This is a genomic window from Sporosarcina contaminans (genome assembly GCF_042679045.1).
Taxonomy (GTDB): Bacteria; Bacillota; Bacilli; order Bacillales_A; family Planococcaceae; genus Sporosarcina; species Sporosarcina contaminans.
Map to the genome: position 1 here is coordinate 1 of NZ_JBHTLT010000135.1, position 82,378 is coordinate 82,378.

Below are 82,378 nucleotides of genomic sequence, written 5' to 3' on the forward strand. Positions count from 1 at the left end.
TGCGAGGTTTATTTGCCATACCTAAAAAACATGGATATCAGAAACTAATACAATTAAATTTCCAATTCACTCGATTTTGGTCCTTGACTTATTACCACTGGGCTTAATGTCGTTTGTCTAGTATACGCAAGCGCTTTATGATGGAATAGTACTCATGCTATGTTTTGTAAAACGGAAAGATTAATTGTTCGGGAGAAGTTGTCTCCCTTTATTATGAGCAGGTGTTGATGAGAGGAGGGGTTCGGTTGTTTTTAAAAAGGATTACAGTATTAGAAAATGAAGTGGAAAGGATAGATTATCCCTTTTCAATTCCATCAATTCGTTCATTGAAACAGTTGGATTTGACAAGCAATGTAACATTTTTTGTCGGGGAGAATGGCTCTGGAAAGTCAACTTTGCTTGAAGGAATTGCTGATCGATGTGATTTCAATACTGCTGGTGGCGGAAGGCAAAATACATATGATGTCTATGCGGCTGAAAGTGCATTAGGGAAATATTTAAGACTATCCTGGATGCCGAAAGTAACGAATGGATTCTTTTTGAGGGCGGAATCATTTTATCAGTTTGCTACACATATTGATGAAATTGGAGCTTCATTGCATAACTATGGCGGTAAGTCGCTCCACCAACAATTACACGGTGAATCATTTATTTCATTGTTCCAAAATCGTTTTAAAGGGAAAGGAATTTATCTTTTGGATGAACCGGAAGCAGCATTATCACCAGCGAGACAGTTGGCTTTCATGCGCATACTGCATGATTTGGTGAATGAAAAGGAATGTCAATTTATCATCGCGACACATTCACCAATTTTATTAGGATACAATGGTGCAAAGATTTATAGTTTTGATAACGGAGAAATTACCGAAATTGCCTATGAACAAACGGATCATTACCAAATTACGAAATACTTTTTGAACCATCGCGAGAAATTTTTGAAAGACTTGTTGGAAGAGTGATAAAATTGAATGTGTAAAAAGTATTTGGAGGTGGAAAGTATGGGAGAAATTTTGCACGCAATTCAAGATAAGTATCCGGACGATTTTGCATGGTGCTATGGATGCGGAAGATTAAATGGGGATGGCCATCATTTCAGAACAGGATGGGATGGTGACAAGACGATTACTTACTTTAAGCCGGGAGAAGAGCATAAGGCAATACCGGGGTTTGTCTACGGAGGGGTCATTGCATCGCTCATAGATTGCCATGGGACAGGATCGTGTGCTTTAGCGCTTCATCGCAAAAATGGCTACGAACCAAATGAAGACGAAGAGGTCCCTCGATTTGTAACTGCTTCATTGCATGTCGATTATTTAAGTCCGACGCCGATAGGAACTTTATTGAAAGCTGTCGGTACAGTAGAAGAAATCCATCCGAAAAAGTGGAAAGTGGCTGTTGAAGTTTTTGCGGATGAAAAGCTTTGCGCGACTGGACAAGTCATTGGAGTTGTGATGCCATCAACTTTTGCAACAAAAAAATAAGTTGTCTTCTAATAAGTTTGAATTATTGGTAACTTTACTTCTCAATTATTTGTATATAGAAATACAAGAGGTCGATCGAAAAGAAGCGACTTGGTAAATGGGTTATGGCTGTTCGTTTTTTTTCGATGATAGCTGGCCATTCTTGAAATAATTGGGAAGTTGGTATTGCGATGTGAGTTGCACTATCTTTGCATGGAGTGCAGCTCATCGGAAAGAAAAATGTGAAGGAGGAGCAAAATGGGTTATGTCCTTGGAATTGTTGCAATTGTCATGTGTGTACCGATAACGGCAATTATTACAGATTATAAGCGTAAAATAATGAAATTCAAAGCTGATATGGTAAGGGAGGAAATTGAATTAGAAAAACTAAAACAGCAAAACTTTATTATGGAAACTGAGAAGATGAAATTGGAGTTGGAACAAATGAAATTAGATTATCAATCAGGCAAAAATGAAGTGTACAAAGTATAAAGAATCGGGTGAAAATGTATGTCAAATGATGAGAAGCCATACTATAACGATTTGATAGGCGATATGCTAAAGCGCAATGATGAAACTCAAGGAATGCAACATTTAAAAGGTGCAGGGAAGCCTTTGCCGAAAGAATATTTTTCAGGCGATACTTTTCAGCATTTCCAGCGCATTGCCAAAGATGCGGGCTATAAGCCACATTGGTTAAAATTGCAGCATGAGATTCGCGATGAATTGACTTCCATATCGGAAATATTAGAAGTGGAACCGCATACAGATGTAGAAAGTCGTATACAAAAACTAAACGAAAAAATCAGAGAGCATAATAAACATTGTCCCCCTCCAATGTTGAAAGGAACCGTTTCCCGTGGGACAATTAATGTTGCAAAAGGATATTGGATGTAATATGAAGGGGAGGGTATCATGAAAAGAAATTGGATTGGTTCACTCATTTTCGTAATTGCCCTCCTTATAGCAGGTGGTTGTTCATCTTCCCATGCTGAAAATGATGTTCATTGGAAAGAGGAAAGTTTTGCAGAAAGGCAGCAAGTTATTGAACTTCCCCAATTTACGATATCGCCAATCGATGAAATGGTCGAGCGGATGACGACTGAAGAAAAGGTTGGACAGCTTGTTATCGCCGGCATTGAAGGAACATCGTTTTCAGCAGAGCTGGAAGTTTTAATAAAAGAACATTATGTTGGTGGTGTTATTCTTTTAGGTAGAAATATCTCAACTGTTGAAAGCATTGTTAACTTGCTCAATGAAAGTAAAAAAGCGAATGAATTGAATAAGGTGCCTTTATTTTTATCGGTTGATGAAGAAGGAGGGCGCGTTTCAAGATTACCGAATGGGGTTGGAAAGCTGCCAAGCGCCAGATCGATCGGGGCGCTCAATGATGCTCAAGCCAATTACGATGCAGGAATTTATTTATCTGAAGTTCTCCATGAATTTGGATACAATATGAATTTTGCTCCTGTATTGGACGTATTCAGCAATCCGAAAAACACGGTTATCGGTGACCGTTCTTACGGAAGTGATCCAGCAAAAGTGGCGAAATTGGGGATTTCTACGATGCACGGAATGATGGATGGCGACATGATACCTGTCGTCAAGCATTTCCCGGGGCATGGTGATACGATTGTTGATTCACATGATGCAATGCCAGTCGTGAAGAAGGAAATGGAAGAATTGAAAAGGATGGAACTATACCCTTTTCAACAGGCGATTGACGATGGAGCAGAAGCGGTAATGGTATCACATGTGCTTTACTCAGATCTTGATGATAAGCGCGTCGCTTCACTATCTGATCGGATTATGTCGGATCTGCTTCGCACTGAAATGGGGTTTGATGGCGTCATTATAACGGATGACCTGACAATGAGCGCCATTTCAAATGACTATGCAATTTCGGATGCTGCTGTGCAATCCTTTAAGGCGGGCAGTGATGTGTTGCTGATCGCAGGTGATTTTGAAGAGCAGCTATTATCGATTTCGAAATTATTAGGCGCTATTGAGAGTGGAGAAATCTCTGAGGCGCGATTGAATGAAAGTGTAGAACGAATATTATCGTTGAAATATAAATATATAAAAGATGAAGAAATGCAAACCGCATTTGATGTGAAGAAGGTTAACGAACTGTACGAAGAATTTATGAGGCATTATTGAATAGTTTATTGATTTACTACACTAAAAAAATATATTGTGTGTCTAAAATTTGAAACTTCCTATTGTTTCACACGTAAATAGTATACAAAGAAAAACGGAGGAGGTTTTCATATGGAAAATACCGGATTGAAAGTATTAGTGCATGCAAGTGCATTTTTCGCACCCTTTTTAGTTCCTTTCATTCTTTATCTTGTCGTCGATGATGCGGAAGTGAAAAGACTATCCATTCAAGCGCTATTGTTCCAATTAGTGATGGGTGTACTCATTTTCATCTCGATCATTCTAATCATTTTCTTAATTGGTATCCCAATGGTTATTATTTTTGGGCTCATGACCATCATTATTCCAATTATCGGGATTGTAAAATCATTGCAAGGGGAAACATACTATTATCCGATTGTTGGAAGATGGATTTGATTGTTGCATACGTAAAAAAAGCATGGGGTCTCCCCGTGCTTTTTCTATGGACTTTTTAGTTTACAAACATCCTTTTGGAGTAAATCTACCATTCTATAGTCATGTTCGCCTAAACTAATGTATACTATAGTATAAATAGTATTTCGAAATTTCGGGAAAGGGGAGGAAAATGAAGTTAAAGTTTAATCTTGTCACTCAAATTTTTATTGCATTTGTATTGGCTATTATTTTAGGTAGTATTTTTGGAAGTTCGATTGATTTTTTGAAGCCTTTCGGTGATCTGTTCCTTCGGCTCATCAAATTCATAATTGCTCCGCTCATTTTATCAAGCTTAGTTGTTGGTGTAGCGAGCAGTTCCGATCCGAAACAGTTAGGCAGGATCGGAGCAAAAACAATCGTATATTATTTAGTGACAACTGCAATTGCGATTATTATTGGCCTCATTGTAGCTTTTGCTTTTTCTCCAGGGAAAGGGGTAGATGTTTCATCGGAAGGATTAGTTGCACCGGAGGTAGTGACTCAGGAACAGCAAGGCGTGATCACAACATTGTTGAATATCGTTCCTGACAATCCTTTTACATCTCTTTCAACAGGGAATATTTTGCAGGTAATTTTCTTTGCGTTATTTATTGGCATCGGCATTACACTTGTAGGCGAAAAGGCGAAGCCTGTTTTACAGTTTTTTGAAGGCTTTGCAGAAGTGATGTACAAAATTACTGGAATTGTCATGAAGGCTGCACCAATTGGGATTTTAGGATTATTAGCTCCAGTCATCGGACAATATGGCCTGTCTGTTTTATTGCCACTTGTTAAAGTTATTGTTGCGGTGTATTTCGCTTGTATTTTGCATGCCGTAGTCGTTTATTCGACTGCTGTGAAGACGTTCGGTAAAATGAATCCGCTTACATTTTTTAAAGGGATTTCCCCGGCAGCCCTCGTTGCATTTAGTACAGCAAGCAGTGCAGGAACTTTGCCAGTTACCATAAAAAATACGAATGAAAATTTAGGTGTTCCAAACAGGATTTCAAGCTTTGTTTTGCCGCTTGGCGCAACGATCAATATGGATGGAACGGCAATTTATCAAGGGGTAGCTGTCATCTTTATCGCCCAGTTTTATAATTTGGAGTTATCCTTCATGCAGTTATTGACAGTTGTTTTAATAACGGTATTAGCTTCAATTGGTACTGCGGGCGTTCCTGGAGCAGGGATGATTATGCTTGCGATGGTTTTAAGCTCAGTGAATATGCCGTTAGAAGGAATTGCTTTAATTGCGGGAATAGATAGAGTGTTAGATATGATGAGGACAACAGTAAATATTGTAGGAGATGCTTCAGCTGCTGTAGTAGTAGCGGGTACCGAAAAGGAAAGTGCACAACATTCCACATAAGTAAGGACAGGATTCCGTTTACTGGATCCTGTCCCAGACTGTAGATAAAGTAGTCTTTCACTTTGTCTACGGTCTTTTTAAGTTTTTTAGTTATGAAATAGATGTTTGCCCAGCTTGCGATTGTAGACGCTTGCCAAGGAAGGCAATCTAAGAACGTACCTAAGAACAATACGTCCTGTGGCAACGGTTGCCTGCTGGCTCCAACACTGTATGCGAACGTTTGTCAACAAGCTGGATTCTGTCCTTTTAATTGCTTACTTTATCGTGACAATCTATTTATGACGTCATTTACAACATCCTGAACGGATGCCCCTTCAATGCTGACCACTGGAAAATCGAATTGATCCACATTGACATCGCTTAGTGCACGTACGACACCCATGTCATAACCGTTCACGTTTTCGTCACTTTCAAACATCGTCACTTCATGCCCTTTTTCTTCCAAAGCCTGCTTAACATCTGTAAATGGTTGTTCTACAGCTATTTTTGCCATTTGTGGAACCTCCTAATTTTTAATGATTCTATACCGTATGTTTCCCTCGTGAGAGTCTATTAAACATAGGAAGCATTCGTGAATATCGTGCTATACAATTTATTTAAAAACATTGATGAAGAAAAAAATCATACTGACATGGCATGCAAAATGTCCTATTGGTTTACATGGTAATGTCAGTATGTATTCTCTTTTATGTAAAACAAGCGTGTCATGTCATTTCCCTGTACGTAAGTTTGTAAATCCTGACACTGCATCAATCAGCATAACGATAATCGCTGCGATCCCTAAAATAGTGAATAACCATTCGACTCGTCCTAATAGGTCTTCCGGAGATTGCTGAAAAATTTCAGAGAAAAAATGCGCAATATGAGGCTGCAATAATTGCGGGTTCATTAACATGACGAAGATGAGAAAGGCCCAAGAGATGTTAATGAATAAATTTCCGATCGCTAATCTTGCTGTCCATTTCGGAGCGCTAACTCTATAAGATTCCAAGACGATTTCAAGGGTTACCAATAATAATGAAGCTGGGACAAGAAACATCCCAGATAGTTGATTGGCAAGCGCCATGTTGGTTGTCAGCCCTTTCCTTTCTTTGTACATAGTGTACCCATTCTAAAGGAGGCGCTAAACAGCTCTATAAAATTGGTGGAAATTTCCTACAAAATTTTAGTAAGATGATGTATACTGATTCTATTCAAAAAATTTCAATAAAAAGAGTGGGGATCTATTTGGCAACTACGAAAAAATCACAAAGCTTTAACAACCCAGTGTATCCAATCATGTTTGCGATTGGAGGATGTCATTTGCTGAATGATACATTGCAGGCGGTCATTCCAGCGATGTTTCCAGTATTGGAGAAGGAGAGGGGCCTCAGCTTTACACAATTAGGCTTTATATTTTTTTCTTTGAACATGGTTGCTTCCGTTTTACAACCAGTCGTTGGATATTTTAGTGACCGAAAGCCAATGCCTTATGCACTTCCAATCGGCATGACTTTTTCGCTTATTGGTATGGCAGGTTTGTCAATTGCGCCAAATTATTGGCTAATCCTATTAGCCGTCATAATTTTAGGGTTTGGATCTGCGGTTTTTCATCCAGAAGGGTCAAGGGTGTCCTTTTTAGCTGCAGGATCAAAAAGAGGATTATCCCAATCGATTTATCAAGTTGGAGGAAACTCTGGACAAGCATTGGCGCCATTAATAAGTGCATTTGTTTTAGTGCCATTAGGGCAAAAAGGAGCCGCAGTTTTCATCGTGGTAGCCGCTGTCGGGATAATCATTTTATCCAAAATATCAGCATGGTATAAACGACAGTTAGAGTTGGAGAAGGAAAATAATCGTAAAAAAGTATTATTATCATCAATCGGTGATTTGACTAAGAAACAAATTACAATTGCACTTATTTTATTGATGGTCATTATTTTTGCAAGGTCATTTTATGTAACGAATGTAACGAGCTTTTACATATTTCATTTAATGGATCATTATGGATTAAAAATTGAAACAGGACAGCTGTATATTTTTCTTTTTATGGCATTAGGCGCTGCGGGAACATTTTTTGGCGGACCGATGGCAGATAGGATTGGCAGGAAAAAAGTTATCGTTCTGTCATTGTTAGTACCGTTGCCTTTATGTTTATTGCTCCCGCACGTACCTTTATGGTCGGTAGGAGTGCTGCTTGCGGTAATCGGATTTTTCATCATGCTCAGTTTTTCGGTGACAGTTATCTATGCGCAGGAATTGGTACCAAGTAAAATTGGCACAATGGCGGGTTTGACAGTTGGGCTTGCTTTTGGGATGGGCGCAATCGGAGCAGTTGCGATCGGTGTATTAATGGATACAATCGGTATATACCCGACGATGGTTATCGCATCGTTCCTACCATTTATTGGTTTGGTTGGATTGGCTCTGCCTCGAGATCAAAAAATAACTGCTGATGCACCTTCATCTTAATTTTAAATCCGCGTCTATTGCTATGGTCGGCAACATCTATTCAATAACTATGAACTTAAAAAGACTGTAGTCAAAGTGATGAAACACTTTGTCAACAGTTTGTGAGGTGATTTCCTTTTAAGGGAAATCATCTTTTTTGTGGTTGAGCGAGCAAACTTGAGAGCGGAGCGGTACATTTTATCTCTTCGAAGGATGTTATGCGCTATAATAGCAACGTTTTGCGTTGGTGGTGGAGTTTATACAGGTTTGGAGCAATTTATGCGCATAGATTTGAGATTTATGCATTGTATGAGAGAAATATACCATACGATGGATTCAAACTAAATTTGTTCTTTACATACGATTCTTGGAGGCGTATACTCTATTAGTTACTTAGGTAAATAAAAAGAGGTGAGCATGATGAATCCTTTAATACATGAGCTGTTTCAAAAAAGCAGATTTTTAAGTAAGGAATTAAATATGTTTTTGAAAATACATAAGCTTTTTGCGTCGCAATGGTCCGTCATCTACTGTGTTGATTTGCACGGCGAAATGACATTGACGCAAATTTGGAAGTATTTAAATGTTGAAGCGCCTACAATTACCCGCACTGTGAATCGCTTGGAGGAACTATGTTGGCTACGTACGAAGGAAGGAAAAGACAGGCGTGAAAAAGTTGTGGAATTAACGGAATTTGGCCTTGAACAGTTGGAGGCGGTCAAGAAATCCGTCATTGAATTTGAACAGCTTTATTTGAACAATTTATCGGATGAAGAGCAAGTTGCGTTAATCCGTTTATTGAGAAAATTGGACGAAAGAAAGGAAAATCTATTTGAATCATAAAGAACCAATTTGGACGAAACCTTTTATTAGTTTATTTCTAACGAATTTGTCTGTGTTCACCGTGTTTTACGGATTGGTTTCTACCCTTCCACTATATGCAAAAGATGCATTAAGTCGGACTGATGAAGAGGCTGGCCTATTAATGAGCGTGTTTTTATTATCGGCGATTGTCGTCCGACCATTTACAGGTAAATTGTTGGACTTGGCAGGCAAGCGCAAAATGCTTTGGATCGGTCTGTTTTTCTATTTGATTTGCACAATTTGCTATTATTTCATTACGCCATTTGGAGGATTGTTAGTGCTGCGGTTCATCCAAGGGGTATGGTTTAGTATTGTAACGACGGCAGCCGGTTCGATTGCAGCTGATCTTGTACCGGTCACACGGCGTGGAGCTGGATTAGGATACTTTGTCATGTCCACCAATTTAGCGGTCGTTGTCGGGCCGTTCGTCTCGTTATTCATCATCCAATCGTTTTCTTTTGACGTTTTATTCATCGTAATGAGTGTATTAATGTTACTTGGTGCAGCAGTTGCGCTTCTTATCCCGAGAATTGAAATAGAAAATGCACCTGCAGTTTCCAAACGCTTCACTTTCAATGATCTTTTCGAGAAGAAAGCATTGCGCGTAGCTTTTTTGGGAAGCATGATTGCATTTTCATATGCAAGTATCCTGTCTTATTTATCGATTTATGCACAGGAAAAAGGGTTGTTGACGCTGGCGAATTATTTCTTTTTAGTGTTCGCGGCTGTCATGCTTTTAACACGCCCATTTACAGGTAAAATATTTGATGAAAAGGGTCCCGCCTATATATTAATACCGGGCTTTATTTTATTCCTATGTGGGATGCTCATTTTATCCGTTATGGATTCAGGATTTGTTTTCTTATTGGCTGGAGCATTTGTTGGCCTTGGGTACGGGGCTTTAGTGCCGAGTTTGCAGACACTATCTATACAATCGACGTCAGTGGAGAGAAGCGGTTATGCAACAGCAACATTTTTTACGCTTTTTGATACAGGAATGGCAATTGGTTCTTATGTGTTAGGGATGGTTGCAATTTCCTTTGGTTATCAGAATGTTTACTTGCTTTCTGCATTGATCGTAGTCTTCGTCATTGCGTTATACTTATTCTCTCTAAAAAAATCATCCCGTTCTGCTTAAGGAAAGTGCAAAGAACAGCAGAACAAGAAGTGAAAAGAGATGTGGAAAATGTATCCTCATCTCTTTTCTATGCAAATTAGAGCTATTGATGCACCGAATGGATAGGTTTCTGCTTCGTTGATTGACTTTCTGCATGCTTTAAAGCAAATTTTCATTTATAGGTTGATAGTAGTCGCTCATGCATGCTTTGTTTATTGGAAAGTTATTCATTTTCATAGAGCCTTTTTAAAGCAGATTTGAATGATAGTTTAAGATTCGTTTCCGGTCGTATTTCTTTCGTTATTTGTTCGGCTTCATCCACACTGGTTGCTTTTTGGAGCTCTAATAAAGTTGCCGTAGCGACTGTGCCTGCTCGTCCTCTTCCAGTATTGCAATGAAAATAAATGTTTTTTCCTTCGTTATATGCCTTTACTACTTTATTGACAGCTTCTTTAATAGACTCATCCTGCTGTTCAGCGTCATCCAATAATGGCTGATGAACGCTTTTTTCACTTGCGAGGGGACCATTTACTTCCGCGCGCAAATCATAAATGACATCGATTTTTTCTTCTTTCAGAAGCTGGTCTATTGCATCGATGCCGCCAAAGAAGATTCGTTCTGGAATTAATGCTTTATATGCAGACAATTTTTTCTCCTCCTTTTTTCTTTCTGCAGGAATGTGGTAAACATGAAAACTATGTAGTTCAAGGCAATTCAATTGACCTCCATAAACTGCCCCTCCGTCAATTCCTATAATGTTATTGTTTCCGAAGAAGACCGTGAAATTATCTTCCTTATGTAGATAGTTTGTCGGTGTATGGCCAAAGATAACAGTCTTTTTTCCGCTATAGCCATTATGAAATTTTTCTCGAATCCAAATAAGTTCATGGGGATCGGTTTCTTCAATCGTTTTTTCAGGATTCAAGCCTGCATGTACGAAGATTATATCATCTTGTTCTATAATGCAATCAAGTGATTGGATGAACTGTAAATGTTCGTTTAACGGTTCTGATTGAAATATTGGTTTTTGGAATGGCTGATCATCGGGAAATTCAATCGTGTCTTCGATGACGCCATAACTTTTCAGTGTTTCAGCACCGCCGTTTCGCATCCAATGTTTCCAAGGTTTTTCTTCATCCGAAGTAAGCGCTTTGATCATCATATCTTCGTGATTGCCTTTTAAAACGAGTGCCCCTAACTGTTTAAGCTCCATGACCATTTCAAGCACCTTGCGAGAATTTGGTCCACGGTCCACGTAATCACCTAATAGGATTAATTGATCTTCGTTAGGATCATACTTCGCTTTACGCAGTAATTGTTGAAACATTACAGGTTCTCCATGAATATCGCTAATAACTAAAGTTCTTTTCTTATCCATACTTTGAGGATCCTTTCTTGAAGCATGTCGTACTTTTACATTACAATAGTGGTACGGTGAAGTAAACAGACAGTTATGAAAAGTAGGTGAGCTTATGTGCGGTCGTTTTACTCTATTTGCGCCTTATGAAGAAATAATGTACCGTTTTGAAATTGCATCTGCATTTGAAGCAACAGACTACGTGCCGAGTTATAATATTGCACCTTCTCAACAAGTTGTTGCTGTAATTAATGACGGTCAAAAAAATAGGCTTGGTTATTTACGATGGGGCCTCATCCCGCCTTGGGCGAAAGATGAAAAAATAGGTTATAAAATGATCAATGCGAGAGCGGAGACGATTGCAGAAAAGCCTTCTTTTCGCAACGCATTTAAAAGGAAACGGTGCATTTTGCCAGCAGATTCATTTTATGAGTGGCAAAGAAGAGATGGGCAAAAAATCCCGATGCGGATTAAATTGAAAGATGATGGCATTTTTGGGATCGCAGGATTATATGAGAAGTATGTAGCCCCATCCGGTATGATCATCCATACGTGCACTGCCATTACGACGGAGCCGAATGAGTTAATGAGACCGATCCACGATCGAATGCCTGTAATATTGCACAAAGAAGATGAGGCGATGTGGCTGGATCCAAAAAATAATGATATTCATTCATTGCAAAGCTTGTTGAAGCCGTTTAACGAGGAACAGATGGAGGCTTATATCGTCTCATCTCAAGTGAACTCTCCAAAAAATAATGAAAAAGCACTAATTATGCCGATATGCTAAAATAGCTGCCAACCAAGTCAAAAAAGTACGAAACTTGGTAGGCAGCTTTTCATGTAAATGCTATCATTCGATCGAGAGGGCTGTTCGGTTCAATAATATGTTGCAAATCTTTAATTGGAATCGGGAAATATGGGAAACCTGATGCGTAAGGAGAGATTTCATATAGTTGAAAATAGATGACGAGCGACGTATCAGCAATATAAAAATCTTGGTCGCTTCGTATCGTTTTGAATGGCGGATCTAAAAGATCGATGTTCCAATCCGCAATTCGTTTCCTAATGATGTCGGAAATGATGGAAACATAATTACTGTTCGACTTAAAAAGGTCTTTTAGCGAATAAAGCTTTCCTGTTGTCGTATCAAACGTCAATGATTTAACGACCGTCATACCGTGGGCGCCGCCGGTATAAGAGTACGTGATTAAGTTTAAGCTTAAAATATTTCTTTCGTTATTTTTAATTTCGAAATTAGAAATGAGCTCCACAAGGTTTTCGTCATAGAAGTTTTGGTCGACTAACAATGTGTTCAGCGCAGAAATAATTTGATGGTTCAATTCCCGTTGAACTTTTGCGTCTGTCATCTGAATGATTGCTGGATAATATACAGTCACTCTCGATGATGTGTTCGGAAGCTTTTTTGGCACAATGACTAAAGGAAGGTCCAAATGATCAACATCCTTTCTCCTCTTCCTAAGTTTTATACTATATGTATGTTATAAGCGGAACTATGACATTTAAATCTGCTCCTTAGGTGAGTGGAAACGATTCATTTTCAATATCAAAAGCAATGGTGTGCGGCACTTCTATGAGTTTTCAAATAAATAAATTTTTCTCTTTACAATTAGATTGCAATCGTTTATTATGGAATAAAGTTTCCCTCGGGAAACATACTTTTTTACACTAAAAGTTTCCTTAGGGAAACAATTGATGCATAGATGTTTAGAAAAGTTGTACAACGGAAAGTTTTATAGCATACGATAGAAGAAAATATTTCTAGATTGGATGGTGCTTATTATGGCCTGTAATATAGATGTTCAAGACTTGTACGTTTCTTATGATGGTAAAACTGCATTGAAAAATATAAATTTCAAAGTCGAAAGTGGAAAATTAGTTGGGATTATCGGTCCAAATGGAGCGGGAAAGTCAACGATGATGAAGGCAGTCTTAGGTTTAATTCCTAAGGATCAAGGTGTTGTTACGTTTGGAGGGGAGTCGATAAAAGAAGTGCGCAAAAAGGTCGCTTACGTTCCGCAACGAGCGACAATTGATTGGGATTTTCCAATTACTGTTCAAAATACAGTTTTGTTAGGAACGTATCCGCAGCTTGGACTTTTCCATCGTCCTCGAAAAGCGGATAAGGAATGGGCACTCGAATGCTTGGAAAAAGTCGGAATGGAAGCACTTGCGAAGCGGCAAATAGGCGAACTTTCCGGCGGTCAGCAGCAACGTGTTTTTTTGGCAAGGGCGTTAGCTCAAAAAGCAGATATGTTTTTTTTAGATGAACCATTTGTTGGGATTGATGTGACGAGTGAGGCATTGATTATCGGTATATTAAAAGAGCTGAGGGATGAAGGGAAAACAGTGTTTGTCGTACATCATGATTTGACGAAAGTCGAAGATTATTTTGATGAACTCATTTTGATTAATAAAGAATTGATCGGGGCGGGACCAGTTAAAAATGTTATGAAGCCAGAAATTATGAAAGCGGCCTATCAGTCGCAATATCAATTATGGGATACATTGGGGGTGACGATGTGAGCGATTTTATTTCAGATATCGCAACATATGAATTTTTGCAAAAAGCGTTGTTCACTTCTGTTATGGTTGGCATAATTTGTGGAGTAATTGGCTGCTTTATCATTTTGCGTGGGATGGCGCTCATGGGAGATGCAATTTCACACGCAATTTTGCCGGGAATTGCCGTTTCTTATATGATGGGGATCAATTATTTTTATGGAGCTGTTTTTACAGGGTTATTGACATCGGTAGGAATTGGTTTTATTTCACAAAATAGCCGGGTGAAAAGTGATTCTTCGATTGGGATCGTGTTCAGTTCGTTTTTCGCTTTAGGAATCATATTAATGGCGAAAGCGAAATCCTCCATTGATTTGACGAGTATTCTATTCGGGAATGTGCTTTCCGTCAGGTCATCTGATATGTGGATGACGTTGACGATTGGGGCAATTGTGTTGCTAATAGTCATTATGTTTTACAAGGAATTATTAGTGACTACATTTGATCCGACATTAGCTGCCTCCTATGGTTTGCCAAACCGCTTCATTCATTACGTGCTCATGATTCTTTTGACACTTGTTACCGTTGCCTCACTGCAGACGGTCGGCGTTATATTAGTCGTAGCGATGCTTATTACACCGGCGTCCACTGCTTATTTACTGACGAACCGTTTGTCGATTATGATTGCATTATCAGCAATATTTGGCGCTTTTTCGGCGGTTGTCGGGCTATATTTCAGTTTTGCGCACAATCTATCTTCGGGAGCAGTTATCGTATTAGTGACAACGGTTCTATTCGTCATTGCGTTTATCTTTTCGCCTAAGCAAGGAATATTATGGCGTTCATTGCGAGTTAGAAAAAATAAAAATGTTGCATCATTATGATTTGAAAAATTGAAAAGGGAGTTTTGTTGTATGTTGCGTAAGTTGATGAAAATCGGGATATTAACCATTGTTGCTGCTATCGCTCTTTCTGCGTGCGGCAATCGTGAGAAAAGCAATAGTTCTAAGGAAAAGGATGATCGCATTCATGTCGTTGCTACCTTTTCCATTCTCTATGATATTTTAAAAGAGGTTGGAGGAGAGCGTGTTGACGTCCATAGCATGGTTCCAATCGGCACCGATCCACATGAGTATGAGCCGCTTCCTGAAGATATTAAGAAAGCGACTGATGCCGATGCGCTTTTTTATAATGGGCTCAATTTGGAAGGCGGAAAAGCAGGTTGGTTTTTCAAGTTGGTCGACACAGTTCATAAAGATGAAAATGCTGTCTTCGAATTAATGGAAGGTGTAGAACCGAAGTATATTACGACGAATGAAGGTAGAGATGAAGCGATTAACCCCCATGCGTTTTTAGATCCGCTTGTTGGCGTCAAAATGGTGGAGAATGCAAGAGATGCGCTCATAAAAATTGATCCAGATGGTAAAGAAACTTATGAGCAAAATGCTAAGGCGCTATTGGATGAATTACATGAGATTGATGAGCTTTACAAAACAAAAATTGGTGAAATACCTGAAGAGCATCGCATTTTAGTAACGAGTGAACGAGCCTACCAATATATGGCGGATAGATATGGATTATTGGAAGGGTATATTTGGGATATCGATACGGAAGAAATCGGTACGCCGCATCAAATTAAAAACTTAGTGAATTTCATTAAAGAACATGATGTGCCCGCATTATTCGTAGAAACGAATGTTGACAAACGGCCAATGGAAACGGTCTCTAAGGAAACGAAAGTCAAGATTGCAGCCGAGCTCTATTCGGATGAATTAGGCAAGTCAGGTAGCGAAGGAGATACGTATCCGAAATTTTTGAGATATAATATTGAAAAAATTTATGAAGGATTGACGGAATAAGATTTGTCACTTTTGTGATTGATCCATATAAATCCTACAAAGCAGGACGTCGGCGGAAACCGGCGTCCTGTTCATTTTTTGCAATAGTTAGAGTGATTTATGCGCAATGAGCAGACGCTTATATGTGGTTTTCTTACGTTCTATAAGTGCGTAAACCCACATGGAGCCTCTGCGGGCATGAGTCCCAAGCCAGGAAACCCAGCCAATTGGGTTGGCTTGTTCCAACAAGGCTATCATGCCCGCTACTCCAAGTAAAGTTGTGCTTAGTGTGTTTCATGCGAATCCATACCCAATTTTGTCTTCGTTTGATCAAGTTTCTTCAAAAGGATCAACGTTGATTGGAGTATAAGTCGGCGACTCCGGCGGGAATAGCAAATGTTTTTCTGCGAGTAAAAGCGAAGCGTTAGGAGCATGAGCCTTGAGACACTACAGAGAGCGCAGCGGACGAGGAGGCTCAAGCCATGCTCGCGGAAGCTTCCGACTGAAACGGAAAACTACTTGGCGGGATAATGCGATAGTAGTTTTATGAATGGTTTTCACTAAAAACAGGCAAAAGGGAAAGTACTCAAGATTAAGGACTTGACTTTGCTAAAACGGTTTATGCGGCTTTTCTTAGGAATTATGAGATTAAAATACTGTTAATGTGCATGGAGGGGCATACAGAGAGTTAATTGGCAAAAATACGAATGCAAATTCGCATCATTGTCTTGTAGAATAGAAGTAAGTAATAAAAGGAAAGGGATGGGGCATGTGAAGCTTTTTCATACGGCGGACTGGCATTTAGGAAAAATTGTGTTGGGCGTCTATATGACGGATGGACAGCGGCATGTATTAGAGCAATTTATGGACGCAATTGAACAGGAAAAACCCGATGCGGTCATTATTGCTGGAGATTTGTTTGACCGTGCTGTGCCTCCGACAGAGGCGGTTGCGTTATTGGATGAAGTGCTGTGGAAAATTGTTAACGAACTAAAAACGCCTGTCATCGCAGTCGCAGGCAATCATGACAGTCCAAGTCGTTTGCAATTTGGCAGCAGACTTATGCAGACTAATGGTTTCTACATAGTTGGTCAGCTATCAAAAGAGTTGGAGCCTGTCATATTGGAAGACGAACATGGCGAAGTCCATTTTCATTTAATTCCGTATGCGGATCCTTCTGTCGTCCGATATGTTATGAGAGATGACAGCATTGCAGACCATCATCATGCAATGAAAAAAATCATTGAAGAGATTGAAAGAACAAAGGATCGTCACGCACGTCACGTATTTGTTGGACATGCATTTGTTACGACAAATGGCGAAGAAAAAGAAAACACGAGCGACTCGGAACGGCCTTTATCGATCGGAGGAGCGGAATATGTATCTGCGCAGCTATTTGAAGGTTTCCATTACACAGCTTTAGGGCATTTGCATCAAGCGCATTATGTTGGAAATGAAACGATTCGCTATGCAGGTTCTCCGATGAAATATTCGATCTCAGAAGAACGGCATCAGAAAGGTTTTTATATTGTTGATATCGATAAAGAGGGGCAGGTTGCAGTGGAGAAAAGAACGTTAACGCCATTGCATGATATGCGCTCAGTCATCGGAACAATCGATGAAATTCTTTCGCATTCGATTAATGAGGATTATGTATTTATAAAACTATTGGATGATACGCCAATTTTGAATCCTATGGAAAAAGTGAAATCCGTCTATCCGAATGCGATGCATATTGAGCGAGCCTTGCCAGTAGTAGCTACGACTGAGAATCGGAAAGTGTATAGCCAAGAAAAACCGGATGAAATGACACTCTTTCGCATGTTTTATAACCAAATGAAAGAAATGGAACCGGATGATGAAACGGACAAGCTATTTGCAGAAGTGCTCCATGAAGTAATGAGGGGGGAAGAGTAGTCATGAAACCGATCCAATTGACGATGACCGCATTTGGTCCGTATAAGAATACTGAAGTGATCCGTTTCGATGAGCTAAAAGGGCATCGGTTGTTCGTCGTATCTGGGCCGACAGGAGCGGGAAAGACGACGATTTTTGATGGTATTTGCTTTGCGCTTTATGGACAGGCGAGCGGAGAGGACCGGACAGAAATCAGAGCAATGCGAAGCGATTTTGCTGATGATTCAGTACAAACGTCAGTGGAACTGTTATTTGAATTGCATGGGCGGAAATTTAGGATCATGCGTCAAATTCCATATACGAAAGCCGGAAATAAGACAGAGACATTGGCAAGATGCGAACTTTTTGAGCTGACAGACAACGGAGAAGTGCCTGCAGTTGATCGGCAAATTGTAACGGAAATCAACAAGAAAATTGAAACGTTAGTCGGTTTCACACAATCACAGTTCAGTCAAATCGTCATGTTACCTCAAGGTGAATTTCGCAAGTTTTTAACATCTGATACAGAAAACAAAGAAACGATTATGCGGAAAATCTTTAAAACCGAGCCTTATCAACAAATTGTTGAGCGACTAAAAACGAAGAAGGATGAGGCTCAACAACGATTAATTAAAGCAAACCATGCAATTGAGGGGTTCATACAACAAATTCATACGGCTGTTCCTGAAAGAGACTCTACAATTTTTTCAGTGCTGGCCAATGAGCATTATAATTCACGGCAAGTGATGGAAGGATTAAAAGAAGAAATCTTATTTTATGATAAGAAAAGTTCGAGCGACAAGGAACGTTATGAAGAAACTTATAAGCAGCATGAAGCATTATTTGCTAAGCTTCATACTGCGAAAATGATCAATGAGCAATTTGATCAGCTGCACAATCGAGAAAAGGTTTTGCAGGATATGACGAATCAGTTGCCTGAAGTGAAGAAAAGCGAAATGCGATTTGAGGAAGCAGAGCGGGCTTCATACATACAAGAGATTGAGCAGCAGTCCATTCGCGCGGCGGAAGAATCCGATCTAAAATTGAAAGAATATGCAGTTGCCAAAAAGGAAGAGGAACAAGCAGCAATCTCCTTATCCTCTTTTGAAAAGCGGTATCAGGAGGAAGAAGGGAAAAGCGCTGAGAGGAATGAGCTTTCTGAACAGTTACTTAGATTGCGTGATCATTTGCCGGCTGTGCGCAGTTTGGAAGAGAAGAAAAAATTGCTATTGCAAATTAAAGCAAAAGGAAAATCGATTGCGACAGAAGTAGAGTTAACAGAAAAAATGGTCGGAGAAGAAAAAAATAAGCAAAGTCGATTAGAAGAACTAATTGATCGTCTGGAAAATGATTTGCTGTCTTTTGATGAAATCGTCGAGAAATCCAATATAGTACGTGAACAGTGTAAGACGATGGATGCGATTCATCTACTCAGTCAAAAAGCGGAGCACTTAAAAGCAGCAGCTGATGAGAAAAATGCTCATTATGAAGCGATTAAAAAAGAATCGGACCAATTGCATAGTGCATGGATGGAAGATGTAGCAGCACGAATTGCAGAAACATTACATGATGGGGATGCGTGTCCCGTTTGCGGCAGTGAACATCATCCGATGAAGGCACATGAAATTAGCGAACGAGCAGTTTCTCAACAGCAATTGGAAGAAATAAAACAACGATTAGTAACAGCGGAGCATAATTTACGAGAAGCTTCGGTCGCACTTGAAAGTTGTCAGTCACAGCTCTTAGAAAAAAAGAATGAAGCACAAGCACTTGATATACGAGCGGACAGGGAATCATTGCATTTACAAAGGGAAAGCTTGGAAAAGGAAATTGCAGCTTTGCGAGAGAAACGTGAAATGTTATCCAATAAAAGAAAAGAGCGCAAACGAATTCAAGATACGCTTGATGGCCTCGTGGAAAAATTAGATAAGCTACAGAAAATGTTAAATGAAGAAAGAACATATTATAAAACGGAATATGCACTTTTCAATCAATCAATGGATTCCATTCCGGAAGAGATGCGAAACTTAATGGCATTGGAAGAAAAAATTTTACAGGTAGAGAAGCGGAAAGTCGAGCTTGAAAATGCATGGACTGCCATACAGAAAGATTGTGAAAAGGCGAGAGAAAGATTTTCCGTTGCGCAATCAACTCTTTCATTCACCAAAAAAGCATTTGAAGAAAGTGTAGAGAAGAAGCGGATTGCCGAGGAACGTTTTTTGGCAGCTTTAGATGAACATAATTTCCCGACTACAGCTGATTATCATCGTGCGAAACTACCTTTCGAAGAACGACAAAATTTAAAGGAGCTTGTCCGAAATCATTACCAACAAATGCATACAGTGTCAGAAAGTATAAAGGAACTGCAGAAGCAATTGGATGGCAAGGAAAAAATCGACTTAACGGAATTGTCATTGACTGTTACTCATATGAAAGAACGGTATGAAGCAGCCCTTTCAGAATGGAAACGGTCGATCGATTGTACAAATGCGCTTTCTTCCTTGCTTGAAAAGATTGAACAAGCAGCAAAAGATATCGGTGATCAGGAACGGATTGTCGGAAAAATTGCCGACCTTTTCGATGTTGTAAGAGGACAAAATCGTATGAAACTATCGTTTGAACGCTTTATTCAAATTGATTATTTAGAACGGATCATCCAATCGGCAAATGAACGGCTGAAGCATTTGTCGAACGGTCAATATGAATTTGTTAGAAGCGGACGCCAAGAGATGCGCGGCCGGCAAAGTGGTTTGAGCATCGATGTCTATGATGCTTATACAGGGCAAAACCGAGATGTGAAAACATTGTCAGGCGGCGAAAAATTCAATGCATCTCTCTGTTTAGCCTTAGGAATGGCGGATGTTATTCAAAGCTTCCAGGGCTCAGTTTCGATCGATACAATGTTTATCGATGAAGGTTTCGGAACGTTAGACGAAGAGTCACTGCGTAAGGCGATCGATGCCTTAATCGAATTGCAAAAGACGGGGAGATTAATAGGAATCATCTCTCATGTTGAAGAACTAAAGGCATCCTTGCCTGCTATTTTGCAAGTAGAAAAATCAAGGGAAGGGCATAGTACGACTCGATTTATTATCAAATAATAATGACTGGCATATCGATAGATTAGAATGCAGGCAAAAGGTTTGGAAATCGATTTGATCTTCAAACCTTTTGTTTTTCGATTAGCTATTTAATAAAAATGGGCTGTAGTTTGCCATAGTAAGAGCGTGTCCATCCGAAGCGGAAATGTTTTATTGGGAATAATATTTCCAGTGTAATAGAAACCGAAGTACCTAAAGTTTGTCTACAGTCTTAGCGATTATTTCGCCAGCAAATTTCTATGAAATAAATTTAATGCTAAATAATTTTGTAGAAACAATTGCATTTTTGGATAATAATACGTAATATGAAAAACAATGATTTATATTTGAATCATATTAAAACATCTGTCTATTTTACAGATTTTAGGAGGACAACCATGCAAAATAGACTGTCTTTTTCATCTTTTCTTGTAATTGGTTCTATGTTGTTTGCTCTGTTTTTCGGTGCGGGGAACTTGATTTTTCCAGCCCAATTAGGTCAAAATGCAGGAACAAACTTATGGATTGCAACTTTTGGTTTCTTAGTTACCGGGATCGGATTGCCGTTCTTAGGAATATTAGCGATGGGCTTCTCGGGTAGCAGGAACTTGCAAGAGCTATCCAGCCGTATTCATCCGATTTATGGAATCGTATTTACTTCGCTGCTTTACTTAACGATCGGCCCATTTTTTGCGGGACCGCGTACAGGGGCAGTAGCGTATGAAATCGCCGTATCTCCTTTTGTACCCGCTGGACAAGTGCAGTTATTCTTACTTTTGTTCACATTGCTATTCTTTGGAATCTCTCTCTACTTTTCATTGAATCCTGCTAAAATTGTTGATCGCATCGGTAAAATTATGGCACCTACCATCGTAATACTTCTTGTGATCCTAATAGGATTTACGTTCGCTAAACCGATTGGGGTTATCCAAAATCCTGTTGGTGTTTACAATGAAAGTCCATTCTTTAAAGGGTTTGTGGAAGGCTATGGCACGATGGATACGTTAGCATCCCTCGTTTTCGGAATCATTGTTATCAATGTTCTCCGATCGAAAGGAATTACAGATAGAAAGAAAATTATATCGGCAACGGCAAAAACTGGATTTATTGCAGCGTTTTTGTTAGCAATCATCTATGCAGGAATTGCTTATTTAGGCGCAACAACAACAGAGAAATTTGGCATATTTGATACTGGAGGACCTGTATTAAGTGAAACGTCAGCATATTATTTTGGGACTACTGGAACGATATTGTTAACAATTGTCATCATATTAGCTTGTTTAACAACGAGTATTGGACTTATTACAGCATGTGCGGAGTATTTCCAAACGATTATTCCGAAAATTAGTTATAAAATGTTTGTTGTTCTATTCTCGTCATTATGTTTTATCGTTGCTAACTTTGGATTGGCGAATATCATTACATTTTCAATACCGGTATTGATGTTCCTGTATCCTTTGGCAATTGTACTGATGTTGTTGACATTTGCTTCTCCGCTTTTTAATCATTCAAGGATCGTTTACATAAGCGCAACTGTTGCAGCTTTTTTAGTAAGTATTATAGATGGCATAACAACGCTCTATAACACGCTTGAAATTGATGTGGCGGAATGGCCTGCCTGGCTGAATGCCATCGTGTCATTTTACGATCAAGTACTTCCATTATATGGTGATGGGCTTGGTTGGCTAGTTCCTGTTCTTGTCGTTATGATTGTTACAGGCGTAATTGTGAGATTGATTGGACGTTAACCGTAGAAAAGCCTTCCTCTTGTAGGAGGGCTTTTTCTATTTGGAATGAACTACAATAATAAACAGATGAATAGAAAGGTTTCATTATACTACCCGACAAATGTGTAGTTTATTTCAAAATGTCCTCAGTTATGTAACATTGTAAGAATTTTTGTAATACGAATAACGACATACTGTAACATCGCTGTAATAATGGATTGGTAGTCTATTGTTAGACTACAAAGTAAGGAGTAGAAAACTTGGGAAAATATATTGTGACGCTTCTATTTTCAGTAATATTATTGATTGGCGGAACGACAGAAAGTTTTGCAGCTTCTTCAATTTATACGGTCAAAAAAGGCGACTCTCTTTTTCAAATTGCGAAGAAGCATAATGTGACTGTTCCGGATCTCAAAAAATGGAACAACTTATCCACATCTGTCATTCATCCTAACCAAAAATTGACAGTTGCCAATCCGAAAACGGCTACAGCAAGTTCATCCAATGCTATTGCAAAAACACCGTCGAGATCGAATGAAGATAAGGTAGTGAAGGAGTTTACCGTATCGGCAAGTGCCTTTACTGCAAATTGCAATGGATGTTCTGGCATAACTGCGACAGGCATCAATTTAAAAAGGAACCCGGATAGTAAAGTGATTGCGGTCGACCCAGATGTCATCCCTTTAGGGACGAAAGTGCATGTAGAAGGGTATGGCTATGCGATTGCAGGCGATATTGGAAGCTCCATTAAAGGAAATAAGATCGATGTGTTCTTCCCGACTAAAAGTGAAGCTTACCAATGGGGAAGAAAAAAAGTGAAAATCAAAATACTTGAATAGAATGATCCAAGACCAATTTGCAAATGGATAGCAGATTGGTCTTTATTTTGTGAATCGTAACTGACCTGAAAACGGAAGCATGGTAGTATAGTGGGAGAGGAGAAATGGGGGGATTGGATGGATAAAAGAAGGCTAATGATCGGTATCATCGTCATTTTGGCTATCCCGCTTTATATTTGGATAGCGTATTTTGAAATTCCCGCGAAATCGGAAATTGGGGAAGAAAAAATGCAACAGGATCCTTTAACACACAACTTCGAAAAAGTATTGCAATATGAAAATGACTACATGGGGAACGCGTCAAATACATCCCAACTATTTCAATCATTGCCTTTGAATGAATACAAACAGTCGATTGAAATGGATCCGGACCATTTATTGCTCATTGTTCATTACGATGCATCAGCTCATGAACTACAAGAGAAAACACAGCAGGCCGTTATTTATAATTCTACGGCAGCCTTTTTGTTGATTCACAACTTGGAAGAGCTAGAAATGTGCTTTAATGATGAAACTTTCCGAGTGCGGAGAGACGTTGTTGAAGACTATTTTAATGATGAATTTAAGACATTGATTGATCCAGAAAACTTTAAAGAAAAAGTACAAAAAACGTTTAATGGAGAGAAACAGTCGGCAATGTACAAGGCATTTACAGAAGGGAAATGATCACGATGGATATTGTTATCATTACAGGTGCTTCAAAAGGAATTGGCTTTGAAATGATGAAGCAGCTTCAAGGGAAAGGGAAGAAACCAATCGGGATTGCAAGGACGAATCAGAGTGGGGAGAAAAGCTTTATAACGGCAGATCTTTTAAAAACAGATGAACTTCCAAGTATTATAGACCAAATCATTGAAATGTATGGTGGGAAAGCATCTTCATTCACTTTAGTGAACAATGCCGGAATGGTTGATCCGATCGGGCTTGTTGGAAGTGTCAATCCGGAGGAAATTACAAATGCAATGGCAGTCAATTTGACAGCCCCTATGATTTTATCGAATGCTTTCATTGGGGCATTGACTTCATTTAAAGGAAAGAAGCGGATAATGAACATTTCCTCAGGGGCTGGACGAAATGCTTATGAAGGATGGGGCGTCTATTGCACGACGAAAGCCGGTCTTGATCATTTTTCACGTGTTATTGCCAAAGAACAGGAAAGCGCTGAAAACCCTGTCGAAATCGTTTCAATTGCACCAGGAATTATTGATACGAATATGCAAGAGACGATTCGGTCAAGCGATGCACAATCGTTCCCCCTATTAGATCGTTTCATCGATTATAAGGAAAAAGGACAATTAAGCAGTGCGGAAGAAACGGCGAGCAAATTGATCTCATTTTTGGAAAGGGAAGATTTTAAAGAGTTAGGGCCGATCGCTGATATACGGAATGTGTAAGAAGAGAAAAACGGACTCATTAAGTGGAGTCCGTTCCTTTATGATTCAGTTCGTTCTATTCGTGTAACCTCCTCAAAATCTCTCAGTTTTTCGATTGCGATCAAAAATGGTGGGTTGTTCCGCAAATTCATTAATTCGTAACGTATAACATGTACATCTGCTTGGTGAAGAGATTGCACGTATTCAATGAGTGCGTCACTTTCTTCTTTGCCACCTTCATGACCATCATAGACAGAAATTGTAATGATCCCGCCTTTTTTCAGAAGGCCCAATATTTTATGGACTGCTTCAATTGTAGAATCAGGCTTTGTAATGATCGTTTTGTCTTCGCTATAAGGCAAATAGCCAAGATTGAACATGGCACCGCCAATCGGTCGTTCTACATAACGATCTACGTTCGCATGGCTGTCCAAATGATAAGAAACGCGGTCGTTTAACGGGCCTAATCGTTCAGCAGTCGCGGCAAGTGCAGACTCTTGTATATCAAACGCAAAAACTTTTCCTTTTTCTCCGACTAATTCCGCTAAAAAATAAGTGTCATTTCCGTTACCTGCTGTTGCGTCAATAACAGTTTCGCCTGGTAAAACGACCGCATTCATTAATCTTTTCGAATAAGGCAGCACTCGATGTAAATGGATATGGCTCATGCGTTTTCTACCACTTTCTCATAAAATTTCCCTTGAAAACTATTTCTGCGTTGTAACTCCTTGTCGATGCCATTCAATACATCCCATTTTGCAACACTCCACATTGGACCAATCATCAGGTCGATCGGTCCATCGCCAGTAATTCTATGGACAATCATTTCTGGCGGAAGGATTTCCAGCTGATCAACGACTAATTTAATATAGTCGTCCATCTCTAAGAATGACAATAAACCCTTTTCATATTGTTTCACCATTGGCGTGCCTTTCAATAAATGCAGGAGATGTATTTTGATTCCTTGGACGTCAAGCTTTGCAACTTCTTTAGCAGTTTCCATCATCATATCGTAGTTCTCGAGTGGAAGACCGTTAATAATATGGGTGCAAACTCGAATATGATGTTTGCGAAGTTTTTCCACACCTTCTACATAGGTTGCATAATCATGAGCACGGTTAATGAGATTGGCTGTTTTTTCATGCACAGTTTGCAAGCCTAGTTCCACCCATAGATAGGTTCTTTCATGTAATTCAGCCAAATATTCTACGACGTCATCTGGCAAACAGTCGGGTCTTGTCGCGATGGACAAGCCGACTACTCCTTCCTGCGAAAGGGCAGTTTCAAATTTCTCTTTTAAAATAGGAAGCGGAGCATGCGTGTTCGTATATGCTTGGAAATACGCCATATATTTGCCGTCTTTCCATTTTTGGTGCATTCGGTCACGGATATTTGCAAATTGAACTTCTATTGGATCTACGCGATTCCCAGCAAAATCTCCTGAGCCAGCAGCACTGCAAAATGTACAGCCGCCATACGCTACTGTGCCATCCCGATTCGGGCAATCAAAACCGGCATCTAATGCCACCTTGAACACTTTAAAGCCGAAATGGTCTTTTAAATGGCGTGACCATGTATGATATCGTTTCCCTTCAGTAGGAAACGGGTATTTATTTACATCCACATTGTTCAACTCCTCTAACAAAGGATTGTACATGTTCCACAGCTTTCTTGTCATCTGAATTGCGGAACTTATTTCGATAGTCTTGTCGTATTGTGGAAAAAAGCATACACTCAAAATAGAATTGCTATGTATTGCAAAGCGGAAGGTGCCCGCTTCAAATACGGTTATTGAATTACAAAATAATGGGGGAGGTAGCAGTTACAAGAGGCGTGATAGATTCGATTGATCATCATGTTGAAGCTAAAGGGAATTGCTGCTGTCTAGAAACTTCCATTTGATAGTATATTTATTTTTAGAACGGAGGATGGCAGTATGCCTAAAAATGTTCGGCTGCTTGTGATCGGCATGTTTGTCAATGTCATTGGCAACTCTTTTTTATGGCCTTTGAATACGATATATATGCATGAATACTTAGGCAAGTCTTTATCGGTGGCAGGGCTTGTTTTAATGGCAAACGCCGGGGCGGGAGTTGTTGGTAACCTGCTTGGCGGTTTTTTATTTGACAGAATCGGCGGCTTCAAGTCGATTATCGGTGGGATAACTTTGTCCCTTTTGGCATTATTGTACCTTATATATGATCATAGCTGGTATCCTTATATTATTTTCTTGACGGTCTTAGGATTTAGTGGTGGTGTTATCTTTCCGAGCATGTATGCAATGGTAGGAACCATTTGGCCAGAAGGCGGAAGGAAGGCATTCAATTCGATATATTTAGCTCAAAATGTCGGTGTAGCAATCGGGCCGGCACTTGCTGGGTTCATTGCATCTGTTCATATTGATTATATTTTTTCAGCAAATTTTCTTTTTTATTTGATCTTTTTCTTCATTGCATTTTTTGGCTATAAAAAATTGGAAATTTCTCCAGACCGCCATACAGATATTATTCGGGAAACTGCAAAGATTAAACAGAAAGCGCCGTTTATTGCTTTGCTTATTCTAACATCTGGATATTTGTTAACTTGGCTCGTCTATTCTCAATGGTCGACGACGATTTCAACGCATGCTCTTTCATTAGGCGTCACTTTGAAAGAATATAGCTTTATTTGGACAATTAACGGGCTGTTAATCGTCATCGGACAGCCAATTATTAAACCGATCATTAAACGTTTGGAAAAGCAGCTGAAAGCTCAAATGATCTTAGGAACAGCTATATTCATCGTCTCTTTCATTGTTGTTAGCTTTGCGGGGTCTTTTAAAATGTTCATCATTTCAATGATTATTCTTACGTTCGGTGAGATGATTGTATGGCCTGCCATTCCAACATTAGCAAGTCAATTGGCTCCGAAAGGACGAGATGGATTTTACCAAGGCGTTGTGAATTCGGCAGCGACAATTGGTCGGATGATCGGGCCATTTGCAGGCGGCGTTTTAGTAGAGATCTATGGCATGAAAGCAATGCTCCTATTGCTGACAAGCCTTATGAGCATTTCAATCGTGACAACTTTATTGTACGACCGTCCTCTAAAATCATCTGAACAGAAACCGGAAATTCCTTAAGCGGAATTCCGGTTTTTCTTTATTGGTGAATAGAACGCCGTTGTACGTAGGATCAATATTTTCATAGATGTTAATTGCGTCATACAAAATAGTCTGTTTAAATGGAATATAGGAGCGATTGCTACTATCATAGAAATGCAAAGGGGGATGCAAAGTGAAACCGATTTATTCATCAGCTATGGAAGCGATTTCACAAATTGAGGATGGAGCCACATTAATGGTTGGAGGATTTGGACTCGTCGGGATACCGGAACAGCTCATTTTGGCTCTCGTCGAAAAAGGGGTAAAGGATTTGACGGTCATCTCAAATAATTGCGGGGTCGATGAGTGGGGGCTAGGCCTTTTATTGAAAGAGAAGCAAATCAAAAAAATGATTGGGTCCTATGTAGGAGAAAATAAAGAATTTGAACGGCAAGTATTGTCGGGAGAAATAGAGGTTGAGTTAACGCCGCAAGGGACGCTAGCGGAAAAAATACGAGCCGGAGGTGCTGGCATACCGGCGTTTTACACACCGGCAGGAGTTGGAACAGTCGTTGCTGAAGGCAAGGAAACGCGCAATTTTAACGGTAAAGAATATGTTTTGGAAGAAGCTTTGACAGCGGATTTTGCTTTAGTGAGAGCTTCTAAAGCGGATATGATGGGGAATTTAATCTACAACAAAACGGCTCAAAATTTCAATCCGATGATGGCTGCGGCAGGCAAGTTCACGATTGCTGAAGTGGAAGAAATTGTGGAAACGGGTGATTTGGATCCGGCGACAATCCACACGCCGAGCATTTATGTGCAAGGATTGTTGCAAGCGGCACAGGAAAAACGGATTGAACGGTTAACGACTCGATAAGGAAGGGGAATGGTCACGATGACGGCAATTAATTTCAGAGAACGGATCGCGAAGCGTGCAGAGAAGGAAATTGCAGATGGGGATTACGTCAATTTGGGGATTGGAATGCCAACGCTTGTAGCGAATTATATATCAGACAATAAGACAGTTGTCTTGCAGTCCGAAAATGGTCTGTTGGGCATCGGCCCATATCCGGAGGAGGATGAGGTCGACCCGGATTTGATTAATGCCGGGAAGGAAACGGTTACAACAATAGCGGGCTCTTCATTTTTCAGCAGTGCGGAATCTTTTGCAATGATCCGCGGCGGTCATGTAGATGTCGCAATATTGGGTGCGATGGAAGTTTCGGAAAAAGGGGATTTAGCAAACTGGATGATTCCAGGGAAGATGATTAAAGGTATGGGCGGCGCAATGGATCTTGTCCACGGTGCTAAAAAGATCATCGTCATTATGGATCATGTGGCGAAAGATGGATCGCCGAAAATAAAAAAGGAATGTACATTGCCGCTAACCGGCAAACGGGTAGTGAATAAAATTATTACAGAACGTGCTTTAATCGAAGTGACGCCTGACGGTTTGGAGTTGAAGGAAGTCTTTGAAGGATTTACTGTACAAGACATTATTGATTCAACGGAAGCTGAGCTTATCGTGAAGGATGTAAAGGCGTAGGTGACGGGCGATGGAACCAAGATCAGTGCAGGCAGGGGGATGTCGCTTTTATGTGCTAAATTAGAGGTGTTATGCGTGTGGTGAGGAGATGTAGGCGTTTGAATATTAATGTATAAGTATGTGTGGCGTAATGTGTATATGTGAGGATTAATAAATATAGTGTGCCGTTAGTGTGCGTGAACGCGGCATTTATGCATAAATTGAGTTGAAAAGCATTATGTGATTTCATTAGCATATAGACTGATTGATGCATCATGGAGATGAGGTGCCTTCTAACCGAATGGCTATTGCAAATGCTATATGTAAATAATTCCGAATGTATAGTTGTATTTTGGAACAGATTCGGGTAAACTACAATAAAATGTATTAAATAGCGCAGGCGTTGAAAAGGAGCAGTAGTCGGATCGGACGATTTCAGAGAGCGGGCGGTTGGTGCAAGCCTGTACGACGACGATGAACTCGCCTTGGAGCCCGTATCGGTGAACAGAACAGTAGCCGGTGCCGTTTTCCGCGTTAAGGAAACAAGTTGGGCGGCAATGGTCGTCAATTTGGGTGGCACCGCGGGAGAAAACTCTCGTCCCTTTTTAGGGACGAGAGTTTTTTCATATACGATGCTATTTAATTCACAATGGAAGGAATGAAACAGCGATGAGTTATGAGCATGTAAAAATCGAGAAGAAGTGGCAGCAATATTGGAAGGATAATAAAACTTATAAAATGGTCGATGATGAGTCGAAACCGAAGTTTTACGCGCTTGATATGTTCCCTTATCCTTCCGGGGCTGGATTGCATGTCGGCCACCCATTAGGCTATATTGCGACGGATATTTTAAGTTCATTTAAACGGAAACAAGGCTACAATGTTTTGCATCCGATGGGTTGGGACGCATTTGGATTGCCGGCTGAGCAATATGCGATTGATACAGGAAATGATCCTGCGGAATTTACGGCTAAAAATATTGCGACGTTCAAACGCCAAATGAATGATCTTGGTTTCTCTTATGATTGGGACAGGGAAATCAATACGACTGATCCGAAATATTACAAATGGACACAATGGATTTTCATCCAGCTGTATAAAAAAGGGTTGGCATACATCGATGAAGTACCTGTCAACTGGTGCCCAGCGCTTGGTACAGTCCTTGCCAATGAAGAAGTAATTGACGGAAAATCAGAGCGCGGCGGCCATCCAGTCGAGCGCCGTCCAATGCGTCAGTGGGTATTGCGGATAACAGAATATGCAGATCGCCTTCTTGAAGATTTGGATGAGCTTGATTGGCCTGATAGCTTGAAAGATATGCAGCGCAACTGGATTGGACGTTCTGAAGGTGCACAACTGACGTTCGATATCGATGGCACGGACCTTTCGTTTGAAGCGTTCACAACTCGTCCGGATACGATTTTTGGAGCGACATACGCTGTTTTGGCTCCAGAGCATAAATTAGTTGAAAAAATTACGACAGCTGAACAAAGGGAAGCGGTCGATGCATATCTTGAAAAAGTGAAAGTAAAAAGCGATTTAGAGCGTACAGATCTTGCGAAAGAGAAAACAGGCGTGTTTACCGGTGCGTATGCTGTAAACCCAGCAAGCGGCGAAAAAATGCCGATTTGGATTGCGGACTATGTTCTATCAAGCTACGGAACAGGCGCAATTATGGCAGTTCCTGCACATGATGAACGAGATTATGAATTTGCGAAGACATTCGATTTACCAATTGTTGAAGTCGTGGCAGGAGGCGATATTTCTAAAGAAGCCTATACAGGTGATGGGGAACATATCAATTCCGATTTCCTTAACGGACTTGGCAAAGAAGAGGCGATTGAAAAGGCGATCGCATTCTTTGAAGAACAAGGGAAAGGCGAGAAGAAAATTACGTATCGCCTGCGTGACTGGCTATTCTCCAGACAGCGTTATTGGGGAGAACCGATTCCGATTATTCATTGGGAAGACGGCACGATGACGACTGTGGATGAGTCTGAATTGCCGCTAATGCTTCCGAAAACGGACAATATTAAACCGAGCGGCACTGGCGAATCACCACTTGCAAACATTTCTGAATGGGTAAATGTTACAGATCCGAAAACAGGCATGAAAGGCCGTCGTGAAACGAATACAATGCCGCAATGGGCTGGCAGTTGCTGGTATTACTTGCGGTATATCGATCCGGATAATGATGAAATGTTGATTGATCCGAAGCTTGCTGAACGTTGGCTGCCGGTTGACATTTACGTCGGAGGCGCTGAGCATGCTGTACTTCACTTGCTCTATGCGCGTTTCTGGCATAAAGTGCTCTATGATATCGGTGTTGTTCAAACGAAAGAGCCATTCCAAAAGCTATTTAACCAAGGGATGATCTTAGGTGAAGGTCATGTAAAAATGTCGAAGTCATTGGGCAACGTCATAAACCCAGACGATATTGTTCATTCTCACGGTGCTGATACACTTCGTCTATATGAAATGTTCATGGGGCCGCTTGATGCTTCTAAAGAGTGGTCAACGAATGGTTTGGATGGAGCAAGACGTTTCCTTGACCGGATTTGGAGACTATTTGTAAATGAAGACGGAACACTTAGCTCGAAAATTGGCAGTAAGCCGGATGGTGCTCTTGAAAGAACATATCATCAGACAGTGAAAAAAGTGACTGAGGACTTTGAAGGCATGCGCTATAATACTGCCATTTCCCAAATGATGGTATTTATTAACGAATGTTACAAAGTAAATTCGATTCCAAAAGAGTTTGTCGAAGGGTTCATCATTATGCTTTCACCAATTACGCCACATTTGTCAGAAGAGCTATGGGAGAAATTGGGTCACGAAGAATCGATCGCTTACGTTTCTTGGCCGACGTATGATGAATCGAAATTGGAAGAGGACACAGTTGAAGTAGCTGTTCAAATTAACGGCAAAGTCCGCGCGAAGATAAATGTTGCGAAGGATATTTCCAAAGAGGAACTTGAAAAAACAGCCCTAAAAGATGAGCAAGTGAAACAATGGATTGACGGTAAAGAGTTGAAGAAAGTGATTGCGATTCCAGGTAGACTTGTCAATATTGTCGCAGTCGGATAAGGATTATTTTCTAAACAATAGAACCGGTGAAGAACGATTAATTTGTTCTTCACCGGTTTTAATTGTTTTATTCGAGTGGAGGAGTTCAAATAAAAACGGTTAGTGTTCCCCAACTGGCCGATGGGCGAGCCTGATTGAGCGGATGGCTGTCCCATCAAGCTGTTGTCCGAACTTGATTATAAAAAAGTGATGCTTGTTCGCGGACTTTATTCATTCTCCTTCGCATACCCACCAGCGCTCATTCCGGCGATTCTACCCGTTACGAGTGCGGAAGTAATATTGTATCCGCCGGTATAGCCGTGAATGTCCAGAATTTCGCCGCAAAAATAAAGTCCGTTCTTTTTACGGGAGGCCATCGTCTTAGGCTCAATTTCTTTCGTGGAAACGCCGCCGCCTGTAACGAAAGCTTTTTCAATCGGCTGCGTGCCTGTTACTTCCATCGTAAATCCTTTTAGCAGCCCTGCAAGCTTGCGGATTTTATCGTGTGGAATACCGGCACCTATGTCACTACCTTCGATTGCCGACTTGTCCAATAAAAATGCAAGCCAGCGCTCAGGTGCAACCCCTTTTAAACTGTTTTTCACGGCTTTTTTCGGATCGTCTTTCAATAAAGAGAGAAGCAACTGAAAAACGCCTTCTTCATTTTTGGAAGGGACGGCATCAATGCGCATTGTTACAGGTTGTTTGCCATTTTTCATTTGTTCTTTGACGACGAATTGGCTGCAGCGCAAAATTGCGGGGCCACTCAATCCGAAATGGGTAAACAGCATATCCATTTGATGGGTAATAAGAATTTTTCCTTTCGCATTTAATACGGAGACGGCAACGTCCCGAAGTGCGAGGCCTTGCAATTCCTTCGACTGGATGAAGGGTTCATTGGAGAGTAAAGGCACTTCTGTCGGATAGAGCGTCGTCACTGTATGCCCGGCTTTTTCCGCCCAAGGATAGCCATCACCGGTGCTGCCTGTTTGCGGAACTGCTTTTCCGCCTACAGCAACAACGACTGCATGAGACCGGATTTCTTCCCCGTCCTCTAAACGGACACCGAAAATCTTTTCGTCATCAATGAGGAGTTTCTTTACTTTTGTTTGCAGTCTCACTTCGACGTGCAGCCTTTCCATTTCATTCAGAAGTGCATCGACAACGTCTTTTGCTTTATTGGAAACAGGGAACATCCGCCCGTGGTCTTCTTCTTTTAAAGGAACGCCAAGTCCCTCGAAAAATGAAATGATATCTTCGTTATTGAAGACAGAGAATGGGCCGTATAAAAACCGCCCGTTGCCAGGAATGTTTTTAACAATTTCCTCTTGGGGTAAACGGTTTGTTACGTTGCATCTTCCACCGCCCGAAATCGACAATTTGTTGCCTAATTTTTTTCCTTTATCTAAAAGCAGCACTTTGCTTCCATTTTCTGCTGCTGCGATGGAGGCCATGAGACCCGAGGGACCCCCGCCTATGATTATGACGTCATACATTATAGGAACCACACTTTCAGTTTTTCTCTATTATACATGATCGTGCGATAACCATTGTGAAAAGTGCCATCGGGAGGTAAACTGGTAAGTAGCTTTGTTTAACTGGCTTAGGCGAATCCTGTTACAATAGGTGAGGAACTGGATTAGTAGTATTCAGTCAATTTCACTAATCTAAGTTAAACTTATTGCGAATGCCTCTCTGATTTTTAAGAGGTTTTTTTCTTTAAGTAGATAGTGATTGTGAAGGTTCATGTCCAAGACTAAGGCTGGATGGTCACTAAAGTCTTGTATAAATGGTGGACACGATTACGCTGGGGTGTAATTGATTCGTATAACAGATTGGAAGGATCAACTATGTCATCAAATTTAGTGAAAGGCACTGCAATTTTGACGATTGGTCTATTTTTGTCAAAAGCGTTAGGCCTTTTATATGTTATTCCGTTTTATGCTATTGTCGGCAAAGATAATGTAGGGTTATATCAGTATGCGTATATTCCTTATAATTTAGCATTGGCGGTTGCCATTTCTGGCGCACCGCTTGCAATATCTAAGTTTGTATCGAAATACAATGCATTGGGCGATTATGCCACAGGCAGGAAACTCATGAAATCCGGCATGCTCGTAATGGTGACAACAGGGATTCTTTCCTTTTTGGTGCTGTTTTTCATGGCGGAGCCGATAGCTCATCTCGTCCGCAGGGATGATGAACAAATCTTTACGGTTGAAGAAATTACATCAGTCATCCGGTGGGTTAGTTACGCTCTTTTAGCAGTCCCACTTATGAGTATTGTGAGGGGCTATTTGCAGGGTCATCAAAAATTTGAACCGACATCTGTTTCACAATTAGTCGAGCAAATTGTACGGATTGCTGTTGTGCTTATCGGTGCGTTTATTGTGGTCAACGTATTAGACTTATCTCCAAGGACAGCAGTGAAATTTGCGGTATTTGCCGCATTTATTGGAGCACTTGCAGGACTTGTTATTCTTTATCGATATTGGAGAAAATATAAGCCGGAGTTCGACTATCTATATGAGCAAAGTCCACCGGCAAGCAATATTAGTTTTGTTGATATGTACAAGGAAGTGATCGGCTATACAATTCCTTTTGTCCTTGTCGGTGTAATTAATCCACTTTACCAATTTGTTGATATGATTACTTTCAATGATGCAATGTCTTCAATTGGGTTAGCTAAAGTGTCTGATGAATATTTGTCAATGTTGAATTTTTTAACGCATAAAGTTGTTATGATTCCAGTTATGGTAGCTACCGGATTTTCGATGGCTTTAATTCCAGTCATTACAGGGTATTACGCAAAAAGAGATCAAAACGGTATTACTCGTTCTCTTGACCAAACATTCCAAATTATGCTCTTTCTTACAGTGCCGATCGTCATTGGTCTAATTGTTTTATCGAATGAGTTTTACTATTTCCTATATGAGAAAAATCCAGTCGGATCGGAAGTATTGGCGAGTTATGCACCCGTTGCAATCTTGTTTGGACTGTTTACAGTTACAGCGGCGATTTTGCAAGGAATTGATCGACATAAATGGATTGTATTCACTTCGTTATTAGGACTGCTTTTTAAATTGATCTTAAATATTCCGCTCATAAAAGCGTTTGAGACAGATGGAGCGATTATAGCGACAGCAATCGGATATGGAATAGCAGTAGGACTTAATATTTTTGTCATAACAAAAACATTGAACTATCGATCGAAGATGGTGTTCAGAAGACTGATTTTAATCGGGATTTTCAACTTGATTATGTGGATTGCTATACATTTAACATTGAAAGGCTTGTTTGCAATCAGTCCTGTAGAAGGCAAAATGCAGGCGTTGCTCTATATTCTCATTTGTGCGGCAGTCGGTGCGGCTATTTACGGATTTCTGTCATTTAAAACAGGATTGGCACAAAAGCTTTTCGGAGATCGGTTAAATAGAATACTGCAGAAGTTCGGTTTTGGAGGGTGAATTATGCGTTTAGATAAGTTGTTGGCGAATATGGGGTACGGTTCGCGCAAGGAAGTGAAACAGCTTTTGAAAAAAGGCGCTGTCAGGGTGAACGGGGAGACGGTGAAAGATCCCGCATGCAAAGTTGAGCCGACCACAGAGGAAGTGACGATTTTTGGTGAGCGAGTCGTCTACCGTGAATTCATTTACTTGATGATGAATAAACCGCAAGGAGTCATTTCCGCTACGGAAGACTTGCGTGATCGTACCGTCATTGATCTGTTAGATGCCGAGTATAAGCATTTTCAGCCGTTTCCTGTTGGCAGGTTAGATAAGGACACAGAAGGGTTTTTATTGCTGACGAATGACGGGAAGCTAGCGCATGAATTATTGTCACCGAAAAAAGAAGTGCCGAAAATGTATTATGCGCATATTGAAGGCAAAGTGGGAGAAGAGGATATCCGCAAGTTTGCAGAAGGCGTTTCATTGGATGATGGCTATTTCACCAAACCGGGTGAATTAAAAGTTTTGAAATCGGAAGAGCTCCGTTCAGAAATTGAATTGACGATTACGGAAGGAAAATTTCATCAAGTGAAACGGATGTTTGAAGCTGTTGGAAAACGTGTCATCTATTTGAAAAGGATGTCTATGGGGCCCCTTATACTGGACGACCAACTGAAGTTAGGAAGCTATCGTGAATTAACAGAAGAAGAAATCGCATTGCTACAAAAATGAAGTAGGGGCTATCGAGAAAGTGGCGGAAACTCACTTTGATCGATAGCCCCTTTTAGGTCAAGAGGGTAATTTAACTTTCTTCTTCGTTGTCTTCCATTTACCGCGCGACGGACTCATGATGAGTTCATTATATTCGAGGACGTTCAAGTCCCTTTGTGCAGTGCGGTTTGTGATACCAAATTCTTCGACCACATTTTCCGTAGTTACTTCGCCGTGATCAAGGATGAACAAATAGACATCTTTGATACGGGTGAGCATACGATCAGTGTTAGGATTCAACTGTGGAACCACTCCTTCATCATCATTTTCCAAAATCGATGGGCATGAGACTAATGAATGTACCTTTTGTAAGTTGAAATTCCCCCTTGACAGGCACTCCTTCCGCAAAATGCTACGGTCGTCAGATAAAATGTTCTGACAATACAATTATAACTCATTTTTGTCAATAGTACATGAAATTTTTGTGAAGACTGTGAGCGCAGTCTTCATTCTGATATTTTAGACGGAGAGGTTATCATTTGAATACATTAAAGGAAGTTTAGTTCTTTATTTATTGCACGTAACATGTGAAAATATAGGATAAGAAAGAAGGTGCTGAAGATTGGTGAATTGGAAAAATGAAACTTTGCAAAAGCAGGAAAGCATATTGGATGATTTGCAGCAGCTCATCTCAATTCCGTCTGTACTGGACGAAAGCCTATCTACTGAAGAAGCTCCGTTCGGACCAGAACCGAAAAGGGCTTTGGAATGGCTATTGAACGAAGGTGAAAAAGCAGGATTTACAGTGAAGAATGTAGACAATGTAGCTGGGCATATTGAAATGGGCGAAGGAGAAGAGTTGATAGGAGTTCTTTGCCATGTCGATGTCGTTCCTGCTGGCGGCAACTGGACGTATGGCCCTTTTGATGGCACAGTGAAAGACGGCAAACTGTTCGGCCGCGGCTCGATTGATGATAAAGGGCCGACAATTGCTGCTTGGCATGCGATGAAAATGGTGAAAGAGTCCGGTCTTTCGTTGAATAAAAGAGTTCGCCTCATCATTGGGACAGACGAAGAAAGCGGTTTCCGCTGCGTGGAACACTATTTTCAAAAAGAGGAAATGCCAACGGTCGGCTTCGTGCCAGATGCGGATTTTCCGATCATCAATGCCGAAAAGGGGATAGCTTCGTTAATCTTCTCACAGAAAATGAAAAACAAAGATGGACAGCTACAATATTTTAAGGCTGGAGACAGGACGAATATGGTTCCTGACTTGGCTCAGGCTCAGGTTCGCCTCAATATACCGGATGTACTCGATCGATTCGAAAGCTTTATGAACATTCATGACATGGCGGCAACAATCGTTGAAAAAGACGGCGATGCGGTTATACGGGTTGAGGGAAAAGCAGCTCATGCAATGGAACCGGACAATGGCGTAAACGCGGGCGTTTTGTTGGCTTCCTTCCTGAATAAGGTTTTTGAAGAAGGCGATTCAAAGGATTTTACACAATTCATACTAGATGCGTTTGGCAATGAAACACGAGGACATTACTTAGGACTTGCCTATAATGATGAAGTTTCTGGCGATACGACATTGAATGCCGGAATTATAACGTACGATGAAGAGACAGGTGGACAAATAAAAGTGAGCATGCGTTATTCCGTCACATATCCATATGAAGAGAAAATAGCGACTTGCGAGCGTCGAATGACGGACTTGCCATTCGATATGACTGTCGCGTCCAATTCAACTCCTCATCACGTCGATGCGAATGATCCATTTGTGAAGACATTGCAAGATGTCTATACCTCTTATACTGGTGAAGAGGCAACATTGCTTTCAATCGGAGGCGGCACATACGCTCGTTCTTTGGATAAAGGCGTAGCATTCGGCATGCTATTCCCAGGACGGGAAGATGTCGCTCACCAAGCGGATGAATATGTATATATAGAAGATCTACTACAGGCGACAGCGATCTATGCGGAAACGATTAGCCGCCTTGCATGCAATCAAGGGGAAGGGGAAAAAGAATGATGATTTATTTTATTGACGGGAAGTTTACGGATAAAGATCAACTGAATATTTCTGTTGATGACCGGGGCTATTATTTTGGTGACGGTGTGTATGAAGTTGTGAAAGTGTATAATGGTGAGTTGTATACAGCCGAAGAACATTTTGAACGGCTGCTTCAAAGCGCTGCAAAAATAAAAATGACGATTCCGTATTCACAGCAGCAATTGATTGAAATAGCAAAAGAGCTAGTAGAACGCAATAAAATCGACACAGGCCATATTTACTTGCAAGTGACGAGAGGTGCTTCATTGCGTATCCATCAATTCCCAGATCCATCCGTGCTGCCTGTTGTGACAGCTTATGCAATACCGAATGAGAGACCACTTAAAAATATGGCGGAAGGGGTGTCTGCTAAGTTTGTTGAAGACGTCCGATGGCTTCGCTGTGATATAAAGAGCTTGAATTTATTGGCGAACGTGTTAGCGAAGCAAGAAGCTTTCGAGGATGGATGTGCAGAAGCGATTTTCGTAAGGGATGGCTTCGTCATGGAAGGATCTTCGTCGAATATGTTTGGCGTAAAAGACGGAGTTGTTTATACGCATCCAGCGACGAATTTAATATTGAATGGCATTACACGTCAAGTCATTCTAAAATTATGCAGTGAGATTGGCATTCAAGTGAAGGAAACCGCATTCACTCCTGAGGATGCTTTGAAAATGGATGAGTTTTTCATGACATCGACAACTGCAGAAGTGACGCCGGTTATTTTAATTGATGGCAACCAAATCGGTTCGGGCCAGCCTGGCGAAATAACAAAGAAATTGCAAGAGGCGTTTTCACGTCAAATGCCCGTTTTTGAAAAACAATAATGTACAACAGTTAAATTGGACTTAGCAGACATTCTATACGTCTGTAAGTGCACGGTAAATAAGGAGCGCTATCGAATCAGTGGGAGTTCAAACTCCTGCTGATTCAAGTGAAGCCGCTGGCGGATGTCACGGATTTTTGAAAGAACTTTTCGGACCCGGAAAATCCGAATACGATTACGTCAAGGCGTGATTGATTGGAGTGGATGAAATTGGCACAACTTGTGAAATTGTTGGATTATGTGTCAAGATACGAGAATGATCTTTCCCGTTATCCGACTCAGTTTGTACGTTTGAAAAGTTCCCAATGGGATCGTATGAAACTGCAATGGGAAAACGGGATGGATTTATCGGAGTGGCAAAGGGAATCAGGTGAAGAGGAAGCACAAAGGGAAGAAAGCAGATGGTTTAGTCCTATCTTGCGTGTTTTCGGAAGCAAAAAGGACTCTGCTACGGACCAGGAAGAACATGCATCGGAGCAGCAAGAAGAGCGGGAAGCGGATTCTTTCGGCTTTAATCCAAACATCATTTACAATCCTAAAAATGTGGAGCAGCTCAGAAAGCTTTATGTAGATCAGTTATTCCATTTTCAATTGAAATGGGCAAGTTCCACGCTTATGGAACATTCAAAATTAGATGAGCAATTTATGAGGGATTCATTGCTTCGAAGCTTTACTCAGTTATTGCCGGATAGCTATTTATTATTTTATTATCCGATATTGAAGTTGAAAAAAGCGCCTGTGGAACTTGATATACTTATAATGACCCCTTTGGAATGCATTTGCGTCACTGTCCTTGAAAAAGAGGAAGTGGCTGCCTTTATTGGAAATAGCGATCGGTTTTGGATAAAAAAGCACGGTGATCGTGAGTCAAAAGTATTGAACCCGATGATCGGTTTACAACGAATGGAAAAAATCATTTCGGGAATATTTTCAGCGAATGATATAGAGTTTCCGATTCGGAAAGTGATCCTATCAAGAAATGGGTATATTGATTATCCAGGTGTGCCATACGATACGAAAATCGTTGATCGACGTTCGTATGATGAATGGTTTGCAAATTTGCGTAAGGTTTCTGTTCCGATGAAACATAATCAGTTCAAAGCGGCACAAGCGATTTTAGACAACGGACAAACGACAGCATCGAGCATCTATTTCGCTCCTGAGCAAGAAAATAACGATATTATAGAATAGAAATGAGTGTAAGAAAAATGCGTCTTCGCAATAAGCCGTGGGCGAAAGAGTTCATGGAAGCCCATCCAGATGTTTTAATACAAGAAGAGGAAGGCATTCAACAAGATTGGCATTCGGTATTTGGCAATGAAAACCCGATCCATATAGAAGTGGGAACTGGAAAAGGGCAGTTCATCATCGGCATGGCATTAGCCAATCCAAATATTAATTATATCGGTATTGAGCATTTTGACAATGTCATTGTTTCCGCGCTTGAAAAAGCGATTGAAGCGGACAAGCCTTCAAATTTACGCTTGCTGCGTGGCAATGGTGCACATTTGAAAGAGTTGTTTAAAAAAGGGGAAGTCGATCGAGTGTACTTGAACTTCTCTGATCCGTGGCCAAAATCACGACATGCAAAAAGAAGATTAACGCACGAATCCTTTTTGAAGCGTTATGAATCAATTTTAGGGGAACGAGGGGAAATTCACTTTAAAACGGATAATCGCAAACTATTTGAGTACTCGATTGTTTCAATGTCGGCTTATGGCATGGTGTTTCATGACATCTCTTTAGACTTGCATGCACAAATGCCTGAAGACAATATTATGACGGAATACGAAGAGAAGTTTTCAGCGAAAGGGCAACCGATTTATCGGATGGAAGCGGCTTTTAAATAAGGGAATGCGAAGAGGACTGTTATAAACGAAAGGGGAGATTGAATTGGATACATATACATTTCACAAAATGAAACTTACATGGCTTGACGGGGGTGTCAATTTCCTCGACGGTGGGACGATGTTTGGTGTTGTGCCGAAAGCATTATGGTCGCGCCGCTATGAAGTTGACGATCAGAACTTGATTGAGCTGCGAACAGATCCGATTCTTTTATCTTATGAAGGAAAGCATATTTTAATTGACTCAGGAATCGGCAAAGGGAAGCTTACCGATAAACAGAAGCGCAATTTAGGCGTAAGGTCTGAAACGAAAGTGGCAGAAAGCCTCTCTGAAATCGGTTTACAAGTAACAGATATTGATATGATTTTAATGACTCACCTGCATAATGACCACGCTGCCGGTTTAACTGAATGGCGAGATGGAGAACTTGTATCAGTATTTCCAAATGCGAAAATCTATGTTTCTCAAATTGAATGGGATGAGATGCGCAACCCGAATATTCGGTCGAAAAATACGTATTGGAAAGAGAATTGGGAGCCGATTATAGAGCAGGTTGAAACATTTGAAGGGCAGCAGACGATCTTGCCGGGAATTGAAATGATTCACACCGGCGGGCATAGTGATGGACATAGCGTCATTAAATTAACGCAAAACGGAGAAACGATTTTGCATATGGGCGATATAATGCCAACACATGCACATAGTAATCCGCTATGGGTATTGGCGTATGATGATTATCCGATGACGTCCATCTTCGCGAAGGAGCGATTAATGAAAGAGGCGCTGCCTAACCGTTACCGCTTCATCTTCTATCATGATGCTGTGTACCGTCTCGTTCAGTGGGATGAAAGTGGAAAAGAAATTACAGAATCAGTCAATTGCTCAGCTATAAGCAAATGACAGCTATTCAATAGAGCTGGACGAGTGATTGGCAACGATGGAGTGCAATTAGTATAGACTATATAAAAGGTAATGGAAAGGAATTGGAATAAAGATAAAAAGATGAAGTATCTTCCTTAGTGTTAGGTATAGTAGTAATTTCAATCTATCATTATTCTACTTTTAGATATTACCCAATCGAGCCATCCAAATACTCCTGCGCAACCATCGTTCTAAAAGAATCACTATATTTGGCCATAATAAAACACTCCAGAAGTTAGTTTTTGACTCTAACTTCTGGAGTGCACTTCAATGCACCTGTAAACGGGGGCTTTTTCATTTTGATTGAATTGGTGAATAACAGACTTTTTAAGCGGCAGTACGGCACCACATTGATTTACTTTTTAATTAATTCGACAACTGTGCCAGTCTCTGCGTTTGCTGCAAATTCATACTGTTCCAATTCGCCGTTTTTAATGCGTGAGATGCCTCCGCGATATACTTCCATTGAAAGAACATTGTTTGTGAATGGTTCCGGTTTCATTACGATCCAAGAGCCGTCAATCGGCCCCTCTTTTTTGAAAGCTTCTTTGACAGCCTTCAGCACATCCTCGGCCGGAGTATTCGGGTTCACTTTTTCAATTGCTTGGTTGACGATAATGGCAGCAGCAATACCTGTTAATGCGCCTGCAAGAAAATCTTTAAGTTTCATGGAATCGAACCCCCTCAATCAGTCTCACCCAAGTGTACCATATTTTATATCGTTGGGTAATGGTTCCTGAAAAACATTCGAGTTAAAAAAACTTCGGTTTGCTAAATATTCAGGATGGATAGTTTTTGCATAATAATCTACAATAGAGATAGTTCATAATGAAATTGGGGGAACAGTATGCAAAAAGATACTCTAAGAATGTTCAAAACATTGACGGAATTGCCTGGTGCTCCCGGCAATGAGCATTTTGTACGTGATTATATGCGAGGCGAATTAGAAAAGTATTCAGATGAAATTATCCAAGATAACTTAGGCGGTATTTTCGGTGTGCGAAAAGGGCCTGAAGATGGACCACGCATTATGGTTGCAGGCCATATGGATGAAGTAGGTTTCATGGTTACAGCGATTACAGACAATGGCATGATTCGCTTCCAGCCACTTGGCGGTTGGTGGAACCAAGTTCTTTTGGCGCAACGAGTGCAAATTATGACGGATGAAGGGCCGGTGATCGGTGTAATCGGTTCTATACCTCCACATCTTTTAAGCGATGATGTACGTAACAAACCGATGGATATTAAAAATATGCTAATTGACATCGGAGCAGATGATAAAGAGGATGCGAAGAAAATCGGCATCCGTCCTGGACAGCAAATCGTGCCGGTTTGTCCATTCACTCCTCTTATGAATGATAAAAAGATTATGGCAAAGGCTTGGGATAACCGTTATGGCTGCGGGCTTTCAATCGAATTGTTAAAAGAGCTCCATGGTGAGCAGTTGCCTAATCATTTATTTTCAGGCGCAAATGTTATGGAAGAAGTTGGCTTAAGAGGTGCACAAGCAGCAGCGAATATGATTCAGCCCGATCTGTTTTTCGCTTTGGATGCGAGCCCTGCAAACGATGCTTCAGGCGATAAAAACGAATTCGGCCAATTAGGAAAAGGTACGTTGCTGCGGATCTTTGACCGAACGATGGTCACTCACCGCGGAATGCGCGAATTTATTTTAGATACAGCAGAGAGCAATCAAATTCCTTACCAATATTTCATTTCACCAGGGGGTACTGATGCTGGGCGTGTCCATACTTCGAACGAAGGCGTGCCAAGTGCGGTGATCGGAATTTGTTCACGATATATTCATACATCCGCTTCAATCATTCATACAGATGATTATGCTGCGGCGAAGGAATTGCTCGTGAAACTAGTGAAAGCATGTGATAAAACGACTGTCGAAACGATTAAACAAAACGTATAAGATAGTAAGGCAGTCTATCCAACTTCGAACGCTATAAAAAGCCTGTAGAAAAAATCGATAAAAACCATCCTTTTCACCCAATAATAGGGATGAGCGGATGGTTTTTATGATATGAAAGGAACCTTACATATGAAATTTATAATTGGAACGACAAATCAGGCAAAAGTGAAAGCAGCTTTAAAAGTAATTGACAATCATTTCCCGGGTAATGAATGGAAAGCTGAAAAAGTGCCATCAAATGTTCGTGATCAGCCGATTGGCGATGAAGAGACGAGATTGGGAGCTATAAATCGAGCTAAGCATGCGGCAGAAAAAATGGATGGCTGGATTGGCATTGGTTTGGAAGGCGGCGTCAGAACGATTGAAAACCAAACGTATGTATGTAATTGGGGAGCGCTTTCTTTGCCTGACGGTACAATCATCACCGCTGCTGGCGCTCAAATTCCTTTGCCGGAAGAAATCGCAGTTGAGTTGAGAAAGGGACGTGAATTAGGGATCATTGTAGATGAATATTTTCAAAAGAGCGGAATAAGGCAGCATGAAGGTGCTATTGGCATGTTTACTTCAAATGTCGTTACGAGGGATTTGATGTTCGAACATATTATGCAGTTGTTAATCGGTCAATTGAAGGTCCATTTTTATAATCAATGAATCTCAACATTTGCACGAAACGGATAATATCTTTAAAATGGGTTGTGGAATTATGGTTCACTAGTATTTGACAGGTACAAGCACCAGTTGAATAATAGAAGCAAGCAAAATAGTACAGCCTCGTTTTCCAGCGGCGACTACATATCCTATTGGAATAGTTGTCATTCCAATGTAAAGGATTGAGTGTGGAACAATTAAAACAAGCTTGAGGCGCAATGATGCATCGTAATACGCCATAATAGCTTTAGCACAGATTGCTTTGAAATAACTCGGTTACTAAATTACAGCGAAGCTGTGTTCGTTGAAGGAAATGATGCTTGATTGGAGGAAATCGAATGTTCCGCTATTGGAAATTCTTACTTCTTATAATTCTTTCTGCAGCTGTTTTAACAGGATGCGGTAAATCATTGAAAGAAGAAGCGGCAGCCGGCATCGACCAAGCAAAATCTGCATTTGAATTGAATGATAAGCAAACAAATATTGAAGTCGAGGGTGTCCAGCTATATAAACCTGCAGGATTTACAGTAGAAGAGGAGGCGGATGCTCAAAATATCGTCTTAAATAAAGGCAGTGATACTTTCATTTTGTTCATCAACCCAAATGAGGGAAAAGAAAGCCGTCTTTTTTACGATCTGTTAAAGGATAAATCAAGCGATAAGATTGTTTCGGAAAAGGTTTTTTCAAATGAAGGCGTTTTCGGTTTTGCGGCAGTTGTCAAGAAGGATGGCGATAAAGCTGAGCTGATTGCCAGTGTCGGTGGCGTCAAAATGACAACAATTACAAAGAAAAAAAATATCGCAAAGTATATGGCTTGGATGATGGAAACTGTACGTTCCATTGAACAGGAAGCCTAATGATTGAGGCGGTCACCCGGTGCTATTCATTGCAGCGAGCGGCCGTTTATTTTTGAAAAGGAAGGAAGAGGTAAATGAAATCATCTGATCTTGTTGAAATACTGAAGAAACGCCTGCCGTCTGAACAATTACAATGGCACTTCGACAGGAAAACGGATAAAATCAGACTGGAGCATTCGATTCTGAAAAAGGGGATGGATATTTCCTTACCGGAAATTCTGTCTAAATATGAAAATGTGAAAGAATCTGCAATCGATGAAGTTGTTTATACAATCCAAGAAACATTTAACGCAATGGAAAAAGAAATGACAGAAGGCTTTCGAAGAGAAGGGGCTATTTATCCTGTTATTCGGTCAACATCTTTCCCTCTGTCGTCAAAGGAAGGCAAAAAGTTTATCGTTAAAGATCATACTGCTGAAACAAGAATTTATTTTGCATTGGACCTCGGTACGACTTATCGTCTAATTGATGAAGGAATGGTCGAATCGATCGGGATGAGCGAATCGGAAATGAAGGAATCTGCAATGTTCAAAGTAAGGTCTTTACCGACACAATTTAAAAAAGACGTAGTGGCTGACAACATTTTTTATTTTGTCAATAACAATGACGGGTACGATGCGAGCAGGATATTGAACGTATCCTTCTTGAAAGAAATGGAAAAGAAGATTGAAGGCCATATGACTGTTTCGGTGCCCCATCAAGATGTATTGATCATAGGTGATATTCGAAATGATACAGGGTATGACGTGCTTGCTCAAATGACGATGCAATTTTTCACAAACGGCAGAGTACCGGTAACATCACTCTCTTTCAGATATGAAAATGGGAAATTAGAGCCGATTTTCATCTTAGCGAAAAATCGGATCGCAAGAAAGGAAGACAAAAAGAAATGAATTTATTTTACAATCAAAATGGAGTCGGAAACGTTCTTATGGCACAACTAACTACTGATAGGCCGCATGAGGTTGTAGCAGAGTCATCGAAAGACGTAACGATTTTAAAAGATGGTGAAGGGGAGATTGTCGGTTTTAACTTGTTTAATGCCTCTTCTTATCTTGATCTTCAGGAAGCCGGGCAAGTGAAATTAACTGAAGAAATTGTGGAGAAAATTTCCACAGCGTTGAAAAAGAATGACGTGAATATCGAGCTGGACGTAGATTTGACTCCTAAATTTGTTACCGGATATGTGCTTGAAAAAGAGAAACATCCAAATGCTGATAAATTAAGTGTTTGTAAAGTGGACGTCGGCAGCGAAACGCTACAAATCGTTTGCGGCGCACCAAATATTGAAGCCGGACAAAAAGTAGTTGTGGCAAAAGTTGGCGCCGTAATGCCATCAGGAATGATCATCCGTGATGCGGAGCTAAGAGGGGTTCCATCATCTGGCATGATTTGCTCTGCAAAAGAATTGGATTTGCCGGATGCTCCTCAAGAGAAAGGCATTTTAGTATTGCCGGATGATGCTGTGACAGGCGAAGCATTCGAAAAGGTAATGGATTGAACGACTCATCACGAAATTAATAGCAAATAAATAAAAGACAGGCGCCATAGAACTCAATGTTCTTTGACGCCTGTTTGCTTATTAATTTGCAGGGTTTACTTGAAGATCGATTGTGATTTTAATGTCGTCTCCGACTAAAACTCCACCTGTTTCTAATGCTTGGTTCCATGTAAGACCAAATTCTTTTCTTGAAATTTTCCCTTCAACTTCGAAGCCTGCAACGTCGACACCCCAAGGGTTTTTGCCTGTTCCTTCGTATTCAGCGGAGAAAGTAATTTTTTTCGTAACATCTTTAATTGTAATATCTCCGATGATATCGTACTCATCGTCGCCTTTTTTCACAATTTGAGTTGAAACAAATGTGATTGCAGGATATTTTTCCGTATCGAAGAAATCTCCAGAGCGAAGGTGGTTATCACGATCCGTACTGTTTGTATTGATGGAAGCTGCATCAATTTTAAATTCAATGGAAGCGTCCGTTAAATCTGTAGGATTACCTTCCAAAGTTCCTTCAAAGACATTGAAGTTCCCTTTCACTTTTGAAACCATCATATGCTTTACAGAGAAACCTACATTCGTATGTGTTGCATCTACTAACCATTTAGACATAATAAAAACTTCCTTTCTGATTTAAGTTATGCTCTTACTATATACATTATTTATCTTGAAATCAAGACAAATATCTCGAAAACGAGAATTATTTTTTGGAGGCATTACAAATGAGCGAGGTATAAGGAACTTTTGAAATCGCTGTTGTCATTTACTTTATGCTTTTAAGATAAGATTTATATCTTCACACTAAATAGTTTCCTTTATTTCAATAAAGTAAACTTGAAATGAAAAAAGGCGACTGTCTCCAGTTCAATAATGAACGGAGCGTCGCCTTTTAACTAAATGCTTTTTCATCCTTACGTAATTATTTTTCAAGTTTACAGCTAATTTCGGAAGGGTCGCCTACACGATCTTCGATAATCGGGACTTGGCACATTTTATTGTTATACATGAATTTGAAAATGCCATTATTAAAATCTGTCCCAATTTCTTTAAAGAAGATCCCTTCAAAGCGCGCTTCTTTCGATAGAGTGAAATTAATGCGATAACCATCACCGTCTGGCACTAAATAAGCGCGAACTCCTTTTTCAAACATGCCTTCAACTTCATCCTTGATGGCTCGGTCAACTGAGATGACATGAAAATCGACAAATGTAATCTCACGCAGCAGGACGTTCATGAATGATCCTTTTGTAATCTCTTCCCATCTGCTTTGGGCAGTTTGCCCTATGATGATTTGTGTAATATTGTATTCATGTGCAACTTCTTTAATCACCTTTGCAGTGGGACGCTTCTCATTATCACGTATAATAAATGCATCTACGTCAAGTTCTTTAGCAAGTTCTTGCCATTTATCAACGTATTGTGATTTATCTGCATCAAATTCATCGTAAGGAAGCGGATCAACTGTTAAAATGTATAGTGGACAGTCCATGCTTTTTGCCAATTTATGTCCGCGCCTTATGAGACGTTCACCATTTGGACCGTAGTAGACACAGACGAGAATGCTCTCATCCATACGGCCTTTCACTTTGCCCATTTAGGTAGTCACCTCTTATAACTATTAGTTGTTGTTTTAATTCACGATAATAGGTTAAATTGAAAACCACGCTATTATATATGAAATCTATCCTTTTGACAAGACAAAGATGTACTATGGGGGTTATAAGTGCGAATGGCCTTGGATTCGTGTATAATTTAAGAAAACTGCCTTCCCCAAAAACGATTTCCTATGGCTACCTATTATCCCGTCATTGGCGTGAACAGTCAAGTATGCCTTCTATTATAGTTTTTACCTCAATTTATCTTTTTCAATATTGGAGGTTTGCATCATTGTTGTTATCAATCATTATTTTCATACCTTTTTTAGCTGCTCTGTTCATCCCGTTCATACATAAAAAAATTCCCAATAAGCATATAGGCTGGGTTGTATTAGTCGTTCCATTGTTTCTTTTCATCGCGCTTTGCAAGTATATAACAGCAATTGCAAACGGAGAGACATTTATACATACGATCAAATGGATTGACTCCGCGGGCATCAATTTCACGACGTATTTAGACGGGCTCAGTTTAATATTCGGACTGCTCATTACAGGAGTCGGCACTCTTGTCATCCTTTACTCCATATATTACTTATCCGAAAGAGAAGCAATCGGGCGATTTTACGTCTATCTTCTCATTTTTATGGGGGCAATGTTAGGTGTTGTCTTTTCGGATAATTTAATGGTGTTGTACGTTTTTTGGGAATTGACGAGTATTTCATCCTTTTTGCTCATCGCCTTTTGGTATCATAGAAAAATGTCAAGGTACGGTGCGCAAAAGTCGATGCTTATTACTGTTTCGGGCGGAATTGGCATGCTTTCAGGGTTCATCATGCTACATTCGATGACGGGATCATTCAGTGTTAGGGAAATACTGACGATGATTGGAGGATTCACCGATCATAAACTGTTTGTGCCTGCAATGCTGCTCGTTTTGCTTGGCGCATTTACGAAGTCAGCCCAATTTCCGTTTCACATATGGCTTCCAGATGCAATGGAAGCTCCAACGCCTGTTAGTGCTTATTTGCACTCCGCTACGATGGTAAAGGCAGGTATTTATCTTGTCGCTCGTTTCATGCCTATATTTGGCGGAGAAGCAATATGGTTTTATTTAGTCAGTTCTGTCGGAATTTTTACCCTGTTTTGGGGTTCGTTCAGTGCGGTACGTCAGACGGACTTGAAAGCTTTATTGGCATACTCGACGATTAGCCAGTTAGGATTGATCATGAGTCTATTAGGAATCGGTTCAGCTGCCTATGCGAGCGGGATTCAGACACAATCCATTCTATATGCACAGGCCACATTCGCGGCGCTCTTTCATCTTGTCAATCACTCTACATTTAAAGGTGCACTTTTCATGGTTGTCGGTATTGTCGACCATGAGTTAGGGACGAGAGATATTCGGCGACTTGGCGGTTTGATGCCATTAATGCCGATTACATTCACGATAGCAACGATAGGAAGTTTTTCAATGGCAGGGTTGCCGCCATTCAATGGATTTCTCAGTAAAGAAATGTTTTTTGAATCGGTCTTGCATATGCGAAATCTTGATGTTTTCTCGGTTGGTGCAATGGGAAGTCTATTCCCCGTCATCGCTTGGATTGCAAGTGTATTTACGTTTGTCTACTGTTTGATCATCGTGTTTAGGACATTTTTTGGTGATCTTAAATTGGAGAGGGATGATCGTCCGATACAGGAAGCGCCTGTTGGAATGCTAATTGCGCCATCTCTATTGTCGCTTTTAGTAATTGGCATCTTCTTCTTCCCGAATGTTATCGGGCAATATATTTTAAAGCCTGCAATGGCAGCAGTTTATCCTTCTTTATCGAATAGTGAAGAACTAATTCCGCATATTTCCGCGTGGCATGGATGGGATTATTTCCCGTTAATTATGACAGTTGGAGTTATTGTCATCGGCGTAGTACTGTACATGTATTTGCGTTACTGGAAAAAAGTATATACAGTAACTCCGCTCACTTGGAATCTTGATTCTTTATATAACGCTATTTTAATGAAGTCGGAGAAAGGTGCAGCAACGATTACAAAAACTTACATGACAGGCCAGTTGAAAGATTATCTCGTCTATATATTCGGCTTTTTTATCGTTCTTATTGGCGGTATGTTGCTTTGGAAAGGCGGCTTGTCAATAAACTTCGAAAATGATGCACCAATTACTGTTAATGAGTATATAATCGTCACCGTTATGATGGGGGCCGGAATTGCTTTGCTTTTTGTAGGTTCAAGGATGACAGCTATCGTCTTAAACGGCGTATTAGGTTATTCAATTGCAATTTTATTTGTCATATTCAGAGCTCCAGATTTGGCTTTAACGCAGATCATCATTGAAACGGTAACGACAGCCTTATTCCTGCTATGTTTCTACTTTTTACCTGAGTGGAGCAAGGAAAAATCAACGACTTTTTCGAAAGCAGTAAAAGGTGCCATTGCTATAATGGTTGGATCACTTGTCACGGTTATTGCTTTATCTGTGCAAGGTAACCGGATGTTTGACTCAATTTCAACTTACTTTGAAAACGCCTATGAATTGGCAGGAGGTAAAAATATCGTAAATACGATATTAGGTGATTTCAGGGCATTTGATACGATGTTGGAAGTTGTTGTGTTGTTTATTGCTGGAGTAGGAGTTTATACGTTAATCAAGTTAAAAGGAAGGAAGGAGGGACAGGACGTTGAAGATAAATGATGTTATTTTGCGGACGGTTACTAAGATCGTCGTATTCATCATCTTGACGTTCGGGATTGAGTTATTCCTTTCAGGTCATAATGATCCCGGAGGAGGCTTTATCGGAGGCCTTGTCCTATCTTCCGCTTTTGTGCTTCTTTATTTAGTTTATGATGTTGAAACGGTCAGCAAGGGAATTCCTTTTGATTTTAAGAAAGTGGCTGCGTTTGGAGTTCTTCTTGCTGTCATGACAGGTGTTGGATCATTATTATTCGGAGCTTCTTTTCTGACACAAACTGCGGGGCATTTCAATTTGCCCGTATTCGGTGAGACGGAGCTGTCGACGGTTACGCTATTTGAGGCTGGGGTTGCGCTAACAGTTGTCGGAGTTGTCGTTACGATTATATTAAGTATTAGTAAGGATGTGTAGCTGATGGAAACGTTAATCACGATATTGATCGGTGTGTTGGTGACGGTCGCTGTCTACTTAATGCTTTCCAAAAGCGTTATTCGAATCATTTTAGGTTCAGCTGTCTTGTCGCATGCTGTGCACTTATTGCTTATGACGATGGGTGGCTTAAAGAAAGGTGACGTCCCGCTCATAGGAGAAGGCACTGGTAAATTTACAGATGCATTGCCACAAGCGCTTATTTTAACTGCGATTGTAATCAGCTTTGCAGTGACTGCATTTTTGCTTGTGTTAGCGTACCGTACTTATAAAGAAACTGGATCGGATAATTTGGGTGCATTGAGAGGGTTCAAAGATGAATAATGTAATTGTTTTGCCGATGATCATTCCGCTATTGACCGGAATTTTTCTTGTGTTTTTGCGCCCTTATATAAAGACTCAAAGATTGTTTAGTTTGTTATCGATCTTATTGACGATCGGCGTAAGTATACATATTTTGAATTTAATCCAGTCAGATGGCATTTTACGTCTTGATTTCGGAAATTGGCTTCCGCCTTTTGGGATTTTATTTGTAGCGGATTCGTTTTCAATGTTGCTATGTCTTACAACTGCTGTCATTACGTTCATTTTGCTTATTTATTCATTTTTCTCCATAGGCAAGTCGCATGAGCGCATGTTTTTCTATCCGTTCGTCTTTTTCCTTGTTGCAGGTGTGAACGGTTCATTTTTAACAGGTGACTTGTTTAACTTATTCGTTTGCTTCGAAGTGATGCTGCTGTCGTCTTACGTTTTGATTACATTAGGCGGCAGAAAAGTGCAGTTAATCGAATCGATTAAATACATTTCGATTAACGTGCTGTCTTCTTGGTTCTTTTTAGTGGCAATTGCTTATTTGTATGGTACGGTCGGAACGCTGAATATGGCGCATCTATCCGTCAGAATTGCCGAAGTGGGACAAGGGCCGCTTTTGACGGTAATTGGATTGATCTTTTTAATTGTTTTCAGTTTGAAAGCTGGATTGCTGCTTTACTTCTGGTTGCCAGGTTCTTATAGTGCACCTCCGACTGCTGTAGCTGCTCTTTTTGGTGCCTTGCTGACAAAAGTCGGTGTCTATGCGATGTTCCGGGTCTTTACGTTAATCTTCTATCATGAACCTCAAATTACACATACTACTATTGGTATCATGGCGGTACTTACGATGATTGGAGGAAGCTTGGGAGCGATCGCCTATAATGACATTCGGCAAATTGTGTCATATAACGTAGTTATTGCAATTGGATTCATTTTAATAGGCCTGTCTGTTTCGACAGAATCAGCCTTTATCGGATCTATTTATTATTTAATCCATGATATGGTCATTAAGGCAATGCTGTTTTTAATTGCTGGAACGATGATTTATCTAACAGGCAAAGCGAGGATCCCGGAGATGAGTGGTTTGATCCGGAACTATCCGGCGCTTGGCTGGCTATTTTTCGTAACGATGCTGTCGTTAACCGGCATTCCACCGTTCAGCGGCTTTATTGGGAAGGTTTATATTGGGGAGGGAGCTGTAGAAAATAGCTCATTCATGTTATTGGCTGTCGGTTTCATTTCCAGTATTTTTGTCCTTTATTCGTTGTTGCGGATTTTTAAAAATTGTTTCTGGGGAGAAACGATTATTAACGAAGATGAAGATACGCCACTCCGGAAAGGTATGCTTTTGCCTATCATTTTATTAGGTGTGCTTACGTTTGTATTGGGTGTCGGGGCGGAAGTGCTCGCGCCATATGTTACGGATGCTGCACGCACTTTAATGGACCCGGATATATACATTGAGGCGGTCTTAGGAGGCCGTTAATCGATTCCTTGGCATTGACTGGAAAGAAGAGGAGGACTGTTCATGCCCGCCCAGTTGTTATTGAATCTATTCATCGCTTTTTTATGGATGACGCTGATCGATGAAGACGAGCTGAAATTCACTACATTCTTTGCCGGCTACCTTGTCGGAATCGGAATCATTTTTTTCATGCACCGTTTTTTCGGTACACAATTTTACTTGCGTCGACTATTTGCGATCATTAAATTACTATTGATATTCATCTCGGAATTAACTCAATCGAGCATTGTTGTGTTAAAGCAGATTTTAAGCCCGAAATTGAAAATCAAGCCTGGCATTTTTAAATATGAAACTGTGTTGAGTAGTGATTCGGAAGTGACAATGCTGTCATTGCTGCTAACTTTGACCCCAGGATCTGTTGTGATGGAAGTATCGCCGGAAGGCAATGTGCTTTATATCCATGCGATGGATGTGGAGCAATCCAAAGAAGGATTGATTAGTCAGTTGAAAAACTTTGAAAAAGCGATTATGGAGGTGACACGCTAATGATTCAAACAATGCTTACGATTGCACTTATTCTTTTTTCAATTACAATCGCTATCGCCGTTGTCCGAATCATTTTAGGACCATCGATGCCTGATCGTGTCATCGCACTTGATATGATCGGTGTAAATCTGATCGCTATGATTGCTGTTATTTCAGTTATTATGAAGACGAAAGCCTTTTTGGAAGTCATTTTGATTTTAGGTATTCTCTCATTTATTGGCACGATCGCCTTCTCAAAGTTCATTGAGAGGGGGGTTATCGTTGAGCGTAAACGCAATCGGTGAATTTGTTGGGGCTTTCCTCATCTTAATCGGTGGAATTGCGAGTGTCATTAGCGTTTTTGGACTCATTCGGTTGCCGGATGTTTATACACGCTCGCATGCTGCGACTAAAAGTTCGACCTTAGCTGTCCTGCTTACGCTATCAGGTACTTTCGCTTACTTTTTGTTTGCGGAGCATTTTATAAGCGTCAGGGTTTTGTTAGGAATTATTTTCGTCTTTTTGACAGCCCCAGTAGCTGGACATTTAATCGTCAGGGCGGCATATCGCTCTAAAGTGAAGTTGGCAGACATTTCGACTGAAGATGAGCTATACGATATTTTGCATAGCACCGAGAAGAAAGAAAGCAATTATGATCATGAAAATGAATGATATTGACGCAACTTTGAGAGGACGATTCCAAAGTTGCGTTTTCTATTGCTATGAAGACAATCGGATGGACACAATTACCGTATGAGGAAAGTGGGCACAATCAAATAGATTGACGGTACGTTTTGCTTATTTTTAGGCGGTCGTTGATTTACGTAAAGCAAACCTGTTAAAATAGGATGATCGATATGAAAAGAGTGATAGAGTTGTCATGGTTTAAAAAAATGATCAATCGTATGTTTACGACTGAAAATGAAGAAGAACAAGATTATGAATATATTCAAAACGATATTGAGGAATCGGCGGAAGCGGACATGCAAAAGAAAGAACGTCCTGTGTTCCGTTTTCCTATCATTACAGATGCTGAAATTTATGGGTGGGATGAAGATCCTGAGGACACTAAAAATAGAATGAATGAGCCGGTGCAAAAAAATGAAATTGAAGACGATGATTTTGTGCCCATCCCTTTATATAAAAATGAAAGATGGCCGAAGAAGGAGCAAGAAGTTCATATTCATAGGGCAACATCATCTGTTAAGTACCCCAAAAGGGTAGATAGCGACCTTCCGATGCCATCCAAAACAAAAGAAAAAGGGAAAACTGAGGAAATCGAAGAAAAAAAGTCAACGATCATTACAAAGCGGAGCAGTCGTCCATTTACACCTTCCAGTGTACCATCGCCTATTTATGGCTATAACAGACCCGAGCATAAAACTCGAAAATCGATACCGATAGATGGTTTTACAGCTGAAACAAAAGATGAAAAGCTTCATTCCATGAAAAATGAAGAGCAAAATCGAAACTCGATTTCTGAAGAGCAGTTTATTGGAATGGAAGATAATCGCATTGATTTGGAGAATTCTGTCCATACTTCCATTGATGAAGCAAATGACATGTCTATGCAAAATAGCGACCAATTTGAAGTAGGAGAAGCCGACAGACAAGTTGCAAGCGACGTTGAAGAAATCACAATTGAAAAGCCGCTAACCAATCGTGAGAGAACCGAAGCCGAATTAACGAGTGAGCATGCAGAGCCTACTGTTCATCCGGAAGAGCGAACTAAAGCGGAAAATGAAATTGCGACAGCAAATCAGGAAGATTATGCAGTTGAGGAAGTCATCGGAAATACTGTCATTTATGAAAGCAATACGGAGCAATCAAATGTAGAGAATAAAGAAGACCACTACGAGGATGACTTAAAATTATCGGGTGAAATACCATCAGATGAAGATCTATGTGAAACTGCTCCTGCGGCGGAAGAACGTGCCGAAATAAACGAGACGAAGAAGGAACGCATCATTCCATTTAATGTACTTATGTTAAAAAAAGATAAGGAGAACATGACTTCTCAACGAACTCGACAATCGACAATCGACAAAGAAAACACGGTTCAACAAGACGTGCAATTCGTTGCTGAACAGAATGAACCGAAGCTATCGCAAAATGACAGAATTTCTTTTGAGGAGGAAACGGTTGAAGAGGTTGAACCGCCTTATTATGCACTGCCTTCAACGGATTACCTATTGCAGCCTGAGGAGCATGTCGAAGATACAGAGTGGCTAAGTTCTCAATCTGAAAAATTAACGGAAGCTTTATCTCATTTTTCAATAGAAGCTAATGTAATTGAAGCAGTGCAAGGACCGACTGTAACAAGGTTTGAGCTAACTGTCGGTCAAGGAACGAAAGTGAGTAAAATTCGCAATTTGACCGATGATTTGAAGTTAGCTTTAGCTGCAGAAGATATTCGAATTCAAGCTCCTATTCCGAAAACGAGCTCAATCGGTATTGAAATACCGAATCGAAAGGCAAGAGCGGTGCGTATTTCTGAAGTAATCGAAACGGTGCAATTTCAGCAGTCGACTTCTCCAATGGAGGCAGTGTTAGGATTGGATCTTACAGGAGATCCTGTAACGATCGATTTGCGAAAAATGCCTCACGGAATGATTGCGGGTGCAACTGGTTCTGGTAAATCTGTTTGCATTAATTCTATATTGATCAGCTTATTGTATAAAGCTGATCCGACAGATGTAAAGATGCTGCTAATTGATCCGAAAATGGTGGAGCTTGCGCCGTATAATGGGATTCCACATTTGCTGAGCCCTGTTATTACAGATGTAAAAGCAGCTACAGCCGCTCTAAAATGGGCTGTTGAGGAAATGGAAAGACGCTACGAGTTATTTGCACATATTGGAGCCCGCAATATTGAACGTTACAATGAAATGGTCATGAAAGAACGCAAATTTTCATTGAAGATGCCTTATTTGCTACTTGTTATAGATGAGTTAGCGGATTTGATGATGATGGCACCAGCAGATGTAGAAGTTTCCATTAGCAGAATTACGCAAAAAGCACGTGCTTGCGGAATCCATCTCATTATTGCTACCCAACGCCCGTCCGTTGATGTGATTACAGGGCTTATTAAAGCAAATGTGCCGACAAGAATCGCTTTTTCGGTTTCTTCACAAATTGATTCGCGCACCATTTTAGACGTTGCTGGAGCGGAGCGGCTTTTGGGCAAAGGGGATATGCTCTATTTAGGGAATGGGCAATCAACAGCCGTCCGCCTGCAAGGTACATTTGTCACGGATGAAGAAATTGAACGTATAATAGAACACGTTCAAAACGAAGCAGAGCCGGATTATTTATTTGGTCAGGAGGATTTATTGGCAGCAGCTGTAGAGGAAGAGGAAGCAGATCCACTCTTTGAGGAAGTTTGCCAATTTATTATAGATCAAGGAAGTGTGTCTACATCCTTGCTGCAAAGAAATTTCGGCATTGGATATAACCGGGCTGCAAAGCTTATGGATCGTCTGGAAAATCTGTCTTTCATTTCCGAACAGCGGGGCAGTAAACCACGAGATGTTTATTTGACGGACAGTATGTTTGAACAATATAAGCATAATCGACAATGAGGAATTTAGAAGCCGTAATTCATTAAAGAGGAAAGTCTTTGTTTATTTTTATATAATGATTAGATAGGCAGGAAGATAAGGCTGCGTCTGAGCCGAAGTCATGCCGATGAAAAATAAGTAGTATATTACCCCAATAACGCGGGCCGTAAAATGATACGGTAGCCCGATGAATGGGATTTTACAATGTGGGAACTGAAATGATCCCGGGAGGTTGCATTATGACATTGTTCCATTTTACAGGAATTAAAGGATCAGGCATGAGTTCGCTTGCGCAGATTCTTCATGATTCTTCATATGAAGTGCAAGGATCGGATGTTGAAAAGTATTTCTTTACAGAAGATCCGTTGCATGATAGAAAGATACCAATTTATCCTTTTGATGAAAAGAATATTAAGCCTGGAATGACTGTTATTGCAGGTAACGCATTTCCGGATAGCCATCCAGAAATTTTGAAAGCTAAAGAATTGGGTGTTGAAGTAATACGTTATCATAAATTTTTAGGAACTTATATGAAACAGTTTACTTCAATCGGCGTGACAGGAACGCATGGAAAGACATCTACGACCGGGCTTTTGGCACATGTTCTGTCAGGTAGTTCGCCAACTTCCTATTTGATAGGTGATGGTACAGGAAGAGGAGTAGAAAACAGCGAGTTCTTTGTTTTCGAAGCATGTGAATACAAACGACATTTCCTTGCTTACGAACCTGACTATGCAATTATGACGAATATCGATTTCGATCATCCCGATTACTTTAAAGATTTATCAGATGTGATGGACGCTTTCGGTGAGATGGCACTTAAAGTGAAAAAAGGAATAATTGCTTGCGGCGATGATCCACATTTGCAGCATATCCAAGCCAATGTACCGGTTGTCTACTATGGCTTCGATGATCATAATGATTTCTTAGCCCGCAATATCGTGAAGACGGAGAGCGGATCGTCATTCGATGTGTATGTGCGCAATGAATTTTATTATACGTTTACTGTTCCTCAGCCTGGCGATCATGCAATTTTAAATGCTTTAGGCGTTATTGCGCTTTGCCATTATGAAGGAATTCCCGTAGAAGTCGTCCGGGAAAGGTTATCGAACTTCCATGGTGTGAAACGGAGATTCACTGTAATGGAGTCATTTGGAAAAGTAATTATAGACGACTATGCGCATCACCCGACAGAGATTCGGGTGACATTGGAGTCAGCACGTCAAAAGTATCCAAATAAAGATATTATCGCAATTTTTCAACCGCATACTTTTACGCGGACAGCAGCGCTTCTTTCGCAATTTGCGGAAAGCCTTTCAAAGGCGGATTATGTTTATTTATGTGATATATTCAGTTCCGCAAGAGAGAATTCGGGTACTTTGACGATACAGGAGCTCATCAATGAAGTCCCTCATGCCAAACATTTGGATATTCATCATATTGATATGTTAGACGCTCATGGAGAAGCCATTTACTTGTTCATGGGTGCTGGTGATATTCAGAAATACTTGAATGCATTTAAGAGCCATACTGAACAGGAAGAGACAGCTTGATCGTAGGATCGGCTGTTTTTTCACGGCTTGTCATGGAAAATGCTATCAATTTGTATTTATTGAAGGAAAATGAGGAAAGATGTCGAAAAGGTTATAGAGAATAGCGTTTAATTACCTAATGTAAAGGGTAAAAATTGTTTATGGAGCGTATTCGGGAGGTGGCACTGCCATGGTGAATCTATTGTATATTGCGGCGATTGTTGCCGCAGTGGCATTTTTAATTTTATGTATTAGTCTTTCAATGACGTTAGGCTCGTTGAAGAAGACGATGAAAAGCATGTCTGAGACGATGGACGGCTTAAAAGATCAATTGGAAGGAGTTACAACCGAAACGACTGAACTTCTTCACAAGACGAATGCACTTGCGGATGATATTCAACAGAAATCCGAAAAGCTGAATACTGTAGTGGATGCAGTGAAAGGGGTGGGTGAATCGGTTAATGGGCTGAACCAATCCGTCCGGAAAGTTACAGATTCCATCACAACAGAAGCTGAACGGAATAGCGAGAAAGTCGCTCAAGTCATTCAATGGGGCAATGTTGCGATGAATATCGCAAACAGAGTGAAGGAAATGAAATCGACTCGGTCGACAGGTTGGACAGTCTATAAAGCAAATCCAAACCAAAAAAGACTGCCAAGCCCAAATCAAAGGTAAATGTTTAGAATCCGACATGAACATGCTGTAAGCTGCAAACCTTCAATCATTCGATGAGTGGAGAAATAGTAAAGGTAATGCAGAGAAGTACGAAAGAGTGGATACGAAATTTTTACTTTATTTCATAGGAGGAATTGACATGACAGAAAAACAAAATTATAAACCGAATTACAGTGATTCAAAATATGATCACCAATACGATAGCAACCGATATAAAAATACTTTTGGCGAACCTTCGAATCTGCCAGTAAACTACCCATATCGTTCTACAAATACGGATGATTTTTACCGTGACGAAGATAACTCTGGTGCTGGAAGCTTTCTTTTGGGCGCTTTAGTCGGCGGTGTCATTGGGGCTGCTGCAGCACTGTTCCTCGCACCTAAGACTGGTAAAGAAATGCGTGATGACTTTTCTGAGCAAGCTGTCCAAATTAAAAATAAAAGCATTGAACTGAGCGCTGTCGCAAAAGACAAGGCGACTGAATTGACGTCTGTTGCAAAGGAAAAGACGGATGGTCTTACAAAATCCATTCAAGAGCAATCCGGACAATTAGTTGACAAAGTGAAGTCGATGGCTAATAAAACTTCTCTACCGATGGACGATGGAACAGTTTCTTCAGAAGGTGAAGAAGCTGTCGATTATGTGGATCCTAATAAGGATAAAAATAGTGATCCTAAAAACCAATCAACTAAAAACAGCGATGTTGCCTATGACAATAGCGAAAACTTGGGAGACAATAAAATTGTCAATCAAAATAATATTTCTGTTGAAAAGGAAAAAAAGTGAAATAAAAAGTAGAGGCAATTTGGTTAGCCTCTACTTTTTATTTTCTTGATTATAGTTTAATTTGCAATTCGTCTCCAGGATAGATAGGGTCATTAAAGCCAATCGGCGAGCCATTGCGCAATAATTGATAAGTTGTTGCAGCAGTTTTTGGAAGCGTATAGTCGATATAAGCAAAAATGTCACTAAAGCAAAGTGGATCATTCGTTTCGGATACATCGATGCGATCTCCTACGTTCACTTCATCTTTTTCACTCGCAGGCTTGCCGTTCAAAAGAATCGTTCGTCTGTTCATTTCCAATGAAACAGGCTCTCCGTTGAAAGTAACTTCAATTTTTGAAACTGCGGGAAAATGGAGCGCATTAAGGACATCTTTAACTGATGGCAAAGATGTTGTAAATGTAATTTCGTCTCCATCTTGTATTTTGTAAGTAGGTGGAACAATCTTTTCTCTTACAGCAAAGAAAGGACCTAAGGTAGGCAAATTTATTTTTTTGCCATTATGTACAACATGAAAAGGATGGTTCATTGGCACATTCGAGTTTCCGATTAACTCGCTAATTTCTGTTTTCCTTTTAAACAGTATTTCGTCCCGGTCCTTAACAATGGTTTCTCTATTGGCCGCAATCCCATTGAGAAGAATTTCCGGCTTTATCATCATTTCTTCTCCATTTAAGTGTATATGGATCGGATCCATGTCATCACCAATAATTTCTTGCACTGTAGCTGACGCATCTTTGCCATCAACTCCGGCTGTTAGATGGATAATATCTCCAGTTTTGATCAAATCTTTTATGCTTGCCTGTTTGCCATTCAAATAAATAATAGAAGGTTTGCCATGCTCTCCTGGAATCGTAATTTGTCTGCCGTTAATAGAAATTGTCATTCCGAGACCCGGTTTGCCATATAATTGCCGGGCTTTGACGTTGGCAGCTAAAAGTGCATCTCCTACCGTCATTTCTTTTAATTCAAATAGACGTATTGTCTTGTCATTTACAGTAACGGACATATAATGAATCGGTGCTCTTTTTGCAGCGATTGCAATGCCAATCGGTGTCACTAACGCGGGTGAAGATGAAATCGATTCAGAGAGAGTCACTTCAGTAAGCGCGTCAAGCCCTCGTATGGCAACCCGGTTTTGTGGCAAATTAAGCTTTTCACTAAGTATATTGGGCAACTGAGGCGTTAAGCTTCCTCCACCGACGACCATAACAGCTTGCGGGGACTCCCCGTTGTTTAGGCGCAATATTTCCTCGGCAATGTTAGATGCCAATTTGTCGATCGACGGTTGAATGGACGCTATTACTTCTGCTGATGGAATTCTGTTTTCAAATCCTAATATATCAGTGAGTACGATCTCTTCTTTAGTGTTTAGTGATCTTTTGACCGTTTCAGCAATCGGAAAATCCAATAAATAATGATTGCTTAACGCTTCTGTTACTTCATCTCCCGCAATTGGTACCATGCCGTAAGCGACGACTGTATTTTGTGCTGTGATTGCAATATCTGAGGTGCCGGCCCCTATATCAACTAATGCGACATTCAAACGTCTCATCGAAGGAGGAATGAGCACATTAATGGCCGCAATGGGTTCGAGGGTTAGTGCTTCCATTTCCAAATTAGCCCGTTTCAATGCTGATAATAGGGATTCCACTACGACGCGGGGAAGGAAAGTAGCAATGACATCGACTGTGGCTGTGCGTCCCGTTTGGTCGATTAAATTGCCTATTTCGTCGCCATCCAACTTGTAATGGAGGACTGAATAGCCTACACAATAATAATAATCGTCCGCGGTATTGGATGCGGATAGTAATTTCTGCTGTGCTTGCTGTACGGCAGCTAATTCAAGATGGTTGATATCTTCTGTGGAAAACAATGACTTATCAGAAATATCGATTGTCATCGTTCCTTCAGCCGTTTTTAAAGCTCTGCCTGCAGCAGCTACGCTCACTTGCTTTAATTCCCCATGTTTTTCCTCAAGTCTTGTTTTCATCTCGGATATTACTTTTGCAACGCTTAAAACATTATGTATTTGACCGTCAATCATTGACCGTTCCTTATGTTCGATCGTCATTAAGTCTTCAACATGGAAATTGCCATCTTGTTCTTTTAAAATGATACCTACGACGGATCGTGTTCCGATATCGAGTGCAAAAAGTTGGTTCGTCAGAATAATACACCCTTTCAACGTCAAAATGTGCGAATTTTAGACAATTTGCAGAAATGACGTGACTTTTCAAATTCATTTCATTATACTTGGACTATTATATAAAAATGTAACATAGAATTTCTGCTGAGAAAAGGGAATGCTATGTGCGGGGAGGAGACATAATGATGAGACAAAACAATTTAGACGAGTTGCGCAGCCAAGTGGATGAATTGAACATCAAGATTTTAGATTTAATCAACGAACGTACGGCTGTCGTTCAAGAGATTGGAAAAGTGAAGGAAAAGCAAGGTGTGAATAGATATGATCCAATCCGCGAGAGGGAAATGTTGAATTTCCTCATCAACACGAATAAAGGCCCGATTCCGAACGGAGTTTTGGAGCAGATTTTCAAGGGGATTTTCATGTCTGCGCTTGAAATCCAAGAAGATGAACAGCGCAATGCATTGCTTGTTTCACGAAAACGGAAATCAGAAGATACGATTGTTGACGTCAATGGGGAAAAGATTGGAAACGGGGAACCGACGTTCATTTTTGGCCCATGTGCAGTTGAATCATATGAACAAGTTCGCGCAGTAGCGGATTCCATTAAAGCTAAAGGATTGACGATGCTCCGAGGCGGCGCTTATAAGCCAAGGACATCACCTTATGATTTCCAAGGATTAGGGCTGGAAGGCTTAAAAATTCTTAAACGAGTCGCTGATGAAACAGGGTTGTCGATTGTGACTGAAATTATTACACCTTCTCATTTGGAAGAGGCATTGGATTATATCGATGTCATCCAGATCGGTGCGCGCAATATGCAAAACTTTGAGTTGCTGAAAGAAGCGGGAATGGTCAATAAGCCTGTCCTGCTAAAACGCGGCCTATCAGCTACTATCGATGAATTTATCAATGCGGCGGAATATATCATTTCAAAAGGAAATACCCAAATTATGCTTTGTGAGCGCGGTATCCGGACATATGAGCGCGCAACGAGAAACACTTTGGATATTTCTGCGGTTCCAATTTTGAAACAGGAAACTCATTTGCCTGTGTTTGTAGACGTTACACATTCGACGGGAAGAAAAGATTTACTCTTGCCTACAGCAAAAGCAGCGATCGCGGTAGGAGCAGATGGTGTAATGGCAGAAGTTCATCCAGATCCAGCGGTCGCTTTGTCTGATGCAGCGCAGCAAATGGATATTCAGCAGTTTGACGAGTTTTATGAAGAAATCCAAAAGTTCATGAAAACACATCAAACGGTGTAAGGTTACGCTGAATCAATCCAATTTGTTTATCGAATGAAATGTTATGTAGACATGACTATGTTGAGCGCCGGACCTTTTATGGATCCGGCGTTTTGTATATAATGGAAGTAAGTGAATACATAATTGGCTCGGGAGGAGAATCATGATGGCTGTAACAATTTACGATGTTGCAAGAGAAGCGAACGTATCGATGGCCACCGTTTCACGAGTTGTCAATGGCAATCAAAATGTCAAACCGGCAACAAGGAAAAAAGTATTGGAATGTATCGAACGATTGGGCTACCGGCCGAATGCGGTAGCAAGAGGATTGGCGAGTAAAAGGACGACAACAGTTGGAGTCATCGTACCTGATATTTCTAAAAGCTATTATGCGGAATTGTCTAGGGGCATAGCAGATGTCGCTACGATGTATGAGTATAATATCATTTTATCCAATTCCGATAAACGTACGTCAAGAGAAGTGGAATTGCTTGAAGATCATTTAGGTAAACAAGTGGATGGCTTAATTTTCATGAGCGATTCCATTACTGAAGAAATCCGTCACGAAATGGAAACCGCTAATGTTCCGATCGTATTAGCAGGTACACTCGGTTCTGGCACTAATTTGCCAACTGTCAATATCGACCATGAACAAGCGGCGTATGAAGCGGTTAAGAAATTAATCGATAACGGACATAAACGAATTGCTTATGTGTCAGGACCCCTTACAAGGGATATTAACCGTCTGTGCAAAAAAGTTGGTTATGAAAGGGCGATTAAGGAAGCGGGATTGCCAATCATCGAAGAGTATTTTATCGAAACAGATAATACGTACGATGACGCTTATGAGCAATGGCGAAAATTGAGCACAATGAAAGAAAGGCCAACCGCCATTTTTGCCGGCAATGATGAAATTGCAGTTGGAATAATGAATGGCATCCGTGATGATGGGTTTACTGTCCCGACGGATATTGAATTGATTTGCTTCCAGCATACATTGCTGTCTCGTGCGGTTCGGCCGCAATTAACTGCGATTGTAGTACCTCTTTATGATTTAGGTGCAGTTTCCATGCGTCTACTGACGAAGCTGATGAACGGTGAGGAAGTTGAGCAAATGGAAGTCGAGCTGCCTTATCGCATTGAAGAGCGGCAATCTACTAATTAGGAAAAAAGACTGGGCTAAGATTGCATTGCATCTCGGCGTCAGTCTTTTTTTATTTTGGAAATACGATATTTTTAAAAACCGTGTTATGCATCCAAATGTTAACATGATCTAAACATTACTAATTGCTATGAAATCTTCTTCCTTAATTTCATTCCTATCAGTTAATAAAAGTGATTGGAATGCTTCAAATAAGTCCTGAATGTCTTTCCGTTCGTTTATAATGTTCATACTTTTATTGTATTGAATTTCATCGTTATATGTTGTAATTTCCAACCATTTTGTATCCTCATCTTTGCTATTCAAAAACATTGTATGAAGATCTAAATATTGACTATAAATTTCAGAGGCTTTTTGTTGAATAGTCAAATACTCATCTACTTTATCCTTTTGGACATGGTACTCATAAATTTTAACAAACATTATTTCCTCCCTTACCTTTTAATTGAATTTCAAAAGACAATGAAAGACAGCTATCTGTTGTTGACATTATTTTGCGTTACAATAAGGAATGCAACCATTCATTTGCATGTATATTTTTGATACTTACGTAGCTTGAGCTTGCAAAATAATTATGTAGCCGTTATGAGATTGAACTTTCCGTTTGCTTTAATTGCTCTTTCTTTGTGGGAATTAAGATAATTTAAGACGTCTCAAGACGATCATTTACATGCCAAGTTTAGACTGTTTAAATGACGAATGTATCATCATTGTCTAATGATATGTAAAGCCTTTTTCAACATCTGTTCGTTTTTCTCGTTGATCTCTTTCTTTCTTGGAATAGGCTCATAAAGCGGATTCGGATCTTGCCAAGTTTCGATTAAAGGTACAGGTGATTCAGATTGATATTTAGACAGCCACTCTTCGGGCAAACGGCCTGTCGGAACAGGCAATTGATTCATCGCAAGCCAAATATGCGACCAGGCTCTCGGCACGACTCTCCAAATATCGTAGCCGCCGCCACCTACAGCTATCCATCGACCGTTGCAATACTTCTCGGCAATTTCTCTTGCGATGCGTGGAATTTCTTCATAAATTTTCATCGTGCCATATAAATGTGTCAATGGATCGAAATAATGGGCATCAGCGCCGTTTTGAGATAAGATGACATCTGGTTTAAAGTATGCGGCTACTTCTTCTATTGCAGTCTTGTATATATGGAGAAAGGAATCATCTTCTGTAAATGCATCGATCGGGAAATTGAAAGATTTTCCGTATCCTTCTCCATTTCCTCTTTCTGTTATATTGCCCGTTCCGGGGAATAAATATCTGCCCGTTTCGTGAATGGAGAACGTGCAAACAGATGGATCATCGTAAAATGTCCATTGAACTCCGTCTCCGTGATGGGCATCGGTATCGATGTATAGAACGCGCGCTCCATAATTTTGTTGCATATATTTTATAGCGACGGAACTGTCATTATAGACGCAAAAGCCTGAAGCTTTCCCTTGGAAGCCATGGTGGAGGCCGCCCCCTAAGTTGACTGCGTATCGTGAACGCCCAGCCATTACTTCATCGACAGCCGTTAATGTACCACCGACTAACATAGCGCTTGCCTCATGCATATTCGGAAAGATTGGGGTATCCTCCGTTCCGATGCCGTAAACTGATCCTACTTCCTCCGTAATGAAACCTTTTCCAGCCTGTTTGACAATCTCGATAAATTTGGGGTCATGTACTAGTAGCAGCTCTTCATCTGTTGCCATCCGAGGTGGAATGATATTATCCTCCGTAATTGCATCGATGCTTTTAAGCAAGTCCAAAGTTAGTAGGATTCTTTTTTGATTGAACGGGTGTGTATCTGAAAAAGAATATCCAAGTTGCTCTTCTGAAAATATGAAAACTGCGTTTTTACTCATAGGTTCATGCCTGGTACATTCGGCCAAAGAACTTCAAACCCGTTGTCCCTCAGTCCTTTAATGACGTTTAGCGGGTTCATTGTTTTGATCCGAATGACTAAAATTTTATTGTCTTCATTTTCTTTGTCAGGATAAACTAATACACTTAAAACGTTCAATTTATGTTCGTAGAAAACTTTGGACACTTCGAAAAGAATGCCTGGAATATTAGGAACACGCACTTCGATTTGGGAGCCGGGCTGATGGGCGCCGGTCAGTTCAATATATTTGTAAAGCAAATCGGTTTCTGTAATGATGCCGACTAACTGATCGTCAGAAACGATAGGAAGACAACCGATTTGATTGTCATAAAAGATGACAGCAGTTTCTTCGACAAAATCCATAGGATGGCCTATAAGTGGATTTTTAGTCATAATTGCTTCCAAAGGAGTTTTGTAAACGTTTACATCTGCGAGGCCGGAAAGGGTGGAAGGTACAGCCTCTTTCAAATCCCGATCGGTTACAACACCGACAACTGCCCGATCAATTGTAATTGGCAAATGTCGAATTTTCTTTTCCTTCATTAATTCAATGGCATCTTGAATAGTATGTGAAGGAGAGAGGGAGGCAACCTCCCTTTTCATGATTTCTTCTATAAGCATTGCAAATCCCTCGCTTTCAATACATAAATCGGTTCATAAAACGCAGGTTATCGAACTGTTGGATGGATTCCTGATCAACGCGTTTTCCGATTCTCGCCATTAAGCAATTAGCAGGATGAGAGCTTATTTCAGGGTCATCGGTTGCGTAATATTCAAGACCCCCTGCATTCATCATCTTTTCCATCACTTTTCGATATTCCCATACGTTGAGCTTTGTGCCTTTTAAATCCCAATGCCAATAATACTCGGTCGTTAAGATAATATAGTCTTCCATCGCATTATCCATCATAGACACTTCTAATAACGCTTTTCCGACTCCACCGCTACGGAATTTTGGGATGACTTCAATTGCACCAAGCTCGATCAAATTTTCCATATTGCCTTGCGACCATCTTTCCAGTGGATCGGGATATAAATAAGTGACATACCCGACAACTGTATTCCGTTCACGCGCAATGATGATTCTACCTTCAGGCAAATCAGCAATCTCAATAAGCGCCTTATGTTGCTGTTCAGGGGGTCTGAAAGCGACGAGATGTTCATGGAAATCAAGTTTCGAAAGTTCCGTTCTCGCGATCGGCCCTTCGATGATCAGATCGCCATTCCGATGTTTCACTTCCATCGCATTGTATGTTTTTACATGATCCAATACATTCACCGTCCTAATATGAGTAGCCCTATGTATGAGTATACAACAAATTCATCTGTGCGGATGAGAAAAATTTGTGAAAGTTAATTGGCAATACTAAAAAGTTGAATTTATTAGCCAATACAATGAAAATGCGATAGAATTATAGGGTCAACATTTTTTCGGAAAGGGTGAAGAGAATGGAGAGTAAAGTGTTACCGGTCATTCAAGGGGACTATACGTTAAAAGATTATGACCAAATGGTGAAAAATTTTAGCTGGGAGGATGTAGAAAAGGAATTCAGTTGGCATGAAACAGGTCTCATCAATATTGCACATGAAGCAGTAGACCGTCATGCATCATCTTATCGAAAAAACAAAGTGGCGCTCTATTATAAAGATGCCAGCCGAAAAGAAGCATATACTTATAATGAAATGAAAAGAATGTCCAATAAAGCGGCAAATGTATTACTGAATCATTCAACATTGCAAAAGGGGGATCGGTTCTTTATTTTCATGCCTCGTTCACCTGAACTGTATTTTGCATTATTAGGCGCGTTGAAAATGGGTGTCATTGTTGGTCCTCTTTTTGAAGCATTCATGGAAGGGGCTGTGTATGACAGACTATCGGATAGCGAAGCAAAAGCAATTATAACAACACCTGAATTATTGGACCGCATACCGTTGGATAGACTTCCTCATTTAGAAACTGTTTTCTTAGTAGGAGATTCTATTGAGGAGTCAGATAAATTTGTAGACTTTAATAAAAAAATGAAAGATGCTTCAATGCATTTTGAAGTGGAATGGCTCGATCGCGAATCGCCGACGGTACTTCATTATACATCAGGCTCAACAGGCAAACCGAAAGGCGTTTTGCATGTGCAAGAAGCAATGGTCCAACAATTGCAAACGACACGCTGGGTGCTTGATCTGCATGATGAGGATATTTTCTGGTGTACAGCGGACCCTGGCTGGGTGACGGGAACGGCTTACGGTGTATTCGGGCCGATGTTGGCCGGTGCAACATCGGTAATTGTCGGCGGAAGATTCTCTATCGATACTTGGTACGAAGCGATCCAAGACTATGGTGTTACGGTTTGGTATAGTGCGCCTACGGCATTCCGTATGCTTATGGGGGCAGGTGTAGGGCCGATGGAAAAGTACGATTTATCGTCGCTTCGCCATATTTTATCGGTAGGAGAGCCGTTAAATCCAGAAGTCATCCGTTGGGGGATGGATGTTTTTAAAATGCGCATTCACGATACGTGGTGGATGACGGAAACTGGAGCCCAAACTATTTGCAACTTCGCTTGCTTGCCGATTAAATTAGGATCGATGGGCAAACCTGTGCCTGGCATCGAAGCGGCAATTGTGGATGACCAAGGCAATGTGCTTCCTCCAAATAGAATGGGGAACTTAGCAATTAAAAAAGGATGGCCTGCGATGATGAGGCAAATTTGGAACAATCCCGAGAAATACGAATCCTACTTCATGAATGATGAATGGTACGTATCCGGTGACTCTGCTTATATGGATGAGGATGGCTACTTCTTCTTCCAAGGCCGGGTAGATGATGTTATTATGACGAGCGGTGAAAGGGTTGGGCCATTCGAAGTGGAAAGCAAACTGTTAGAACACCCTGCAATTGTTGAAGCTGGTGTTATTGGGAAACCGGACCCGGTTCGCGGAGAAATCATTAAAGCATTCGTCGCTCTTCATGAAGGATATGAGCCTACAGAGGAATTGGAAGATGACATTAAGCAATTCGTGAAAAAGGAGCTCTCTGCACATGCTGCGCCTCGTGAAATCGAGTTTAAGGACAAGCTTCCGAAAACGCGTAGCGGCAAAATTATGCGACGTGTCCTAAAAGCGTGGGAGTTGAACCTTCCAGCGGGGGATTTGTCAACGATGGAAGATTAAGATGAAAGATAGCTATGAGGGATGGAGAATGGTACCCCTATCATAGCTTGACAACGCTTGCCGAGCGGAAGGCAGTTTATGTTCACGCCGTCCTGCAATACCTAAATTTCCGCAAAGAAAAAAGGAATACTGCAAATCGAGAAAACAATGAGCTCGATTTGCAGTATTTTAGCGTTTGTCAACAAACTGAGGACCTCTGCTATGGCAGAGGTCCTTTTTCAGTCGTCATCCTCATCTTCTTCATTAGTAGGAGGAGGTGTTCCTGGGGTTCCGTTTCCTCCTTGATTGTTTCCGTTGCCATTATTGTTTCCGTTTCCGTTGTCGTTATTTCCGTCGTTCGGGTTATCAATCCCATCACCATTGTCTGGAGGCGAAACCGGAGGAATTTGTTCATCCTCATCTTCAAGGTCGTCTGAATCGTCCTGTCCATCTACTGAAACAATATTCGAACCAGCTGAAAGCAAGCCGGTTATATCAACAGCGCGTACATAATAATTTCCTGGTCCGATCGGCAATGAATTGGCTTCTCCATCACGGATTGTCGCAATTTTTTCATCGTCTCGATAGACGTAATAACCGATGACATCATTGGAAGGAGATTCCGTCCAAACGATATTGGATCCACTTATCGATGCATGTACTGTTTCTGGTGCTGCTCCATCAGGGGAGAACACCGAGCCTGAAACAACTTGCGAAGCAAAAACTGAATTAGGTGGGAACAGCTTCGATGCATCCCCGCCCCATGGTCCTAACATACGATCCATGAATTCCTGATTGACACCTGTGCCACCTTGTACGATAAATTCAGAAGGTGTTGATGGCAATGCCATGTAACGTTTGCCTTTAACAGATACATAGGATGCACTAATGATGCTGTCATCCGCCTTTGTCGGCAACATCACTTTTGAATTGAATAAATCAGATCTAACGAGACCTGCAGCTGAGCAAGCTGGAGATGGTGCTAATCCAGAAATACCACAGAAAGAACGATTGACGACTCCCGCTGGCTGTTGGAATCTGTTGCTTGCGCCAACTATATCGGGTTTCGTTTCGTTGGCCGTGTTCAGTAATCGACTGAAAAGAATGCTCGTACGTGTTGTCGGATGCATTTGTCCGGATCCTCGTGTATAAAGCTTTCTCGATTGATCTTTGTAACCGAGCCATACGCCCAAGGTAACATTCGGATTATAGCCGACTAACCAAGCATCTCCATATCCTTGTGTTGTGCCTGTTTTGGCAGCCAAATCAAGATTGAAATTTAAGTATTTAGGAACCTGCTGCCCAGTATTGCCTGGCTTGACGACATCGCGAAGCATATCTGTAATAATATAGGAAGTTTCCGGGCTGAATACATCAACAGGTTCGACTTCGTGTTGATACACGACATTCCCATTCATATCCTCGATCCGTTCAATCATATATGATTCAATAAATTTCCCGCCATTCGCAAATGTTGCGAAAGCATTTGTATTTTCCTCTACGCTAACTCCACGTGTCATACCGCCATAAGAAGTGGAGTAGTTTGTATAGTCTTCAGGCATCAACTTGGAGAAGTTCATTTTTTCAAGGAACTCCGCTGGACGCCGATCGATGATATCTCTATATAATCTTGCGGTAGGAAGGTTGAGCGACTCAGCCAACGCCTTCCTAGCCGGGATGATGCCGTTTTCAACTGTAGCAATGTAGTTTGTCGGACTCCATTTACCGCTTCCATCATTGATTTCAAAACGGACATCGACGACTGGGCTACCTGCTCCGATAACGCCATATTCGATTGCTGGTGCATAGACGAGCAAAGGCTTCATGGAAGAACCATTTTGACGATACGCTTGCGTTGCATGGTTCACATTCGTAAGCTGGTGATCGCGCCCGCCGATGAACGATAAAATTTTGCCTGTCTGGTTTTCAAGCATGATCGCACCGACTTGCACTGGGTCATCTTTTAGTACCGTTTCGCCTGTGCTTGCGTCTTTCTCTTCTCGTGTATAGGTAAATCCGTAATATTCGAAGTCCTCGCCGATTTTATTCATTTTGTCGTAAAGGTCTTTATCGATCGTCGAATAAATTCGATAGCCTCCTGTTCGCATTTCACGTTCGGCTAAAATTCTATATTTCTCTTCTAATTTTTCTTCTACATCTAAACGCTCCGGGTCCACGCCATCTTTTTCAGCTAAAATACGGGCTAAAATACCGATCGTCCGCCCTTGGATTTCCTGTGTCAAATAAGGATAGCGATCTGTTGCGCGCCTTGTCGGTTCACGAAAATCTTGCGTAATATCATAAGCAATCGCAGTTTCATATTCCTCATTTGAAATATATCCAGTTTCTTTCATGCGGAATAGGACAGTTTTCATCCTGTCAATGCCGGGCTTAATATTTTCTTCGTTTTTCAAGCCTCCGCCGTAATAGCTGCTACGAAACGGTGTATAAGCGAAAGGAGCTTGCGGTATACCCGCTATATAGGCAGCCTGCGGTAAGTTAAGATCTTTTGCCTTTATACCAAAAATACCTTCCGCAGCAGTTTCGATGCCGGCAATATTTTGACCTTGGGCATTTCTACCATATGGAATAATATTTAAATAGGCCTCTAAAATTTCATCTTTGTTCATAAAGTGTTCAAGTCTAATGGCTAGTAATATCTCTTTCGCTTTTCGTTCATAGGATACTTCATTCGTCAAAATTTGGTTTTTGATCAACTGCTGTGTAAGCGTAGAGCCACCTGTTTGGCTTGAGGAGTTGGTGACGTCTTGAAAAAGTCCTCGGAAAATAGCTTTCGGCACAATTCCGTTATGCGTTTCAAAATACTCATCTTCAGTTGCTAATACTGCATCTATGACGTAAGGCGACACTTTATCCAATGTTGTCTCTTTTCGTTCGATGTCTGAGCTCACTTTACCAAGATATATATTGTCGGCAAAAAATATTTCAGAAGTTTCTTCGTAATTGAAAATAGCATCGCGCATTTCAGCTTTCGGTCGTAGAGGTTCCTTTGCTACGAGAGAAGCGAAATAACCAGCACCGACAGAAGCAGCGAAAACGCTAAGAGTAATGCCAAATACTAAAAAGAGCAAAAAGAGGTTCCAAATGACGCCAGATGTAATGCGGACGCCTTTTGCCCATCTTTTCTTTTTCATTGATTCAAATTTTTCTTCTATGAGGTCGATCCGGTTTCTCCTTTTTTCACTCAAGTCTTTTCCCCCCTAAAATCTTTCCTATTATAGCATATTTTTTAGAATGCCATAGATTATGTTTGACAATGACCTATTTTATACTACAATAAGGGATATATATTTTTTTCGCATGATGAAAAAGTCGGAGTAGTGACGATAGATCCGTTTAGAGAGGCAGCGGTTGGTGAAAGCTGTCCGGTATATCGTTTACGAATTACAGCTTTGGAATGCGGACGCGTACGCAGGCGTTATTGTGTTTGAAGCGGAGGTTTATTGTAAATGCCTCAAGCCGGGTGGTACCGCGTTAATTGACAATGTGTTTAACGTCCCTGCATGATTCTTTGAATCGTGTAGGGGCTTTTTTATATTTAAGGAGGGGTTTCAATTGGCGAACGAATTATTGGAGGACTTGGAATGGAGAGGTCTTCTTTACCAGCAGACTGATGAAGAAGGTCTTACGAATCTGTTGAATGAAGAAAAGATTTCATTATATTGTGGTACAGATCCGACAGCGGACAGCTTGCATATCGGTCATATTGTTCCATTTTTGACATTGCGCAGATTCCAGAAACACGGCCATCGCCCGATCGTGCTTGTCGGGGGAGCTACGGGAATGATCGGCGATCCGTCATTCCGTGCAGATGAGCGTCAGCTTCTTTCGGATGAGCAAATTGCAAATAACATTGCGGGCATCCGCAAGCAATTGGAGAAGATTTTTGATTTTGGCAATGAAAACGGGGCGCTCTTAGTCGACAATAAAGATTGGTTCGGTGACATGAGTGCGATCGATTTTCTTCGGGACTACGGAAAATTGTTAAGCGTCAACTACATGTTAGCGAAAGAAAATGTTGCATCCCGTTTGGAGACAGGAATCTCTTTCACGGAGTTTTCTTATATGCTCATTCAAGGTGCAGATTTCAATCACTTGTATGACAACTACAATTGCCGTGTACAGGTCGGCGGATCAGATCAATGGGGCAATATTACAACAGGGCTTGAATTTATCCGTAAAACGCATGATGAGAATGCAAAAGCTTTCGGCATTACAATACCACTCGTTACAAAAGCTGATGGAACGAAATTCGGAAAGACTGCAGGAGGTTCAGTATGGCTTGATCCGAAGAAGACATCGCCCTATGAGTTTTATCAATTCTGGATTAATACTGCAGACGCAGACGTTATTAAATACTTAAAAATCTTCACGTTTATGAGCCGCGAGGAAATTGAAGCTTTGGAAAGATCCGTACAAGAAGAGCCGCATTTACGGAAAGCGCAGCATGCATTGGCGGAGGAAATGACAAGATTAATCCACGGGCAAGAAGCTTTAGATCAGGCAATTCGAATTTCTAAAGCGTTATTCAGCGGTGATTTAAAATTGTTGACCGTAGCGGAAATGAAAGATGCTTTCAAAGATGTACCGACGTTCGAGATGGAAAAAGCGGATAAAAATATCGTTGATTTTATTGTAGAAGCTGGTGTATCCCCGTCAAAACGCCAAGCGCGTGAGGACGTAACAAATGGCGCCATTTCATTGAATGGCGAAAAAGTGACGGATACAGCATATGAGGTAGGAGCAGCAGATCGTTTGGATGATGCTTTTACAATTGTGCGTAGAGGCAAGAAAAATTATAAAATGGTGAAGTTTGATTAATGTAGATGATGATAAAAACGCCCTTGGCTCTGTGCCGAGGGCGTTTTTGCGAGTTGTGGAATGATCTGTTGATGAGATTGATCTAAGCGCTGGATTGTTGGCGTTATGCTTACTTGCTTTGATTTAGCGTAAGTCTGATAGTATTATGCGTGACCGGTAAGAATTATATGTGATGTCGTTATGCGTTTTTGTAGCGAGTTATGCGCGTTTTTTGGATGGTGTCCGTTTGCGGGTTGTTGTTTTTTTCGGTTTTGTTTTATCTAAGGATGCTTGCAATGCTGCCATGAGATCAGTGACATTGGAAGGAGCCGCGGCTGTTTGTTTTTCGCTCGCTGTTACTGTCGCTTTTCCAGATTTTTTCTCTTCAATTAAGTCCATGAGGGCAGTGCGGTATTCATCTGTATACTTAGTCGGTTCGAAGGCGGTCGTCAATTGATCGACTAAGAGGAGAGCGGTGTCCAATTCTTTTTGGACGACTGTGTCCTCATCCGGAATGTTCGGCACGTCACCGACATTGCGCACTTCATCAGGAAAATGGATTGTTTCCATTAATAGCGCTTCCTTATACACGCGAACGACGGCGAGCTGCTCTTTGGAACGAATAATAATTTTTGCAACGCCGATCTTACCAGATTCTTTCAGTGCTTTGCGCAATAAAGCATATGCTTTTCCTCCGTTGGCATCTGGCGCCATGAAATAGCTCCGCTCAAAATAGATCGGATCGATTTCCTCTAATTTGACGAAATCAATAATTTCTACAGCCTTCTCTTCGTTTTCCTTTTTCAGCTTTTCCAACTCCTCATTATCCAACACGACAAACTTGTTTTTCGAATACTCGTATGCCTTGACGATATCCTCGCTTTTCACTTCTTTATCACAAACTGGACATACTTTTTTATAACTGATCGGGGAATTGCATTCCTTATGAAGCTGCCGGAGTTTAATGTCATTGTTTTCAGTTGCGGCATGCAGTTTGATTGGAATGTTAACAAGCCCGAAGCTAATGCTTCCTTTCCAAATTGTATGCAAAGAGCTCACCCACTTTTTACGATTAGTATGGAAGAACAGCACAATCCTATGTATAGCGAAATGATTAATTCAAACACTAATGAAAAACTTGGAGCGAAAAACATGAAACCGATGCTAATGGCGGATGCAGATCAATTACCGGTAGGTAAAGAATGGGTATATGAAACGAAATACGATGGATTTAGGGCGATTCTCATTTGGGATGAAGATGGGATTCAATTGTATAGCAGGAATGAAAAATTATTGAATGACAATTTCCCTGAAATTATCGAAGAATGCCAACGTATTGAACAGTTGGCAAAGCCGTACATGCCGATCGTTTGGGACGGGGAATTGGTTTGTTTGCAAAACAATTTTAGAAGTGAATTTTCCATCGTACAAACGAGGGGACGGATGAGCAAGAAAGAAGTGATCGCTGAGCATGCGAAAACCTTTCCATGCCAATATATTGTGTTTGATCTGTTATCTTTTAACGGAGTTGATTGGACTGGTGAGCAGCTTGACAAAAGAAAGAAGCAATTGGAAAGCTGTTTTAAACAGTTTGGATTGCCGACAACTGTTCAATACAGGAATAAAATTTCCATTCAGTTAGTTGAGCAGTTTGCTCACCACGAGAAGGTTTGGTCGATCGTCAATGAACATAATGGAGAAGGAGTAATCGCCAAGCGAAAGAAAAGTTTGTGGAGCAATGAAAAGCGGACGAATCAATGGTTAAAAGTGAAAAATTGGCGGTTGGCGACAGTCATTATAACGAAGTATGAGCGAGTGAATGGATTTTTTACAGGGGCTGTTTATAAACAGGATGAACTTATTGAAATCGTAACATTCAAGCATGGAATGACGGATGAAGAAATGAAGACGTTAAGCGAATTGTTTATTGCAAATGGTAAAAATATTGGAGCTGCCGTTTATGAAATACCGCCATCAATTTGTGCAGATTTGTATTGCATCAGTTTTGATGGGAAGCATTTGCGTGAGCCGCGGTTTTGTTCTTTCCGCTTTGAGCTTGATCCTCAGCAATGTCAATGGAGACAACTATTAAGACAATTGAACCCGATTCCCGAGAGAGTTCAAGTGACGCATCCCGACAAGCCGATTTGGCCGAATGAAAGCGTGGAGAAGGACGACTATTTACTTTATTTGCAAAAGGCAGCTCCTTATATGCTTCCATTTCTTCAAAAAAGATTGCTGACGGTCATTCGCTTTCCCCACGGCGTTCTTGGGGAAAAGTTTTACCAAAAAAGCGTTCCAGATTATGCACCCGATTTTATTAAGACAGCGAGAGATGAAGATATTGAATATATTGTTTGCAATGACATCAATACATTGTTATGGCTCGGAAATCAACTTGCACTTGAATATCATATCCCTTTTCAAACAATCGATACGAAACGTCCTACAGAAATCGTTTTTGATTTGGATCCGCCTTCTGTAAACGAATTTTCGTTATCCGTTGAAGCAGCCTTGCAAATGAAAGGTTTATTTGATCAGTTTCAACTTACGTCATTCGTCAAAACGTCCGGAGGTAAAGGGTTGCAATTGTATATACCGCTCCCATTCAATACGTTCACCTATGAGGAAACCCGGCTTTTCACAAAGTTCATCGCTGACTTCCTTTGCGATCAACAGCCTGAATGGTTTACAACGGAACGATTGAAGAAGAACAGGGGGAATAAATTATATTTGGATTATGTTCAACATCACGAAGGAAAAACAATTGTCGCTCCGTATTCACCAAGAGGCAATGAATTGTCAACTATTGCTACACCGTTACAATGGGAAGAAGTAACGACTTCATTGAGGCCAGAACAATTTACAATAGACAGTGTAATGGAGCGAATGGAAAAAATGGGGGACCCTTTTCGAGAGTTTTGTACAATAGGGGAGTCGCAGCCATTCGCAATTGTACTTGAGCAGTTGAAAGGGCTATTAGGTGAATGAACAATTCCTAATGCGGGGAAAAAATGTGGGCTATTTCTTAACACATCTAAGAGATAGCCCGCTAAAAAATTGTTTGTAGTGAAGTTTAAAGAGTAGTGTGCCTGAACAGTAGGAAGCATGCTCAAACGCTATAAAATTATCGAGATTTCAGTGCCTTTATTCACTTTAGAATCAATCAGAATTTTTCCGCCGTGTAATTCGACAATTGCATTTGCAATGTTCATGCCTAAACCTTCTCCTTCTGTTTGTTCGGTAGTGTTGGTTCCTCTATAGTATCGATTAAATAATTTATTTATATCTTCTTTAGCTATCCCTTTGCCATTGTCTGTGAAGGTGATGATCGTTTGATCGTGTTCGCAATTTACTTTTACATGTATTGTCGTTTCGGGCGGATTATGTTTAATTGCATTGGAAAGCAGATTATCTACTACACGAATAAACCATTTTGGATCAATCGCTGCAACACAGGATATAGGGGAAGGTTCAAAAGTAATTTGATTTCGATATAATGTGAAATCATGTGAATGTTTTTCCACCGCATTTTGAATAAATGAATTGATGTCAACTTGTTCTTTTTGAATGGTAATCGCACTATTTTTTAATTGGAATACAAGGGAAAAATCATTGACCAAATCAACCATATATTCTGATTTATCACGGATAACCGTTCCGATTTGCTGCAATTCCTCACGGGAGAAGTCGTACTGATCGCTTTCCAACATATGGCCGTAGCCTTGTATGCTTGAGAGGGGAGTGCGCAAATCATGTGAAATGCCAGCCATCCATTCTTCTCGAGTTTTTTCCAATCGCGCTCTTTCTTGATCTGCCAACGAGAGTTTTTCCGATAACTTCGAAAAGGATTCAAAAACCTCTTTATATATGCGATAGCGAAACTTCACTTTACCATTTTTTCTGTAAATTTTTTTATGTTCTAAACCGTGTAAAACAGTGTCATATTGTTTTTGTTCAACGAATTTCAACCAATTAATTAATAAAAGCAATGGTTTGCCATATCGATAGCCATTCCAAAATGACAATATAAATGGAATGATAAGGCTGACCAATGTAATTAGTATAATGATTTGCAATTCCTCATTTGAGAAAAAGAGCACAATTCTTTCGGTATATGTGTCATTCAATTCATGGTACACCCATGAAATATTTTCAGTATCATCATTCAAAACAGTAACCTTTGTCTCGAAATTTCCCGGAACATGCATACTGCCTATTATAGAGAGCGGTTTTCTCTTTGGCGCAATGCTTTTCCCGATCGTGTTTATAAGTTTTCCGTCTTGATAGATCTCAAGCATACCTTTGTGCTTATTGATTTCTTCCTCTAACCTATTTTCATTATCTCCTTCAACCCTTCCATTATCACCATAAGTATCGTACCAGTTTTGAAGAAGCATTTGCTGTTCTTCCAAATAGCCGAATAGGAAATAATAAGGTTGTGGTTCCCATACTTCAAAATAGGTTTCCACAGTATAATTGCCTAATGTATTTGTTTCCTCAATACGAAGCAAATCATTTATTGTATACTCATTTTTTAAAGAAGAGTCGATCGTATTATGTTCGTAAATGACTTTTCCGTCTTCATTAATAATTTGCATCCAAATATTGTTTTCACGTAATGCATCTTGCCAGGTTTCATTTAGTTCAATATGATTGTCTTCCTTAAAGAGTGAACTGTACGGCAGGTTTTCTACAATTGCTTTTTTCGGATTGGATATCAACTCGGTTTTAGCTAAAAGGTGCATGCCTGCAATTAAAAATAATACAAGCATGAAAAAGGTAGCAATAAACGTAACGAATATTTGTGTGAAAAAATGGATCGCTATTCTATGCTTTAGTCTCATCTGCTTGATCCTTTACTAGTTTGTAGCCTAACCCGCGGACAGTTACTAGATGCTTTGGTTTGCTTGGATTCTGCTCGATTCGCTCTCGAATTCTTCGTATATGCACCATGACTGTATTATCGTCTGCCATATGCTCATATCCCCAGACGGCAGTAAATAGTTGTTCTTTCGATAAAACACGGTTAGCATTTTTGCAAAAGTATACTAACAATAAAAATACTTGGGCAGGGCATGGAACGATCTTGCCGTTTACGATTAATTCTCCGGCGTCTTCATCTACAATGACATTCCCAAATTGGTGGATTTTCTTATTTGTGATCATCGGTTTCGATGAAATCACATTCCGCTTCAAATGTGCTTTTATTCTTGCTACGATTTCGAGCGGGTTGAATGGTTTTGTTACATAATCGTCTCCACCTTTTTCAAAACCAGTTAATATATCCAAATCCGAAACTTTCGCGGTTAGAAACAAAATATGCGCGTCAGTATACTCTCGGATTTTTGTGCAAAGATCAAAACCATTGATGTCAGGCAGCATAACATCTAAAACAATAAATTCAGGAGCGTGCTTTTTAATCATTTCCAAAGCTTCTGTTCCTGTCGTCGCTGTATAAATGTTTGCGAAACTCTCTTTCGTCAATACCATTTTCAGCATTTGCAAAATTGCATACTCATCGTCTACTAATAATATCTTCTTTTCTTTCAAGCTTATCACCCGCATTCATCCTATCATAGTTAGTTTAACAGAACCTTAATTTTCCGTATGTACAATTAATATAGAAATAAGGTGGACGTTGATAGACAGATAAGATCAGTACGTAAGATGAAGCTATCCATAACATAAGGAGAAGTGAAAAATGGAAAATGCGAATAAGCGCGTCCAAATGATTGATGGCTTACGGGGGTTTAGCTTATTAGGAATATTATTAGCCAATATATTAATCTTTCAATATGGTTTATGGGGGAAAGATACTATTCATTTATTTACACTTACACCTGTCGACGATTGGTTTTATCGTTTTACAAAAATTGCGGTTGAAGGAAGCTTTATGCCGATTTTCACGTTTTTATTCGGCTATTCGATGATCATGATGCGAGACAGTTTAGAACGAAAAAACTTACGAATAAAATGGCACTTTTTTCGAAGGAGCTTATTATTACTTATCATTGGAATATTGCATTCAACCTTTCTTTGGGAAGGAGATATTTTAGTCGCTTACGGATTGATGGGGTTCTTTCTTTTAATGTTTCTCAATCGTAAAGCAAAAACGATGTTACTATGGGGGTTATGTTTGTTCATTTTACTTACATCGGTCACTTTGCTTACGCCGGTAGATGAAGAATTAATAGAGCCTGCCAAAATGGAAGCGCATGTTATGCAAACAACAAAAATTTATGAAAACGGCTCGTATATGGAAATATTTGAACATCGAAATAGCGGTGAAGATCCACTCACTGAAGAACTATCAGAAGGCGAGTTACTATTCATGCTGTTGTTGACGCCTTTCACAATTTTACCGATGTTTTTATTTGGAATGTACGCAGCAAAAAGGAAGCTTTTTATTCAACCAAAGCAGGAAAAGAAGCTCTATTGGATAGGCGCAATTGTGGGAATTACTTTAGGATTCACGATGAAAACGTACGGCTTTTTTATGCCAAATGAAGGCTTCGTAGGAATAGGTGGAATCATTTTATCGTTAGGATATATTAGCCTTTTCGGAGTAATTTACAGTGCAGTAGCCTCTTCCCGTTTATTAACCGGATTTGAAAATGTAGGGAAACTGTCCTTAACGAATTACATTTTACAAACGGTCATTTGCACAACGATTTTTTACGGCTACGGTCTCGGGTTATTCGGAAATCTTGGCGTGTTTGCGGCAACAACGATTGGTATCGCCATTTTTGCAGTGCAAATCGTATTGAGCTCTCTCTACGTAAAGCATTTCCGATATGGGCCTTTAGAAAAAATGATGCGTATCGGCACATATTTATCTTTTTCCATTCCAAAACAGAGGAAGGTGAAAGGAAATAGTGCTGAAGCGAATGGGTAAAAATGAAGGCAAGGGGAGTTAAGGCGGTATAGCGATCGTCCTGCGGTTAAAATAGGAATAGGAGCACAGACCGGAACCGTAGTTTGTGCTCTTATTTATTTGTAGAATGCAATAATGAAAGTATAGGGTGAGATTGATTGATTTGAGGATAATAAAAAATAGGAGTGCAAGAACAATATTTTTTATAGGTTAATAAATAGCCATTATAGCCAACATTGATAGCGTCCAGATGATGATCGTGAATGAAATGGTTAACCAATAAGCATTTTTTTTATGATTTGTTCCATTCTTTATATTCGTTATTAACGATATGAGATTTACACAAAAAATAATAGACAGAATCGGTGTTAAGAACATACCGATATAATAAAAGATCAGCATCATGTAAGAAAACACTCCTAATAACAATTCATATTTATAAAGAAGATGCACGTATTCATATAATGGACTATAATCCTTTTTATTGAAGTATAACATAACACCTCCCAACTTTAGTTTAAGCTGTTTAAAAAATGGTTCTAAATCAAATGTTGGGGTGATGTGATTTGCACGTCACCCTTTTACTTAGGTACCGCTGAGTAATGTTGATTTGCGCTACAGGGCGGACGCTTTCCGC

General features: G+C 40.4%; 74 protein-coding genes, 1 pseudogene and 2 other annotated features. Of the genes and pseudogenes, 53 read left to right on the plus strand and 22 right to left on the minus strand.

Annotated elements, in window-relative coordinates; genetic code table 11:
• The first annotated feature begins 245 nt into the window (after positions 1 to 245).
• From ACFQ38_RS18675 to ACFQ38_RS18705, 7 genes are all read left to right on the plus strand, one after another.
• The gene (locus ACFQ38_RS18675; RefSeq protein ID WP_381482791.1) at positions 246 to 959 is read left to right on the plus strand and encodes an AAA family ATPase; all 714 of its coding nucleotides are present in this window, start codon (positions 246 to 248) and stop codon (positions 957 to 959) included.
• Positions 960 to 998: 39 nt separating this feature from the next.
• Positions 999 to 1,481: a PaaI family thioesterase gene (locus ACFQ38_RS18680; RefSeq protein WP_336825595.1), complete on the plus strand. Its 483-nt coding sequence runs from the start codon at positions 999 to 1,001 to the stop codon at positions 1,479 to 1,481.
• Between the two features lie 237 nt (positions 1,482 to 1,718).
• Positions 1,719 to 1,952 (plus strand): hypothetical protein, encoded by a 234-nt coding sequence (locus ACFQ38_RS18685; RefSeq protein ID WP_336825593.1) that lies wholly within the window; start codon positions 1,719 to 1,721, stop codon positions 1,950 to 1,952.
• A gap of 18 nt (positions 1,953 to 1,970) precedes the next feature.
• Positions 1,971 to 2,357, plus strand: a complete 387-nt coding sequence (locus ACFQ38_RS18690; RefSeq protein WP_336825591.1) for a DnaJ family domain-containing protein — start codon at positions 1,971 to 1,973, stop codon at positions 2,355 to 2,357.
• Between the two features lie 18 nt (positions 2,358 to 2,375).
• On the plus strand, positions 2,376 to 3,620 hold the full coding sequence (gene nagZ / locus ACFQ38_RS18695; RefSeq protein ID WP_381482795.1) for a beta-N-acetylhexosaminidase: 1,245 nt from the start codon (positions 2,376 to 2,378) through the stop codon (positions 3,618 to 3,620).
• Between the two features lie 111 nt (positions 3,621 to 3,731).
• Positions 3,732 to 4,037, plus strand: coding sequence for a DUF4870 domain-containing protein (locus tag ACFQ38_RS18700; RefSeq protein WP_336825587.1), 306 nt, complete (start codon positions 3,732 to 3,734; stop codon positions 4,035 to 4,037).
• Between the two features lie 169 nt (positions 4,038 to 4,206).
• A complete protein-coding gene (locus ACFQ38_RS18705; RefSeq protein ID WP_381482797.1) occupies positions 4,207 to 5,424 on the plus strand; it encodes a dicarboxylate/amino acid:cation symporter in 1,218 nt (405 codons plus the stop codon).
• A gap of 259 nt (positions 5,425 to 5,683) precedes the next feature.
• Here the strand turns inward: ACFQ38_RS18705 and ACFQ38_RS18710 are convergent, their stop codons facing one another.
• Together ACFQ38_RS18710 and ACFQ38_RS18715 are read right to left on the minus strand one after the other, a co-directional pair.
• Positions 5,684 to 5,917, minus strand: coding sequence for a YkuS family protein (locus ACFQ38_RS18710; RefSeq protein ID WP_336825656.1), 234 nt, complete (start codon positions 5,915 to 5,917; stop codon positions 5,684 to 5,686).
• 216 nt (positions 5,918 to 6,133) lie between these two features.
• The gene (locus ACFQ38_RS18715; RefSeq protein WP_381482800.1) at positions 6,134 to 6,523 is read right to left on the minus strand and encodes a hypothetical protein; all 390 of its coding nucleotides are present in this window, start codon (positions 6,521 to 6,523) and stop codon (positions 6,134 to 6,136) included.
• 128 nt (positions 6,524 to 6,651) lie between these two features.
• Here ACFQ38_RS18715 and ACFQ38_RS18720 point away from each other — a divergent pair, with 128 nt between their 5' ends.
• From ACFQ38_RS18720 to ACFQ38_RS18730, 3 genes are all read left to right on the plus strand, one after another.
• A complete protein-coding gene (locus ACFQ38_RS18720; RefSeq protein WP_336825660.1) occupies positions 6,652 to 7,875 on the plus strand; it encodes an MFS transporter in 1,224 nt (407 codons plus the stop codon).
• Between the two features lie 399 nt (positions 7,876 to 8,274).
• Complete coding sequence (locus tag ACFQ38_RS18725) at positions 8,275 to 8,697, plus strand: MarR family winged helix-turn-helix transcriptional regulator (RefSeq protein ID WP_381482803.1); 423 nt, start codon at positions 8,275 to 8,277, stop codon at positions 8,695 to 8,697.
• A complete protein-coding gene (locus ACFQ38_RS18730; protein ID WP_381482805.1) occupies positions 8,687 to 9,856 on the plus strand; it encodes an MFS transporter in 1,170 nt (389 codons plus the stop codon). Before ACFQ38_RS18725 ends, ACFQ38_RS18730 begins: the two co-directional genes overlap by 11 nt.
• A gap of 202 nt (positions 9,857 to 10,058) precedes the next feature.
• On the opposite strand, the gene ACFQ38_RS18735 is transcribed toward ACFQ38_RS18730, so the two are convergent.
• Positions 10,059 to 10,481, minus strand: a complete 423-nt coding sequence (locus ACFQ38_RS18735) for a protein-tyrosine phosphatase family protein (protein WP_336825321.1) — start codon at positions 10,479 to 10,481, stop codon at positions 10,059 to 10,061.
• A 36-nt stretch (positions 10,482 to 10,517) separates the two neighbouring features.
• Positions 10,518 to 11,213 (minus strand): annotated as a pseudogene (locus ACFQ38_RS18740) (metallophosphoesterase family protein); the annotation flags it as partial.
• A gap of 94 nt (positions 11,214 to 11,307) precedes the next feature.
• Between ACFQ38_RS18740 and ACFQ38_RS18745 the strand changes: the two are divergent.
• Complete coding sequence (locus ACFQ38_RS18745; protein ID WP_381482807.1) at positions 11,308 to 11,982, plus strand: SOS response-associated peptidase; 675 nt, start codon at positions 11,308 to 11,310, stop codon at positions 11,980 to 11,982.
• A gap of 49 nt (positions 11,983 to 12,031) precedes the next feature.
• Here ACFQ38_RS18745 and ACFQ38_RS18750 read toward each other — a convergent pair whose 3' ends face one another.
• Complete coding sequence (locus tag ACFQ38_RS18750) at positions 12,032 to 12,646, minus strand: DUF3298 and DUF4163 domain-containing protein (RefSeq protein ID WP_381482809.1); 615 nt, start codon at positions 12,644 to 12,646, stop codon at positions 12,032 to 12,034.
• A gap of 349 nt (positions 12,647 to 12,995) precedes the next feature.
• Here ACFQ38_RS18750 and ACFQ38_RS18755 point away from each other — a divergent pair, with 349 nt between their 5' ends.
• The 9 genes from ACFQ38_RS18755 (at position 12,996) to ACFQ38_RS18795 (ending at position 24,489) form a co-directional block, all read left to right on the plus strand.
• Positions 12,996 to 13,739, plus strand: coding sequence for a metal ABC transporter ATP-binding protein (locus ACFQ38_RS18755; RefSeq protein ID WP_381482811.1), 744 nt, complete (start codon positions 12,996 to 12,998; stop codon positions 13,737 to 13,739).
• Positions 13,736 to 14,599, plus strand: coding sequence for a metal ABC transporter permease (locus ACFQ38_RS18760; protein ID WP_336825310.1), 864 nt, complete (start codon positions 13,736 to 13,738; stop codon positions 14,597 to 14,599). The genes ACFQ38_RS18755 and ACFQ38_RS18760 overlap by 4 nt, the downstream gene beginning before the upstream one ends.
• 30 nt (positions 14,600 to 14,629) lie before the next feature.
• Positions 14,630 to 15,574, plus strand: a complete 945-nt coding sequence (locus tag ACFQ38_RS18765) for a metal ABC transporter solute-binding protein, Zn/Mn family (RefSeq protein ID WP_336825312.1) — start codon at positions 14,630 to 14,632, stop codon at positions 15,572 to 15,574.
• Between the two features lie 750 nt (positions 15,575 to 16,324).
• On the plus strand, positions 16,325 to 17,470 hold the full coding sequence (locus ACFQ38_RS18770; protein ID WP_336825314.1) for an exonuclease SbcCD subunit D: 1,146 nt from the start codon (positions 16,325 to 16,327) through the stop codon (positions 17,468 to 17,470).
• A 2-nt stretch (positions 17,471 to 17,472) separates the two neighbouring features.
• A complete protein-coding gene (locus ACFQ38_RS18775) occupies positions 17,473 to 20,550 on the plus strand; it encodes an AAA family ATPase (protein WP_381482815.1) in 3,078 nt (1,025 codons plus the stop codon).
• Between the two features lie 377 nt (positions 20,551 to 20,927).
• Positions 20,928 to 22,277, plus strand: a complete 1,350-nt coding sequence (gene brnQ / locus ACFQ38_RS18780) for a branched-chain amino acid transport system II carrier protein (protein ID WP_381482817.1) — start codon at positions 20,928 to 20,930, stop codon at positions 22,275 to 22,277.
• Positions 22,278 to 22,516: 239 nt separating this feature from the next.
• Positions 22,517 to 23,095 carry a 3D domain-containing protein gene (locus ACFQ38_RS18785; protein ID WP_336824951.1) on the plus strand — a complete coding sequence of 193 codons (579 nt, stop codon included), beginning with the start codon at positions 22,517 to 22,519 and terminating at the stop codon, positions 23,093 to 23,095.
• A gap of 117 nt (positions 23,096 to 23,212) precedes the next feature.
• The gene (locus tag ACFQ38_RS18790) at positions 23,213 to 23,761 is read left to right on the plus strand and encodes a DUF4825 domain-containing protein (protein ID WP_381482820.1); all 549 of its coding nucleotides are present in this window, start codon (positions 23,213 to 23,215) and stop codon (positions 23,759 to 23,761) included.
• 5 nt (positions 23,762 to 23,766) lie between these two features.
• The gene (locus tag ACFQ38_RS18795) at positions 23,767 to 24,489 is read left to right on the plus strand and encodes an SDR family NAD(P)-dependent oxidoreductase (protein WP_381482822.1); all 723 of its coding nucleotides are present in this window, start codon (positions 23,767 to 23,769) and stop codon (positions 24,487 to 24,489) included.
• 38 nt (positions 24,490 to 24,527) lie between these two features.
• On the opposite strand, the gene ACFQ38_RS18800 is transcribed toward ACFQ38_RS18795, so the two are convergent.
• Positions 24,528 to 25,136, minus strand: coding sequence for a tRNA (mnm(5)s(2)U34)-methyltransferase (locus ACFQ38_RS18800; protein WP_381482824.1), 609 nt, complete (start codon positions 25,134 to 25,136; stop codon positions 24,528 to 24,530).
• Positions 25,133 to 26,092 (minus strand): TIGR01212 family radical SAM protein, encoded by a 960-nt coding sequence (locus ACFQ38_RS18805; protein ID WP_381482826.1) that lies wholly within the window; start codon positions 26,090 to 26,092, stop codon positions 25,133 to 25,135. The genes ACFQ38_RS18800 and ACFQ38_RS18805 overlap by 4 nt, the downstream gene beginning before the upstream one ends.
• A 312-nt stretch (positions 26,093 to 26,404) precedes the next feature.
• On the opposite strand from ACFQ38_RS18805, the gene ACFQ38_RS18810 reads away from it, so the two are divergent.
• From ACFQ38_RS18810 to leuS, 4 genes are all read left to right on the plus strand, one after another.
• On the plus strand, positions 26,405 to 27,589 hold the full coding sequence (locus tag ACFQ38_RS18810) for an MDR family MFS transporter (RefSeq protein WP_381482828.1): 1,185 nt from the start codon (positions 26,405 to 26,407) through the stop codon (positions 27,587 to 27,589).
• Between the two features lie 154 nt (positions 27,590 to 27,743).
• Complete coding sequence (locus ACFQ38_RS18815; protein WP_336824957.1) at positions 27,744 to 28,430, plus strand: CoA transferase subunit A; 687 nt, start codon at positions 27,744 to 27,746, stop codon at positions 28,428 to 28,430.
• A gap of 18 nt (positions 28,431 to 28,448) precedes the next feature.
• Positions 28,449 to 29,099, plus strand: a complete 651-nt coding sequence (locus tag ACFQ38_RS18820; RefSeq protein ID WP_336824958.1) for a 3-oxoacid CoA-transferase subunit B — start codon at positions 28,449 to 28,451, stop codon at positions 29,097 to 29,099.
• A gap of 373 nt (positions 29,100 to 29,472) precedes the next feature.
• Positions 29,473 to 29,684: a binding site (T-box leader), on the plus strand.
• A gap of 63 nt (positions 29,685 to 29,747) precedes the next feature.
• Positions 29,748 to 32,165 carry a leucine--tRNA ligase gene (gene leuS, locus ACFQ38_RS18825; protein ID WP_381482831.1) on the plus strand — a complete coding sequence of 806 codons (2,418 nt, stop codon included), beginning with the start codon at positions 29,748 to 29,750 and terminating at the stop codon, positions 32,163 to 32,165.
• A 206-nt stretch (positions 32,166 to 32,371) separates the two neighbouring features.
• On the opposite strand, the gene ACFQ38_RS18830 is transcribed toward leuS, so the two are convergent.
• Positions 32,372 to 33,640, minus strand: coding sequence for a BaiN/RdsA family NAD(P)/FAD-dependent oxidoreductase (locus ACFQ38_RS18830; protein WP_381482833.1), 1,269 nt, complete (start codon positions 33,638 to 33,640; stop codon positions 32,372 to 32,374).
• 354 nt (positions 33,641 to 33,994) lie between these two features.
• Here ACFQ38_RS18830 and ACFQ38_RS18835 point away from each other — a divergent pair, with 354 nt between their 5' ends.
• Together ACFQ38_RS18835 and ACFQ38_RS18840 are read left to right on the plus strand one after the other, a co-directional pair.
• Positions 33,995 to 35,611: a putative polysaccharide biosynthesis protein gene (locus ACFQ38_RS18835; RefSeq protein WP_336824961.1), complete on the plus strand. Its 1,617-nt coding sequence runs from the start codon at positions 33,995 to 33,997 to the stop codon at positions 35,609 to 35,611.
• A 3-nt stretch (positions 35,612 to 35,614) separates the two neighbouring features.
• Positions 35,615 to 36,325: a pseudouridine synthase gene (locus tag ACFQ38_RS18840; RefSeq protein ID WP_381482835.1), complete on the plus strand. Its 711-nt coding sequence runs from the start codon at positions 35,615 to 35,617 to the stop codon at positions 36,323 to 36,325.
• A gap of 57 nt (positions 36,326 to 36,382) precedes the next feature.
• Here the strand turns inward: ACFQ38_RS18840 and ACFQ38_RS18845 are convergent, their stop codons facing one another.
• Positions 36,383 to 36,604 (minus strand): DeoR family transcriptional regulator, encoded by a 222-nt coding sequence (locus tag ACFQ38_RS18845; RefSeq protein ID WP_336824963.1) that lies wholly within the window; start codon positions 36,602 to 36,604, stop codon positions 36,383 to 36,385.
• Positions 36,605 to 36,929: 325 nt separating this feature from the next.
• On the opposite strand from ACFQ38_RS18845, the gene pepV reads away from it, so the two are divergent.
• From pepV to ACFQ38_RS18870, 5 genes are all read left to right on the plus strand, one after another.
• Positions 36,930 to 38,339, plus strand: a complete 1,410-nt coding sequence (gene pepV / locus ACFQ38_RS18850; protein ID WP_381482883.1) for a dipeptidase PepV — start codon at positions 36,930 to 36,932, stop codon at positions 38,337 to 38,339.
• Positions 38,336 to 39,187, plus strand: coding sequence for a D-amino-acid transaminase (gene dat / locus ACFQ38_RS18855; RefSeq protein WP_381482838.1), 852 nt, complete (start codon positions 38,336 to 38,338; stop codon positions 39,185 to 39,187). The genes pepV and dat overlap by 4 nt, the downstream gene beginning before the upstream one ends.
• Positions 39,188 to 39,390: 203 nt before the next feature.
• On the plus strand, positions 39,391 to 40,377 hold the full coding sequence (locus ACFQ38_RS18860; protein WP_336824975.1) for an NERD domain-containing protein: 987 nt from the start codon (positions 39,391 to 39,393) through the stop codon (positions 40,375 to 40,377).
• A 17-nt stretch (positions 40,378 to 40,394) separates the two neighbouring features.
• Complete coding sequence (gene trmB, locus ACFQ38_RS18865; RefSeq protein WP_336824966.1) at positions 40,395 to 41,036, plus strand: tRNA (guanosine(46)-N7)-methyltransferase TrmB; 642 nt, start codon at positions 40,395 to 40,397, stop codon at positions 41,034 to 41,036.
• Positions 41,037 to 41,079: 43 nt separating this feature from the next.
• Positions 41,080 to 41,934 carry a YtnP family quorum-quenching lactonase gene (locus tag ACFQ38_RS18870; RefSeq protein WP_336824967.1) on the plus strand — a complete coding sequence of 285 codons (855 nt, stop codon included), beginning with the start codon at positions 41,080 to 41,082 and terminating at the stop codon, positions 41,932 to 41,934.
• 376 nt (positions 41,935 to 42,310) lie between these two features.
• On the opposite strand, the gene ACFQ38_RS18875 is transcribed toward ACFQ38_RS18870, so the two are convergent.
• Positions 42,311 to 42,625, minus strand: a complete 315-nt coding sequence (locus ACFQ38_RS18875; protein WP_336824968.1) for a PepSY domain-containing protein — start codon at positions 42,623 to 42,625, stop codon at positions 42,311 to 42,313.
• 177 nt (positions 42,626 to 42,802) lie between these two features.
• On the opposite strand from ACFQ38_RS18875, the gene ACFQ38_RS18880 reads away from it, so the two are divergent.
• The 5 genes from ACFQ38_RS18880 to ytpR all read left to right on the plus strand — a co-directional run bounded on the left by ACFQ38_RS18880 (position 42,803) and on the right by ytpR (position 46,882).
• Positions 42,803 to 43,876, plus strand: coding sequence for a M42 family metallopeptidase (locus tag ACFQ38_RS18880; RefSeq protein ID WP_336824969.1), 1,074 nt, complete (start codon positions 42,803 to 42,805; stop codon positions 43,874 to 43,876).
• A gap of 129 nt (positions 43,877 to 44,005) precedes the next feature.
• A complete protein-coding gene (locus ACFQ38_RS18885; RefSeq protein ID WP_381482841.1) occupies positions 44,006 to 44,527 on the plus strand; it encodes a DUF84 family protein in 522 nt (173 codons plus the stop codon).
• A gap of 335 nt (positions 44,528 to 44,862) precedes the next feature.
• Positions 44,863 to 45,381, plus strand: coding sequence for a hypothetical protein (locus ACFQ38_RS18890; protein WP_336824971.1), 519 nt, complete (start codon positions 44,863 to 44,865; stop codon positions 45,379 to 45,381).
• A 74-nt stretch (positions 45,382 to 45,455) separates the two neighbouring features.
• The gene (locus tag ACFQ38_RS18895) at positions 45,456 to 46,274 is read left to right on the plus strand and encodes a DUF1444 domain-containing protein (protein ID WP_336824972.1); all 819 of its coding nucleotides are present in this window, start codon (positions 45,456 to 45,458) and stop codon (positions 46,272 to 46,274) included.
• Complete coding sequence (ytpR, locus tag ACFQ38_RS18900) at positions 46,271 to 46,882, plus strand: YtpR family tRNA-binding protein (RefSeq protein WP_381482843.1); 612 nt, start codon at positions 46,271 to 46,273, stop codon at positions 46,880 to 46,882. Before ACFQ38_RS18895 ends, ytpR begins: the two co-directional genes overlap by 4 nt.
• 81 nt (positions 46,883 to 46,963) lie before the next feature.
• On the opposite strand, the gene ACFQ38_RS18905 is transcribed toward ytpR, so the two are convergent.
• Both ACFQ38_RS18905 and ACFQ38_RS18910 read right to left on the minus strand, forming a co-directional pair.
• A complete protein-coding gene (locus tag ACFQ38_RS18905) occupies positions 46,964 to 47,491 on the minus strand; it encodes a YceI family protein (RefSeq protein WP_381482845.1) in 528 nt (175 codons plus the stop codon).
• Positions 47,492 to 47,798: 307 nt separating this feature from the next.
• Entirely contained in the window at positions 47,799 to 48,473 is a 675-nt protein-coding gene (locus ACFQ38_RS18910) for a universal stress protein (protein WP_336824754.1), read from the minus strand.
• A 233-nt stretch (positions 48,474 to 48,706) separates the two neighbouring features.
• On the opposite strand from ACFQ38_RS18910, the gene ACFQ38_RS18915 reads away from it, so the two are divergent.
• The 11 genes from ACFQ38_RS18915 (at position 48,707) to ACFQ38_RS18965 (ending at position 60,462) form a co-directional block, all read left to right on the plus strand.
• Entirely contained in the window at positions 48,707 to 51,178 is a 2,472-nt protein-coding gene (locus ACFQ38_RS18915) for a Na+/H+ antiporter subunit A (protein ID WP_408020206.1), read from the plus strand.
• On the plus strand, positions 51,165 to 51,587 hold the full coding sequence (locus ACFQ38_RS18920; RefSeq protein WP_381482849.1) for a Na(+)/H(+) antiporter subunit B: 423 nt from the start codon (positions 51,165 to 51,167) through the stop codon (positions 51,585 to 51,587). Before ACFQ38_RS18915 ends, ACFQ38_RS18920 begins: the two co-directional genes overlap by 14 nt.
• Positions 51,588 to 51,590: 3 nt before the next feature.
• Positions 51,591 to 51,929 (plus strand): Na(+)/H(+) antiporter subunit C, encoded by a 339-nt coding sequence (locus ACFQ38_RS18925; protein ID WP_336824756.1) that lies wholly within the window; start codon positions 51,591 to 51,593, stop codon positions 51,927 to 51,929.
• Positions 51,922 to 53,403: a Na+/H+ antiporter subunit D gene (locus ACFQ38_RS18930; RefSeq protein ID WP_336824757.1), complete on the plus strand. Its 1,482-nt coding sequence runs from the start codon at positions 51,922 to 51,924 to the stop codon at positions 53,401 to 53,403. The genes ACFQ38_RS18925 and ACFQ38_RS18930 overlap by 8 nt, the downstream gene beginning before the upstream one ends.
• Positions 53,404 to 53,445: 42 nt before the next feature.
• The gene (locus tag ACFQ38_RS18935) at positions 53,446 to 53,928 is read left to right on the plus strand and encodes a Na+/H+ antiporter subunit E (protein WP_336824758.1); all 483 of its coding nucleotides are present in this window, start codon (positions 53,446 to 53,448) and stop codon (positions 53,926 to 53,928) included.
• A complete protein-coding gene (locus tag ACFQ38_RS18940) occupies positions 53,928 to 54,212 on the plus strand; it encodes a Na(+)/H(+) antiporter subunit F1 (RefSeq protein WP_336824759.1) in 285 nt (94 codons plus the stop codon). The genes ACFQ38_RS18935 and ACFQ38_RS18940 overlap by 1 nt, the downstream gene beginning before the upstream one ends.
• Positions 54,190 to 54,579, plus strand: a complete 390-nt coding sequence (locus ACFQ38_RS18945) for a Na+/H+ antiporter subunit G (RefSeq protein ID WP_336824760.1) — start codon at positions 54,190 to 54,192, stop codon at positions 54,577 to 54,579. The genes ACFQ38_RS18940 and ACFQ38_RS18945 overlap by 23 nt, the downstream gene beginning before the upstream one ends.
• 185 nt (positions 54,580 to 54,764) lie before the next feature.
• Positions 54,765 to 57,488, plus strand: a complete 2,724-nt coding sequence (locus ACFQ38_RS18950; protein WP_381482854.1) for a DNA translocase FtsK — start codon at positions 54,765 to 54,767, stop codon at positions 57,486 to 57,488.
• Positions 57,489 to 57,706: 218 nt separating this feature from the next.
• Positions 57,707 to 59,020 carry a UDP-N-acetylmuramate--L-alanine ligase gene (gene murC, locus ACFQ38_RS18955; protein ID WP_381482856.1) on the plus strand — a complete coding sequence of 438 codons (1,314 nt, stop codon included), beginning with the start codon at positions 57,707 to 57,709 and terminating at the stop codon, positions 59,018 to 59,020.
• 169 nt (positions 59,021 to 59,189) lie between these two features.
• Positions 59,190 to 59,675, plus strand: a complete 486-nt coding sequence (locus ACFQ38_RS18960) for a DUF948 domain-containing protein (RefSeq protein WP_336824763.1) — start codon at positions 59,190 to 59,192, stop codon at positions 59,673 to 59,675.
• Between the two features lie 139 nt (positions 59,676 to 59,814).
• The gene (locus tag ACFQ38_RS18965; protein WP_336824764.1) at positions 59,815 to 60,462 is read left to right on the plus strand and encodes a YtxH domain-containing protein; all 648 of its coding nucleotides are present in this window, start codon (positions 59,815 to 59,817) and stop codon (positions 60,460 to 60,462) included.
• A 49-nt stretch (positions 60,463 to 60,511) separates the two neighbouring features.
• On the opposite strand, the gene ACFQ38_RS18970 is transcribed toward ACFQ38_RS18965, so the two are convergent.
• Positions 60,512 to 62,653 carry a cell division protein FtsA gene (locus ACFQ38_RS18970; RefSeq protein ID WP_381482859.1) on the minus strand — a complete coding sequence of 714 codons (2,142 nt, stop codon included), beginning with the start codon at positions 62,651 to 62,653 and terminating at the stop codon, positions 60,512 to 60,514.
• Between the two features lie 140 nt (positions 62,654 to 62,793).
• On the opposite strand from ACFQ38_RS18970, the gene ACFQ38_RS18975 reads away from it, so the two are divergent.
• Positions 62,794 to 63,876: a bifunctional 3-deoxy-7-phosphoheptulonate synthase/chorismate mutase gene (locus ACFQ38_RS18975; RefSeq protein WP_336824780.1), complete on the plus strand. Its 1,083-nt coding sequence runs from the start codon at positions 62,794 to 62,796 to the stop codon at positions 63,874 to 63,876.
• Between the two features lie 145 nt (positions 63,877 to 64,021).
• A complete protein-coding gene (gene ccpA / locus ACFQ38_RS18980) occupies positions 64,022 to 65,020 on the plus strand; it encodes a catabolite control protein A (protein WP_381482888.1) in 999 nt (332 codons plus the stop codon).
• Between the two features lie 108 nt (positions 65,021 to 65,128).
• Here the strand turns inward: ccpA and ACFQ38_RS18985 are convergent, their stop codons facing one another.
• The 4 genes from ACFQ38_RS18985 to ACFQ38_RS19000 all read right to left on the minus strand — a co-directional run bounded on the left by ACFQ38_RS18985 (position 65,129) and on the right by ACFQ38_RS19000 (position 68,166).
• Positions 65,129 to 65,440 carry a hypothetical protein gene (locus ACFQ38_RS18985; protein ID WP_381482861.1) on the minus strand — a complete coding sequence of 104 codons (312 nt, stop codon included), beginning with the start codon at positions 65,438 to 65,440 and terminating at the stop codon, positions 65,129 to 65,131.
• A gap of 284 nt (positions 65,441 to 65,724) precedes the next feature.
• Positions 65,725 to 66,876: an acetoin utilization protein AcuC gene (locus ACFQ38_RS18990; RefSeq protein ID WP_336824768.1), complete on the minus strand. Its 1,152-nt coding sequence runs from the start codon at positions 66,874 to 66,876 to the stop codon at positions 65,725 to 65,727.
• Positions 66,873 to 67,517: an acetoin utilization AcuB family protein gene (locus tag ACFQ38_RS18995; protein WP_336824769.1), complete on the minus strand. Its 645-nt coding sequence runs from the start codon at positions 67,515 to 67,517 to the stop codon at positions 66,873 to 66,875. The genes ACFQ38_RS18990 and ACFQ38_RS18995 overlap by 4 nt, the downstream gene beginning before the upstream one ends.
• A gap of 16 nt (positions 67,518 to 67,533) precedes the next feature.
• On the minus strand, positions 67,534 to 68,166 hold the full coding sequence (locus ACFQ38_RS19000) for a GNAT family N-acetyltransferase (protein ID WP_381482864.1): 633 nt from the start codon (positions 68,164 to 68,166) through the stop codon (positions 67,534 to 67,536).
• 179 nt (positions 68,167 to 68,345) lie between these two features.
• Between ACFQ38_RS19000 and acsA the strand changes: the two genes are divergently transcribed.
• Entirely contained in the window at positions 68,346 to 70,064 is a 1,719-nt protein-coding gene (gene acsA, locus ACFQ38_RS19005) for an acetate--CoA ligase (protein ID WP_336824771.1), read from the plus strand.
• Between the two features lie 218 nt (positions 70,065 to 70,282).
• Here the strand turns inward: acsA and ACFQ38_RS19010 are convergent, their stop codons facing one another.
• Positions 70,283 to 73,198: a transglycosylase domain-containing protein gene (locus ACFQ38_RS19010; RefSeq protein WP_381482891.1), complete on the minus strand. Its 2,916-nt coding sequence runs from the start codon at positions 73,196 to 73,198 to the stop codon at positions 70,283 to 70,285.
• 160 nt (positions 73,199 to 73,358) lie between these two features.
• Positions 73,359 to 73,568, plus strand: a binding site (T-box leader).
• A 51-nt stretch (positions 73,569 to 73,619) separates the two neighbouring features.
• Between ACFQ38_RS19010 and tyrS the strand changes: the two genes are divergently transcribed.
• Positions 73,620 to 74,885 carry a tyrosine--tRNA ligase gene (gene tyrS, locus ACFQ38_RS19020; RefSeq protein ID WP_336824773.1) on the plus strand — a complete coding sequence of 422 codons (1,266 nt, stop codon included), beginning with the start codon at positions 73,620 to 73,622 and terminating at the stop codon, positions 74,883 to 74,885.
• A gap of 198 nt (positions 74,886 to 75,083) precedes the next feature.
• Here the strand turns inward: tyrS and ku are convergent, their stop codons facing one another.
• On the minus strand, positions 75,084 to 75,914 hold the full coding sequence (gene ku, locus ACFQ38_RS19025) for a non-homologous end joining protein Ku (protein ID WP_336824774.1): 831 nt from the start codon (positions 75,912 to 75,914) through the stop codon (positions 75,084 to 75,086).
• A 102-nt stretch (positions 75,915 to 76,016) separates the two neighbouring features.
• On the opposite strand from ku, the gene ACFQ38_RS19030 reads away from it, so the two are divergent.
• Positions 76,017 to 77,855: a DNA ligase D gene (locus tag ACFQ38_RS19030; protein WP_381482870.1), complete on the plus strand. Its 1,839-nt coding sequence runs from the start codon at positions 76,017 to 76,019 to the stop codon at positions 77,853 to 77,855.
• Positions 77,856 to 77,983: 128 nt separating this feature from the next.
• Here ACFQ38_RS19030 and ACFQ38_RS19035 read toward each other — a convergent pair whose 3' ends face one another.
• Both ACFQ38_RS19035 and ACFQ38_RS19040 read right to left on the minus strand, forming a co-directional pair.
• The gene (locus ACFQ38_RS19035; RefSeq protein ID WP_381482873.1) at positions 77,984 to 79,711 is read right to left on the minus strand and encodes a sensor histidine kinase; all 1,728 of its coding nucleotides are present in this window, start codon (positions 79,709 to 79,711) and stop codon (positions 77,984 to 77,986) included.
• Positions 79,695 to 80,417 (minus strand): response regulator transcription factor, encoded by a 723-nt coding sequence (locus ACFQ38_RS19040; protein WP_336824782.1) that lies wholly within the window; start codon positions 80,415 to 80,417, stop codon positions 79,695 to 79,697. Before ACFQ38_RS19040 ends, ACFQ38_RS19035 begins: the two co-directional genes overlap by 17 nt.
• Before the next feature lie 151 nt (positions 80,418 to 80,568).
• On the opposite strand from ACFQ38_RS19040, the gene ACFQ38_RS19045 reads away from it, so the two are divergent.
• Entirely contained in the window at positions 80,569 to 81,762 is a 1,194-nt protein-coding gene (locus tag ACFQ38_RS19045) for a DUF418 domain-containing protein (RefSeq protein WP_381482877.1), read from the plus strand.
• Positions 81,763 to 81,951: 189 nt separating this feature from the next.
• On the opposite strand, the gene ACFQ38_RS19050 is transcribed toward ACFQ38_RS19045, so the two are convergent.
• Positions 81,952 to 82,239 carry a hypothetical protein gene (locus tag ACFQ38_RS19050; protein ID WP_381482880.1) on the minus strand — a complete coding sequence of 96 codons (288 nt, stop codon included), beginning with the start codon at positions 82,237 to 82,239 and terminating at the stop codon, positions 81,952 to 81,954.
• Between the last annotated feature and the right edge of the window lie 139 nt (positions 82,240 to 82,378).

What these genes read in the sequence shown, in the direction of transcription:
- ACFQ38_RS18685 (WP_336825593.1), top strand. Translation starts at nt 1,719, where the DNA reads ATGGGTTATGTCCTTGGAATTGTTGCAATTGTCATGTGTGTACCGATA.
- acsA (WP_336824771.1), top strand. Translation starts at nt 68,346, where the DNA reads ATGGAGAGTAAAGTGTTACCGGTCATTCAAGGGGACTATACGTTAAAA.
- ACFQ38_RS18795 (WP_381482822.1), top strand. Translation starts at nt 23,767, where the DNA reads ATGGATATTGTTATCATTACAGGTGCTTCAAAAGGAATTGGCTTTGAA.
- ACFQ38_RS18790 (WP_381482820.1), top strand. Translation starts at nt 23,213, where the DNA reads ATGGATAAAAGAAGGCTAATGATCGGTATCATCGTCATTTTGGCTATC.
- ACFQ38_RS18830 (WP_381482833.1), bottom strand. Translation starts at nt 33,640, where the DNA reads ATGTATGACGTCATAATCATAGGCGGGGGTCCCTCGGGTCTCATGGCC.
- ACFQ38_RS18950 (WP_381482854.1), top strand. Translation starts at nt 54,765, where the DNA reads ATGAAAAGAGTGATAGAGTTGTCATGGTTTAAAAAAATGATCAATCGT.
- ACFQ38_RS19030 (WP_381482870.1), top strand. Translation starts at nt 76,017, where the DNA reads ATGAAACCGATGCTAATGGCGGATGCAGATCAATTACCGGTAGGTAAA.
- ACFQ38_RS18935 (WP_336824758.1), top strand. Translation starts at nt 53,446, where the DNA reads ATGCCCGCCCAGTTGTTATTGAATCTATTCATCGCTTTTTTATGGATG.
- ACFQ38_RS18690 (WP_336825591.1), top strand. Translation starts at nt 1,971, where the DNA reads ATGTCAAATGATGAGAAGCCATACTATAACGATTTGATAGGCGATATG.
- ACFQ38_RS18840 (WP_381482835.1), top strand. Translation starts at nt 35,615, where the DNA reads ATGCGTTTAGATAAGTTGTTGGCGAATATGGGGTACGGTTCGCGCAAG.
- ACFQ38_RS18890 (WP_336824971.1), top strand. Translation starts at nt 44,863, where the DNA reads ATGTTCCGCTATTGGAAATTCTTACTTCTTATAATTCTTTCTGCAGCT.
- ACFQ38_RS18775 (WP_381482815.1), top strand. Translation starts at nt 17,473, where the DNA reads ATGAAACCGATCCAATTGACGATGACCGCATTTGGTCCGTATAAGAAT.
- ACFQ38_RS18860 (WP_336824975.1), top strand. Translation starts at nt 39,391, where the DNA reads ATGAAATTGGCACAACTTGTGAAATTGTTGGATTATGTGTCAAGATAC.
- ACFQ38_RS18820 (WP_336824958.1), top strand. Translation starts at nt 28,449, where the DNA reads ATGACGGCAATTAATTTCAGAGAACGGATCGCGAAGCGTGCAGAGAAG.
- ACFQ38_RS18725 (WP_381482803.1), top strand. Translation starts at nt 8,275, where the DNA reads ATGAATCCTTTAATACATGAGCTGTTTCAAAAAAGCAGATTTTTAAGT.
- ACFQ38_RS18990 (WP_336824768.1), bottom strand. Translation starts at nt 66,876, where the DNA reads ATGAGTAAAAACGCAGTTTTCATATTTTCAGAAGAGCAACTTGGATAT.
- ACFQ38_RS18880 (WP_336824969.1), top strand. Translation starts at nt 42,803, where the DNA reads ATGCAAAAAGATACTCTAAGAATGTTCAAAACATTGACGGAATTGCCT.
- ACFQ38_RS18965 (WP_336824764.1), top strand. Translation starts at nt 59,815, where the DNA reads ATGACAGAAAAACAAAATTATAAACCGAATTACAGTGATTCAAAATAT.
- ACFQ38_RS18925 (WP_336824756.1), top strand. Translation starts at nt 51,591, where the DNA reads ATGGAAACGTTAATCACGATATTGATCGGTGTGTTGGTGACGGTCGCT.
- ACFQ38_RS18905 (WP_381482845.1), bottom strand. Translation starts at nt 47,491, where the DNA reads ATGTCTAAATGGTTAGTAGATGCAACACATACGAATGTAGGTTTCTCT.
- ACFQ38_RS19010 (WP_381482891.1), bottom strand. Translation starts at nt 73,198, where the DNA reads ATGAAAAAGAAAAGATGGGCAAAAGGCGTCCGCATTACATCTGGCGTC.
- ACFQ38_RS18745 (WP_381482807.1), top strand. Translation starts at nt 11,308, where the DNA reads ATGTGCGGTCGTTTTACTCTATTTGCGCCTTATGAAGAAATAATGTAC.
- ACFQ38_RS18915 (WP_408020206.1), top strand. Translation starts at nt 48,707, where the DNA reads ATGCCTTCTATTATAGTTTTTACCTCAATTTATCTTTTTCAATATTGG.
- trmB (WP_336824966.1), top strand. Translation starts at nt 40,395, where the DNA reads ATGCGTCTTCGCAATAAGCCGTGGGCGAAAGAGTTCATGGAAGCCCAT.
- ACFQ38_RS18835 (WP_336824961.1), top strand. Translation starts at nt 33,995, where the DNA reads ATGTCATCAAATTTAGTGAAAGGCACTGCAATTTTGACGATTGGTCTA.
- ACFQ38_RS18895 (WP_336824972.1), top strand. Translation starts at nt 45,456, where the DNA reads ATGAAATCATCTGATCTTGTTGAAATACTGAAGAAACGCCTGCCGTCT.
- ACFQ38_RS18715 (WP_381482800.1), bottom strand. Translation starts at nt 6,523, where the DNA reads ATGTACAAAGAAAGGAAAGGGCTGACAACCAACATGGCGCTTGCCAAT.
- ACFQ38_RS18985 (WP_381482861.1), bottom strand. Translation starts at nt 65,440, where the DNA reads ATGTTTGTTAAAATTTATGAGTACCATGTCCAAAAGGATAAAGTAGAT.
- ACFQ38_RS19045 (WP_381482877.1), top strand. Translation starts at nt 80,569, where the DNA reads ATGGAAAATGCGAATAAGCGCGTCCAAATGATTGATGGCTTACGGGGG.
- leuS (WP_381482831.1), top strand. Translation starts at nt 29,748, where the DNA reads ATGAGTTATGAGCATGTAAAAATCGAGAAGAAGTGGCAGCAATATTGG.
- ACFQ38_RS18680 (WP_336825595.1), top strand. Translation starts at nt 999, where the DNA reads ATGGGAGAAATTTTGCACGCAATTCAAGATAAGTATCCGGACGATTTT.
- murC (WP_381482856.1), top strand. Translation starts at nt 57,707, where the DNA reads ATGACATTGTTCCATTTTACAGGAATTAAAGGATCAGGCATGAGTTCG.
- ACFQ38_RS18710 (WP_336825656.1), bottom strand. Translation starts at nt 5,917, where the DNA reads ATGGCAAAAATAGCTGTAGAACAACCATTTACAGATGTTAAGCAGGCT.
- ACFQ38_RS18885 (WP_381482841.1), top strand. Translation starts at nt 44,006, where the DNA reads ATGAAATTTATAATTGGAACGACAAATCAGGCAAAAGTGAAAGCAGCT.
- ACFQ38_RS18810 (WP_381482828.1), top strand. Translation starts at nt 26,405, where the DNA reads ATGCCTAAAAATGTTCGGCTGCTTGTGATCGGCATGTTTGTCAATGTC.
- ccpA (WP_381482888.1), top strand. Translation starts at nt 64,022, where the DNA reads ATGGCTGTAACAATTTACGATGTTGCAAGAGAAGCGAACGTATCGATG.
- ACFQ38_RS18705 (WP_381482797.1), top strand. Translation starts at nt 4,207, where the DNA reads ATGAAGTTAAAGTTTAATCTTGTCACTCAAATTTTTATTGCATTTGTA.
- ACFQ38_RS18940 (WP_336824759.1), top strand. Translation starts at nt 53,928, where the DNA reads ATGATTCAAACAATGCTTACGATTGCACTTATTCTTTTTTCAATTACA.
- nagZ (WP_381482795.1), top strand. Translation starts at nt 2,376, where the DNA reads ATGAAAAGAAATTGGATTGGTTCACTCATTTTCGTAATTGCCCTCCTT.
- ACFQ38_RS18930 (WP_336824757.1), top strand. Translation starts at nt 51,922, where the DNA reads ATGAATAATGTAATTGTTTTGCCGATGATCATTCCGCTATTGACCGGA.
- ACFQ38_RS18875 (WP_336824968.1), bottom strand. Translation starts at nt 42,625, where the DNA reads ATGAAACTTAAAGATTTTCTTGCAGGCGCATTAACAGGTATTGCTGCT.
- dat (WP_381482838.1), top strand. Translation starts at nt 38,336, where the DNA reads ATGATGATTTATTTTATTGACGGGAAGTTTACGGATAAAGATCAACTG.
- ACFQ38_RS19050 (WP_381482880.1), bottom strand. Translation starts at nt 82,239, where the DNA reads ATGTTATACTTCAATAAAAAGGATTATAGTCCATTATATGAATACGTG.
- ACFQ38_RS18755 (WP_381482811.1), top strand. Translation starts at nt 12,996, where the DNA reads ATGGCCTGTAATATAGATGTTCAAGACTTGTACGTTTCTTATGATGGT.
- ACFQ38_RS19035 (WP_381482873.1), bottom strand. Translation starts at nt 79,711, where the DNA reads ATGAGACTAAAGCATAGAATAGCGATCCATTTTTTCACACAAATATTC.
- ytpR (WP_381482843.1), top strand. Translation starts at nt 46,271, where the DNA reads ATGAATTTATTTTACAATCAAAATGGAGTCGGAAACGTTCTTATGGCA.
- ACFQ38_RS18910 (WP_336824754.1), bottom strand. Translation starts at nt 48,473, where the DNA reads ATGGGCAAAGTGAAAGGCCGTATGGATGAGAGCATTCTCGTCTGTGTC.
- ACFQ38_RS18995 (WP_336824769.1), bottom strand. Translation starts at nt 67,517, where the DNA reads ATGCTTATAGAAGAAATCATGAAAAGGGAGGTTGCCTCCCTCTCTCCT.
- ACFQ38_RS18975 (WP_336824780.1), top strand. Translation starts at nt 62,794, where the DNA reads ATGAGACAAAACAATTTAGACGAGTTGCGCAGCCAAGTGGATGAATTG.
- ACFQ38_RS18765 (WP_336825312.1), top strand. Translation starts at nt 14,630, where the DNA reads ATGTTGCGTAAGTTGATGAAAATCGGGATATTAACCATTGTTGCTGCT.
- brnQ (WP_381482817.1), top strand. Translation starts at nt 20,928, where the DNA reads ATGCAAAATAGACTGTCTTTTTCATCTTTTCTTGTAATTGGTTCTATG.
- ACFQ38_RS18960 (WP_336824763.1), top strand. Translation starts at nt 59,190, where the DNA reads ATGGTGAATCTATTGTATATTGCGGCGATTGTTGCCGCAGTGGCATTT.
- ACFQ38_RS18800 (WP_381482824.1), bottom strand. Translation starts at nt 25,136, where the DNA reads ATGAGCCATATCCATTTACATCGAGTGCTGCCTTATTCGAAAAGATTA.
- ACFQ38_RS18700 (WP_336825587.1), top strand. Translation starts at nt 3,732, where the DNA reads ATGGAAAATACCGGATTGAAAGTATTAGTGCATGCAAGTGCATTTTTC.